Annotated in this window: 107 protein-coding genes, 1 tRNA gene and 2 pseudogenes (1 of these 110 cut by a window edge); 45 read left to right on the top strand and 65 right to left on the bottom strand. The window is 47.9% G+C overall.

Annotated features, from left to right (window positions below; genetic code table 11):
- From NQX30_03095 to NQX30_03085, 3 genes are all read right to left on the bottom strand, one after another.
- The coding region (locus NQX30_03095; protein MDM5147360.1) for an enoyl-CoA hydratase-related protein at positions 1-235 on the bottom strand (235 nt) is incomplete at its 3' end.
- Positions 232-765, bottom strand: coding sequence for a dihydrofolate reductase (locus tag NQX30_03090; GenBank protein MDM5147359.1), 534 nt, complete (start codon positions 763-765; stop codon positions 232-234). The genes NQX30_03095 and NQX30_03090, both read right to left, overlap by 4 nt.
- The gene (locus NQX30_03085) at positions 762-1,556 is read right to left on the bottom strand and encodes a thymidylate synthase (protein MDM5147358.1); all 795 of its coding nucleotides are present in this window, start codon (positions 1,554-1,556) and stop codon (positions 762-764) included. The genes NQX30_03090 and NQX30_03085 overlap by 4 nt, the downstream gene beginning before the upstream one ends.
- Positions 1,557-1,613: 57 nt before the next feature.
- On the opposite strand from NQX30_03085, the gene NQX30_03080 reads away from it, so the two are divergent.
- From NQX30_03080 to NQX30_03070, 3 genes are all read left to right on the top strand, one after another.
- Positions 1,614-2,951, top strand: a complete 1,338-nt coding sequence (locus tag NQX30_03080; GenBank protein ID MDM5147357.1) for a metallopeptidase TldD-related protein — start codon at positions 1,614-1,616, stop codon at positions 2,949-2,951.
- Positions 2,948-3,571 (top strand): flavin reductase family protein, encoded by a 624-nt coding sequence (locus NQX30_03075; protein MDM5147356.1) that lies wholly within the window; start codon positions 2,948-2,950, stop codon positions 3,569-3,571. The genes NQX30_03080 and NQX30_03075 overlap by 4 nt, the downstream gene beginning before the upstream one ends.
- Before the next feature lie 115 nt (positions 3,572-3,686).
- The gene (locus tag NQX30_03070; GenBank protein ID MDM5147355.1) at positions 3,687-4,067 is read left to right on the top strand and encodes an Hsp20/alpha crystallin family protein; all 381 of its coding nucleotides are present in this window, start codon (positions 3,687-3,689) and stop codon (positions 4,065-4,067) included.
- A gap of 140 nt (positions 4,068-4,207) precedes the next feature.
- Here the strand turns inward: NQX30_03070 and pgeF are convergent, their stop codons facing one another.
- Together pgeF and NQX30_03060 are read right to left on the bottom strand one after the other, a co-directional pair.
- A complete protein-coding gene (pgeF, locus tag NQX30_03065) occupies positions 4,208-4,954 on the bottom strand; it encodes a peptidoglycan editing factor PgeF (protein MDM5147354.1) in 747 nt (248 codons plus the stop codon).
- Positions 4,945-5,883 carry an RluA family pseudouridine synthase gene (locus NQX30_03060; GenBank protein MDM5147353.1) on the bottom strand — a complete coding sequence of 313 codons (939 nt, stop codon included), beginning with the start codon at positions 5,881-5,883 and terminating at the stop codon, positions 4,945-4,947. Before NQX30_03060 ends, pgeF begins: the two co-directional genes overlap by 10 nt.
- Positions 5,884-5,890: 7 nt before the next feature.
- On the opposite strand from NQX30_03060, the gene NQX30_03055 reads away from it, so the two are divergent.
- The gene (locus NQX30_03055) at positions 5,891-6,631 is read left to right on the top strand and encodes an outer membrane protein assembly factor BamD (protein MDM5147352.1); all 741 of its coding nucleotides are present in this window, start codon (positions 5,891-5,893) and stop codon (positions 6,629-6,631) included.
- Positions 6,632-6,635: 4 nt separating this feature from the next.
- Here NQX30_03055 and lysS read toward each other — a convergent pair whose 3' ends face one another.
- Positions 6,636-8,117: a lysine--tRNA ligase gene (gene lysS, locus NQX30_03050; protein MDM5147351.1), complete on the bottom strand. Its 1,482-nt coding sequence runs from the start codon at positions 8,115-8,117 to the stop codon at positions 6,636-6,638.
- 513 nt (positions 8,118-8,630) lie between these two features.
- Here lysS and NQX30_03045 point away from each other — a divergent pair.
- From NQX30_03045 to NQX30_03020, 6 genes are read left to right on the top strand one after another with little or no spacing between them, the layout of a single operon-like run.
- Positions 8,631-9,671, top strand: coding sequence for a substrate-binding domain-containing protein (locus NQX30_03045; GenBank protein MDM5147350.1), 1,041 nt, complete (start codon positions 8,631-8,633; stop codon positions 9,669-9,671).
- The gene (gene pstC / locus NQX30_03040) at positions 9,671-10,861 is read left to right on the top strand and encodes a phosphate ABC transporter permease subunit PstC (GenBank protein MDM5147349.1); all 1,191 of its coding nucleotides are present in this window, start codon (positions 9,671-9,673) and stop codon (positions 10,859-10,861) included. Before NQX30_03045 ends, pstC begins: the two co-directional genes overlap by 1 nt.
- Positions 10,854-12,104 (top strand): phosphate ABC transporter permease PstA, encoded by a 1,251-nt coding sequence (gene pstA / locus NQX30_03035; GenBank protein MDM5147348.1) that lies wholly within the window; start codon positions 10,854-10,856, stop codon positions 12,102-12,104. Before pstC ends, pstA begins: the two co-directional genes overlap by 8 nt.
- Positions 12,098-12,892, top strand: a complete 795-nt coding sequence (gene pstB / locus NQX30_03030; protein MDM5147347.1) for a phosphate ABC transporter ATP-binding protein PstB — start codon at positions 12,098-12,100, stop codon at positions 12,890-12,892. Before pstA ends, pstB begins: the two co-directional genes overlap by 7 nt.
- A 14-nt stretch (positions 12,893-12,906) precedes the next feature.
- Positions 12,907-13,584 carry a phosphate signaling complex protein PhoU gene (gene phoU / locus NQX30_03025; protein MDM5147346.1) on the top strand — a complete coding sequence of 226 codons (678 nt, stop codon included), beginning with the start codon at positions 12,907-12,909 and terminating at the stop codon, positions 13,582-13,584.
- Positions 13,585-13,610: 26 nt separating this feature from the next.
- Entirely contained in the window at positions 13,611-14,678 is a 1,068-nt protein-coding gene (locus NQX30_03020) for a hypothetical protein (GenBank protein ID MDM5147345.1), read from the top strand.
- Here NQX30_03020 and ftsY read toward each other — a convergent pair whose 3' ends face one another.
- From ftsY to tpx, 5 genes are all read right to left on the bottom strand, one after another.
- Positions 14,679-15,554: a signal recognition particle-docking protein FtsY gene (ftsY, locus tag NQX30_03015; protein ID MDM5147344.1), complete on the bottom strand. Its 876-nt coding sequence runs from the start codon at positions 15,552-15,554 to the stop codon at positions 14,679-14,681. It lies immediately after the preceding gene.
- Between the two features lie 11 nt (positions 15,555-15,565).
- Positions 15,566-15,994, bottom strand: coding sequence for an SH3 domain-containing protein (locus NQX30_03010; GenBank protein MDM5147343.1), 429 nt, complete (start codon positions 15,992-15,994; stop codon positions 15,566-15,568).
- The gene (locus tag NQX30_03005; protein ID MDM5147342.1) at positions 15,994-16,479 is read right to left on the bottom strand and encodes a protein-export chaperone SecB; all 486 of its coding nucleotides are present in this window, start codon (positions 16,477-16,479) and stop codon (positions 15,994-15,996) included. Before NQX30_03005 ends, NQX30_03010 begins: the two co-directional genes overlap by 1 nt.
- Positions 16,480-16,482: 3 nt before the next feature.
- On the bottom strand, positions 16,483-16,905 hold the full coding sequence (locus NQX30_03000) for a rhodanese-like domain-containing protein (GenBank protein ID MDM5147341.1): 423 nt from the start codon (positions 16,903-16,905) through the stop codon (positions 16,483-16,485).
- A 111-nt stretch (positions 16,906-17,016) separates the two neighbouring features.
- Positions 17,017-17,517 carry a thiol peroxidase gene (gene tpx, locus NQX30_02995; protein ID MDM5147340.1) on the bottom strand — a complete coding sequence of 167 codons (501 nt, stop codon included), beginning with the start codon at positions 17,515-17,517 and terminating at the stop codon, positions 17,017-17,019.
- Between the two features lie 187 nt (positions 17,518-17,704).
- Between tpx and NQX30_02990 the strand changes: the two genes are divergently transcribed.
- Positions 17,705-18,634, top strand: a complete 930-nt coding sequence (locus NQX30_02990; GenBank protein ID MDM5147339.1) for a DMT family transporter — start codon at positions 17,705-17,707, stop codon at positions 18,632-18,634.
- A 156-nt stretch (positions 18,635-18,790) separates the two neighbouring features.
- Here NQX30_02990 and NQX30_02985 read toward each other — a convergent pair whose 3' ends face one another.
- Both NQX30_02985 and ccsA read right to left on the bottom strand, forming a co-directional pair.
- Entirely contained in the window at positions 18,791-20,236 is a 1,446-nt protein-coding gene (locus NQX30_02985; GenBank protein MDM5147338.1) for a catalase, read from the bottom strand.
- A 148-nt stretch (positions 20,237-20,384) separates the two neighbouring features.
- A complete protein-coding gene (gene ccsA, locus NQX30_02980; protein MDM5147337.1) occupies positions 20,385-21,089 on the bottom strand; it encodes a cytochrome c biogenesis protein CcsA in 705 nt (234 codons plus the stop codon).
- 19 nt (positions 21,090-21,108) lie between these two features.
- Here ccsA and ffh point away from each other — a divergent pair, with 19 nt between their 5' ends.
- From ffh to NQX30_02935, 9 genes are all read left to right on the top strand, one after another.
- Positions 21,109-22,443, top strand: a complete 1,335-nt coding sequence (ffh, locus tag NQX30_02975) for a signal recognition particle protein (protein ID MDM5147336.1) — start codon at positions 21,109-21,111, stop codon at positions 22,441-22,443.
- A 1-nt stretch (position 22,444) separates the two neighbouring features.
- Complete coding sequence (locus NQX30_02970) at positions 22,445-22,918, top strand: GNAT family N-acetyltransferase (protein ID MDM5147335.1); 474 nt, start codon at positions 22,445-22,447, stop codon at positions 22,916-22,918.
- A 15-nt stretch (positions 22,919-22,933) separates the two neighbouring features.
- Positions 22,934-23,827, top strand: a complete 894-nt coding sequence (locus NQX30_02965) for an ABC transporter ATP-binding protein (GenBank protein MDM5147334.1) — start codon at positions 22,934-22,936, stop codon at positions 23,825-23,827.
- On the top strand, positions 23,827-24,585 hold the full coding sequence (locus NQX30_02960) for an ABC transporter permease (protein ID MDM5147333.1): 759 nt from the start codon (positions 23,827-23,829) through the stop codon (positions 24,583-24,585). Before NQX30_02965 ends, NQX30_02960 begins: the two co-directional genes overlap by 1 nt.
- 13 nt (positions 24,586-24,598) lie before the next feature.
- Complete coding sequence (locus NQX30_02955; protein ID MDM5147332.1) at positions 24,599-24,835, top strand: BolA/IbaG family iron-sulfur metabolism protein; 237 nt, start codon at positions 24,599-24,601, stop codon at positions 24,833-24,835.
- A complete protein-coding gene (gene murA / locus NQX30_02950; GenBank protein ID MDM5147331.1) occupies positions 24,828-26,078 on the top strand; it encodes a UDP-N-acetylglucosamine 1-carboxyvinyltransferase in 1,251 nt (416 codons plus the stop codon). Before NQX30_02955 ends, murA begins: the two co-directional genes overlap by 8 nt.
- Before the next feature lie 638 nt (positions 26,079-26,716).
- Positions 26,717-28,090, top strand: coding sequence for an exodeoxyribonuclease VII large subunit (xseA, locus tag NQX30_02945; protein MDM5147330.1), 1,374 nt, complete (start codon positions 26,717-26,719; stop codon positions 28,088-28,090).
- Positions 28,091-28,094: 4 nt separating this feature from the next.
- Entirely contained in the window at positions 28,095-28,799 is a 705-nt protein-coding gene (locus NQX30_02940) for a 4Fe-4S dicluster domain-containing protein (GenBank protein MDM5147329.1), read from the top strand.
- A 6-nt stretch (positions 28,800-28,805) separates the two neighbouring features.
- Positions 28,806-29,705 (top strand): dimethyl sulfoxide reductase anchor subunit, encoded by a 900-nt coding sequence (locus tag NQX30_02935; GenBank protein ID MDM5147328.1) that lies wholly within the window; start codon positions 28,806-28,808, stop codon positions 29,703-29,705.
- Between the two features lie 25 nt (positions 29,706-29,730).
- On the opposite strand, the gene fabG is transcribed toward NQX30_02935, so the two are convergent.
- From fabG to NQX30_02895, 8 genes and pseudogenes are all read right to left on the bottom strand, one after another.
- Entirely contained in the window at positions 29,731-30,480 is a 750-nt protein-coding gene (gene fabG / locus NQX30_02930; GenBank protein MDM5147327.1) for a 3-oxoacyl-ACP reductase FabG, read from the bottom strand.
- Positions 30,470-31,060, bottom strand: coding sequence for an aminodeoxychorismate/anthranilate synthase component II (locus tag NQX30_02925; GenBank protein MDM5147326.1), 591 nt, complete (start codon positions 31,058-31,060; stop codon positions 30,470-30,472). Before NQX30_02925 ends, fabG begins: the two co-directional genes overlap by 11 nt.
- Positions 31,044-32,573 carry an anthranilate synthase component I gene (trpE, locus tag NQX30_02920; protein ID MDM5147325.1) on the bottom strand — a complete coding sequence of 510 codons (1,530 nt, stop codon included), beginning with the start codon at positions 32,571-32,573 and terminating at the stop codon, positions 31,044-31,046. The genes NQX30_02925 and trpE overlap by 17 nt, the downstream gene beginning before the upstream one ends.
- Positions 32,570-33,466 (bottom strand): ACP S-malonyltransferase, encoded by an 897-nt coding sequence (fabD, locus tag NQX30_02915; GenBank protein MDM5147324.1) that lies wholly within the window; start codon positions 33,464-33,466, stop codon positions 32,570-32,572. The genes trpE and fabD overlap by 4 nt, the downstream gene beginning before the upstream one ends.
- 10 nt (positions 33,467-33,476) lie before the next feature.
- On the bottom strand, positions 33,477-34,427 hold the full coding sequence (locus NQX30_02910) for a ketoacyl-ACP synthase III (protein MDM5147323.1): 951 nt from the start codon (positions 34,425-34,427) through the stop codon (positions 33,477-33,479).
- The gene (gene plsX / locus NQX30_02905; protein ID MDM5147322.1) at positions 34,424-35,425 is read right to left on the bottom strand and encodes a phosphate acyltransferase PlsX; all 1,002 of its coding nucleotides are present in this window, start codon (positions 35,423-35,425) and stop codon (positions 34,424-34,426) included. The genes NQX30_02910 and plsX overlap by 4 nt, the downstream gene beginning before the upstream one ends.
- Positions 35,426-35,429: 4 nt before the next feature.
- Positions 35,430-35,636 (bottom strand): 50S ribosomal protein L32, encoded by a 207-nt coding sequence (rpmF, locus tag NQX30_02900; GenBank protein ID MDM5147321.1) that lies wholly within the window; start codon positions 35,634-35,636, stop codon positions 35,430-35,432.
- Positions 35,637-35,740: 104 nt separating this feature from the next.
- Positions 35,741-36,158: pseudogene (locus NQX30_02895) on the bottom strand (VOC family protein).
- A gap of 99 nt (positions 36,159-36,257) precedes the next feature.
- Between NQX30_02895 and NQX30_02890 the strand changes: the two are divergent.
- Complete coding sequence (locus tag NQX30_02890; protein ID MDM5147320.1) at positions 36,258-36,755, top strand: tRNA (cytidine(34)-2'-O)-methyltransferase; 498 nt, start codon at positions 36,258-36,260, stop codon at positions 36,753-36,755.
- A 92-nt stretch (positions 36,756-36,847) separates the two neighbouring features.
- Here the strand turns inward: NQX30_02890 and infA are convergent, their stop codons facing one another.
- The 20 genes from infA to rplD are packed head-to-tail and all read right to left on the bottom strand — an operon-like array spanning position 36,848 to position 46,408.
- Positions 36,848-37,069 (bottom strand): translation initiation factor IF-1, encoded by a 222-nt coding sequence (gene infA, locus NQX30_02885; protein MDM5147319.1) that lies wholly within the window; start codon positions 37,067-37,069, stop codon positions 36,848-36,850.
- Positions 37,069-38,355: a preprotein translocase subunit SecY gene (gene secY, locus NQX30_02880; protein MDM5147318.1), complete on the bottom strand. Its 1,287-nt coding sequence runs from the start codon at positions 38,353-38,355 to the stop codon at positions 37,069-37,071. Before secY ends, infA begins: the two co-directional genes overlap by 1 nt.
- On the bottom strand, positions 38,356-38,799 hold the full coding sequence (rplO, locus tag NQX30_02875; GenBank protein MDM5147317.1) for a 50S ribosomal protein L15: 444 nt from the start codon (positions 38,797-38,799) through the stop codon (positions 38,356-38,358).
- A gap of 5 nt (positions 38,800-38,804) precedes the next feature.
- Positions 38,805-39,323, bottom strand: coding sequence for a 30S ribosomal protein S5 (rpsE, locus tag NQX30_02870; GenBank protein MDM5147316.1), 519 nt, complete (start codon positions 39,321-39,323; stop codon positions 38,805-38,807).
- Positions 39,324-39,340: 17 nt separating this feature from the next.
- Positions 39,341-39,703, bottom strand: a complete 363-nt coding sequence (rplR, locus tag NQX30_02865; GenBank protein ID MDM5147315.1) for a 50S ribosomal protein L18 — start codon at positions 39,701-39,703, stop codon at positions 39,341-39,343.
- On the bottom strand, positions 39,700-40,233 hold the full coding sequence (gene rplF, locus NQX30_02860) for a 50S ribosomal protein L6 (GenBank protein ID MDM5147314.1): 534 nt from the start codon (positions 40,231-40,233) through the stop codon (positions 39,700-39,702). The genes rplR and rplF overlap by 4 nt, the downstream gene beginning before the upstream one ends.
- Positions 40,234-40,260: 27 nt before the next feature.
- A complete protein-coding gene (gene rpsH / locus NQX30_02855) occupies positions 40,261-40,647 on the bottom strand; it encodes a 30S ribosomal protein S8 (GenBank protein ID MDM5147313.1) in 387 nt (128 codons plus the stop codon).
- Positions 40,648-40,660: 13 nt separating this feature from the next.
- Positions 40,661-40,966: a 30S ribosomal protein S14 gene (gene rpsN / locus NQX30_02850; protein MDM5147312.1), complete on the bottom strand. Its 306-nt coding sequence runs from the start codon at positions 40,964-40,966 to the stop codon at positions 40,661-40,663.
- Positions 40,967-40,969: 3 nt separating this feature from the next.
- Entirely contained in the window at positions 40,970-41,530 is a 561-nt protein-coding gene (gene rplE, locus NQX30_02845) for a 50S ribosomal protein L5 (protein ID MDM5147311.1), read from the bottom strand.
- Entirely contained in the window at positions 41,530-41,847 is a 318-nt protein-coding gene (rplX, locus tag NQX30_02840) for a 50S ribosomal protein L24 (GenBank protein MDM5147310.1), read from the bottom strand. The genes rplE and rplX overlap by 1 nt, the downstream gene beginning before the upstream one ends.
- A 3-nt stretch (positions 41,848-41,850) precedes the next feature.
- Entirely contained in the window at positions 41,851-42,219 is a 369-nt protein-coding gene (gene rplN / locus NQX30_02835; GenBank protein ID MDM5147309.1) for a 50S ribosomal protein L14, read from the bottom strand.
- Positions 42,216-42,479 (bottom strand): 30S ribosomal protein S17, encoded by a 264-nt coding sequence (gene rpsQ / locus NQX30_02830; protein ID MDM5147308.1) that lies wholly within the window; start codon positions 42,477-42,479, stop codon positions 42,216-42,218. The genes rplN and rpsQ overlap by 4 nt, the downstream gene beginning before the upstream one ends.
- Positions 42,476-42,685: a 50S ribosomal protein L29 gene (gene rpmC / locus NQX30_02825; GenBank protein MDM5147307.1), complete on the bottom strand. Its 210-nt coding sequence runs from the start codon at positions 42,683-42,685 to the stop codon at positions 42,476-42,478. Before rpmC ends, rpsQ begins: the two co-directional genes overlap by 4 nt.
- 10 nt (positions 42,686-42,695) lie before the next feature.
- Positions 42,696-43,112 (bottom strand): 50S ribosomal protein L16, encoded by a 417-nt coding sequence (gene rplP / locus NQX30_02820; GenBank protein MDM5147306.1) that lies wholly within the window; start codon positions 43,110-43,112, stop codon positions 42,696-42,698.
- Entirely contained in the window at positions 43,090-44,007 is a 918-nt protein-coding gene (gene rpsC / locus NQX30_02815; protein ID MDM5147305.1) for a 30S ribosomal protein S3, read from the bottom strand. Before rpsC ends, rplP begins: the two co-directional genes overlap by 23 nt.
- Before the next feature lie 3 nt (positions 44,008-44,010).
- Positions 44,011-44,355 carry a 50S ribosomal protein L22 gene (rplV, locus tag NQX30_02810; protein ID MDM5147304.1) on the bottom strand — a complete coding sequence of 115 codons (345 nt, stop codon included), beginning with the start codon at positions 44,353-44,355 and terminating at the stop codon, positions 44,011-44,013.
- Complete coding sequence (rpsS, locus tag NQX30_02805; protein ID MDM5147303.1) at positions 44,355-44,639, bottom strand: 30S ribosomal protein S19; 285 nt, start codon at positions 44,637-44,639, stop codon at positions 44,355-44,357. Before rpsS ends, rplV begins: the two co-directional genes overlap by 1 nt.
- Before the next feature lie 4 nt (positions 44,640-44,643).
- On the bottom strand, positions 44,644-45,477 hold the full coding sequence (gene rplB / locus NQX30_02800; protein ID MDM5147302.1) for a 50S ribosomal protein L2: 834 nt from the start codon (positions 45,475-45,477) through the stop codon (positions 44,644-44,646).
- On the bottom strand, positions 45,477-45,788 hold the full coding sequence (gene rplW / locus NQX30_02795) for a 50S ribosomal protein L23 (protein MDM5147301.1): 312 nt from the start codon (positions 45,786-45,788) through the stop codon (positions 45,477-45,479). Before rplW ends, rplB begins: the two co-directional genes overlap by 1 nt.
- The gene (gene rplD, locus NQX30_02790) at positions 45,785-46,408 is read right to left on the bottom strand and encodes a 50S ribosomal protein L4 (protein MDM5147300.1); all 624 of its coding nucleotides are present in this window, start codon (positions 46,406-46,408) and stop codon (positions 45,785-45,787) included. The genes rplW and rplD overlap by 4 nt, the downstream gene beginning before the upstream one ends.
- A gap of 43 nt (positions 46,409-46,451) precedes the next feature.
- Between rplD and NQX30_02785 the strand changes: the two genes are divergently transcribed.
- Both NQX30_02785 and glcE read left to right on the top strand, forming a co-directional pair.
- Entirely contained in the window at positions 46,452-47,840 is a 1,389-nt protein-coding gene (locus NQX30_02785; GenBank protein MDM5147299.1) for an FAD-binding protein, read from the top strand.
- Positions 47,841-47,847: 7 nt separating this feature from the next.
- Positions 47,848-48,900 (top strand): glycolate oxidase subunit GlcE, encoded by a 1,053-nt coding sequence (gene glcE, locus NQX30_02780; GenBank protein ID MDM5147298.1) that lies wholly within the window; start codon positions 47,848-47,850, stop codon positions 48,898-48,900.
- A 162-nt stretch (positions 48,901-49,062) separates the two neighbouring features.
- On the opposite strand, the pseudogene rplC reads toward glcE, so the two are convergent.
- The 6 genes and pseudogenes from rplC to rpsL all read right to left on the bottom strand — a co-directional run bounded on the left by rplC (position 49,063) and on the right by rpsL (position 54,255).
- Positions 49,063-49,665: pseudogene (gene rplC / locus NQX30_02775) on the bottom strand (50S ribosomal protein L3).
- A 2-nt stretch (positions 49,666-49,667) separates the two neighbouring features.
- Positions 49,668-50,006: a 30S ribosomal protein S10 gene (gene rpsJ, locus NQX30_02770; GenBank protein MDM5147297.1), complete on the bottom strand. Its 339-nt coding sequence runs from the start codon at positions 50,004-50,006 to the stop codon at positions 49,668-49,670.
- A gap of 5 nt (positions 50,007-50,011) precedes the next feature.
- Positions 50,012-51,202, bottom strand: coding sequence for an elongation factor Tu (tuf, locus tag NQX30_02765; protein MDM5147296.1), 1,191 nt, complete (start codon positions 51,200-51,202; stop codon positions 50,012-50,014).
- A 68-nt stretch (positions 51,203-51,270) separates the two neighbouring features.
- Positions 51,271-53,367, bottom strand: a complete 2,097-nt coding sequence (gene fusA, locus NQX30_02760) for an elongation factor G (GenBank protein ID MDM5147295.1) — start codon at positions 53,365-53,367, stop codon at positions 51,271-51,273.
- Between the two features lie 27 nt (positions 53,368-53,394).
- Positions 53,395-53,865 carry a 30S ribosomal protein S7 gene (gene rpsG, locus NQX30_02755; protein ID MDM5147294.1) on the bottom strand — a complete coding sequence of 157 codons (471 nt, stop codon included), beginning with the start codon at positions 53,863-53,865 and terminating at the stop codon, positions 53,395-53,397.
- Between the two features lie 15 nt (positions 53,866-53,880).
- Positions 53,881-54,255: a 30S ribosomal protein S12 gene (gene rpsL / locus NQX30_02750; protein MDM5147293.1), complete on the bottom strand. Its 375-nt coding sequence runs from the start codon at positions 54,253-54,255 to the stop codon at positions 53,881-53,883.
- A gap of 526 nt (positions 54,256-54,781) precedes the next feature.
- Between rpsL and NQX30_02745 the strand changes: the two genes are divergently transcribed.
- The 5 genes from NQX30_02745 (at position 54,782) to NQX30_02725 (ending at position 58,517) form a co-directional block, all read left to right on the top strand.
- Positions 54,782-54,857: transfer RNA gene (locus tag NQX30_02745), tRNA-Thr, on the top strand.
- Positions 54,858-54,903: 46 nt separating this feature from the next.
- The gene (gene queA, locus NQX30_02740) at positions 54,904-55,932 is read left to right on the top strand and encodes a tRNA preQ1(34) S-adenosylmethionine ribosyltransferase-isomerase QueA (GenBank protein MDM5147292.1); all 1,029 of its coding nucleotides are present in this window, start codon (positions 54,904-54,906) and stop codon (positions 55,930-55,932) included.
- Positions 55,916-57,019, top strand: coding sequence for a tRNA guanosine(34) transglycosylase Tgt (gene tgt / locus NQX30_02735; GenBank protein MDM5147291.1), 1,104 nt, complete (start codon positions 55,916-55,918; stop codon positions 57,017-57,019). The genes queA and tgt overlap by 17 nt, the downstream gene beginning before the upstream one ends.
- Positions 57,020-57,027: 8 nt before the next feature.
- Positions 57,028-57,636: an electron transport complex subunit RsxE gene (locus NQX30_02730; GenBank protein ID MDM5147290.1), complete on the top strand. Its 609-nt coding sequence runs from the start codon at positions 57,028-57,030 to the stop codon at positions 57,634-57,636.
- A complete protein-coding gene (locus NQX30_02725; protein ID MDM5147289.1) occupies positions 57,612-58,517 on the top strand; it encodes an isocitrate lyase/phosphoenolpyruvate mutase family protein in 906 nt (301 codons plus the stop codon). The genes NQX30_02730 and NQX30_02725 overlap by 25 nt, the downstream gene beginning before the upstream one ends.
- Positions 58,518-58,546: 29 nt before the next feature.
- Here NQX30_02725 and kdsA read toward each other — a convergent pair whose 3' ends face one another.
- The 8 genes from kdsA to NQX30_02685 all read right to left on the bottom strand — a co-directional run bounded on the left by kdsA (position 58,547) and on the right by NQX30_02685 (position 73,891).
- Positions 58,547-59,353: a 3-deoxy-8-phosphooctulonate synthase gene (gene kdsA, locus NQX30_02720; GenBank protein ID MDM5147288.1), complete on the bottom strand. Its 807-nt coding sequence runs from the start codon at positions 59,351-59,353 to the stop codon at positions 58,547-58,549.
- Entirely contained in the window at positions 59,350-60,969 is a 1,620-nt protein-coding gene (locus tag NQX30_02715) for a CTP synthase (protein MDM5147287.1), read from the bottom strand. The genes kdsA and NQX30_02715 overlap by 4 nt, the downstream gene beginning before the upstream one ends.
- Before the next feature lie 69 nt (positions 60,970-61,038).
- Positions 61,039-62,259, bottom strand: a complete 1,221-nt coding sequence (gene coxB, locus NQX30_02710) for a cytochrome c oxidase subunit II (GenBank protein ID MDM5147286.1) — start codon at positions 62,257-62,259, stop codon at positions 61,039-61,041.
- Between the two features lie 42 nt (positions 62,260-62,301).
- A complete protein-coding gene (locus NQX30_02705) occupies positions 62,302-65,712 on the bottom strand; it encodes a UvrD-helicase domain-containing protein (GenBank protein MDM5147285.1) in 3,411 nt (1,136 codons plus the stop codon).
- Positions 65,597-68,236, bottom strand: coding sequence for a PD-(D/E)XK nuclease family protein (locus tag NQX30_02700; protein MDM5147284.1), 2,640 nt, complete (start codon positions 68,234-68,236; stop codon positions 65,597-65,599). Before NQX30_02700 ends, NQX30_02705 begins: the two co-directional genes overlap by 116 nt.
- Positions 68,237-68,449: 213 nt before the next feature.
- Positions 68,450-70,357, bottom strand: coding sequence for a propionyl-CoA synthetase (locus tag NQX30_02695; GenBank protein MDM5147283.1), 1,908 nt, complete (start codon positions 70,355-70,357; stop codon positions 68,450-68,452).
- A gap of 146 nt (positions 70,358-70,503) precedes the next feature.
- A complete protein-coding gene (locus tag NQX30_02690) occupies positions 70,504-73,326 on the bottom strand; it encodes a tetratricopeptide repeat protein (GenBank protein MDM5147282.1) in 2,823 nt (940 codons plus the stop codon).
- On the bottom strand, positions 73,280-73,891 hold the full coding sequence (locus tag NQX30_02685; protein ID MDM5147281.1) for a hypothetical protein: 612 nt from the start codon (positions 73,889-73,891) through the stop codon (positions 73,280-73,282). The genes NQX30_02690 and NQX30_02685 overlap by 47 nt, the downstream gene beginning before the upstream one ends.
- Before the next feature lie 264 nt (positions 73,892-74,155).
- Here NQX30_02685 and NQX30_02680 point away from each other — a divergent pair, with 264 nt between their 5' ends.
- From NQX30_02680 to lpxC, 17 genes are all read left to right on the top strand, one after another.
- On the top strand, positions 74,156-74,611 hold the full coding sequence (locus NQX30_02680) for a hypothetical protein (protein ID MDM5147280.1): 456 nt from the start codon (positions 74,156-74,158) through the stop codon (positions 74,609-74,611).
- Complete coding sequence (rsmH, locus tag NQX30_02675; GenBank protein ID MDM5147279.1) at positions 74,608-75,504, top strand: 16S rRNA (cytosine(1402)-N(4))-methyltransferase RsmH; 897 nt, start codon at positions 74,608-74,610, stop codon at positions 75,502-75,504. Before NQX30_02680 ends, rsmH begins: the two co-directional genes overlap by 4 nt.
- Positions 75,501-75,815 carry a cell division protein FtsL gene (locus NQX30_02670; GenBank protein MDM5147278.1) on the top strand — a complete coding sequence of 105 codons (315 nt, stop codon included), beginning with the start codon at positions 75,501-75,503 and terminating at the stop codon, positions 75,813-75,815. The genes rsmH and NQX30_02670 overlap by 4 nt, the downstream gene beginning before the upstream one ends.
- Positions 75,812-77,509 (top strand): penicillin-binding protein 2, encoded by a 1,698-nt coding sequence (locus NQX30_02665; GenBank protein ID MDM5147277.1) that lies wholly within the window; start codon positions 75,812-75,814, stop codon positions 77,507-77,509. Before NQX30_02670 ends, NQX30_02665 begins: the two co-directional genes overlap by 4 nt.
- Positions 77,502-78,947: a UDP-N-acetylmuramoyl-L-alanyl-D-glutamate--2,6-diaminopimelate ligase gene (locus NQX30_02660; GenBank protein MDM5147276.1), complete on the top strand. Its 1,446-nt coding sequence runs from the start codon at positions 77,502-77,504 to the stop codon at positions 78,945-78,947. Before NQX30_02665 ends, NQX30_02660 begins: the two co-directional genes overlap by 8 nt.
- Complete coding sequence (gene murF / locus NQX30_02655; protein MDM5147275.1) at positions 78,941-80,272, top strand: UDP-N-acetylmuramoyl-tripeptide--D-alanyl-D-alanine ligase; 1,332 nt, start codon at positions 78,941-78,943, stop codon at positions 80,270-80,272. The genes NQX30_02660 and murF overlap by 7 nt, the downstream gene beginning before the upstream one ends.
- On the top strand, positions 80,269-81,351 hold the full coding sequence (gene mraY, locus NQX30_02650) for a phospho-N-acetylmuramoyl-pentapeptide-transferase (protein ID MDM5147274.1): 1,083 nt from the start codon (positions 80,269-80,271) through the stop codon (positions 81,349-81,351). The genes murF and mraY overlap by 4 nt, the downstream gene beginning before the upstream one ends.
- On the top strand, positions 81,294-82,670 hold the full coding sequence (murD, locus tag NQX30_02645) for a UDP-N-acetylmuramoyl-L-alanine--D-glutamate ligase (protein ID MDM5147273.1): 1,377 nt from the start codon (positions 81,294-81,296) through the stop codon (positions 82,668-82,670). The genes mraY and murD overlap by 58 nt, the downstream gene beginning before the upstream one ends.
- Positions 82,657-83,757 (top strand): FtsW/RodA/SpoVE family cell cycle protein, encoded by a 1,101-nt coding sequence (locus NQX30_02640; GenBank protein MDM5147272.1) that lies wholly within the window; start codon positions 82,657-82,659, stop codon positions 83,755-83,757. Before murD ends, NQX30_02640 begins: the two co-directional genes overlap by 14 nt.
- A complete protein-coding gene (gene murG / locus NQX30_02635) occupies positions 83,754-84,812 on the top strand; it encodes an undecaprenyldiphospho-muramoylpentapeptide beta-N-acetylglucosaminyltransferase (GenBank protein MDM5147271.1) in 1,059 nt (352 codons plus the stop codon). The genes NQX30_02640 and murG overlap by 4 nt, the downstream gene beginning before the upstream one ends.
- Positions 84,802-86,178, top strand: a complete 1,377-nt coding sequence (gene murC / locus NQX30_02630; protein MDM5147270.1) for a UDP-N-acetylmuramate--L-alanine ligase — start codon at positions 84,802-84,804, stop codon at positions 86,176-86,178. Before murG ends, murC begins: the two co-directional genes overlap by 11 nt.
- The gene (murB, locus tag NQX30_02625) at positions 86,175-87,068 is read left to right on the top strand and encodes a UDP-N-acetylmuramate dehydrogenase (protein MDM5147269.1); all 894 of its coding nucleotides are present in this window, start codon (positions 86,175-86,177) and stop codon (positions 87,066-87,068) included. The genes murC and murB overlap by 4 nt, the downstream gene beginning before the upstream one ends.
- Positions 87,061-87,957 (top strand): D-alanine--D-alanine ligase, encoded by an 897-nt coding sequence (locus NQX30_02620; GenBank protein MDM5147268.1) that lies wholly within the window; start codon positions 87,061-87,063, stop codon positions 87,955-87,957. Before murB ends, NQX30_02620 begins: the two co-directional genes overlap by 8 nt.
- Positions 87,954-88,631: a cell division protein FtsQ/DivIB gene (locus NQX30_02615; GenBank protein MDM5147267.1), complete on the top strand. Its 678-nt coding sequence runs from the start codon at positions 87,954-87,956 to the stop codon at positions 88,629-88,631. Before NQX30_02620 ends, NQX30_02615 begins: the two co-directional genes overlap by 4 nt.
- Positions 88,628-89,884: a cell division protein FtsA gene (gene ftsA / locus NQX30_02610; GenBank protein MDM5147266.1), complete on the top strand. Its 1,257-nt coding sequence runs from the start codon at positions 88,628-88,630 to the stop codon at positions 89,882-89,884. Before NQX30_02615 ends, ftsA begins: the two co-directional genes overlap by 4 nt.
- Before the next feature lie 43 nt (positions 89,885-89,927).
- Positions 89,928-91,076 (top strand): cell division protein FtsZ, encoded by a 1,149-nt coding sequence (gene ftsZ / locus NQX30_02605; GenBank protein ID MDM5147265.1) that lies wholly within the window; start codon positions 89,928-89,930, stop codon positions 91,074-91,076.
- 115 nt (positions 91,077-91,191) lie between these two features.
- Positions 91,192-92,055, top strand: coding sequence for a UDP-3-O-acyl-N-acetylglucosamine deacetylase (lpxC, locus tag NQX30_02600; GenBank protein MDM5147264.1), 864 nt, complete (start codon positions 91,192-91,194; stop codon positions 92,053-92,055).
- A gap of 20 nt (positions 92,056-92,075) precedes the next feature.
- On the opposite strand, the gene NQX30_02595 is transcribed toward lpxC, so the two are convergent.
- The 10 genes from NQX30_02595 to NQX30_02550 all read right to left on the bottom strand — a co-directional run.
- Complete coding sequence (locus tag NQX30_02595) at positions 92,076-93,533, bottom strand: DNA photolyase family protein (protein MDM5147263.1); 1,458 nt, start codon at positions 93,531-93,533, stop codon at positions 92,076-92,078.
- 15 nt (positions 93,534-93,548) lie between these two features.
- A complete protein-coding gene (locus NQX30_02590) occupies positions 93,549-94,232 on the bottom strand; it encodes a TerC family protein (GenBank protein MDM5147262.1) in 684 nt (227 codons plus the stop codon).
- Between the two features lie 33 nt (positions 94,233-94,265).
- On the bottom strand, positions 94,266-95,318 hold the full coding sequence (locus NQX30_02585) for an ABC transporter ATP-binding protein (protein MDM5147261.1): 1,053 nt from the start codon (positions 95,316-95,318) through the stop codon (positions 94,266-94,268).
- A 123-nt stretch (positions 95,319-95,441) separates the two neighbouring features.
- Positions 95,442-96,041: a rhomboid family intramembrane serine protease gene (locus tag NQX30_02580; protein ID MDM5147260.1), complete on the bottom strand. Its 600-nt coding sequence runs from the start codon at positions 96,039-96,041 to the stop codon at positions 95,442-95,444.
- Positions 96,042-96,048: 7 nt separating this feature from the next.
- A complete protein-coding gene (locus NQX30_02575) occupies positions 96,049-96,843 on the bottom strand; it encodes a 3'-5' exonuclease (protein ID MDM5147259.1) in 795 nt (264 codons plus the stop codon).
- Positions 96,840-97,733: a cysteine synthase CysM gene (gene cysM / locus NQX30_02570; GenBank protein ID MDM5147258.1), complete on the bottom strand. Its 894-nt coding sequence runs from the start codon at positions 97,731-97,733 to the stop codon at positions 96,840-96,842. The genes NQX30_02575 and cysM overlap by 4 nt, the downstream gene beginning before the upstream one ends.
- A 92-nt stretch (positions 97,734-97,825) precedes the next feature.
- Positions 97,826-98,677 carry a DMT family transporter gene (locus tag NQX30_02565; GenBank protein ID MDM5147257.1) on the bottom strand — a complete coding sequence of 284 codons (852 nt, stop codon included), beginning with the start codon at positions 98,675-98,677 and terminating at the stop codon, positions 97,826-97,828.
- Between the two features lie 14 nt (positions 98,678-98,691).
- Positions 98,692-100,659, bottom strand: coding sequence for a transketolase (gene tkt, locus NQX30_02560; GenBank protein ID MDM5147256.1), 1,968 nt, complete (start codon positions 100,657-100,659; stop codon positions 98,692-98,694).
- 145 nt (positions 100,660-100,804) lie between these two features.
- Entirely contained in the window at positions 100,805-102,217 is a 1,413-nt protein-coding gene (locus NQX30_02555; protein ID MDM5147255.1) for an FAD-binding oxidoreductase, read from the bottom strand.
- 184 nt (positions 102,218-102,401) lie between these two features.
- Positions 102,402-102,790 carry the final stretch of an MFS transporter gene (locus NQX30_02550; protein MDM5147254.1) on the bottom strand. The gene runs 838 nt beyond the window's last position, so 389 of the gene's 1,227 nt are visible here — the last part of the coding sequence; its start codon lies beyond the right edge, outside the window; its stop codon occupies positions 102,402-102,404.

Genomic DNA, 102,790 nt, shown 5'->3' with positions numbered 1-102,790 from the left:
CTTGTTTGGCACGTACTTCACGCAAATCGTGTCCTGCGCAAAATACTGGTCCACTGGCGGCGATGACAACAACTCTTACAGTGGCATCCGTATCAGCTTCTTGCAATGCCGTTTGTAAACCGGCAATCAATGCGTCTGACAGCGCATTGCGGCTTTGCGGCCGATTAAGCGTAAGTATCCGCACGCCGTTAATATCCTCGCGTAAAAGCAAATCCGTTGTGGAGGGTTCTGTCATCGTGTCACTCCTTTCAAAAACGTCAACTCAGCCGTATTATCCGAACGCGTCGTCGTTTGTAAGTATTTTTCATACTGCACAAAATCAAAACGTTCTCGCCCAACGAAAGTGTGCACTTGCCGTTGCGTTTCTATCCAGTCTGTAAATTGCGGAAAATAAGTATCTCCCTCTACTTCTATGTCAATTTCCGTCAGATACAATCTATGCGCCAGTGGTAAAGCCGTTTTGTAAATCTGTGCGCCACCAATAATAAAAATTTCTTCCACTCCATTGGCAATGTCAAGCGCACACTCAATTGATTGAGCGGTTTCGCATCCGGGGAATGTCAAATTGCTACGGGTGACAATAATGTTTTGACGACTCGGTAACGGTTTGCCAATAGACTCGTGTGTGCGTCGTCCCATAATAATCGGCTTACCCATCGTTAATTTCTTAAAATACTGCAAATCTTCGGGTAAATGCCACGGCAATTGGTTATTAACGCCAATCACTCGATTGCGGGCGACGGCGGCAATTATGGAAATAATCATACTGCCACCGGAGCACTGATACGCGGTTGCGGCGCGTAATTTACAAGCTCAATATCGTGGCTGGTAAATTCAAAGATATCCGTCACATTTGGTGACAATACCAGTGTCGGTAACGGCCGCGGAGTTCGAGCAAGTTGTGTTTTTGCTTGTTCAATATGATTCGCATACAAATGCAAATCGCCAAAGGTATGAATAAATTCACCTGCCTTCAAACCACATACATGTGCCATAATCATTGTCAACAATGAATAAGAAGCAATATTAAAAGGCACTCCTAGAAAAATATCAGCACTTCGTTGATATAACTGGCATGATAGCTTGTCGCCAGATACGTAAAATTGAAACAATGCATGACAAGGCGGTAACTGCATATTGTCTATTTCAGCAACATTCCATGCGGATACCAACATACGTCGCGAATCGGGAGTTTCTTTCAACAGCCGGATTACATTAGTGATTTGGTCAATCGTGTTTCCACCCACCGTTGGCCAACTGCGCCATTGACGCCCATAAATTGGCCCTAAATCACCATTGGCATCAGCCCATTCGTCCCAAATAGAAACATCATGTGCTTTTAAATAAGCTATATTGGTATCACCACGCAAAAACCATAACAGCTCATGCAATACTGAATGCCAGTGTACTTTTTTAGTTGTCAATAACGGAAACCCAGCATTCAAATCAAAACGTACCTGCCGACCAAAAACAGATAACGCTGTGGTACCGGTGCGGTTTGTTTTGTCGTCTCCGTTTTGCAAGACGTCGGTCAAAAGTTCAAGGTACTGTTGCATGAAAGACTATAATCTCCGCTTCTGTTTTTATTTTCTCAAGGTGATTTTAACGCACTCATGGAATTCTTTTACAACAAGGGAAAACTCAAAGATATCGCTGCTGAAACAGTGCGCCTGGCGCAGCGCAACGGCGCCGACGCAGCGCAAGTTGACACCTCAGAAAGCGCCAGCATGGAAGTGACAGTACGCGGCGGCAAACTGGACAGCATGGATATCAGTCGCAGTCAAGAATTGTCACTTACAGTGTACGTAAATAATCATGAAGGCTCTGCCAGCGTCGGTGAGCTAACCACCATTGCCATGCAAACCGCTGTAGACAAGGCACTGTCTATCGCTCGCGCTGGTGCTGCCGACTCTTGTGCAGGCCTCGCCGATTCTGCGCTCATGGCTACCCATTTTCACGATTTATCTTTGTATCATCCGTGGGAGCTTTCACCAGAAGCGGCCATTACTTTGGCCTGCGAATGTGAAGCAAGCTCATGGGAAGCACATTCGGCGATTAACCGCAAAAAAAGCGAAGCAGCGCTTTCTACTGGCATATCACAAAACGTGTACGCCAACAGTCATGGTTTTTGTGAGATAGAACAAGAAACCGCACACACCATCAGCTGTACTGCTATCGCCGAAAAAGATGGCCAGATGGAGCGTGATGGTTGGAGCGAAACTCGCCGACAGTCATCTCAATTACCACTTGCTACCGCCATTGGTCGTGATGGCGGCGAACGCGCTGCACGAAGGCTGGGAGGCAAAACTATTCGCGCAGGACGCGTCAATGTGCTATTCCAAGCGCCAATATCACACTCACTAATATACCACCTGCTAGGCGCAGCCAGTGGCGGAGCGTTGTATCACAAAACGTCATGGTTGCTTAATAAATTAAATGAGCAAGTCTGTGCGCCACATATCAATATTTCAGAAAATCCGCATTTGCTCGGCAAAATGCGCAGTGCCAATTATGACAATGAGGGAGTAGCGACTTGCCCACGCACTGTGGTGGAAAACGGTATATGGAACGGTCGCTTTTTGAGTTCGTACAGCGCCCGCCGACTTAATACGCAAACCACCGGTAATGCTGGCGGCGCTCACAATTTGGAAGTGACAGGACACACGCTCAATAACGTTGACATGCGGCAAGCATTGGGAACGGGATTAATCGTCACCGAGCTCATGGGACAAGGCGTCAATAGCGTTAACGGTGATTATTCACGCGGCGCAGCGGGTTTTTGGGTAGAAAACGGCACAATCGTCCATCCTGTCAGCGAGGCCACCATTGCCGGCAATTTGTTGCAAATGTTACCAACAATTGTCGCCATCGGTGATGATGCCATGAACCGCGGACTCGTACTCTGCGGTTCCATTCTCATTCCAAATTTGACTGTAGGCGGGGCACGATGATTATTGATATGGCAACGCAAAGCCGCAGCAGCTGTTATCACTGGATGACGCAAGCGGTTATCCCACGCCCCATCGCTTGGATATTAACTGAAAATAATGATTGCTCATACAATCTAGCACCGTTTTCTTATTTCAACGCCCTCTGTTCGGCTCCGCCGCTTATCGGCGTATCCATTACCGCACAAAAAAACGAAATTGCAGAAAAAAAAGATACACTAGTCAATATTCGCTCTCGCAAAAATTTTGTCGTACATATCGCTTCAGTTGCACAATTAACAGAACTAAACGATAGCGCCGCCACACTACCCTATGGCAAATCGGAAGTGGCGGCAACAAATTTAGCCGTCACACCGTATGATAATTTTGTTCTCCCCCGACTGACGGACTGCCCGCTAGCACTAGCCTGTGAATTACATAAAGAAATAGACTTGGACGGTCAAGGCGAACAAATATTAATTTTAGGAAAAATTCGGTGGCTCTATGCTAGTGAGGCAACTCTCACAACCGACGCTAAAGACCGCCCGTTAATTTCGGCTGAAGCGGTCAATCCTGTAGCGCGGTTGTCCGCCGGAAATTATGCCCACCTAGGCGGCTTTATTACCTTACACCCCTCCCAATAACCCCCTGCGACACACTGGCTTAAAGCAAACAAGCAATACATAAAATTTCGCCTCCTCTTGAAAAATGCATTTCTCTCCCTATAAATAAGAAAACACAAAAAATAGGAGACTCATCATGCACAATCTTTACAAACCTTTTGACCGCTTTTTACAATCCGTTGAACGCGATTTTCCTGCCGCATCATCTGCAGGCTTCCGCGTGAACATCAAGGAAAGTGAAGCGCACTATCACCTATCTGCTGACTTGCCGGGAGTTACCAAAAAAGACGTATCAGTAAACGTTGAAAACGGTGTGCTCTCCATCAGCGCTTTGTTTAAACAGGAAGAAGGCGACATGCTACATAGTGAACGGTTGAACGGTTCTTATGAGCGAACTTTTCGCCTATCCGACAAAATTGCCGCAGAATCTATTGAAGCGGCTATGAAAGATGGCGTGCTAACGCTTACCATCCCCAAAGGAGAACGAATCATCAAACGCCAAATCGCCATTAATTAACTTATCATTTCTTTTGCGGCGAATGTCTGCATTAGGCATTCGCCGTTTTTTCTTTCCAAAACCACTTAATCTCGTTTCAACGTATCAAGGAAACATCTAATAACCTCATTGCGTTTTTTATGGATGGCATGTCAAAATCATCATGCTTTTGGCAACGCTGTTTTCCAAACTAATGCTGCCATTCTTCCGGTTTTGTTGTCCCGTCGAGCAGAAAAATAGTGTTTTTTATCTTCATATGTACAGGCAGTGCTGAAAGTAATATCTTCAATTCCCAAATCACGCAACCGCCGCGCAGCTAATTGCGGTAAATTAGCAAACCATTTTTCATCTGTCGCATCATGCAAATAAAAATGTGATGCGTCCAACTCATCTCGACACAAGGCGTCACGAACGTCGGCACCCACTTCATAGTGTGCAGCACTAATGGCAGGACCTAAGTATGCAATCAATGGTTCATCACTGTTGGCACGCAATACGGCAACGGTGTTTTCTAACACGCCGGCAGCCAAACCGCGCCAGCCGGCATGTGCTGCTGCCACACCGTTACCATCCCTAGTACACAGCAACACCGGTAGGCAATCAGCGGTAATCACCGCGCAAGGAACACCAGCAGAAAAAGTATAAGCCGCATCCGCAACCGAAACATCAGATTCAATATCCTCAGCACGCAACACTCGGCTGGTGTGTGCCTGTCGCAACCAATTTGGTGCCGACGGCAATATTGCACACAACCGCATGCGGTTTTCACCTACCGCTTCGTTATCATCGTCGACATTTGGTGACAAATTTAAGGAGTGATATGGTGGATCGCTAACACCATCCAACCGCGTGGTAAAAACGGCAGCAATGTTGGTCGGCGCAGGCCAGTCGGGACGAATTAGGTGCATACGGCATCCAATTGGGCGATAACAGCCTGCATATCATCTGGCAAAGGGCAACTCCAACAGCATTCATCAACTCTAACGGGATGTATCAAGCGTAAAGTTTCGGCGTGTAATGCCTGTCGTGATATGAAAAAATCCTGGCAACGGGCACGACGTTGATAAACAGGATCACCGATAATTGGGTAGCCGGCATACTCCAAATGCGCACGGATTTGATGAGTGCGCCCCGTCTCCAGCCAACAACGCAGCAACGCAAATCCCGGCCAGCGCCGCAAAACCGCATAGCGGGTGACGGCTTCCTTACCGCCGCTGTGAACCACGTTCATGCGCGCCTGCGCGCCACGCTTAGGAGACAAAGCACGGTTAATTAATCCAGTTGCCGCCGGTGCACCACAAACTAACGCTAAATATTCGCGCCCAGCTTGCCGACTTTTAAATTGTTCAATGAGCGACTGGCGTGCCACTTCGGTTTTTGCCGCCACGAACAAACCGCTGGTGTCTTTATCCAACCGATGCACAATACCAGCGCGCGGCAGTGCAGCTGCCGGTGGATGGCGATACAACAGCGCTGCCTGCACGGTGCCAGTGCGGTTGCCGTGCCCTGGATGAATAACCATTCCAGCGGCTTTGTTAACAACCACAATATCATCATCCTCATAAACTACTCGCAAAGGAATATTTTCTGCATCACAATTTTCGTCATGAACTTGTGGTAAACGGGAAAAATCAATATTAATTTCTTGCCCAGCATTAACTAACTGCGCTTGCCGTCTGCATTCCACCCCGTTAACGCACACGGCACCAGAAGAGATAAGCGCCTGCAGCGCCGCACGCGTGTGCGCGGAAAACAATTGGGCAAGCACACGGTCTAAGCGAGTGCGCGATGGCCAATTCGAGCATAAACAAAGGCTAGTATAATGGTGAGTTGTCATGCGAATTATGCAGATTTTATGGGCGAGCGTTTTTTTGGTTCTTGCCGGTTGTGCTAGCACGCCAGAAGAGCCGCCTACGGCACGAGAATTATACGAGCAGGCGCATGAACTCCAAAACAGCGCGGATTATGAGCAAGCGATTGAGAAATTTGATGAGCTGGTGGCAACTTATCCAGCATCCTCTTACGCCCAACAAGGCATGCTGGATTTGATATATCTGCAATACAACCGCACAGATTATGATGGCGCCGTAGCCGCCGCTGGTCAATTCATGAGTGCTTATCCCGACAGTCCCAATGTCGCTTATGCTCTGTATTTGGAAGGACTGACTTACTTTCGCGAAGACCAAAGTTTGATTGATAGGCTGGGCTTTCAAGACCCAACCGAACGCAATCCTGACTCGATGCGGCTAGCTTTTCTCTCATTTAAAAAGCTACTAGATAGCTATCCTGACAGTAAATATGCTGAAGACAGTGCTAACCGTATGCGTTACTTGATTAATGCCTTGGCGCGACACGAAGTACACATTGCCAATTATTATTTGCAACGTAACGCGGTGCTGGGCGCTATTAATCGCGCTAAATTAGTGTTAGATATCTATCCCGACAGCGCATCCAGCGAAGAAGCCTTGTCGGTACTGGCGCGCGCCTACGAAATAATGGGCGCCAAAAACGACAAACAAAAAACCCTACGGCTGCTGGAAATTAATTTCCCTGATAATCCTTTGGTTAAAAATAGCGACAACTAAATTGCTATTCGCCGCCAACTGGGCGCAGTTGCGGAAATAAAATAACATCGCGAATAGACGGAGAATCGCTAAGCAACATGGCCAAACGATCAATGCCGATACCGCCGCCCGCATTGGGAGGCAATCCATACTGCAATGCTAAAATATAATCATCATCATAGTGCATGGCTTCTTCATCGCCGGCACTCTTTTTAGCAGCTTGCTGTCGAAAAATTTCTGCCTGCACATCGGGATCATTTAATTCAGAAAATCCATTAACCAATTCACGACCAGCAGCAAACATTTCAAACCGCTCGGCAATATCGGAATTGTCGGAACGGCGACGTGCCAACGGTGAAGCCGCCGCCGGATAATTCACCAAAAAAGTAGGTTGAATTAAAGAAAATTCTGCTAAATATTCAAACAATAACAACTGCAACTCGCCCAGTGATAATTTAGCGGTATCGACTTCACCTTCGGAAGCTAAACGTGAACGCAAAAACACCTCGTCGTGCAATTGTTCTTCGGAAATCTCCGGATGCTCTCGCAATACCGCTTCCACTGGCGATAACCGCGCAAAAGGACGCTTAAAATCCAGTGTTTGACCTTGGTAAGTTATTGTTTCATTACCAGTGAGTTGCACCACCAAGCCGTGCAGTAATTCTTCGGTAATTTGCATAAAATCTTCGCAGTCATGATAAGCCGCATTAAATTCCAACATTGTAAATTCGGGGTTGTGGCGGGTGGAAATACCCTCATTACGGAAATTACGATTAATTTCAAATACGCGGTTAAACCCACCCACCAGTAATCTTTTAATATAAAGCTCTTGTGCAATACGCAGGTAAAAGTCGGTATTTAGCGCATTACAGTGAGTAACAAAAGGACTCGCGGCAGCACCGCCAGGAATAGGCTGCAAAATTGGAGTTTCCGCTTCCAGATAATCACGAGCATGAAAGAAATCGCGAATATGGCGAATGATACCAGAGCGCATCACAAAAACGTCACGCTCGTCAGAATTAGCAGTCAACGACACATAACGGCGCCGATAACGCATTTCGGCGGCGGCGATACCGTGGAACTTTTCTGGAGGCGGCTGCAACGACTTAACCAACAACCGCAAAGCAGAGGCACGTACCGTAAGCTCACCCATTTTTGTTTTGAATAACGTTCCCTCACAGCCGATGATATCGCCGATATCCCACTCCATGAGTGCGGAAAAACCCTCTTCTCCCAATCCATCACGAGTAGCGTAAATTTGCATACGTGTACCGTCATCTTGCACTGTCACAAAAATCGCTTTGCCCATTTGCCGCCGCAACATAATGCGCCCGGCGATAGCCGTTAACAGCGGCTGGTCGGCGAGAGACTCGCGGTTTTTATCACCGTGTGCCTTATGCAATGCATCAGCGCTATGAGTTGGCTTAAAATCATTGGGATAAGCGTCACCACGGGCGCGTAAAAGGTCTAATTTGTGGCGGCGAATAGCGTGTAAATCGTCAGTCATATTCAAATTTTGTCAAACCTCCATTGTACTAGGGCAAAGTAAAAACACCGCTTTGAAACTGCGTGATTGAATAATAAGCAGCGCCAGCACTTTACAGGTAAAATAAACATTCTACTCAACTCATTAAACACTGCACAAACCACTGCACAAACATCTTCGTTATAGGCTGTCAAAAAATCAATAACCCCAAAATAAAATAATATATAATTCACTTGTAATCATGTTAGTTGATAACAGACGCTTATTTTTATTTGAGAAAGTCTTTCTCAAAATATTTTGTTCACTAATTATCTTAAGCGGCAAATCTGCCGCTTATTTTTTGTCTATCGCTCTGCCCCCGTTGGCGGCACAAAATCGCACGAAAAAAACATAACTCGGTGTCAAACGATTTCTTTTTCTCACTAATCAATCGTTTAATAACTTCATTTTTTTTATTCTTTCACTAAATTTATTGTTAGCACAAAAGCGATAAGCAATTATATTTCTGCCCATATTCAACTCCAAGAAACGCTCATGAAACTCTCAACTCCTAAAACTTTAGTGCTCACTGCACTGATGCTCATAACGTCGCTAGCAAGTGCCGGTAAAAATAACATTGACATTGTTGGCTCGTCTACTGTGTACCCGTTTTCTACCGTAGCGGCAGAACGTTTTTCCCAAGCCACAGGTCATCTCGCTCCTAAAATTGAATCAACCGGCAGCGGTGGCGGTATGAAATTATTTTGTAAAGGAATTGGTGCTAACACACCTGACGTTACTAACTCCTCACGGCGAATAAAAAAATCTGAACAAAAGCTATGCGCCAAAAACGGCGTCAATGACATACTAGAAGTCAAAATTGGCTATGACGGAATCGTTATTGCGCAAAGCCTTGACGGCAAATCAATCTCTCTGACTCGCAAAGAATTATTTTTAGCTTTGGGCAAAGAAGTACCGAACTCTAGCGGAAAACTAGTTCCCAACCCCAACAAAATGTGGAGTGATGTAAATTCCTCTTTGCCCGATACCACCATTCGCGTTTACGGCCCACCGCCAACTTCCGGCACCCGCGACGCTTTTTCTGAGCTGGTGTTAGAAAAAGGTTGCGAAACGGATGATGCTTTGAAAATTCTAAAAAAATCAGACAAAAAAACCTACAAAGCAATCTGTCACGGAGTACGCGAAGATGGTGTCTACATTGAAGTTGGCGAAAATGACAATATCATCGTTCAAAAATTATCATCCAATCCAGATACTTTGGGCATTTTTGGATTTAGTTTTTTGGAAGAAAATCGCGACAAAGTACGCGGCATTGACATTGAAGGAATAGCACCCGAGTTTGAGGCCATTGCTGACGGCTCTTACCCAATCTCCCGCCCTTTATTTTTTTATGCCAAAATAGCACACTATGGCACAGTTGACAATTTGCGTGAGTTTGTTGAATTTTTTGTCCAGCCTGAAGTCATGGGCGACGACGGTTTTTTGGCAGATCGCGGATTAATTCCATTGCCAGTCGACGAATACGACGCAATAAATAAAACCGTTTTCGAGAATCAAGCTATGTCTCAACTGTAATGATTATAAGTTGGCTGGTGGGGCTGGCAGGACTGGCATTTCTTGCTGCCAACTGCCCAATGCGAAAGCTGGCGGAAGCAGACCATACGACTTCGGCGTTTTATGGTGCTTATGCTGGTTCCGCCACTATCGTCGGCGGAACTCTGGCGGCGGTAGCATGGGCGCTAATATCAATGCTAGCGGTCATGCCCTCGTGGCCACTGTTCATCGCAATGACTGCCGCTGCTGTTGCTTCTACCTGGCATGCGAGACAGCTGCGGTTCAAAAAAAAACGAGCTCGCTATGGCTTTGAAAAGCTCTCTCTGTTTATTATTACCTTAGCTGCGGTTATTGCTATTCTCACTACTGTCGGCATTATCGCCTCGGTAGCAGTAGAGTCTGTTCACTTTTTCTCACAAGTGCCTATCAATGATTTTTTATTTGGCACACTCTGGAGCCCGCAAATTGCAATTCGCGAAGACCAAGCTGGTGCCGGCGGTGCTTTTGGTTTTTTACCGTTGTTGTCCGGCACTATGCTGATTACCGTCATTGCCATGACGGTAGCCACGCCCATCGGAATTATGTCGGCAATTTATCTGTCAGAATTTGCCTCACCAAAAACACGTGCGCGCATCAAACCCGTACTAGAAATGCTCGCTGGAGTGCCGACGGTGGTGTATGGTTTTTTTGCCGTTATCACGCTTTCCCCAATATTGCGCGACTTGGGAGAATCACTGGGAGTTACTGTTGCCGGTGAAAGTGCATTAGCAGCAGGGCTGGTGATGGGGGTAATGCTAATTCCGTTCGTCGCCTCACTGTCAGAAGACGCGCTATTTGCGGTTCCAGAATCACTACGCCAAGGCGCACTTGGACTTGGCTCCACACGCTTTGAAATGGTTATCAAAGTAGTAACACCGGCAGCGCTACCAGGCATTGTCGCTGGCATTTTGCTCGCGTTCTCACGCGCTGTTGGCGAAACCATGATCGTCGTTATGGCGGCAGGCGCCTCGGCAAACATGACCGCCAACCCGCTAGAAGCAGTTACCACCATCACGGTTCAAATTGTCACGCTGCTAACCGGCGACCAAGAGTTTGACGACCCTAAGACACTTGCTGCATTTGCACTGGGTCTAACGCTCTTTTTTGCTACTTTAATTTTAAATATGCTGGCATTACACGTGGTACGCCGTTATCAGGAACGCTATGATTGACCGCACCGCCAATCTTCACCGGCGCTACGTACGCGAACGCCGCTTTGTACGCGCGAGCGCCGCCTGTGCTGTCAGTGCTGTGCTATTTTTAGGCTTTTTGTTAACAGATGTTATCTGGCAAGGATGGCGTGGTTTTTTAAGTGCCTCCATGCAGTTACACGTTTTCATTGACCCACAAACGGTAGGCGCAGAAGGCAAAGCGTCAGTATTGCGCTATCAAAAACTGGTACAAAAATCCCTGCACGAACGATTTTCCAATGTAACCGCTCGTCAGGACAAAAAACAGCTCAAACAACTAGCCAGCTTTGGCGGTGGTATCAAGTTGCACAGCATGGTGCAAAAAAATCCTTCTCTAATCGGCGAACGGCTAGCTGTATGGCTCCCCGCCAGCGCCATTGCCGAAGCTTATCTCAAAGGAGGCACCGACACCGATTTACCCGAAAATCAGCGCAACATTAGCGACCAACAAATTGCTTGGTTAGATGAACTACGCGATGCCAGCTCCACGCGAATAGAATTTAATACCCGTTTTTTTACCGCCGCAGATTCTCGTGATCCGGAACTATCGGGTATTGCCGGCGCTTTACGCGGCACTTTTTTTACGCTGCTATTAGCATTTTTACTCGCTTTTCCCGCCGGAGTGATGACGGCGATATATTTGGAAATCTTTGCACCGCGCAACCGCTGGTTTGATTTGATAGAAATCAATATTAACAATCTGGCGGCAGTGCCTTCGGTAATTTTTGGCTTACTTGGGCTGGCAATATTTATCAATCTGTTTGGCATCCCACGTTCATCATCATTGGTAGGAGGTATGGTGCTATCACTCATGACGCTGCCTACCATCATCATCACCGCTCGTGCTGCATTGCGAGCGGTGCCGCCGTCATTGCTGTTTGGCGCGCTTAGCTTAGGCGCTACTAAAATGCAAGGCGTGTTTCATCATGTACTACCGGCGGCCATGCCGGGCATCTTAACCGGCGCCATCATCGGCATGGCGCAAGCGCTAGGCGAAACTGCACCACTGTTGATGATTGGTATGGTAGCCTTTATTGCCAATGCTCCCGATGGTATCACTGACGCCGCTACCGCCTTGCCAGTGCAAATTTTCTTGTGGGCGGATAGTCCGGAACGTGGTTTTGTAGAGCGCACTGCGGCAGCAATTGTCACGCTACTTGGCTTTTTGGTACTAATGAATGCCTCTGCCGTTATCTTGCGCAAACGATTGGAAATCAAATGGTAGTCCATAACACCCCTTCGCCAAAAAAGAAGCTCACCACATTAATTGAGGCACGCAATCTAACCGTCCATTACGGTAATTCTTGTGCACTCAACAACGTCAACATTGACATCGGAGCAAAAGAAATTACCGCACTTATCGGTCCTTCCGGCTGTGGCAAGTCCACGTTCTTACGTTGCATTAACCGCATGAATGACCTTATTGAAGGCTGCCGCGTCACCGGCACCGTCTTACTTGACGGCGACGACATCCATCATTCCACCTTTGATGTGGTGGATTTACGTTCTCGCATCGGCATGGTCTTTCAAAAACCCAACCCTTTTCCCAAATCCATTTATGACAATGTAGCGTATGGTCCGCGCATTCACAGTATGACAAAAAATCGTTCTGACCTAGACGATGTGGTAGAACACAGTCTGCGGCAAGCTGGGCTATGGGAAGAAGTACGTAACAAATTAGACACCCGTGGAACTCAGTTGTCCGGTGGTCAGCAACAGCGACTGTGTATCGCCCGCGCTATTGCCGTAGAACCGGAAGTTATTTTGATGGATGAACCCTGTTCGGCACTGGACCCAATCGCTACCGGGCGTATTGAAGAATTAATGTTTGAGCTGCGGAAACAGTATACTATCGTCATCGTCACCCACTCTATGCAACAGGCGGCGCGTACGTCGCAACGCACCGCATTTTTTCATCTGGGAGAATTGCTGGAAGTCAGCGACACCCAATCTATTTTCACCAACCCGTCACATGAAAAGACGGAAGCTTATATTACTGGACGCTACGGATAACTATTGACCATCACATGACTGACACGCCACATATCAACCCCGCATACGATAAAGAAATGACAAAAATGGCTTTCCTGCTGCACAGTATGGAAGAAGCTCTACGTCAACAAATGCAAGATAGTAAAGAAGCATTTGTCAATATGGATTCACAACGCGCCAAAGCGGTACGGCACAAAGATACCGCACTCAATCAAATGAAAGCACAATCGGTGGAGCAATCAATTGCCATTTTGGCACGCTATCAGCCGATGGCTGAAGATTTGCGTAAAGTAGTAAGCTCCTTCAAAACTGCCATTGAATACGAACGCATCGGCGATTACCTAAAAAACTTTGCCTCCAGCGTGACCAATTTTGCCAAACATGACGAATCTCTCATGGTTTTTCCATTGATAGTACAAATGATGGATGCCGTACAACAACAGTTTGGCGATTTTTTGATATCCTGTGCCGATGACGACATACCGGCAGCCATTGCCGTATGGCAGCGAGACAACGACATTGATGATTTGTTCAAAATGCTCATTCACGATGCCTTAAAAAACCATAAGCAAGGTGACGGAAACGCACACAGTCTAGTGCAAGCGGTACTGGTGGCAAATAATTTGGAGCGCATCGGCGACCGCGTCAAAAATTTAGTAGAGATTTTTTATTATCAAAAAACAGGAAAGACACTGGAATCAGAATACGAATGACAAACACGCCATAGTACAATGCCCATATGAAGAAAATCGCCTTTTTATTGGTATTAATTTTTGCTGGGCACTCCGCAGCTCAAGTCTCGCGCCAAGGTACGATTGCCAGTGACGAACAACGCGCCAAAATTTTTCTTGAGAAAGGCGACTGGCCAAATCTGCTTACACACTCCACTTATTGGATTAAAAAATATCCCGGAGAAGGTAAGGCGTGGCATTATTTAGGCATCGCGCAAAAAACACTCGGGCAAAAAGAGGAGGCTATAAAATCGCTTACTAAGGCTTGGAAATTATCTTATCAGCGCGATTACGACATTATCAGCGATGTGGGCGACATGTATGTTGAACAAGAGCAGTGGGACCTCGCCGAAAACGCCTACCGCAAAGCACTGAAGATTAAGAGTCAATCACCTGACATGTGGAATAGACTAGTGGACGTCATTTTTGCCTATCCTCATCCCAGCCAGCTTAATGACGCCGCCGTCGCACTCAAAAAATTATTGTCCTTTCCCGACTACGTGAATAACCCCGATCGGTGGCAGCAATACGCCAAAACTATTGATGAATTGGGCATGGATGACGAGGTGGTATACGATGCCTATCGGCACGTGTTACGCTTACTCCCTAAAAATATTAATGCTTACGAAAAAATGCACACCATTGACCTAATACGCGGCGATATCCAAGAAGCTGAAAAAAAACTTTCATCCCTCCTAAAATTAGATTCTAAAAACCCGACAGCCAACGTTTACTTTGGTCGCCAAGCGCTCAAAAACGGCAATCCTAAAATTGCCCAACAATATTTTAGTGTTGTCTTGGAGCACGCCAACTTACCCAAAAGGCTACGCGCCAAAACGCTAACCGCTTTGGGCGACTTACACAGTAAAAAACGTGATTTTCCCAACGCACTGGAACAGTATCGCCAGTCTATTTCCACTGACCCAACATACCTCCCGCCTTGGGAGCAAGTTATCGCCATTTTGCGTAATCAAGGCAATTTTTCCGATGCGCAAAAGTACTATGAAAAATTACTTACTGTAGAGCGACTTATTGCGCGAAACAAAACCGTTGACGATAGCGTATTACCGTTTTAGTTAGGTGCTATACTGTGAATTCATCCCCGACAATGCCAGCGCATAGGCATCTGCATCAAAAATCTCCAAATCATCAGCACCTTCTCCCACTCCAACAAAACGCACCGGTTTAGGCATTTTTTCAGCCAATGCCAGCAAAAACCCACCTTTGGCTGAACCATCCAATTTAGTCAATACTAATCCCGTCACTCCAGCTACCTGCTGAAAAGCTTCAATTTGCGCCAGTGTATTTTGACCGTTGGTAGAGTCCAATACCAGTAACAATTCATGCGGCGCGCCAGGCATGGATTTGCCAATGGCGCGCCGTATTTTTGCCAACTCCGCCATCAAATGCGTTTGTGAGGGCAACCGCCCTGCCGTATCCACCAACACCACATCACATTGCCGCGCTGTTCCTGCGCGCACAGCATCAAAAGCCACCGCCGACGGATCCCCAACTCCGGTAATAATTTCCACATCCAACCGCTCCGCCCATTCACCTAATTGCTCTCGAGCAGCGGCGCGAAATGTGTCTCCAGCGGCCAACAATACTTTTTTATTTCTCGTGACAAACCAACGACACAGTTTAGCTATGGTAGTAGTTTTACCTCCGCCGTTAATGCCCATCACCATAATTACAAAAGGCTTGCGTCCATCCAACGTCAATGACGCTTCCAGCCGTCTAAGATGTGCCGCCATTACATCTGCCAGCAAGGCCGCAGGTGGTTTGCTAGTATCTTTATCGCGCACCTCTTGAATGAGTCGCGCAGCTAACCCAGCACCTGTGTCGGTCATAATTAGCCCCTCTTCTAGCGCGGCAAAATCATCATGATTGTTGTCGGCAGCATCGGCAAACTGCTGGCGAGTTTTATTGAGAACTCGAGAAAACAGCGCCATTGATGTAAAAATCAGTCATTTATCCACACGTCGACCGCCGCCACGTGACCGGTTTCGCCGTCGGGGTGTAAAACTTCCAGCCAGCCGTTTTTGCCGCCCAGCACTTCGAGCATTACATCGCGTGCAGCATAAAACACCACCGGTGAATTAGCGTTTGGTGCTGCTCGCACCGCTGCTTGTGATGCTGTCACAACGGCACTACGTAACGGTGCCACGCGGCGCTCAAGCACCCAACCGGTATTACCGTGATGTGTAAACACTTTGCGCCAACCGTCCACTCGGCTAACTTCTTTGAGTGGGTGTCCCCCGCTCAAAATAAAAAGCGCCCGTGCTTTTAGCGATGGAGCATCGTACAACACTGAAGGACCACGCAATTGCCAGCCGTCAGCAAGTAAGGGAGCACAGACACCCAATGCTGCCACCAACAACAGCGCACGCATTAGGAAACGGTACCTTTTTCGCCTTTTTCTTGACTTAATTGCTCTTCCATCGCTTTCAATTTCTTCTGATGCAAAGCACGAAAATTAAACGGCGGCAAAAATATTCGTGGCGCGCCAGCACGCATCATCAAATCACTCAACAATTGACTAATATAAGGATATAGCATTTCTGGGGCATGCACGTTGAGCAACCTTTCTCGCTGTTTGGCCTCAACATTTTCAATATAAAAAATACCACCTTGTGAGATTTCAACGAGCAGCTGTACATTTTCACCACTAAGCACTTTTGTCGTAGTCTCCAGCACCACCTCATAATAATTGTCACGGCTGAGTTGGCGCGATATATTACGCAATTCCAGCTTTATTGTAGGCGTAGCATTAAACGTTGGCGTCACTACGTTTTCCGGCATTTCCAGCGACATGTTTTTAATTAAAATATTTTCCAGGCGAAATATGGCTTCTTTTTTTTCATTATTCTCGGTCATTTATTATCCCTCTTTATTTTTACCCAAAACGGGCAATTGTGCTCTTAACCAAGCATCCATACCACCTTGCAATGCCTTTACGTGGGAAAACCCTTGTGCCGTCAAATCGCGTACATGACGGCGCGCAACAGGACCTTGCTGGCATACCAAAATAACGGGCCTTTCTCGGTATCGTTCAATATCAGCAGTACGTTTTTTCAATTCGACGGCGGGAATATTACGTGATTGTGATATTTTCCCTTTGGCAAAATCGGCCGCCGAACGCAAATCCACCACCACTCCTTTTTCTCGATTAACCAGCAGTACAGCTTCTCCAGTATCCACTGTTTGAGCATTGTCACGAGCAAAAGTCCAAGCCAAACCAGAAGAAGCAAGAGACGCCATAACTACCCATGGCAGGTTTTCCATCGCAAATGCCAATATCATTGGCAGGATTATACCGCCGTCTCAGTACTTGACGGTTGTGATAACCGAATGAAAATTTCAGACTGTGCGCTTACTCTCTCCGACATCCGGAAAAGCAACAGCGTTCGTGCTTTATTTTAAAGCCGCCAGCGCTGCATCATAATCAGGCTCTTGTGTAATTTCAGGAACTTGTTCGGCGTGGCTGACTATGCCGTCAGGAGCAACTACTACAATCGCTCGTGACATAAGCCCACATAACGGCCCGGTAACGATGAGCACACCATAATCATGACCAAATTCAGGATGGCGAAAGCTGGACAACGGCACCACATTGTCTAATCCTTCGGAACAGCAAAAGCGATCATGAGCAAACGGCAGGTCGGCGCTGACACACAGCACAACGGTATTTTTTCGCTTATCTGCCTCAGTGTTGAAGCGCCTAACCGAAGTAGCACACACCGAAGTATCTATACTGGGGAAAATATTGAGAATCACGTTTTTACCGATGTAGTCGAATAATTTAGATTCTGAAAGATCACTTTTAACAAGCGTAAAATTTACCGCCTTACCACCGACTGTAGGAAGTTTGCCGACAGTTTCAATAGGATTGCCTTGCAATTTGATGGAAGCCATAATTTCCTCTATATTGGATAATATTTCGGTCATTATACGCATCTCACAACAACCAGCCTACAGAATAAAACGAAACCCTCTATATAAAACAACCGCGATTCGCCACCTTGATTTGAGAGTATTCTCCGCTGATTTTGTACCAGTCTGTCAAGCAAGGCTGTTTTGTCCAGCCGGTATACAATGTGGCATGATTTTGTCGCCACAATTGCACCGCTGGAGAAGACAGCTATATGACAATCCATATATATTGCTCACACTGACGGCATTTTTCTTTGGTGGCAATACCATTGCTGGGCGTCTTGCCGTCGGTGAAGCTTCACCGTATCAGATTGTCACACTACGCTGGATTGTCGTTTTTATGATTTTATGCGTCTGGCAACGTGGGCGCATGATTGAAGCTTGGCGCCAAGCTCGCCCACGAGCACTGTGGATTTTTTTAATGGGCACGCTGGGATTAACGTTATTTAATACCTTATTTTATGAAGCTGCACACCGCACCAGCGCAGTTAATTTAGGTATCATTCAAGGCACTATCCCAGTATGGGTACTGCTCGGTTCGCTGGTATTTTATGGCGTACGATTTGGCGTTTTACAAGGTGTTGGAGTGCTGCTCACCGCCGCCGGCGCAATACTGTTGGCATCACAGGGTGATTTAGTGGCACTTATTCGCCTAAATATTAACAACGGCGACTTCATGATGTTTATCGCCTGCTTTATTTATGCCGGCTATACTGTGGCTCTAAAAAAACGCCCGCCATTGAGCAGCGTGCTATTTTTTTCACTATTAGCGGGAGCTGCGTTACTGAGCTCACTGCCACTCATGTGTTATGAATTATTTTTTAGTGATGTGCCGTGGCCAACGACACGTGGTTGGGGACTAATCGTATTGATTGCGCTGTTTCCGTCTTTTTTATCACACGTGTTTTATATTCGCGGAATTGAAATATTAGGGCCGGGACGGGCAGGAGTATTTATTAATTTAGTGCCAGTATTCGCGGTGTTGCTAGCGGTGCTATTATTGGACGAACCGATTTTTTGGTTTCAGGGTATAGCACTGCTACTGGTGCTACTAGGTATCTGGCTAGCAGAAAAACGGGCAAAACGAGATAGTTATTGAAACATAAAAAAATCAGTTCCATTATCAATCAGGCAGCGCTTCATATCGTGGCTCGTCCCCACCAGCAACGAACGTAGAACGGCGATTTTTTTAGACATAGTAAAATATCGCACCCGCCCGATACTCTCCGCTATTGACAGCTAAAAACAGATAATACTAATCTGCCTGCCGCAACAATTGTTGCTTCACTCCTTCACCGTATGCAGCATCAGCTTTAGCAAAATGGGTAATTTGCCGTTGCACAATGTCTTCCGGCACGCCCTGCATAGATCGGGCGATGTTAGCACACAAGCGTTCTTGTTGCTCCGACGTCACTAACCGAAATAAGTTTCCGGGCTGGGTGTAATCATCATTGCCATCACGGTGATTATAGCGAGCAGCATCGCCGCTAATAGTGAGCGGTGGCTCTCGGTGTATATCACCTTCTGCCGGACCGTCAAAACTGTTGGGCTCATAATTGACCGCACCACCGTTATTACCGTCAAATCGCATTGCGCCGTCACGGTAATATGTGTGTACCGGACATTGCGGACGATTAACCGGCAAGTCTTCATAATTCACACCCAAACGATAGCGGTGTGCATCGGCATACGAAAAAATCCGAAATTGCAACATTTTGTCGGGGCTGTGGCTAATACCCGGCACCACGTTTGCTGGCGAAAAACTGGACTGTTCTACTTCGGCAAAATAATTTTCTGGGTTGCGATTAATCTCCAACACGCCAACATCAATAAGCGGATAATCGCCGTGCGGCCACACTTTAGTTAAATCAAAAGGATTGTATGGCGTCTTTTCAGCATCCACCTCAGGCATGATTTGCACACAAAATTTCCATTTAGGAAAATCTCCCGCCTCAATAGCACTAAACAAATCGCGCTGGTGACTTTCGCGGTCACCGCCTACTACCGCCGTAGCTTCCTCGTCAGTCAAATGCGCAATACCTTGCATAGTTTTGAAATGAAATTTCACCCAAAAACGCTCGCCTTTAGCATTGTAAAAACTATAAGTATGCGAACCATAGCCGTTAACATGGCGGTAACTTTTGGGTAACCCGCGATCGGAAAACAAGATCGTCACCTGGTGCAGACTTTCCGGTGACAATGACCAAAAATCCCACGCTGCCGTCATATTACGCAGATTATTCTTGGGATCACGTTTTTGTGTGTGAATGAAGTCGGGAAATTTGTACGGATCGCGCACAAAAAATACTGGTGTATTATTACCCACCATATCCCAATTTCCCTCATCGGTGTACACCTTGAGGGCAAAACCGCGTACATCTCGCTCAGCATCAGCGGCACCACGCTCACCAGCAACGGTAGAAAAACGCAACAAGCAATCAGCACGGTTGCCAGCTTTACCAAACAAAGATGCACATGTGTAATCAGCCATGTTTTTGTCAATCGTTAACGTGCCATAGGCGGCAGATCCTTTAGCGTGGACGATACGCTCGGGAATACGTTCACGATTAAAGTGAGCGTGCTTTTCAAATAATTGCCAATCTTGCACCAGCAACGGGCCCCGCGGGCCTGCAGTAAGGCTGTTTTGATTGTCATTTACCGGAATGCCAGCAGAAGTAGTAAGTATTGGACGTTTGGACACAATATGCTCCTTTTTAGATAAAAAATTGTCTATGCCGCCAGCAACCGAATAGCCAAAAATATTATTTACAGCATATCGCACCGACAAGGAAAATTGTACAACATTTACCGTTATGTTTTTTCCGTTACACCAAGGTAATTTTCACAAATCAGCTTTTTTCCAATAACACTTGCAACACAAAATAAGTACCGAAATAACTCAGCACAAAAAACATAAAGCCAGTGGCAAGCCATATTTGCGCTGTGCGCCCTCTCCAACCCAGATAATGTCTCCCCACCAGCAACCCGCCAAACGTGACCCACGTCAGCACGGCAAACAAAGTTTTGTGTGCGGGCGGGAAACCATCGCCAAAAGCCACCCCACTCACTAAGGTTAATGACAACAACGCAAAGGCCTGGGCGAGAGTGCAAAAACAGTTTTTTTCCATCGTGAGTAACGGCACTGTGCCAGCGGACGATAGTTGGCGGCGCGCGCGTTCGGCAAGACGCAAATCTAACCATTGCAACATGGTGGTAGCGGCAAAAGCATAAGCCAACATGGCAAGTAGTACATGCGCTACCGTAACCGGCGCCAGCGATGGCGCTTTGGGCGTATAAAACAGCATCGGCGCTAAAGAAGACAATGCCATCAATACGAGAAGCACGGCGCGTGATGCCGGACGAATGCGTCGCCACGCGACAAGAGCCGTGATAAGCATAAATAGCGACAATGACATGCCAACATCAAAGCGTAATGCTTGCCATTGATGAATACCAATACCGATAATATGCAGTCCTGCCGCCAGCCAAAAAAAGATGCTACGACGTAACGCTACTGCGTAACAAATTGCCGTAATGACATGTAGTAGAATCATTTATTTCAATTGCATAAAGATGCTTAAAGCGCTCACAAAAAATTTCTCAGATATTATCAAAAAGGTACGTGGACAAGGGCGCCTAACCGAAGAAAATATCGAACAAGCACTCAAAGACATTCGCTTAGCCATGCTAGAAGCAGATGTTGCCTTGCCTGTTGTCAGTGATTTTCTACACTCAATCAAAGAAGATGCTCTTGGCGTACAAATAGACCGTAACGTCAATCCCGGACGAGCATTTACCGACATTGTATACCGTCAACTCACCCATCTCATGGGAGACGCACACGCCGGATTACGATTGAAAAAAAGCCCTGCAGTAGTGCTGGCGTGCGGGCTACAAGGTGTGGGAAAAACTACATCACTAGCAAAAATTGCTAAACGCTTGAAAGAACGTGAGAAAAAACGAGTGTTGCTGGCATCCACCGACATTCGCCGTCCGGCTGCGCTTGCTCAGCTGAAAATTTTGTCCGCCGACATCGGTGTCAATTATGCCGAAAGCGACAATATGAGCGATGCTGTCTCCCGCGGAAAAGAATTAATGAACATCGCGCACCGGCAACTGACCGATGTGGTACTTATGGACACGGCGGGAAGAACAACGCTGGATGATGACATGATGGACGAAATTCGCCGCTTAGCAGAATCACTCAAACCAGCAGAAACATTGTTTTTTGTTGACTCCATGCAAGGACAAGACGCTGTCAACACCGCACGGCGCTTTCACGACACACTACCACTTACCGGCATTGTACTGACTAAATTTGACGGTGATGCTCGCGGCGGTGCGGCGCTGTCGGCGCGAGCAGTTATCGGTGCACCGGTTAAATTTGTAGGCGTAGGCGAAAAGCCCGACGATTTACAAGATTTTCATCCAGCCCGCTTTGCTTCACGCATTTTAGGTATGGGTGATTTGGCGTCGTTGGCCGAACAGGCGGCTGAAAAAACCGACCAGTCAGTCATCCGCCGATTAGGAAAAAAACTTAAAAAACCAGACCATTTTGATTTGAATGACCAGCTCGCACAAATGCAGCAAATGAAGAAAATGGGCGGCGTGGACGCAATGGTTGACAAAATGCCCGGTATGATTGCTGACAAACTACGTGGCGTTGAAGCCGACGGCGACAAAATGAAACATATGGAAGCTATCATTTATTCTATGACGCCGGGCGAGCGTGCTGCCCCCGAGATTATTAAAGCCTCACGCAAGCGACGCATTGCCGCCGGCTCCGGCGCGACAGTTAATCTTGTCAATCAATTACTCACACAACACGAACAAACACGAAAAATAATGAAACGCTTTGCCAAAAATCCCGCTGGCATGATGCGTATGATGCAAAACCTACTCGGTTAAGATGGACGACAATATTTCCGTCACGGCACTGACAGACGGGCACGCCCATGAATGGCGGAAGTTGTTTTCTGCTTACGCCAATTTTTATCAACAACCGATGTCAGACGAAGTATTGAATACGGTATGGCGGTGGATTTTGCAGGGACAGATACATGGGCTGGGGGCACACACCGATTCGCGCCTGTTGGGCATTGCTCACTGGCACATTAATTTACGACCGTTAGTCGGCGGGCGGTTAGCTTATCTAAATGATTTGTTTGTACATCCTGACGCCCGTGGTCAAAGCATCGGCAAAAAGCTTGTTGATGCGGCGGCGGCACAGGCAAAAGCACAAGGTTGCCCCTTGTTACGCTGGGCAACGGCAGCAGATAATACACAAGCGCAAGCGTTGTATGACAACATTGCCACTAAAACAACATGGGTGATTTATGACAAGATGCTAATAAGTAGTAACGATAACCATGGCACACGATAGATGACGGAAAGCGCTATGACTGAAGCTATTCGCATTGAAGGAGTAAGCAAGCGCTTTGGGAATTTACAAGCACTAGACAAAATATCGCTGTCGGTGCCACACGGTTCTTTTTTTGGTTTGCTCGGCCCCAATGGCGCCGGGAAAACCACCCTTATAGGCATTTTAGGCGGGTTGGTACGGGCTGATTCGGGTAATGCCTCTATATTAGGGCACAACGTGATGGGGCAAAATTTAGAATACAAACGCCGAGTTGGCATTGTGCCGCAAGAGTTACTGTATGACCCTTTTTTTACTGTGCGTGAGGCGTTGATTTTTCAATCAAAATACTTTGGCTTACACAACAATGGTAAGCACGTTGATTATTTACTGGAAAAATTGCATTTACAAGATAAAGCGAAAATCAATACACGACGACTTTCTGGCGGTATGAAGCGACGGCTCATGATTGCCCAAGCACTGGTACACAGCCCGCCGGTTATTGTGCTGGATGAACCAACCGCTGGGGTAGACATCAATCTGCGTCTGACATTGTGGGATTTTATTCGCGAATTGCGCGCCGACGGGCGTACCATTATCCTCACCACACATTATCTGGAAGAGGCCGAAGAGTTGTGCGATGAAATAGCATTAATGCGCGATGGGCGGATAGTGGCGCAAGATAAAACTACCCACCTGCTGGCAAATTTTGAAGAAAATATCAGAGTACGACTGAAGATTACCGGCTCTGTACCGAAAACTCTGCCGCCACACGAACGGCAGGGCGACTATGCCATTTTTTCCCTGCCCGATTGCAGTCATATTAATGCGCTACTCAATACAGTACACAACAGCGGCGGCACTATAACCGATATGGAAGTATCGCGCGCAGATTTAGAAGATGTTTTTATAGCTATGATGAAGGCACACTGATGAACGGCTTCCGCGGGTTGCTAGAAAAAGAAATTGTACGCTTTTGGCGAGTGGCCTTTCAGACCATTGCGGCGCCAGTGTTGACGACATTTTTATATTTACTGGTGTTTTCTCACATTCTCAGTGAAAAAGTGTACGTATTTGAAGGTGTGTCATATGTGGAATTCTTAATTCCCGGGCTAGTGATGATGTCAGTATTGCAAAATAGCTTTGCCAATAGTTCTTCGTCACTGATTCAGTCTAAAGTAACCGGCAATTTGCTCCTTATTGTGCTGCCACCGATTTCTCCTTTAGCATTTTTTAACGCTTATGTCTGTGCCTCCGTGATTCGTGGCTTACTCATCGGTGCGGGGGTGCTCGCGACAGGGATTTTCTTTGTCCCGACACTAACGCCCGCTTCACCGTTTTTATTGCTGCTGTTTGCCGTGCTGGGCGGAATAATGACCGGAGCACTGGGAATTATCGCTGGACTGTGGGCAGAAAAATTTGACCAATTGGGAATGTTTCAAAATTTCATCATCATGCCACTCACATTTTTATCCGGCGTTTTTTATTCTATTCAATCATTACCCGATTTTTGGCGCGGACTGTCATCATTTAATCCGTTTTTGTATATGATAGACGGTTTCAGACGCGGATTTTTTGCCCAAGGCGATATTCCGCTAACCACCTCACTATTGGTCACCGTCACGCTGACCATCGCCGTATCATGGCTGGCACTGCATTTGGTTCGCACCGGCTATAAAATTAAAACCTGACAAGGAGAAACATATGGATCCCACACCACAACAAGTTCAGCAATGGGTTAGTGACAACTTACCCTGTGTCCACCTAGAAGTACGAGGCGACGGGCGCCATTTTGAGGCGCTCATTGTGAGCGTGGAATTTGAGGGACTTAATCGAGTAAGCCGCCACCAAAAAGTATATGCAGCACTGGGAGAACGCATGCACTCGCAGATTCATGCGCTTTCCATGCGAACACATACTCCCGACGAGTGGAATGGATAAACTAGAAATTTGCGGCGGTCGACCGTTACACGGAAAAATCAATATCAGTGGTGCTAAAAATGCGGCCCTTCCAGCACTCTTTGCCTGCTTACTCACAGAAGAACCGTGTCACCTAACTAATGTACCACAACTGCGTGATATTCATTCAGCATTGGCGGTATTACGCGCGATGGGGGTGCATTGCGAAACCAATGACGGCTCCTTAAAAATCCAAGCCGCAAAATTACACACACATGAGGCGCCCTACACTTTGGTAAAAACCATGCGCGCGTCTATTTTGGCGTTAGGCCCCTTACTCGCACGTTTTGGTCAAGCAATCGTATCTTTACCGGGGGGATTCGCTATCGGCGCCCGCCCGGTTAATGCACATATAGAAGGGTTGACACGCATGGGTGCAACCATTGAGGTAAAGGACGGCAATATCGTTGCCAATGCCGAGCGATTACGTGGTGCTCACTTGGTATTACCAATGCCAACCGTCACTGGCACAGAAAACCTAATGATGGCTGCGGCATTAGCAGATGGAGAAACCATTATTGAAAACGCCGCCCGCGAGCCAGAAATTACCGATTTAGCGATTTTTCTCAACAGTATGGGAGCGAACATTACCGGACTCAATAGCAATTTATTGCGCATTCGTGGAACGAAAAAATTGTCCGGCGCCTCTCACACCGTAGTTTCAGATCGCATTGAAGCGGGAACTTATTTGTGTGCGACAGCAGCTTGTGGTGGCGATGTAGAACTTGTCGGCGCAAACGCCGAGCATTTACAAAATTTGCTGAATAAACTTGAAACTGCGGGCGCAACGTTAGCACCTTCCTCAAACAACATCCGCATTGTCATGTCCTCCCGTCCACAAGCGACGGATGCCGAAACGGCTCCTTATCCGGGATTTCCAACCGATTTACAAGCACAATGGATGGCGGTTAACAGTGTTGCCGACGGCACCGCAATCATCGTAGAAAATGTTTTTGAAAACCGTTTTATGCACGCACCAGAACTTACCCGTATGGGCGCCAACATTGAACTCAAACGCAATACGGCGATAGTACGAGGCGTAGATATCTTGAAGGGTGCGCCATTAATGGCGACAGATTTACGCGCGTCTGCCTCTTTGGTGATTGCGGGACTCGCCGCACAGGATACAACGTTGATTGACCGCGTATACCATTTGGACCGCGGCTACGAACGAATGGAACATAAACTATCGGTGTTGGGCGCAAAAACTCGGCGGTGTGGATAAAATGTCAATTATTTTATGTTTCGTCTTTAACATCGCCTCTATAAAAAGTAGAAAAACAGAGCGATGTTATCCTTCCTCCGAAATGGGCTTTTCTGTTAGCTCCCATTTTCCACGTTCTGACGAATCAGCGAGAACCATGATTTCCTGCTTTCTCAATTCAGTTGCTGCCCACCGCATGCCATACTGCCACGTATAAAATAAATCACCTGATTTTCGTAGCTCAGGTTCATGCTTTTTCCATAACATCCTAGCAATTTGAACGATACTTCCTTTACCTTCTAATTCTTTTAGTGCTTCTTCTACCTATGTTTTTAACCTATCTTTTTCCATCATACCCCCTTTGAATACTTGAATAACCTTTCATATTGTGCATATTTAAATCAGCAACCACGCCTATATCTTGTTAATCCGTAACTATCTGTAGGAGATATAAGATTTGCACAATTTCTGTGTAAAAATCTGTGTAAAAGCACCCGCAATGCCTTATTATTAGGCATCCCGTGTCTTTGTAACACAATTAATCAATTGAATAAACTCAAGCAAAATCAATAAGATAAAAGCACGGCTCCTTTTTTTGTCCTATTCATACAACAAAAATCAAAATTGTGCAATACTATGCCTCGCATTCTCCGTAAAACATGAATTTATTCGAAAAAAACGACAATAAACCGCTTTCCATCAGCAAATTTTTGCTAATTGCCCGCCAAACAGTGGAAGAACGGTTACCCGCCTTATGGGTGTCAGGAGAAGTGGCTAATTTTACCCAAGCCGCTTCCGGACATTGGTATTTTGTTTTGCGTGACGCCGATGGACAAGTCGATTGCATGATGCCGGGACGATACAACGCACTGTCAAGGACACCGCCGAATGAGGGCGAAGCGGTGGAAGTCATGGCACAACCGAGCATTTATACACCGCGTGGTCGTTTTCAGCTCATGGTGCGATTTATGCGTCCGGCAGGTGGAGCTGGAGAACGCTATCAAGCGTTTGTGGAACGAAAAAAAAATTGGGCAGCACGTGGCTGGTTTGATACCGCCCAAAAGCAAGCACTTCCTTTTTTACCAAAAACCATTGGCATCGTCGGGTCTGTTGCCGGTGCTGCTTTGCATGATGTATTGCAAACGCTTCACAACCGCCTTCCTGCCATTAATGTAATTATTTACCCAGCACCAGCACAGGGAACGGATGCGGCGCAAAAAATCGCCACAGCTATTCATACAGCAGGGCGACGCGTGGAATGCGAAGTGTTAATCGTCTGTCGCGGTGGTGGTGGCATCGAAGATTTATGGGCGTATAACGAGGAGCTTGTAGTATCAGCAATTGTTAATTCGTCAATCCCGATTGTTACTGGCATCGGTCACGAAACAGATGAAACGCTAGCAGATTTTGCCGCCGATGTACGGGCATCAACACCCACCGGTGCAGCAGTAGCGGCGGTACCAAATGGTGCAGAATTGTCGGTGCGCTTGCGTGCCGTAGTCGCCGCTTTTTACCGACAAACTCAACGAGAAATCAGCGAACACAGTCAGCGATTAGATTGGACAACAATAACAATGAATAAACTCAACGCTTTTGTCGCGACAAAAAACACTGTTTATCAGCGGGCGGTGATACAGTTTGCCACCGTAACTGGTCAATATGAGATGGCTTGTCGGCGACAGTTTGAAAACGCCGCCGCCAGATTGCATCTCCCCACTTTTTCTTCACAAAAAGCAACAATAAATAATTTGTCGCACCGCTTGCTACTAGCAGCCAAGCGACGTTATCTAATCGCTGAACAAGACACCACCCGCCATCAGCAAACACTGACTGCACTAGATCCGCAACGCACACTGGAACGTGGTTACAGTATTGTGCGAGATGCGAATACACGTATCGTCAGCGACGGCAAAAAATTACGTCCCTACGATTCATTGAACATTGTTTTTGCTCATGGTAATGCGCAAGTAACAGTAAAAACTGCTAGCGATGGAGAAATGGCAAAATCCCCTTCTCATAAACCTGTACAATAATGTAATGCGGCTTGGACTAGTTATTGACTTAGACACCTGTGTAGGCTGCCAAGGCTGTGCCACTGCTTGCAAACAATGGAACACCTCGGGCACCACCGGGCCGTTAACTGACTTGCGCCCTTACGAACGAGATCCAGAAGGGGTGTGGTTCAATAGAGTACGCTCCTTTGAAGTCGAAAGTTCTCCCGAAACTCCGGGCGGACGCACAGTGCATTTCCCCATGTCATGTATGCATTGTGAAGACGCCGCTTGTGTGACTGTTTGCCCGACTGGCGCATCGTACAAACGTGAAGAAGATGGTATCGTCTTGGTAGACCAAGACAAATGTATGGGCTGTAATTTGTGCGCTTGGGCATGCCCTTATGGCGCACGCGAATTGGACTCAGAAGCCGGTGTGATGAAAAAATGTACGTTGTGTGTAGACCGCATTTATGATGAAGCTCTACCCGAAGCAGAGCGCCAACCAGCATGTGTATTAACCTGCCCAACACACTCGCGGGTGTTTGGTGATTTTGATGACCCAGATTCGGAAGTCTCCCGCCTCACACGTGAACGCAACGGCACCGGTCTATTGCCGGAACTCGGTTACAAACCGGTTAATCAATATCTGCCCCCGCGCCAACCGGCTGTTGTTGAGACAAAAGAAGCGGGAAATGTTTCCGACGGTGGCAGCGTTAAAAAATGGATTAATAAATTAATTCGAAAATAAAAACTCTTGAAACCCTCATTTTCCATCATTTTTTTTACCGTATCGTCGGGTTACGGTCTAGGATTAGCCGCTGTACTGGCAGCACTGACGCCAGAGTTACCGCACTCAGCTTTTTTGCCAACTGCAGTTTGTGCAATGCTACTTACTGGCGGCGGTCTATTGTCGTCGGTGGGGCATTTGGCAAATCCAAAAAACGCGTGGCGGGCTGTTATGCGGGTGCGCACTTCGTGGTTGTCGCGTGAAGCCGTATTGGCAGCACTATTTTTTCCGCTTATGGCGGGATGGATGTATTACGACGGAACAACTGCAGCAACGTGGCGAGTTGCAATTTTCATCTGCGCGCTGCTCACCGTCAAATGCACGGCTATGATTTATCAATCGCTCAAACCAATTACCGCTTGGCATCATCCCTTAACCAGCATTAATTACATGCTATTTTCGTTGACGGGCGGTGGTCTGTTGTTTGCCGTATTTACTGCCAGCAATAATGGAAACACGGCGACAGCATCTTTGTTAACAACGATTTGTGCACTGTCCGCAGGTATCGGAAAAATCCTACACTATCGGCGCATCGGTGCCGCACAAGATATTCGGGTAGGACGCGCCACTGGTTTTTCACAAGCAAAAGCGCGATTGCTAGATGCCGGACATACCGGCCCCACTTTTCTCACACGCGAATTTATTTTTGAATTACCGGCGGCGCGGTTACGATTATGGCGTTACGTGTCGCTGCCGTTGATTGTTTTATCGTCGCTAGCCGGCGCGTCCTTTACTTTTAATGGAAGCGCTTGGGGTGGTGGCGTGTGTGTGATTTTAATGTTCTTGGGTTTGTTGATGGAACGCTGGTTATTTTTTGCCGAAGCCCGCCACATCGTACGTTTATATCACGGCAAAGGCCCAGCTTGATTTTTCATTAATCAAAAAATCGTAGTTACATACGCATACCACCGTTAACATGAATGGTTTGTCCAGTGATATACGCTGCCTGCTGTGATGCCAAAAAAACCACCGCTGCGGCGACTTCCGCCGGTATGCCGGCACGACGCACCGCGGTAGCAGCAATCAAATTTTCACGCCATTTTTCCGGTAATTTAGCCGTCATGTCGGTGTCAATAAGCCCCGGCGCCACCGCATTAACGGTAACTCCGCGCCCGCCAACCTCTTGGGCCAGCGCCCGAACAAAACCTTCCACTCCTGCTTTAGCCGCACAATAATTACTTTGACCAGCGTTGCCAGAATGCGCTACCACCGAAGAAATGGCAATAATTCGCCCACGGCGTTTTTTGAGCATCGCCGGCACCGCCGCCCGCGCCAAATAAAAAACGCCACTAAGATTGGCGTCCAGCACTCGCTGCCAATCGTCATCTTTCATACGCATGAGCAACGTATCGGCATTGACAGCGGCGTTACACACCACAATGTCCGGCGCATCGCCAAAAGCCTCCATCACCGCATTTGACAGCACCGCCGCTTGATTGTTATCGCTGGCATTGTAAATATGCGCAGCACCAGAAAAACCGCCAGCCACCGCCGCTTGTTCTATTGTCGCCACACCAGTAGCACTGGTTGCAGTGCCAAACACACGAGCGCCCGCTGCACCTAATGCGGAAAAAATTGCCGCGCCAATTCCACGGCTAGCACCGGTAACCAAGGCAGCTTTACCTTGCAAATCAATTTTCATGTTTGTTTCTCACATAAAAGCACAAAAAATTATCCAAAATCTCTTTACCTTTGTCAGTCATAATGGATTCAGGGTGGAATTGTAGTCCCTCCAGTGGACGAGTACGATGGCGAATCGCCATAACTTCGCCGTCATCAGGATTAACAGCAGTTACCTCAAACACATCGGGAATGTTTTCGGCTTCCAACACCAAAGAATGATAACGCATAACCGTAAGCGGCGAAGGCACTCCTGCAAACAACCGCTTACCATCGTGAGTAATATCAGACGTTTTGCCGTGCATCAATTTTTTCGCCGCCGACACCTTACCGCCAAAAGCTTCGCCCAATGCCTGATGTCCCAAACAAACGCCCAGTATCGGTAAATTCGGTGGTGCTTGGTGAATTAAATCCAAACTGATACCCGCATCTATCGGAAATCCAGGACCAGGAGAAATGATGACCGCTTCGGGATTCATCGCTAGCGCCTCACCAACACTCAACACATCATTGCGGCATACTCGTACATCGGCTTGCAATTCCAATAGATATTGGTAAAGGTTATAAGTAAACGAATCGTAATTGTCAATCAACAGCAACATTGCCACACTCCTGTTCAGTTACTGCCATTTCCGCAGCGCGCAACACCGCCGCTGCTTTGTTAAGAGATTCTTGATATTCCATCGCTGGATCAGAGTCAGCAACAATCCCGCTACCAGATTGCACATGACATTTGCCCTCTTTGGCAACGAAAGCACGAATAGCAATGCATGTCATCATGTCGCCGTCAAAGCCGATATAACCAATGCCACCAGCGTAAAAATGCCGCTTGCACGACTCAGTGCTGTTAATTAATTGCATCGCCCGCACCTTAGGCGCTCCCGATAAGGTGCCGGCGGGAAAAGCAGCGCGTAGCGCATCAAAAGACGATTTATCATCTGCCAACACCCCTTCTACATTGGAAACAATATGCATGACGTGTGAATAGCGTTCAACGTGACAAAAACGCGATACTTTTACCGTCCCCGCCGCCGCCACGCGCCCCAAATCATTGCGCCCCAAATCCACCAGCATCAAATGCTCGGCACGCTCTTTTTCGTCAGCTAACAACTCGGCTTCTAATGCAGTATCTTCTTGCGCATCATTGCCACGCGGGCGAGTGCCCGCAATAGGGCGCAACTGCAGATGTTTTTTCTCACACGATACCAACAGTTCGGGTGAAGATCCAGCGACGACAAAATCGTCACATTTGAGATAAAACATGTACGGAGACGGATTTAATCGCCGCAGACAGCGGTAAATATCCAAGGCCGGTGCTGGCTGAGGAAATGAAAACCTCTGAGACGGAACTCCTTGAAAAATATCACCGGCAGCAATGTACTCTTTGAATTGTCGCACTATGTCGCAAAACTGATCACGCATCATATTGCTTGTTTTATTTAATTGATGGCAGGCAGTTGTTGCCAGTCGCATAACTGGCTTTTGCACATTAGAAAAAACGGCCAACAGGGCTTCCGCTTCGTGTCGTCCTCGTCGGTACATTTCATCCCAACCGTCAACGATATCTTCCCGATAACAGCTTTTAATCACATATACATCATTCCGATAATGGTCAAATACCGCGATGATGTCGGTTTGCATCCATAACATATCAGGCACTTGCAATAAATCTGCTTTCATCTCACCCACCGGCTCAAAATAGTGTACACAGTCGTATCCCATACAGCCGACAACACCGCCCAAAAACGGCGGTAATTCAGGCGGTGTGGGTGGCGTTTTTAGTTCCTCCAAGTACTTAGCAAGCGCATCAATTGGGTCTTTACAAACAATTGTTTCTAGCGTGTTGCCGTCACCGTCACGCACCATAAAATTGCCATCTTGCAACACAAACAACCGCCGCGGTGCCGCTCCCATAAAACTATATCGACCATAGGCGCCAGTTTCAGCACTTTCTAACAAAAAAGCGTGTGTGTGTTGACGCTCCAGTTCGGCAAAAGCCGCCCACACCATAACACCATCATTAGCGGCTTTAAATATTAGCGGCGTAACTGGCAGATCGGATTCGGCGACGTAACGGAGAAAGGTTTCTTCGTCGGGATTAACAGGGGGCGTCATAATGCGCCAATGTCAGAGCTAGAAGCCAGCGGTACATGTGGCAAATCGGCGTTAATGCGCTTGCCGAGACCGCTCAATACCCGTCCGGGACCGCATTCATAAATACGGCTAATCCCCCTAGCCGCAAAACAGTTAATTGTTTCTGTCCAGCGCACCGGCTGCGTAAGTTGCGTTTGCAGTGCAGAAGCGATGTCTTTTTCTTCTTGCACGGTAGCATTATGAATAACCGGTGGCGAAGGTTGACTCCAGTTAGCTGCACTCAATGCTTCCGTCATGGACGCTGCCGCCGGCGCAAGTAATGGGCAATGCGAAGGTACACTCATAGGAACTTCCACAAACCGCTTGGCTCCTTGCGCTTTAGCGCGCCGACAACAATCATCCAATGATTTTTTATCACCGGCAATAACGGTTTGCTGTGGAGAATTGTAATTGACCGCCCACACCTGACCGCCATCCTGTCGAGTTTCATCACAGCAGTTGTCAACAATATCAACACCGATGCCGATAATGGCAATCATGCCAGCATCATCACTGGCCGCTTGTTGCATGGCAATACCGCGGCGACGAACCAAGCGAGTAGCAACGGCAAAATCAACAGCGCCGGCACATACTAACGCCGCATATTCACCCAAGCTATGTCCCGCCATAGCTACTGCTACCGGCAAATACGGTGCAGCAGCACGAAAAACCCCTACGCCCATTGCTAACATGGCTGGCTGCGTGTTTTCGGTCTGGCGCACGGCTTCTTCATTTTGAATCAGCGCCGCCAAATCCACATCAATGGCATCACCCGCTTCTTCTACTGCCGCCGCAACAGCAGGATGCTCGGCATAAGCCGCAAGCATTGCTACTGACTGTGAACCTTGACCCGGAAAAACAAAAGCAATTGCCATGTCCTCCATTTTATCCCCATTCCACCATTACAGCTCCCCAAGTGAAGCCTCCACCAGCAGCAGCCATCAACACATTATCGCCCGCCGAAAAACGCGATGATGATGCGCACAACGCCAGTGGAATAGACGCCGCCGAAGTATTGGCATAATCGGCAACGCAATTAACGCAACGTTCTGCCGACATTTTCAAACGCTTGCGCACCGCTTCAATAATACGACTGTTAGCTTGATGCAAAACTAACCAGTCGGGAGCACTTCCGCTTTTAGCGATAACGTCTTGCGCTGATTCGACCATTTTTTCTACGGCAAAGCGAAATACAGTACCACCGTCCATGCGCGTGTAGGGGTCACCTTGTAGCTCGCCATTGCGGATGCGAGCATTAACCGTAAGATTATCGGCATACCGCCCGTCAGCGTACAAACGCACCGCCATCACGCCAGGTGAGGAATCAGCTTGCAATATTGCCGCGCCAGCACCATCTCCAAACAGCACACAAGTCGCACGATCTTTCCAGTCTAGTGTAGAGGAAAAAACTTCCGCGCCAACAATAAGCACAGTTTTGGCACGTCCGGCGGCGACCATTGCCTCACCAATGCCCAGTGCATACAAAAAACCGCTGCACACCGCCTGTACATCAAAAGCGGCACAAGGTGCAGCATTGAGTTCTGCCTGTAGCAGGCACGCGGTAGCCGGATACACGCGGTCGGGCGTGGTAGTGGCAAATACAATCATGTCCAAATCAGCGCCTTCAATACCGGCTTGCGCCATCGCCTGCTTCGCCGCTGGCAACGCCAACGTGCCAGCAAGCTCTGTTTCGCCAGCAAAGTGCCGCTGACGAATGCCAGTGCGTGTCTGAATCCATTGGTCGGAAGTGTCCACCCATTGACTCAATGTGGCATTATCTACTGCGCGAGATGGCACATGTCCCCCCAGTCCAGTGATCTTAGCGTATGTGTTCATCCTACACCACCGTTTTGAGGCATAGCCGCGATAATCCCAGCCAAATCTTCTTGGCTCGCACGAAATGCATAGTTAAGCGCTGAGTAAAAAGCAGTGGCGTCGGCATTACCATGGCTTTTCACCACAATACCACGCAATCCCAATACACAGGCGCCATTGTAGTGACGGCTATCAAACTCTTGCCGCAAGGTATTAAGTACTGGCATCGCGATGAGACCGCGTAATTTACAGTTTAAATTTCGATTAAAAGCCTTCTTAATCATGCCGCTCATCATATCAACCAATCCCTCCGATACTTTGAGTGCTACATTGCCGGTAAAACCGTCGCAGACAATAACATCACAGTCCCCCCGATACAGGTCAAAACCCTCCACATTACCGACCAACTCCATGTCCGGTTCATCTTGTAGCAACGCCGCTGCCTCTCGTACTTCTTCCCGCCCTTTAAAGCTTTCTTCGCCTACATTGAGTAATCCCACACGAGGTTTGGCAACGCCACGCAAGGCTCGCACTAAGGCGGCGCCCATGCGAGCAAACTGCTGCAACATAGCAGCGGTGCAATACACGTTTGCCCCCAGATCCAACATACAGCAACCACCTGGAATGTTAGGATTAGGAACAAAAGCAGCAATAACTGGTCTCTCTACACCATCTAGTCTACGAATAACAGTGTGTCCCACGCCCAAAAGTGCACCCGTGTTACCTCCACTAACAACAGCATCAGCATCACCAGTAGCGACCAGCTTAACTGCCCGCCGCATAGAAGAATCGCGGCGGCGGATGGCGTGCGTTGGTGGTTCATCCATACCCACCACTTCAGAAGCTTCTACGATATGAATATTGGGCGGAGGACTATCCAGTAATGGCGCAATAACCGCTTCTTTACCAACCAACTGGAATATGAAATCCGGTTTTTCCCGCGCCATTTTAAGCGTGGCGGTAACCGCTGCCTGCGGGTCGTTATCGCCACTCATCGCATCAACGGCGATACCGGGCATGAAGTTACTCTTCCTCGGTATCGGCTGCTGCTGGCGGTGCGATGACTTCGCGCCCGCGATAATACGATGCGCCGCCAGCGACCGCAATGTGATGGCGCCGGTGACGGCTTCCCGTGGTGGCGTCAGTAACGACGGTAGCCCCGGATAGTTTGTCATGTCCTCGCCGCATATTACGCCGAGATGGTGATTTCTTGCTTTTTTGGACTGCCATAATGGCTCCTTTGTTGTGACATCGCCGACAATAATCTAGGCCGGCACGAAAAATGCGATTCTAGCAAATCTTTGTCGGCACATCCGACAATTTGTGACAGATAATTACAATATATCTTTATCCTTGGGACCAATCCAAATAAAAGGATTGTGTACCACTGCCCAAAGATGACCGTCTGGATCTTTAAGATATCCCGAATAACCACCCCAAAAAACTTTTTGCGCAGTTTTTGCAGGCGTCGCACCTGCCGCCAATGCTTGCTCTATAACTTGACGGACTTTTTCTCCCGACTCCACATTGTGGGCAAGTGCACAACCACCAAAACCATTTCCTTCTGGCAGTACCGAAGCATCTTTTGCTAATCGTCACGCCCATATAACCCAAGCCAGCTGCTATTTAGCGTAAAAAACGCCACGATAGAAGGCGGTTCCAAACGCGGAAACCCAGCCCTTCTTCATAAAAGCGAACAGCACGCGGCAACTCGCACACATCTAACGTAATCATACTGATTCTTGAATTCATCATCTGTCCGTTTTTATTACTGAACAATGTTGGCTATTATAGCAACACCGCTGATTTACATAATGCGGTACACAATATACAATACTTTCCCCACCACACATGTTTCACATCATTCTTGTCAACCCCGAAATTCCACCCAACACTGGCAACGTAATTCGCTTGACCGCAAACATCGGCGCACAACTGCATTTGGTTAAACCACTGGGATTTTCTTTGGATAATAAACTATTGCGCCGTGCAGGATTAGATTATCACGAGCACACAAACATGAAAGTTCACGGCTCGCTTCCAGCAGCTCTTAGTGCCGCTGGAAGCGGACAAAACTATGCCGCCACCGGAAAAGGAGAAACACGATTTGACACACCACACTACCACCCCGGAGATATATTTGTGTTTGGTTGCGAGTCTGTCGGGCTACCAGATGATATTTTATCCACGCAGTTTACACCTACCACACGGCTGTTTATTCCCATGCAACCACGCAATCGTAGTTTAAATTTGTCCAATTCAGTCGCAGTAATATTGATGGAAGCTTGGCGACAACAAGAATTTTCTGGGTCAATAAGAACCGATAATCAAGGCAACAACAGCAATTGATTTTTCACTCTATAAATTAACCACTCACAAACTAAGCGGACACTGCAATCTCACTAATTTGGATTTATGCCTTTCGCTCGGAAGGTAAGTATTTATTTTTCCCTGTAAACAATACGACCTTTGCTAATGTCATATTCGCTAAGTTCCACACGCACCTTATCGCCAGGTAACACGCGAATATGACGCATTCTCATTTTCCCAGATGCATGAGCGATAATCAAATGACCAGTTTCCAATTTCACCCGAAACGTGGCGTTAGGCAATAAATCGGTTACCGTTCCGTTAATTTCAATTTTGTCGTCGTTACCTGCCATTATTTTTTATTTGCTCCGGGCGCATTTTTAAGCAAATTGCCGTATTGGTGCGTAAGTAAATAATGTTGTATTTGCTCCATAAAATCAATGGATACTACAACCATGATGAGTACCGATGTTCCACCAAAAATGGCGGCAATGCTTAATTGCGAAAATAACACTTCCGGAACCAAACAAATGACAGTAATGTACACGGCACCAATAAGAGTTAGTCTGCTAACAATTTTTTCTAAATGACTCAATGTCTGCTCGCCGGGACGAATACCGGGAATAAAAGCACCGCTTTTACGCAACATGTCAGCATTTTCTCGCGCGTTGTAAACCAGCGAAACAAAGAAAAATGCAAAGAAAAATATTGTTGCTGCCAACATCAAAAAATACAGCGGTGTCCCGCGCTGCAAATAGGCACTAAGATCACGCAACCATTCCGAACCGCCGGCAGAACTAAACGCCAAAATCGTAGTAGGAAAAGTAATAATGGCATAAGCAAAAATTGCCGGCATAACACCACCCATATTAACTTTGAGCGGTAAATAAGAAGCTTGCCCGCCAACCATACGATTACCCACCTGCCTCTTAGCATAATTAATTAAAACACGCCGCTGACCGCGCTCTACAAATACCACCACTGCCAAAATTCCTGCGACAAATAACAATGTCCCGATAACGGTAAATGGACCGTAAGTCCCTAAACGTACCTGCTCAAATAGCTGCCCTACCGCCACTGGTAAACCAGAAACAATGCTGGCAAAAATAAGCAAGGAAATACCGTTGCCAATACCGCGTTCGGTAATCTGTTCTCCTATCCACATGAGAAACATCGATCCACCTAACATGCCTATCATCGCTGTAAGTCGGAAGGCTGCACCCGGCGTTTCCACTACTTCTAATCCTTCTAATCCTACGGCAAAACCGTACGATTGAAACAGCGCCAGTGGCACGGTAAAAAGCCGTGTATATTGATTGATGCGCCGCCGCCCTTGTTCACCTTCCTTGCGCAACTCTTCTAACCAAGGAATGGAATATGATGCCAGCATCATGATAATGGAAGCGGTAATATAGGGAAAAATGCCCAATGCCATCACACTAGCACGTGATAAGGCACCACCAGAAAATAGGTTAAGATAATCTAAAATGCCGCTAGAACCTTCGGCAAAAACCGAGCGCAAGCTATCGTAATCCACCCCTGGCACCGGCACATGCGAACCGATGCGAAACACTACCAAAGCCCCCAATAAAAAAGCCAACCTTGATTTAAGGTCTGATAGCTTGTCTCCTAACGCCATTTATTTTTTGATAGTAGCGATCGCACCACCAGCCGCTTCAATGGCCGCACGCGCTCCTTTGCTAACCGACATATCAACAACATTGAGTATTTTCGGTGATGTTTGATCTTTGGCGGAGCGAAAAAGCCTTACACGCTTAATATTTTTATTAATAATACCGTCTTTTTTAAGCGTTTCAGCAGAAATATCACCTTCATATCCGCTCAATGCAGAAAGCCGTACATTCATTGTTTCTCGCGCCATGCGAGAGCGAAAGCCACGCTTGGGAACGCGCCGATGCAACGGCATTTGCCCACCCTCAAAACTGCCGTCACGCCGTCCGCCAGAACGGGCACGCTGTCCTTTATGTCCTTTTCCGGCTGTTTTTCCGGTGCCACTGCCCATACCGCGACCAATTCTTTTGCGTTTTTGCCGATCTCCCGGCTGTAATGTGTTTAGTCGCATAATAATTATCCTATAAGACGATGGCGTTTTTGCACTTCTTCCAGCGGCAAACCGCGCTTGGCTGCCACTTCTACCGGAGTACGTATTGCGGTCAATCCTCTAATGGCCGCACGCAAGATGTTATACGGGTTTGCCGAGCCGATATTTTTAGCCAAAATATCACGAATACCAACTACCTCAAACAACATCCGCACCGGACCACCGGCAATAATACCGGTACCGCCAGAAGCTGGCTGCATATAAATACGTGAAGCTCCGTGCCTACCTTGGATTGCATGGTAAATAGTACCGTCAACTAAATCTATTTTAACCATAGCCTTGCGGGCATTTTCGGTAGCTTTTTGCGCCGCCAACGATACTTCACGCGCTTTTCCTGTACCCATACCGACACGACCATCACCGTCACCAACCACCATAATCGCGGAAAAGCGCATAATACGCCCCCCTTTCACTACTTTGGTGACTCGGTTGACTGCAACCATTTTTTCGGTTAATTCCGGTTTATTATTGTCTTTTTTATCCATGTCTTTTTCCAAACTGGTTAAAACTTCATGCCGCCAGTACGCGCAGCCTCCGCTAACGCCTTAATGCGCCCGTGATATTTTCGACCGCCACGGTCAAAAGCCAATTTTTCTACTCCCAAAGGCACAGCTTTCTCTGCCAGCCTCATCCCTACACGTTGCGCCGCAGCGATATTAGAAAATTTTCCGCCGAGTGACTCTCGCAACTCCGGCTCAACTGTAGAAGCCGACGCCAACACGCGATAATCAGAAGCAACCAACTGAGCATACGTGTGTTTGCCAGTAAGATGCGCCACAACACGTGCAACTCCAAGCAATGCTTGACGTTTCCTGCTTTTGACGCCCCTCCGAAGACGACGTTGTCTGCTTGATAATGCGCTCATTTCTTCTTCGTTTCCTTAATAATAACTTGCTCGTCTTTATAGCGCACACCTTTACCTTTATAAGGTTCTGGCGGTCGCATAGCCCGAATTTCGGCGGCAGTCTGCCCAACCAACATTTTGTCGGCACCTTTTAGTGTCAATTCGGTTTGTGACGGCGCATCAGCAGTCACTCCAGCAGGTAATTGGTATACCACCGGATGCGAAAAACCCAGTTGCAATGTAACTTTATTGCCAGCCAGTTGGGCACGATAGCCAACTCCCTGCAACAGGAGTGTCACTTCAAAATGCTTTTGCACTCCGGTCACCATGTTTTTCAATGTCCTCCAAAAAGTACCAGAAAGTGCAGTGCTAGATTCATCTTTACAAACCACACGCAACCCACCGTCGCATTTTTCAATAGATACCTCTGGAGCAAACAGTCGCCGCTTGACTTCTCCAGCAGGTCCCTTAGCCGTCACTTCACCGTTGTTGCTAAAAACAACTTCAACGCCACTTGGCACCGCTATGGTATTTTTAATAAATCTTGACATACGTTCTTACCGTTTTTTTCTTGCGCCCTAACATATATCGCATAGCACTTCTCCTCCAAGCCCCGTGCTACGAGCCTGATGGTCAGACATTAACCCTTTAGATGTGGAAATAATCGCTACGCCCAAACCGTTTTGTACTAGTTCAATGTCTTTAGCCCGCACATAACGGCGAAGTCCAGGACGACTAGCACGCCTGAGTTTTTCAATCACCGGTCGGCTGGCATAATATTTGATAATCATTTCAATGTTTCGCTTATCATCACTCACCGAATATCCTTCAATATAACCTTCAGTCAAAAGCACATCTAAAATTGCGCACTTCAGGCGACTGTTGGGAAAAGAAACGGTTAGCTTGCCCACTGCTTGAGCATTTTTAATGCGCGCCAGCATGTCGGCAATAGGGTCGGTCATCATCGTATTTTTCTCCTTACCAGCTAGATTTGACTACACCGGGTATTTCACCGTTCATCATCATTTCACGCAACATAGTACGCGAAATGCCGAAACGACGATATACCCCCCGAGGCCGTCCAGTTAACGCACAACGATTGCGCACTCTAGTCGGTGCCGTATCACGCGGCATCTTTTGCAATAATTCAAATGCCCCTTCTTTTTCTTTTGCTGGCAACATTGGATTAAGCCAGATTTTCTTTAGTTGGGCACGCCGCTCGGCGTATTTTTGCACCGAAATTCGGCGGCGGTTATTACGGTTGACAACGGACACTTTTGCCATACTTTATCGCTCCTGTTGTTGTATTGGCACGCCTAGCGCCAGTAATAATTCCAAAGCTTGCTCATCGTCGCTTGCTGTGGTGGTGATGGTCACATCCAAACCGCGCAACTCATCAATTTTCTCATACTGAATTTCATGAAAAACAATTTGCTCAGGAATGCCTAAACTGTAATTTCCCCGTCCATCCAAAGACTTAGCTTTAAGTCCACGAAAATCACGTGAGCGTGGTAACGCCGTAGTAATCAACCTATCTAAAAAGTCGTACATACGCTTGCGGCGAATTGTCACTTTACAACCGATAGCAACCTCTTCGCGCAATTTAAATCCAGCGATAGATTTTCGCGCCAATGTTTGAACCGGCTTTTGACCGCTAATTTGAGTCATATCTTCCATCGCAGACTGCAATTTCTTCTTGTCTGCGACTGCTTGACCAATACCCATGTTGAGCGTTATTTTTGAAAGCCGCGGAACCGCCAGATGACTTTTGTAGCCGTGCCGCTTCATGATATCAGGCACGATTTTTTGTTCATACAATTGTTGCAAACGAGTGGGAGCAACACTCATCATTTCACCTCTTTTCCTGCGGCAAAGCGCGTTTTTTTACCGTCTGCGCCAATACCAATTTTGATGCGAACACCTTTGTCTTCATTTAAAAATGCCACGTTAGAAGCATGCAAAGGCGCTTCACGTTTGACTAACCCACCAGGTTGATTCTCCTGTGGATTTGGTCGATCATAGTGAGTCACGGTATTAATTCCCTCAACAATTACTTTCTCTGGCTTGTCCTGCGAGTCTAACAACACCTTGCGCACCACGCCAGTTCGTCCTTTATCGCGTCCACACAACACTATAATCTCATCACCGCTTTTGATTTTATTCATTATTTAAAATACCTCCGGTGCCAGTGAAACGATTTTCATAAAACGATCAGTGCGTAATTCGCGCGTTACTGGTCCAAATACACGAGTTCCTAAAGGGTCTTTACGATTGTTAAGTAGTACAGCGGCATTTTTTTGGAAACGTAGACGCGAACCGTCAACACGACGAACACCGTGTACTGTGCGTACGACAACAGCGTCGTACACTTCACCTTTTTTCACCCGTCCACGGGGCGTTGCCTCCTTAACGCTCACTTTAATAATGTCACCAATGTGAGCGTAACGGCGGTGAGAACCGCCAAGCACTTTAATACACATTAATTTTTTGGCACCAGTATTGTCCGCCGATCCTAAAACAGTTTGCATTTGAATCACGACTTCTCTCCACCAGTGACTTGAATCACTCGCCATGATTTGGTTTTGGAAACTCTCGGAATTTCTTCAATAACTACCGTATCACCAAGGCGACAGGTATTTTCAGCATCGTGCGCTTGCACGCTATTGTGGCGGCGAATTACTTTTTTGTACAGTGGATGCTGCATTTGTCTTTCAATGCGAATGCGTGCAGTTTTGTCGGCAAGATTGCCTACGACTACGCCGCGCAAACGGCGCTTGACTGTCTCTTTGCCTATCATACTTTATTCTCCTTTTCACGCAAAATAGTTTCCACTCGCGCCACATCACGGCGAACACGACGCAATTCGCTGCTTTTAGTGTTTTGTTGTGCCGCTTTTTGCACTCGCAAGTTAAAATGCTCACGGCGCAATGCGTTCAATTCTTCTCGCAAGCCGTCAATTGCTTTTTCCCTTACCTCTACTTTTCTGCGTCCAATCTGACTCATTGCAGTTTTCCTATTGCTCTTCGCGGCGATTGACAAAACGTGTAGCAAAAGGCAATTTTGCAGCGCCCAAACGAAAAGCCTCACGCGCCGCTGCCTCGCTCACACCTTCCATTTCGTACAATATTTTGCCTGGTTTAACTTCAAAACACCAAAACTCTGGATTTCCCTTACCACTACCCATACGTACCTCAACCGGTTTTTTACTTACCGGCTTGTCAGGAAATACCCGTATCCACACTTTACCAGCGCGCTTAACGGAACGAACAATTGCTCGCCGCGCGGATTCAATTTGGCGAGATGTCAACTGACCGGTGACGGTAGCTTTCAGACCGTAATCACCAAAGTTTATTTTACAACCGCTGGTTGCCATGCCGCGATTGCGGCCTTTTTGTACCTTGCGATACTTAGTTCTTGCCGGTTGCAGCATCGCTTTCCTCTGTTTTTTCTATTTCGATTTGTGAAGCCACATTTTCTTTTGGTGCGGAAGATGTTTCAGCAGAAACTTCCTCACCACTCTTTTCAGTAACGGGTGATTCAATGACAACCTCGTTAGCGACTTCAACCGTACCACTTTCTTTAGCAACAACAGCTTCAACTACATCAGGCGCTTCAATAACAGCAATGCTACCCTCGTCAGCGGTAACAATTTCTTCTTCCACGCTTTGTGCGGTGTATTTAGATACTCGAGCTTTGCCAAATTTGTCGCCACGCGACACCCAAACTTTAATGCCAACCACACCCATGCTGGTTTTAGCTTCGGCACAGCCGTAGTCAATATCATTTTTCAATGTGTGTAAAGGCACTCGCCCTTCGCGATACCATTCCGTACGAGCAATTTCTATACCGTTCAAACGTCCAGCACACATAATTTTGACACCTTCTACACCTAAACGCATGGCACTGGCCATTGCCCTCCGCATAGCACGACGAAACATAATACGCCGCTCTAATTGGGACGCAACATTAAGTGCAATAAGTTTGGCGTTTGCCTCTGGTTGGGAAACTTCGCGAATATCTACCGACACATCATCCACACCAAATAGCCGACGTAAGTCAACGCGCAACCGATCAATACCTTCACCTTTTTTACCGATGACCATACCAGGCCTAGCAGAATGCACAATCACTCGAACTGCCCGCATTGTTCGTTCAATTTCAACGTGACTAATATTTGCCTGAGGATAATTGGTGCTTACATGGCGTCGCGCTTGCGTATCTTTAATAACCATCTCGGCAAAATCGCGCCCTTTGGCAAACCAGCGAGATTTCCAATCGCGGCGCACCGCAAGACGAAAACCAATTGGATTAACTTTGCGCCCCATGTTTTATTTCCCTTCCTTAGCTGCCAGTTGAATTAAAACATGGCTACGTCGCTTATTAATACGCGACACTCGGCCACGCGCACCAAACCGAATTCGTTTTATTGTCATCCCGTCCGTCACTTCAATACGCGCTACATACAAAGCATCAATATCAGCACCAGCGTTTTCTTCAGCATTGGCAATGGCTGAACTTAACCCTTTGCGCAAAATGGCAGCAGCTTTTTTGCGACTGAATAGCAAACACTCCATAGCTTTACCGACATTCATACCACGCACTTGGTCGGCAACTAGGCGACCTTTTTGTGGCGACAGTGGCGCGTTGCGAATAATGGCACGAGCAGTTTGCATTATCTGCCTTTCTTTGCCGACTTATCGCCGGTAGGATGACCACGAAATGTGCGAGTAGGCGCAAATTCACCAAGCCTTTGCCCCACCATATTTTCAGTGACAAAAACCGGCACGTGCTGACGACCATTGTGAACACCAATAGTTAGCCCAACAAAATCAGGGGTAATCATGGAACGGCGAGACCAAGTTTTGATAGGTCTACGATCTCGAGTTTCCTGTGCTTTTGATACTTTACGCGCTAGATGATGATCCACCATGACGCCTTTTTTTATTGAGCGTGTCATATATTTATCTCTTCCGTGCGTGCCGGCGTGACACAATCCATTTATCTGTTCTCTTGTTTTTACGTGTGCGGTAACCCTTCGCCGGTTGTCCCCAAGGACTTACCGGAATTTTGTTGGATTTACTACGACCCTCACCGCCGCCCATAGGATGATCTACCGGATTCATCACCATGCCACGCACGTGAGGTCTGCGCCCGCGCCAACGTACCACACCAGCCTTGCCAAGCTTGCGCAAAAAATGCTCTTCATTACCGCTGGCTCCGATAACGGCACGACAATCGGCACGTACTCGCCGCGTTTCACCGGACTTAAGACGCAACATAGCGTAATCCCCATCCAAAGCCACAAATTGGGCGCTGATACCAGCAGCCCGAGCCAACTGTGCGCCATGTCCAGGACGCAATTCTATACAATGCACTGTCACCCCTACTGGAATGGCAGATAGTGGTTTAGCATTACCAAAACGGATGGGAGCATCAGCACCGCTTTCAATTCTATCTCCCACAGCCACTCCTTGCGGTGCGATAATATAGCGCCGTTCGCCATCAGCATAAAGCAACAACGCTAAATGCGCGCTACGATTGGGATCATATTCCAACCGCTCAACACGCGCTGGAACCCCATCTTTATCCCGCTTAAAGTCAACCTGCCGATAGTGGCGACGACTACCGCCACCACGATGCCAAGCGGTGATGCGTCCATGATTGTTTCGCCCTGCTGTTTTACGTTTCTTTTCTAACAAGGGACCGCAAGGGTTGCCTTTGTGTAACCCCGGCGTTTTGACGCGCACCATGCCGCGCTGGCCTGGAGTATTCGGTTTGGATTTAACCAGCGCCATTATTGCAGCTCCGCAAAATTAATATCATAACCTTTGGCCAAGCGAACATAGGCTTTTCTCCACGAAACTCGACTTCCCGAAGAGTGACGACGACGCCCCATCTGATTAACGGTTTTACCGTTCACATTGGTAACGCGAACTTTTTCTACTTTAACCTCAAACATTTTTTCTACCGCACGGCGAATTTCATCTTTACGAGCACTAGGAAGCACACGAAACACTGCTGTGCGGTGCCGGTCTCCAGCTTCCGTACTTTTTTCGGAAATCACCGGCGCACGAATGATGCTCATGAGTCGGGCACTACCAGTCATTGCCATTTCTCCTCTGCCCACTGCAAGGCACGCTGGGTAAACACAATCTTATCGGCGCCAATCATCAAGGAAGGCAGCAAACAAGAAATCGGACACACATCAGCAAACGGCAAATTGCGCGCCGACAGCTCTACATTGTTGTCAATTTCAGTATCCACTAACAACACTTTGCCCTCAATATTCATATCCTCAAACACTTTGATCAACGCTTTAGTTTTAGGCGTTTTCATTTCCATTGACTTGACAACATGAAGACGCTCTTCACGACACAATTGTGACACTGCCATCGCCATCACAGCGCGAAACATTCGACGCGGCACCTTCTGACTAAAATTTTCATCAACACGAGAAGGAAACGCCCGTCCTCCACCAACACGAATCGGGCTGGATGACATACCGCCGCGGGCTCGGCCTGAACCTTTTTGGCGGAATAATTTATGAGTAGAGTGATGCACTTCCGCACGAGTTTTTTGTGCTCGCGTGCCCTGCCGAGCGTTGGCAAAATGCGAGCCCACGACTTGATGTACTAATGGCGCATTATAAGGACGCGACAAAAAAGATTCTTTCACCTGAAAAGTTTCCGCCTTACCACCACCAAAATTAACCACTGACAATTCCATTATTGCACCTGCTGTCGCTTGACGGCGGGGCAAATCACAAGTATTGCTAAACCCCGAAGATTGTAAGCCTTTTGAAGCCGATGGATTATTAATGTTTCGCTGTCTACCGGCGGCAGTGGCATTGCCTAGTAATGAAGCAGAGGTTATCCGCGTTGTGAATTGCTGCCGTGAAGCCGGTGTCCCACTGGTGACGCGCGGTGCTGGAACGGGGCTATCAGGCGGTGCGCTACCGCATGCCGATGGCGTGTTATTAGTGCTTTCGCGACTTAACCGTATTTTGTCAATAGACCCATTGGCACGAGTGGCGCGGGTGCAACCTGGAGTACGCAATTTGGCCGTCAGCGAGGCTACTTACCCATTCGGATTGTTTTATGCCCCCGACCCCTCATCACAGTTGGCGTGTTCAATCGGCGGCAACGTCAGCGAAAACTCCGGTGGCGTGCGTTGTCTCAAATATGGACTCACCGTTCATTGTGTAATCAAAGTTCGAGTGGTTACCGCTGACGGAGAAGCGGTGGAAATTGACAACACCGAACAAGGATTTGATTTGTTGGCGTTACTACACGGTAGTGAAGGCTTGCTCGCAGTTGTCACCGAAGTGTGGCTGCGACTATCACCATTGCCGGAAACGACTTGTACCGTGTTAGCGGGTTTCCCGTCGGTCAAGGCGGCAGGAGATGCCGTTGCTGGCATTATCTCCTCCGGCATCACGCCATCTGGTCTGGAAATGATGGACCAACTGGCCACCCGTGCGGCGGAAGATTTTGCCGCAGCTGGATATCCCACCGACTGCGCCGCTTTACTCATCGCAGAAACCGACGGTCGGCGAGAAGATGCCGAGCGTGACATGGAAAATTTGCGCAAGGTGTTAACTACGCATGGTGCCACTCCCATTCGAGCAGCACGCGACGAAACCGAACGCCAATTATTTTGGAAAGGTAGAAAATCGGCATTTCCTGCAATGGGAAGCATTCGCCCCAACTACTATTGCATGGACGGCACTATTCCGCGTAAGCGACTCGGAGATGTGTTAAATAATATTGCTGCCTTGTCGACACAGTATGGATTACCGTGCGCTAATGTTTTTCACGCCGGCGACGGCAATCTGCATCCGCTTATTATGTATGATGACGATGTCAGCGGCGAGGCCGAAAAAGCTTGCCAATTTGGCACCGACATTATGAATTTGTGTTTAGATGTCGGCGGCACAATCACCGGCGAACACGGCGTGGGTGTGGAAAAAATAGACGGCATGTGTACACAGTTTACGCCACCAGAATTGCAAACCTTTCACGACATCAAGCACGCTTTTGACCCACTTGCTTTTCTCAATCCGGGCAAAACGGTTCCCACACTCAACCGATGCGCTGAATTCGGTCACATGCATGTTAAAAGCGGTGAGGAAAAGTTTTCTACTTTGCCAAGATTTTAATTTACCCATGAAAGAAACCATTTCACACATTGCCGAACGCGTTACCGCCGCTGCCTCTACAAAGCAACCATTGTCTTTGCGCTGCGGCGGTAGCAAAGATTTTTATGGCAACCCCGCAATGGGTGAAACGCTGGACATATCGTCGCTATCGGGCGTAAGTTCCTACGAAGCTAGCGAGCTATATATCACCGCTGGTGCTGCAACGCCGCTGGCAGAAATAGAAACGTTACTCGCCGAAAATCAGCAGATGCTGGCTTTTGAACCACCGCATTTTGGTGAAACGGCAACAATAGGAGGCACGTTGGCGTGCGGTTTTTCTGGCCCTCGACGCCCAGCTGCCGGAGCATTACGCGACCATGTACTGGGTGTCGGTATGATTAATGGTGCGGGAGAAGTTTTGCGATTTGGTGGTACCGTTCTAAAAAATGTCGCCGGATTTGACGTTTCACGATTGATGGCAGGCTCCTTAGGGACGCTCGGCATCATCACCGATGTGACTTTTAGAGTAACGCCGAAACCGGAAGCAGAATTAACCACGGTGATGGAATGCGATGAAATGATAGCCATTGACAGTACCAACCGTCTACTTGCGCAGGGTTCACCTATTACCGCCAGTGTCTGGCACGATAACTTGTTGTGGCGCCGCTTTGCCGGCGGCACTGAGGCGGTACAGCGTGCAGTGTCCGAGGTTGGCGGTGATATAGAAGATAAAGCAACCGCATTTTGGCAATCAGTACGCGAACAGACACATCCATTTTTTGTTGGCAATAACAATTTGTGGCGAACCATGGTGCCCGCAACGATGCCGGTTGCAGCAGGCGATGAATTAATTGAGTGGCACGGTGCAGTGCGTTGGCAACGAGGAAGCGCAAAATCAGCGCAGGAAGCGGCAGCAAAGGCCGGCGGTTCGGCAACATTATTTCGCACCACCCAATCAGAGACAACCGAACGTTTTCCACCGTTAGCTCCACCTATTGCCAAAATTCACCGCAATCTCAAAAAGGCATTTGACCCACATGATATTTTAAATCGCGGACGAATGTACGATTTTTCTAGTTAAAGCTAATAAGCGGCAACTTAACCCGCTGCACCATTTCCATTAAAGTATCACCATGAAAAAACAAACATCCGATACTCGCATCGGGTTATTTATAGGCGTTGCTGGCATATTAATATTGTCACCAGATGCACTTTTGCTACGGCTATTTGATGGTGAAGATTTAACTCTCCCACCTGGCGCACCTGGAACGGCACCGCCAATTAATAATAATTCCCGTCCGGCATCTACGCGCACAACTTGCAAATTTTGTGATGTGCGACGCTTATTACCTAACTGACCTGGCATTTTTTTTCCTGGAAATACACGACCAGGATCTTGACATTGACCGGTTGAACCCGGCTTTCTATGAGCTCTTGAATTACCGTGAGATGCTCGATTGGAACTAAAATGATGACGCTTGATAACGCCAGCAAAGCCTTTTCCCTTACTCACTCCAGAAACGTCTACGTATTGGCCATCCGCAAATAACGTAGCGCCAATACTATCACCAGCCTTTTTTTCCTCCGGCCAAACTGCACGAAATTCACAAAGTGTCTGTGCCGCACCAACTTGGTATTTTGCCAAATGCCCTTTAATTCCCGAAGACAATCGATGCGCACGACGCTCACCGTAAGCCACCTGCACAGAATCATAACCATCACACTCAGTTGTTTTTTGCTGCGCCAACCGATTGCCTTTAACGTCAATCACAGTAACTGCCACAGCCTTACCTTCTTCTGTAAAAACACGAGTCATACCAATTTTGGTTCCAATTAGCCCTAACATGGTCATGTCGACAACACTTTAATATCAACATGCACACCAGCCGGCAAATCCAAATTGGTCAACGCACTAGTTGCCTTATTGCTCAAGTCAATAATATCTAAAAGCCGACAATGTTCACGTATTTCAATTTGCTCCCGCGAACTTTTGTCTTTGTGAGGCGAGCGCAACAAATCGTAGCGACGACGACGCACCGGTAATGGCACTGGGCCACAAACTTTTGCGCCAGTGCGTTTGACCGTATTGACGATACTCTTTGTAGACTCGTCAATGAGACAGTGATCAAATCCCATCAATCGAATGCGAAATTTAGGATGCGCTACCGTTTGTTTTTTTTCAGCCATATAAATTATTCCAAGATTTTAGTAACGACACCAGCACCCACGGTCTTGCCACCTTCCCGTATCGCAAAACGCAAACCTTCTTCCATCGCGACTGACGTTATCAACTCCGCCGTTAACGATACGTTGTCTCCCGGAACCACCATATCTACTCCCTCTTTCAACCTCACCGCTCCTGTCACATCCGTCGTCCGAAAATAAAACTGTGGGCTGTATCCCTGGAAAAATGGAGTGTGGCGACCACCTTCTTCCTTGTTCAATACATACACTTCCGCCTCAAACTTCTTGTGCGGCAGAATACTACCCGGCTTCGCCATCACCTGGCCTCGCTCTACCTCTTCTCGCTTCGTCCCTCGTAACAACAAGCCTACGTTATCGCCCGCCTGACCGTCATCCAACAGCTTACGAAACATCTCCACTCCCGTACATATCGTCTTTGCCGTATCTCGTATCCCTACTATCTCTATTTCTTCTCCTACCTTAATCTTCCCACGATCTATCCGACCGGTCACCACCGTTCCACGACCCGATATAGAAAATACGTCTTCTACTGGCATTAAAAATGCACCGTCTACCGCTCGCTCCGGCTCTTCAATATACGTATCTAATGCTTCCGCTAATTTCCGAATTGAACCCAAACCTATATCACTATCCTCACCTTCCAAAGCTCTCAACGCTGAACCGGTAACTATCGGAGTGTCATCTCCAGGAAATTCGTATTTCGTCAACAACTCCCGCACTTCTATTTCTACCAATTCTAATAATTCCTCATCATCCACCATATCCGCTTTATTTAAATACACCACAATACGCGGCACACCAACCTGACGAGCCAACAATATGTGCTCGCGCGTTTGTGGCATCGGACCATCAGCAGCACTCACCACCAATATCGCCGCATCCATCTGCGCCGCTCCTGTTATCATGTTTTTTACATAATCTGCGTGACCCGGGCAATCCACATGAGCATAGTGACGATTTGCCGTTTCATACTCTACGTGCGACGTATTAATCGTTATCCCTCTCGCTTTCTCTTCTGGAGCATTATCTATCTGGTCATAACCACGCGCCTCACCGCCATACTCTTTAGACAATATCGTCGTCAACGCCGCCGTCAGTGTTGTCTTTCCGTGATCTACATGACCTATCGTGCCTACATTCAAATGCGGCTTTGTTCGTTCAAATTTATCTTTTGCCATCTTTCTTTCTCCTTATTCAAAAAATCTTGCAGAACACAGATTAGATGAAAAACTAAACATACCACTCATTATGCCGCTCCTTTTGCAATATCCGCTGCCACATTATTTGGCACTTCGGAGTAATGTTTAAATTCCATGTGATAGGTCGCGCGCCCTTGAGTTAACGAACGCAATTGAGTGGAATAACCAAACATTTCCGACAATGGAACATCGGCATCTACTGCTTTAGAACCAGGCATAATGTCATTCATCCCTTGAATCATACCGCGCCGCGAGTTAATATCGCCCATCACATCGCCCATTTTTTCTTCTGGCGTTTCCACTTCAACCTTCATTACCGGCTCCATGAGAACAGAATTGGCTTTTCTCATACCATCGCGAAAAGCCATAGAAGCCGCCATACGAAAAGCTTGTTCACTAGAGTCCACATCGTGGAAAGAACCATCAAACAGTGTTACTTTTACGTCAACTACAGGGTAACCAGCCAAAACACCGGACTTCATCGTGTCCACAATACCTTTTTCCACTGCGGGGATGTATTCTTTGGGCACTGCACCACCTTTAATCTTATCAATAAACTGAAACCCTTCACCATTCTCAAGCGGTTCCATTTTGAGCCAGACATGACCGTATTGACCACGCCCACCAGTTTGCTTAATAAATTTTCCTTCAATTTCTACTGGCTTGCGAATCGCCTCACGATAAGCCACTTGCGGACGCCCAACGTTAGCCTCCACGTTAAATTCGCGCCGCATGCGATCAACGATAATTTCCAAATGTAATTCACCCATACCAGAAATAATTGTCTGCCCAGACTCTTCATCACTACGCACTCGGAAAGATGGATCTTCGTGCGCCAAGCGACCGAGGACAATTGACATTTTTTCTTGATCAACTTTAGTTTTCGGCTCAACAGAAACGTGAATCACTGGCTCTGGAAAAACCATTTTCTCCAATACAACAGGCGCATCTGCCGCACAAATAGTCTCACCCGTAATGCCTTCTTTCAAACCCACTGCAGCAGCAATATCACCTGCTCGTACTTCTTTAATTTCCTCACGCGTATTGGCATGCATTTGCAAAATACGACCAACACGTTCTTTGCGTCCGCGCGACATATTGAGCACGGTCCCTCCTGACTGCAAAGTCCCCGAATACACGCGGAAAAATGACAACTGCCCTACATACGGATCGGTCGCTACTTTAAATATAAGACCAGCCATCTTTTCCTCGTCATTAGCTAGGCGCGTAACTTTATTTTCTTTTTCGTCAATACCAGAAACCGGCGGCATATCAGCAGGTGATGGCAAATAATGAATGACTGCATCCAAAAGTGCCTGCACTCCCTTGTTTTTGAATGCCGTTCCACACAAAATCGGAACAATTTCATTAGCAACGGTACGCATTCGAATTCCTTGACGGATATTTTCTACCGACAAGTCACCCTCACTCAAATACAGCTCCATCAATTCTTCAGAAGATTCCGCCACCACTTCTAATAAGTGCTCACGCCAAACAGTCGCTTCTTCAACCAAATCCGCAGGAATTTCTTCAGTGCGGTATTTCGTCCCCATATTTTCTTCTTCCCAATAAACGGCATGCATTTCAACCAAATCCACCACACCCTTAAAGCTGTCTTCTGCTCCAATTGGCAATTGAATGGGCACAGGCACCGCCCGCAAGCGGTCTTTAACTTGCCCTCGCACTCGGTGAAAGTTAGCTCCCACTCGGTCCATTTTATTAACAAAAGCGACTCGCGGCACTTTGTATTTGTTTGCTTGCCGCCAAACCGTTTCAGACTGAGGTTGCACTCCGCCAACAGCACAAAAAACTGCGACAACACCATCAAGAACCCGCAAAGAACGTTCCACCTCAATGGTAAAGTCCACGTGTCCCGGTGTGTCAATGATATTAATGCGGTGTTCCGGTAAGCTACCGTTCATGCCACACCAAAAACAGGTAGTAGCCGCGGATGTAATGGTAATACCACGCTCCTGCTCTTGCTCCATCCAATCCATCACGGCAGTGCCTTCGTGCACTTCGCCTATTTTGTGGGAAATTCCGGTATAAAACAAAATCCGCTCAGTTGTCGTCGTCTTACCCGCATCAATGTGAGCCATGATGCCAATATTGCGATACAAATCAATGGGGACTTTTCTAGACATAATATTTGCGATATAAAACCAAGTAAATTAGTATCGAAAATGCGCAAATGCTTTATTTGCGGCGGCCATTCGGTGAGTGTCATCACGTTTTTTTACCGCCTTACCTCTACCCCCAGAGGCTTCCACCAACTCATTAGAAAGATTGCGGCTGGATGACTTTTCGCTTCCGGCGCGCATTGCAACACAAATCCATCGCATAGCTAGAGCAATCGCACGATCAGCGCGAACTTCAATTGGAACTTGATAGTTAGCACCACCCACACGGCGACTTTTCACTTCTACCTGTGGGCGAACATTTTCAATAGCTTCCTCAAAAACCTCAATTGGATTACTACCACGACGTTTTTCAATATCACTAAGCGCGCCATATACGATGCGCTCTGCAACTGATTTTTTGCCATCCACCATCATGACATTAATAAATTTTGACAACCGACCACTACCATAGCGTGGATCTGGCAATATTTTTCTTTTAACAGCAACTCTGCGACGTGACATAAATTTTCCTAAAAGTTATTCCTTGGGCTTTTTACTGCCATATTTAGATCGTCCCTGTCGACGTTTCTCCACCCCCGAAGTGTCAAGAGAACCGCGAACCACGTGATAACGCACTCCCGGCAAGTCTTTGACTCGTCCGCCGCGCACCAAAATCACCGAATGCTCTTGTAAGTTGTGACCTTCGCCACCAATGTAAGAAGTAACCTCATAGCCGTTGACCAACCGCACCCGCGCCACTTTTCGCAAAGCAGAATTAGGCTTTTTAGGCGTAGTCGTATAAACGCGCAAACACACACCTCGCCGTTGCGGACAATCTTCTAATGCCGGAGACGCTGACTTGTATACCTTTGAGCGCCGCGGTTTTCTTGTTAACTGATTAATTGTTGGCATATTTTTTGTTTTCAACAAAAGACATCTTTACTAAATTTGGCGCTACCACTGGCAGAAACCGTTTCCTGCCTTATCTTTGGGCAGGTTTTGGATTATAGCATAGTAAAAAAAACCTAAGCAAGTATTACGAGCCAATTTATAACTCTCTAATCTCAAAAATATTGCAGCACCTGTTGTAAAACCTGCCGACTTTAATGTCCCTCACTTATCTTATATTTTCAAAAAACTGAATTGACTAATTACTAGCTCTTTTTTGCGTTTTTTATTTTTGCAAATGTGGAGTTCTTAGCACTTTGCCATCTAAGTTTAGCTATTCATTACAGTAAATTCACATAACAATCGAAAAAATACTACAACACGTCACTCCATTTCCTTGATTTACGTTAAGTTTTCGGAAAACATAAAAAATACGGTTTTTATCTGTTTATTTTTCTGTTTGTGGTTGCACCTCATCGCTTATTTTTAACAAATTTAAACAGCAATATAGTCTCGCTGCTACTAGGCGTTAAGATAGAATCCCGCCGACGCTGTTGTAGCTCAGTTGGTAGAGCAACTGATTCGTAATCAGTGGGTCGGAGGTTCGATTCCTCTCAACAGCACCATTTGTTTCTCGCCTATTTTTTCTAACATTTGGCGTTTTTTACCTCTATGAATTCGCTGAACTCTTTTGATTTTAACTTACCTCCGGCACTAATCGCGCAACATCCGCCCCATGACCGTGACGGCGGCAGGCTTCTGTCTTTACATGACAATACAACTGCTATTCATCGCATCAATGCGTTACCTGCTTTATTGCGTGCTGACGATATTCTGGTAGTAAACGATTCCCGTGTACTACCCGCTCGGTTACATGGACAAAAAAACAGTGGTGGTAAAGTAGAAGTACTTGCCGAACGCTTTTTAAACCATAGCGATGTGCTAGCGCAAGTGCGCACTTCCAAGCCACTACGCGCCGGCGCACGGGTAAACGCCGGTGGTGATTTTGTAGTGTGCGGACGGCATGGAGATTTTTATCAATTACGCGCGGTCAATCGTCAGGGAGCTGCCGTTGACGCACGACGGCGTTTTCTGCGGCGAGGCGAAACACCACTGCCTCCTTATATTAAGCGTTTGCCAGATCCCACCGACCAAGCACGATACCAAACCGTTTTTGCCCGCCACAGCGGTTCGGTCGCGGCACCAACCGCGGGATTGCATTTCACATCTGATTTACTTGCTTGTCTGCGCACTCGCGGAATTGATATTGTCCGAATTACACTGCATGTGGGTGCCGGTACATTTCAGCCGTTGCGGCAAGGACTTACCACCGACAAACTACATGCCGAACGCTATACCGTAAGCGCCACGGCTGCTGCCCGCATTAACACCGCAAAAAAACTTGGTCGCCGTATTATTGCGGTTGGAACTACCGTTTTGCGAACACTAGAAGCGGCGGTAGATAATGGCAAATTACGCGCAGGAGACAATGAGACAACATTGTTTATCAAACCCGGTTTTAACTTTCGCATCGCCGACATGCTATTTACCAATTTTCATTTGCCGCGCTCATCACTGCTAGTGCTGGTGTGCGCCTTTGGTGGCAGTGAACGAATCATGTCCGCCTACCAGCTAGCGGTGCAACAGAAATTACGCTTTTACAGTTATGGCGATGCCATGCTACTTGACCGTGCACTTTGAAACGCTTACCACATGCGGCATGGCACGGCGTGGAGTTGTTCATTTGCCGCGCGGCGACATCCAAACGCCAGCTTTTATGCCGGTGGGTACGCTGGGACAGGTCAAAAGTATTCCACCGCACGAATTGGCAGCGACGGGATTTGACATTATGCTGTCTAACGCCTTCCACTTGTGGCTACGCCCCGGTGAAGACATTATCGCCGCCCACGGCGGCTTACACGGTTTTGCTGGCTGGCGGCGACCGATATTGACAGATTCCGGCGGCTTTCAACTATTCAGTCTACGGGAGCGAATAAAAATTACCGAAGAAGGCGCTTGCTTTCGCTCTCCACACAATGGCGACCAACGTCAACTCACACCCGAAGGCTGCATGAATATTCAACGTGCGTTGAACAGTGATATTGTTATGGTATTAGATGATTGTCCGCCCACTGGCGGTGATATGGTCGCAATCAATAATTCCATGCAACGCTCCATGCGTTGGGCACGACGCTGCAAGCAAGCTCACAGCGATAATCCAGCGGCACTATTTGGCATCGTACAGGGTGGCGTTTTTCAATCATTACGCGACGAATCTACTGCCGCATTGATTGATATAAATTTTGACGGTTATGCCATTGGCGGTTTAGCGGTTGGCGAAGAAAAAGCCATCATGAACGACATTGTTACCGCTACCGCAGCACAGCTTCCCACCGACAAGCCGCGCTATCTGATGGGCGTAGGGACGCCTGCCGATATCGCCCGCGCAGTTGCCGCTGGTATGGATATGTTTGACTGTGTATTGCCTGCCCGAAATGCCCGTAACGGCACCGCATTCACCACTACAGGAAAAATAAAATTACGCAATGCCTGCCATCGCCATTCACTGATGCCGTTGGACGAAAACTGCTTGTGTCCAGTGTGTCGTCGCTATTCGCGCGCATATCTACATCACTTATTAGCAATTAACGAAATGCTGGCAGCACGTTTAATGACACTCCATAATTTGGCACACTATCGTACACTTATTTGCCGTCTGCAAGCTTCGATTGATACTGGCAAGCTAGCAGAAACCGTACGAGATATTGAAACCGTTGAAACAAAATAAGTAATAATATGACAATGTCTACGCCGGTTATTCCTCTCAAAAATATCACTACTAACCGCGCTGGCGACAACGTAGTTATGGTGCGCTTACTGGCACTATGCCCCATGTTAGCGGTTAGCGTTTCCACAACCGCCGCCGCTACACTGGGCACGCTAACATTGCTGGTCATGGCATTTTCTGGTGTTACGGTATCGTTACTGCGCCATTCACTTCCTGCTGGAGTGCGACTGCCAATATTTTTAATTATTGTCGCCGTACTGGTTGCTATCGTTGATATGAGTACGGAGGCATTAGCACCAGAAATGCATCGCCGGTTAGGTATTTTTCTACCTCTCATTGTCACCAATTGCGCTGTACTAGCACGGTTAGAATCTTTTGCTTCCAAACAGCCACCACTGGCTGCATTGATAGATGGCGTGAATAGCGGTGCCTCTTTGCTAGTGGCAATTGTAGTGCTGGCGGTAGCACGCGAATGGCTAGGCACCGGCGGGTTAGCGCCGATTATTGACGCCAGCAATGCGCCACTGCCTTCAGCATTACTACCAGCAGGCGGCTTTATGCTTTTTGGTCTGATGCTGGCAGCTGCACGTAAATGCGGACTCAATACCGCACCTTAAAAACAATGCTATCCGATGCGCCATCTCCTTTATCAACTAAACTAAAAGCCCAATCCAACAAAGCGGGCTTTTTCCGCACTCTGCATCAAAAAGGCAATCCTTTCGTACTTGCCAATGCTTGGGATATCGGCACAGCACGAACGCTCGCTGGTATAGGTGCACAAGCGCTGGGGACCACCTCAGCAGGCCACGCTTTTACGCTAGGACTTGCCGATATGGGAAATGTCCGACGCGAAGAAGCCATTGCCCATGCAGCACAATTGGCGGCAGCCACGCCGTTGCCGATCAGTGCCGATTTGGAAAATGGCTACGGTCACCGTCCAGAAGATGTAGCCGAAACAGTGCGGCAGGCGACAGCAGCAAGACTTGCCGGATGCTCGGTTGAAGATACCATGCTACCCGATTCTGCACCGTACGCCTTTGATGATGCTGTCAACCGTATTGCAGCAGCTGCCCAAACTGCGCGAGCGGCAACGGACGATTTTGTACTAACCGCCCGCGCCGACGGCATAATGAATGGTCACTACGACGTGGATGAAGCCGTACGCCGCCTGCGTGCTTTTGCGGAAGTTGGTGCGGATGTTTTGTATGCTCCTCTGCTGCCAACTATGGAAACAGTTAAGCACCTATGCGACACCCTATCGGCGCCAATCAATGTGCTGGCGACCGGTACACTAGCTACTTATCGTGTTACCGACTTTGCCAGCATTGGAGTGGCGCGCATCAGCTTAGGTGGGGGCTTGGCTCGCGTAGGCCATGCTGCGATTGTGCAAAGCGCTAGGTCTATTCTGCAAGACGGTGATTTATCATCATTGCAAAATGGTGCGGATGGCGATGAAATAGATGCACTACTAAAAAAAGGTACTGACGCGCAAAATTAATCGGTATTTAAAACCTATCCGCCCGTTAATTAATGTGTTTGTCGTGCGCGGTCAATAGCAGTAATTGAACGCAATAAGGCATCCATCTGGTCAAGTGGCCACTGGGTGGCAGCATCGGAAATTGCCTGTGACGGATTGGGATGAGTTTCCACAAACAAACCGTTTACGCCTACCGCCACTGCTGCTTGCGCCAATGGCAACACCATTTCACGAGCACCACTACTTTTGCCATCGCCAGCGCCGGGAAGCTGTGCAGAATGAGTGGCATCAAACACCACTGGGCAGCCGGTTTGCCTCATGACAACCAGCGAACGCATATCAGCAACAAGATTGTTATAGCCAAAACTAGCGCCGCGCTCACACAACAGCACATCTTTTGCTCCAGCCACTTGTGCTTTGGCGGCAATATGAGTCATATCTTGCGGTGCTAAAAACTGCCCTTTTTTAATCAAAACGGCGCGGCCGGTCGCAGCACAGGCACTGACAAGATCGGTTTGTCGACACAAAAACGCTGGAATCTGCAACACATCTGCCACTTTTGCCACTTCTGCCGCCTGTGTTGGCCAATGCACATCCGTCAGTACCGGCAATGACAACTCATCGCGTACAGCCGCCAACAATTGCAAGCCCGTTTCCATACCCAACCCGCGTGGCGCATCGCCAGCGGTACGATTAGCTTTATCAAAAGAAGATTTGAATATCAACGGAATGTTGTGAGCGGCGCATATTTTTTTGAGCGTTGCCGCCGTATTCATAACCATTTCTGATGATTCCATAGCACAAGGGCCAGCAATAAGAAAAATCGGCGCCGACGGCAAAAAACTAGGTAGTGTCACCGTTTACTGTGCGCGTGTGCAGCGTCAATAAAACTGACAAACAGTGGATGCCCCGTCAGCGGACTGGACGTAAATTCGGGGTGAAATTGGACTCCAACATACCACGGGTGTGCGGGAATTTCTACTGCTTCCACCAATCCGTCCGCGTTTTCACCACTGATAATCATACCGGCTTCCTGCAACTGTTCCCTATAAATATTATTGAATTCATAGCGGTGACGGTGACGTTCTTCCACTTTGTCAGCACCATAAATACTGGCGAGTCGCTCACGCAGTAAACACACTTCACCGCCCAGTCGCATAGTCCCTCCCAAGTCGCTAGCCGCCTCTTTGCGATTACCGACACGGTCTTTCCACTCGGTAAGCAACGCGATAACCGGGTGCGGTGTTTCGGGCATCATTTCGGTACTGTGGGCGTTTTCCAAACCGGCACAGTGACGTGCACAATCAATGACTGCCATTTGCATACCGATGCAAATACCCAAAAAAGGCGTTTTGCTCTCACGTGCATAACGAGCGGCGGCGATTTTTCCGTCTATGCCACGTAAACCAAAACCACCGGGAATCAGTACTGCGTCATAATCACTAAGTACAGAAGCAGCATTATCATCACTAAGCTGTTCAGCGTCCACATAACCAATGTGAGTACGTCGACCAGTGTGAACGCCAGCATGATTCAACGCTTCAGTCAGCGATTTATAAGAATCCGGAAGCTCCATGTACTTGCCCACCATGGCAATGCGCACTTTGTCGCTGGCGGCGGTATCGCGATTTGCAAATTCTTGCCACGCCGATAAATCCGGTGACTGCATATTATGCAACCGCAAGGTTTTGCCGACAGCACTGTCAACACCAGTTTCCGCATACAGTAGCGGCAACGTATAAATGTTGTCCACGTCGGGAGCAGCAAACACATTATTTTCAGCAACATTACCAAACATGGCGATTTTTCGCAGATTATCAGCCGACAGCGTTTTTTGACAACGGCAGAGCAAAATGTCTGGCGCAATACCAATTTGGCGTAAATCACGCACCGAATGCTGTGTAGGTTTAGTTTTATATTCACCGGCAACGCTGACATAAGGTAATAAGGTAACGTGTACAAAGCAAACATTGCCTTCTTCCTCTTCCAAGCGCATCTGACGGGCGGCCTCCAAAAAAGGCAGCGATTCAATATCGCCGACGGTACCACCAATTTCTACAATAGTGACGTCATCATCGGGTTCCACGGCGGCACGCATAAACAGTTTAATTTCATCGGTCACATGGGGAATCACCTGCACGGTATTACCCAGATAATCACCGCGCCGTTCTTTACGCAATACCGATTCGTAAATTTGACCCGTGGTGAAATTGTTAGCACGCTGCATGCGCCGCCCAACAAAGCGCTCATAATGTCCGAGGTCTAAGTCAGTTTCGGCACCGTCGTGAGTGACAAATACTTCACCGTGCTGGATAGGACTCATGGTGCCCGGATCTACATTGATATACGGATCTAACTTGATGAGATTGACGTTAAGTCCACGCGCTTTAAGTGATGCACCAAGTGATGCCGAAGCCACGCCCTTGCCCAGCGAAGACACTACCCCGCCAGTAACAAATACATATTTAGTCATTGGCAAGAATAACCAACAACATCAGCCAACAGAGAAGGGAAAGTGCCGTCTTGGAGGAAACGGAAAAAATCAGCGCGCCGCTTTAACATCATCGGGCGCCACCAAATCACCGGTGTTGTTGTCCCAAGCGTTGCGCTCATAGGTGACAATGGCGGCAATGTCCGCATCCGATAGATAACTGAAAGAAGCCATTGCCGTACCCGCTTTACCGCGTAAAACAATGTTGATGTGCTCGGCAACGTCACCGATAACAATGGGAGATTTTTTGAGTCCCGGAAATGCCGGTGGCAACCCTGTCCCATCAACCTGATGGCAAGCAGCACAGTTTATATCATAAGCGGCTTTTCCTTGTTGCATGGCGGTTTCCATTGTCCATTCTGCTCGTGGCACCTCTTCCGTAGCTGCAGTGACAGAAGATACATCACTCGCCCGCACCGGTTCTGCAGACGCATTATTAATACCTCCACCTTGTTCTTTCACCCAAACCAAATAATCTTCTTCTGACACGGCGCGCACAACAATCGGCATAAAGGCGTGATTTTTTCCACACAGTTCGGCGCACTGGCCACGAAACACTCCAGGGTGGTCAGCGCGAAACCACGCATCGCGCACAATTCCGGGAATAGCATCTTGTTTAACGCCCAATTGCGGCACCCACCACGCGTGAATAACATCACCAGCGGTCAGCAATAGGCGAATTTTTTTCCCTACCGGCACCACCATTTCATTGTCCACTTCTAACAGATAATTTTCTGATTGGGGATTGGCAATATTATTTGATTTGTAGTATTTACCACCAATTTCTTCTGGCGAGGTAGACAATTGGCTGTAAAAGAACACATTTTCATCCAAATAATCGTATGACCATTTCCATTGATAACCGGTGACTTTGATTGTCATATCGGGAGCGGATGTGTCTTTGTAATCAATAATAGTTTTAGTCGCGGGAAACGCCATGCCGATAATGATAAACATGGGCAATGCCGTCCAGATAATCTCCACAGTGGTATTTTCGTGAAAGTGCTCAGCCTTGTGACCAACCGACTTGCGGTGCTTGAAAATAGAATAAAACATCACGCCAAAAACCACTATGGAGATAGCTACGATAATCCACATCGCAAAAGAATTGAGCCACCGCTGTTCGGCGGCGATAGCGTTGGCCGGCTCCTGCATGCCAATTTGCCAAGCGGCAATAGCGTTAGACGTCACCAAAGCTGATACGACAGCAAAACAGCGACTCAATATTGAACCGGGAAAATTGGTAAAAAATCGGAAAGAGAGAAAATCCATTGTTAATCCAACGCATATTTTAACATAGGAAAATGGTAAAGACTATGTTAATTCCACCCAACCAGGCGGAATCATGGCGGGAAAATACAATGCTCCCCGCACCGGCTTATCCGAACGCAATTGACGCATGGCAGCAACGTAACGCTCCACCTGCGGGCGATACTGCCTCATTTGGCGATCATAAAACTGTTCTGTGGATTCATCATTTCGGGGTATAGATGTTTTGTAATCCACCACCCAGCAGGTACTGTCTTCTTCTACAAGCAAATCCAGACGAATATTGCCATATCCGCCTTTACCGTCCGCCACTGCCAACGCCATTTCTGAATCACGCCGCACCGCCGTACCGGCAAACAGCCACTGTCCGCGAGTATCCGACTGTACATTACTAATACACTGAAGCGCCTTTTGTGCTAGCTTCTCCCGATTATCAGGGTTAATACCAAGCTCCATCAATTCATCTTCTAACGTTGTTGATAACAGCTGAATCGGCCAGCCGCACATTGAAACCTGCTCTAACAATTGATGAACCAACACTCCCAAAGCGATGGCATCGTAGTCATGCTCGCCATCGTCATCGGCAAATGTAACGTTGTCAATAAAGCTGTCCGGCGGTGATGGCAATTGCCATTGTGCTGGCAACCGTTGAAGCGCAGTTTCTACTAGCAGCACGGCTGATGTGTCCGCCGGTGAGATGTTTTCCTCAACAAATTCCATCGTTGGGTGCAATGACTCCCACACACATGACAACAGACTACGCTTGCCGGGCGGCTGCCAACAACCAGCATCATCACGACACGTCTCACCGTACAAATACAGCCGTTTCCGCGCCCGAGTACAGGCAATATAAAGCAGGCGTGTTCGTTCCCAGCGTTCTTTACGTATGGCCAAATATTTCAGATAATTAAATAATGATGGCACCAAGTCATTAGCCGGCTGAGCATCCAACAGTAATGTTCCACTATGCGTTTGCCAGCGCAACAATTCATTGTCCGCACTACGGGGATGGCGGTGCAGCCCTGGCAAAATCACCGAGTCAAATTCCAATCCTTTTGCTTTGTGCATAGTCATTATTTGAACTCGGGTGTCGCCGCAAGAAGCCGGTGCTGCATAAAGCTTTTTTACTTCCTGCTCTAATAATTCTGCAGATGGTAGCCGCCCTCCGTCACAGTGTCGCTCTAGTAAATTCAAAAAATCCCGAGCATCCGCCTCATCGGCATCGTCCAATCCAACCACACCCCCCAGCTCAACCCACGCCGCCTCCACCACTTCGGCAAGCGACAGTCGCGCACGGGCTTCCAATGCCTGCCGCAATACTGGCAGCCCGCGCCGCAACACTTGTTTTCCATGCGCACTTAATTGTGCCGTACGCGTTGCGTTTTCTAGTGCTTCCAACAGACGAACTTCCTCACCCACACAGCCCAACTCCCACAAATCAGTGTTGTTCAGACCAAACCACGGCGTCCGCAACAAAGCTAGCCACGCAATACGATCTAAGGTATTGCTGATAGCGCGAGTGAGAATTAACAAATCCATAACTACGGCGCGATTAGAAAGCGCTTCCACCGCCTCTGCCCGCCATGAAATACCAACAGCAACCAACTCAGCTAAAATGGTTTCTAAATGCCCACGACTGCGTGCCAATATACCAATGCTGCCTTGCGGATATTTTTCCAGTAAAGCCTGCACTTGAGTCACAATAATACGTGCTTCACGGATACTCACATTAGCCGCCACTTCATCTTTTTGGCGCACAATTCCGACAACGCGTACTTCTGACTCCTCATTATCACCCTTCGCTGCTTCCGCCGGCTCAAACGGTGTTGCACCAATGTCTGGCTCTTCATCACGCGGGAAGGCTGCACCAAAAGTCTGATTTACCCAGTTTACTAACCGTGGTGCAGAACGAAAATTGCTTGACAAACTAAGTTGTTCGGGTAACAAGTCTCCCGCTTCGGCGGCAATGCCATGTTTTCGTGTGTGCAAATACAACGGTAAATTGGCACCACGAAATTGATAACAACTTTGCATCGGATCACCCACCAAAAAAACAGTGCGCCCGTCTCCTGCCTCCCAACCAGCAGTCAGCTTCGCCAGCAGTTCCACTTGTACCGATGACGTATCTTGAAATTCGTCCACCAAAATATGACGAATGCGATAGTCCAGTTTAAGTAACAAATCGGTAGGTGCATCGGCATTACCCAACGCCTGATTAGCTGCAAATGCGACGCCAGTAAAATCAATACAGTTTTTATCGCGAAATACCGCATCTAATTCTTCTGCCAGCGCAGGCAAAATAATAAGCAAATCATCGGTAGCAGGGTTATCACTACCGGGATCAGGCAGCAAAGCAACGGCAACGAGCAAGTCCTTTAAATCATCAGTTTGAGCGGGAGGCATTTCCCGCAACCTCTCCAACACGTCCTTCATTGCTTTCTTTTGTGGCGTTTTCGGTGGAAATCCTTCCTTCACCGTCAATTGTTTTCTCCATTTTTCGTCAGTGGTCAACAACAAAATTCGCAATTTTCGCCACTCCAACAGATTATCTGCATCGGCAGCTAACGATTGAATATTAATATCTTCATCTTTTTTTTCAGCACTAAATTGCATCAAAGGAATTAATATTTCACTTTGCATTTGTTTTGAAAAAACTAACGCCAGTGCATCGGCAGTACGCGCAAGATGAAAATCAGCCAACTGTCGCAACGCCTCTTGCCGACTGTGTGGCGATAGCATATGAGCTTGTGAAAATAACGACCATTGATCGCGCACGACAAGCAACCTCTCCATGTAATTACAAAAACGTTGCTGGTCATTGTGCAGCGGCGTCAAAATCCGCTCTAACGCTTTACTGAGCGCACTATCATCACCGTCCAACCGCAGCAACAATTGTCGGGCAGCACGATGAAACAATTCCGATGTTCTTTCGCTAATCGGCGGACAAGCACCCAGCCCCGATACGATTGGACATTGACGCACTAACCCAGAACAAAAGCCGTCTATAGTAACAATCGTCAATTGATTGGGAAATTCCAACAATCGCCATTTTTTTTCTTTGCTGCGTTGCATAACTTGGCAAGCAAGTGCATGCGTAGTAGCGGCAAATAATTCAGCCGGCGGCGGCTCGTCAGCACGTTGCAATGCCGCTATGATTCGCGCCCGCATTTCGCCGGCAGCTTTACGGGTAAAAGTCACACACAATATTTCTTCCGGACGTTCTACCACCGCAAGTAAAGCAAGCGCACGCTGGGTGAGTAGACCGGTTTTACCTGAACCAGCGGGAGCGCGCACATTAAAACTGCGAGCAATATCAATCGCCTCTTGGCGTGCTACCGCATCACGCATTATCAATCTCTTGTTGATAAAATTGATGACGCGCCAGCAATCGCAATCCGTTGTGGAGATACACTTCATCATTGCCAGTCGGCACAGCAACGCCAGCCATAAAATCATTGGCGAGCTGTTCTAGTGTCTTCTGCCAATATTGTTTTCTGTCCGCCCACAAACTTTTATCAGCTTTACCATCTTTTGTAAGCAAGGCACCGACAGTGATATAACGAACACGACTATGATGCACTTGTGCAAAAGCGATCGTGACTATCTGCTCATCCAATAACGCGTACAACGGTAATTGTGGTTCGCGCAACGGCTCTTCCCACACTTGGGTACTTTTAGGCGTTCCCGTTTTGTAATCTATAACTACCAATTGCCCGTTATCTAAAGCATCCACCCGATCCAACCGTATTTTTATATTAAGACCACAAAAATTCACCTCCTGCGCTTTTTCCACTTGTTCAATGGTAAAAGGCTGCCGCGTGTCTTCTATTTTTAGCCATTTCATCAACATTACCAAAGCACGCCGCTCTTCCATGTCACGCAATTTTCCACCAAGGTCGCCAACACGCTCACCCAGTACCGTGTCAAAACATTTATGCAAAATTGTTTTGAGCAATTTTTCACGCTCATCATCATCAATGCTTTGTAACTGCTCCCAACTTTTTATTTTTTCTTCCCAAAATTGTTTTAAGGCAACATGTAGATAATTTCCCCAATCTGCACTATCTAATCCCAATACCGCCGTTTCCAGAGGCATCGCCTGCAGACGATAGCGAGCAAAGGCACTAAATGGACAATTTAATTGCGCTTGCAAAATACCAACGCCGCCACGCGGTTTTTCTTTTTCTCCTACTTGTGGCGCATTACCGGGTTGCCACACTTCTAACGGAGTATGAGCATTTTGTATCCATTGTGTCCAGCGGTCTGGCTCATCGGGCAATGGCGGCAGTGGCGGCAGCGTGCTCACCGGCGCCCACAGAGCACACTCTTTGTCGCCATCAATTTGTGGCGCTGATGCCACAAAAACACGAGCACCACCGCGTAATTCTTTTAACGTTTGCAAAGCAACTTTTAACTCTTGTACCGCATTGCAATGTGGCATATGATGAGTAACTTGCAACCGCACTGGCAGCAATGGATGAGGTGCCGGTGCTGGTGGCCAACTGGCATCAGTGGCATCCAACATCCAAATTGCGTCAAACGGTTCCCCCGCCGCCTCTTGCGGCCCAAGTACATTAATGATGCCGCTTTTTGTTGGCTGTAGCACACGTGCTGTTTGGTCAACAAAAATGGCGAGTGCCCGCACCGCCGTACAACGGGGAAATTTACGAGAGTCATGTACAAAATCACGAAAAACAGCAGCCCAAGCCTCACTTGCACTGCCCCCTTGCCAAGACAGTACCCGCAATTGCACACTAAATTGTTCAGCCCACCCATTCAATGTATTTTGCGAAGATGCTGCCCGCCGCAATTCCATAAAATCGGCAAGTGCCTGATGCAATTGTTGTATTTGAATATTGTCTGGATATTTTTGAGCGCAATATTGTGATGCAGAAAGCAATCGTTCCGGTGTCAATGACGGCAACCGCAACGCTCGTAACTGTCGTTGCAACAATGCTTGAGCTACGCCGTCATCAGGTCCCCAACAACCGTCTTCTAGCACTCGATACAGCGTTTCGCTCTCTATGCGGCGAGCGTTCCAGTGCAACAAATCTAACGCTGTTTTAATTCGTGGCTCTTGTGTCAACGGCAGCGACATGCCAAACCGTAACGATGATTTTTCATTCCCATCCAACCGCAATTGTGCAGGCGCCAAAACTCGGATAAAAGCGCGCCGCAAATCGTTTTCATAAGCCGCAACATCGGCGACAACCAAAGCGATGCGTGCCGTCGATTGTTTTCGCAAATGTTGCTCCGCCCATCGCATTGCTGCCATACATTCCGCTTGCCTATCTTGTGCCACGGTATGAAATGCCGGCGTATCCTCATAAAAATCAGGCGTTGAATAAGTAACAGTAGAAAAACACGCCAGCAATCGTTTGTGTAAAGGATGAATATTTTCTTCTACCAAGCGCAATTGCGTTGCTACTTCCAGCTGCTGAGATTGAGTCGGCGTTTTAGTGAGTTCGGTAATTAATTGTAGTGCTGCCATTTCCAGCGTGATACCGTTGGCGGCAGCTGTTGCTTTTTGAAACTGTCGCGCCCATTGCTGAAATGCTTGCGTGTCTTCAGACTCACCAAATTGTATGTCTTCCACAGACACTTCAAAAAGCAAACAATACCGATAAGCCGCACGCGCCAATTCTGCCAAAACAGCAGCAGACAATACTTGCCGATGCTCACGATTCCACTGTTCTATAATTTGCCGCCACAACAATCGTTGTGCAAAATTAGATAGCACTGCTGGGCCGCCATGTTGCCGACGACGACGCTTCCACAATTCACGCACCCAGCCATCTAGAGTCATCACCCGCAATTGTGGGATTACTTCCGGTTGATTGTCATGCAGTTGCACCCACTCGTGGTTAATCGCTTGCCGCAACCGTTCTCGGGTAGTCAAAAACAGCCACTGCTGAGAATTACTAGAAAGCACATCGGCAAAAGTGGGCGCCAGTGTTTTTAGGCTGTAAAAATCAGTCATCAGCGGGATGTTACGGATGATAGCACGAATTTAGCGGACGAATCAGATACACTTTTGTACAAAAATTTATTTACCAAAGAATGAAAATACATTGATTAATGTTGATCATTCATTATCGTTAAATTTTAAATATTTCTCAATCAATATTGCAGATTTTTTCGGTGCAACTGTTCGCTTTTTATTAATAAAAATTATTGCTGCATTGCGAGCACATTATTTATTTCCTGCTGTTTTTGGATATTCCAACTGCCGCAGCACCTCGGCAATCTCATCCAAAATAGCCGGATCATCTATCGTGCCGGGAACAACATAGTCTTCACCACTGGCGATTTTTCGCATGGTTCCACGCAAGATTTTACCGCTCCGCGTTTTGGGCAGACGCTTGACCACTGCCACTAATTTAAACGCTGCGACTGCGCCAATATCTTCCCGCACACCAGCAATCAACTCGTTACATATCTGATTTGCATCACGCTGCACGGTACTGTTGAGCACGACGAGTCCCAGCGGCAATTCACCTTTAAAATCATCAGCAACACCAAATACTGCCGCTTCTGCTACATCCGGATGACGACAAAGCGATTCTTCCATCTGGCCGGTAGACAATCTATGAGCTGCAACATTAATAACATCATCAATACGACTCATCACATGCACATAACCATCCTCATCAATCATACCGCTGTCGCCGCTAAGATAATAACCCGGATAAGCGGTTAAATAATTATCACGCATACGCTCAGCATCCCCCCATATGGTGGGAAATGTCCCCGGCGGCAAAGGCAGCTTAACGGCTAAATTACCCAATTCTCCCGCCGCTAGTATCTTCCCCTCATCATCCAGCGCTTGCAAATCATAGCCGGGCATTGGCTTACAGGCGGCTCCGGGTTTGGTAGGAAAATGTTCAATACCAAGCGGATTAGCAGCAATCGCCCAGCCGGTTTCGGTCTGCCACCAGTGATCTACTACAGGCACTTGCAAGTGCCGCTGTACCCAATCAATAGTATCCGGATCAGAGCGTTCGCCTGCCAAAAATTGTGCCCGCAATCGTGACAAATCATAATCACGCACCAACTCACCTTTGGGATCTTCTTTTTTAATTGCCCGCAACGCAGTCGGTGCAGTAAACATACTAACAACGTTGTGTTCGGAAATCACTCGCCAAAAAGCACCAGCATCTGGTGTGCCCACCGGTTTACCTTCGTATAGCACGGTAGTATTACGATTAAATAGCGGTGCATAAACAATATAAGAATGTCCCACCACCCAACCAATATCAGAAGCTGCCCAATACACTTCACCCGGCCCAACATCGTAAATATTAGTCATCGTCCACTGCAATGCCACGGCGTGCCCGCCATTATCGCGAACAATACCTTTGGGCTGACCGGTAGTACCAGAAGTATAAAGAATATATAACGGCGCAGTCGCCGCCACTGGCACACACGCTGCCGGTTCTATATCGGCGATAAATTCATTCCAATCTACATCACGCCCAGAGACAAGCGCACACGGTTGTTGCGGGCGTTGCAAAATCGCACAACCATCCACTTTGTGCGTTGCCATATCCAGTGCCTCATCCAATATTTTTTTATAGTCTACGATGCGCCCCGGCTCCAACCCGCAAGAAGTAGAAAGCATAAATTTTGCCTTTGCATCATCAATTCGTACCGCTAACTCTTTAGCACTAAAACCGCCAAACACCACGGAATGCACAGCGCCCAGCCGAGCACAGGCAAGCATGGCAAATACTGCCTCCGGCACCATAGACATATAAATAATAACGCGGTCTCCTTGTGTTATGCCGCACGCTTTGAGTGCACCAGCCAACTGCGCCGTTTTTTGTTGTAGATCGGCATAGGTATAAACGCGTTTTTCACCCGCCGCTGGGCTGTCATAAATAATTGCTGGCTGCTCACCATAGCCAGCCTTTACGTGACGGTCAACTGCATTTTCACAAGTATTGAGTTCGCCTCCCGTAAACCAGCGATAAAAAGGCGCATTCGTATCATCCAAAACTTTTTCCCAAGGCTTGTCCCAGACAATCCCCGTTGCGGCTTCGGACCAAAACGTCTCCGAGTCTTCCATGGACAGGTCAAACACATTTTGATAGGCACTCATATTTCTCTCCAAATATAATCCAGCCCATTATAACCTTGCTCCAAAAGCCATGAAGCCGTCGGTTTGTTTGTTAATTTTAACGCAGTCAATCACATACAACTGTACTGATTGAAAACATAACTACTGCCGATTTGAAATTAATTTCTTTATTCTGCTTGTTCGCGCAGTTCTTTGGCTTTTGCAAAGTCCTCATCCGCTTGTTTTTGTTTTCCAGTTGCTTGATAAGCCACTCCGCGATTATGATAAGCATCTGCCTCTTTAGGATTTAGTTCTATCGCCTTACTAAAATCTTTTATTGCTTCCTCATATTGCCCTAATTTAAATTTAGCAGCACCGTGATTATGATAAGCATCTGCCTCTTTAGGATTTAGTTCTATCGCCTTACTATAATCTTTTATTGCTTCCTCATATTGCCCTAAATTAAATTTAGCACGCCCGCGATTATGATAAGCATCTGCCTCTTTAGGATTTAGTTCTATCGCCTTACTAAAATCTTTTATTGCTTCCTCATATTGCCCTAATTTAACTTTAGCAAGCCCGCGATTATGATAAGCATCTGCCTCTTTAGGATTTAGTTCTATCGCCTTACTATAATCTTTTATTGCTTCCTCATGTTGCCCTAAATTAAATTTAGCAAGCCCGCGATTATGATAAGCATCTGCCTCTTTAGGATTTAGTTCTATCGCCTTACTATAATCTTTTATTGCTTCCTCATGTTGCCCTAAATTAAATTTAGCAAGCCCGCGATTATGATAAGCATCTGCCTCTTTAGGATTTAGTTCTATCGCCTTACTAAAATCTTTTATTGCTTCCTCATGTTGCCCTAAATTACCTTTAGCAGCACCGCGCTTATGATAAGCATCTACCTCTTTAGGATTTAGTTCTATCGCCTTACTAAAATCTTTTATTGCTTCCTCATGTTGCCCTAATTTAACTTTAGCAGCACCGCGCTTATGATAAGCATCTGCCTCTTTAGGATTTAGTTCTATCGCCTTACTATAATCTTTTATTGCTTCCTCATGTTGCCCTAATTTAACTTTAGCAGCACCGCGATTATGATAAGCAAGTGCATCTTTAGGATTTAGTTCTATCACCTTACTAAAATCTTTTATTGCTTCCTCATATTGCTCTAAATCAAATTTAGCAGCACCGCGACTACGATAAGCGCGTACGTCTTTAGGATTTAGTTTTATCGCCTTACTAAAATCTTTTATTGCTTCCTCATATTGCTCTAAACTACCTTTAGCAATCCCGCGACCACGATAAGCGTCTGCGTATTTAGGCTTTAGTTTTATCGCCTCACTAAAATCTTTTATTGCTTCCTCATATTGCCCTAAACTACCTTTAGCAATCCCGCGACTACGATAAGCGACTGCGTATTTAGGCTTTAGTTTTATCGCCTCACTAAAATCTTTTATTGCTTCCTCATATTGCTCTAATGCATCTTTAGCCATCCCGCGACTATGATAAGCGTCTGCGTATTTAGGATTTAGTTTTATCGCCTCACTAAAATCTTTTATTGCTTCCTCATATTGCTCTAATGCATCTTTAGCCATCCCGCGACTACGATAAGCGGCTGCGTATTTAGGCTTTAGTTCTATCACCTTACTAAAATCTTTTATTGCTTCCTCATATTGCTCTAATTTAAGTTTAGTAGCCCCGCGACTACGATAAGCATCTGCATCTTTAGGATTTAGTTTTATCGCCTCACTAAAATCTTTTATTGCTTCCTCATATTGCTCTAATGTATCTTTAGTCATCCCGCGACTATGATAAGCGTCTGCATCTTTAGGATTTAGTTTTATCACTTCATTAAAATCTTTTATTGCTTCCTCATATTGCTCTAATTTAAATTTAACAAGCCCGCGACTATGATAAGCATTCACATATTCCGAATCTAGTTTTATCGCCTCACTAAAATCTTTTATTGCTTCCTCATATTGCCCTAATTTAAATTTAGCAATCCCCTGTTTTAAATATTGTTTCGCGGTCAGCAGTTGATAATCAAAATCTACTCCATTGACTCTAGCAAATCCGTAAAAATCAGGAAACAACCTCTCTTCATCTAAGTTAGCCATTTCTTTTAATTCCTGTATTAATTTTTCTTTACTGTTGCCATCAATAATTATTTCTTTTGTTATGTCTTCGCTCGAAATATTCGGCTTGCCAAAAATAAAAATACTGTCTTGCTTTATAACTCTTTCACTGCGCAACCTTCCTGCCTCCCATTGCCAATATTTAACCTCTCCCTCTTCGTCCGTTACCGCCTTACTGCCATCGTTATTATCAAACAATGTCTCTATGTTTTCTTCTTTACTTTGCTCAAAAGAAAGTGTTCTTATTTTTCCAATATCGTTGTTCACCTCAAAAACAAATACTTTGCCGTCTGCCTCAACTTTTTTGCCGTCTGCCTCAACCTTCTCACTCTGTGTGGCAAACCATAAGGCAATCATGGGACTTTTTGTAAAGTCAATCAAAAGCGTTGCCGCTCCGTGATGTTGTAGCTTAGCTAATAATTCAAAATCATTTAATTCACCCAGCTTTTCATCGTAACCATGTCCCGTAGTTTTTGCTTTATTAACCAAATCTTCACTGTATTTCACAAGTTCTTGGTCGGTTACTATTTCTTTTTCCTTTTTACCAATTTTAATGCGCCGAGTAGCACTTGCATTCAATTCCCACTTTTCATCTTTTTGCCCACGAAAAACGTACTCCTCTTCATCACTATTACTTAATTGATTAATCTCAGTAAGGAATTCTGCCAGCGTTTCTACCTTCTCATTTTTGCCTTCTTCTGCCCGCGCGTTTACCTTCTGCTCTTCGTTTTCCTTATTTCCTATTTTACTTGCCTGCGATTTCTTGGTTTTATTCGCCTTTTTTCTTTTCTTACTCACCCTTACCACTCGTTTTTTTATATTCTGGCTACTTGCCAAAACTCTTTTCTGCACCATACCAGTGGAGAATTGCATCAATAGCACCGCGGCGCATATTGTATTCTTTACTCAAAAAATCCGCCATTTCGTCAATCGTTGCCTTACACAGCTCCGCCGCTCGGGCAAGCCACACATCCGGCTTTATCGCATCGTCAAGACCAATGTCTTTTGCAAAATAAAATTTAGTCGCCGGTCCAATCCCCGGCATGTTTTCTAATTCGCTAATCCCGCTTGCTTCTAGCCGTTTTTTAAATTCGGCAAATCCCTCCTCAGCAATAGCTTTGTAGCCATCCAAAAAAGACTGCCCTTGTTCATTTTGGTTAAAGGCACTCATCGCCGCAGTAAAAGATTGCATATTTGCCTGTGCCATGGTTTCAAAATTCTTAAACATGCCGGTCATATCGGGCAACTGCGGTACCGCCCACTGTGTGCCGTTGGCGTGAACCGCCCGCCAATAGGCTTCAAAAAAACCCGCCGGCGTTAGATTCTTAAATGCTTCGGGATTGAAATTATTTGCCCACTCCATCGCACCCGGGCAATGTTGCTCATAAAACTGCTTTGCCTCCTCAAACATTTTTTTCGCCGCTTTCGTATCCATCATAATTTGTCTCCTTTTTGGTCACTCAAATACTGCTGAAATAAATGCGCTTGTCCGCAACTATCTTGTTCATGTTAGCATGAAAAAAGCCACCAGCTAAACTATCAATACCTTTTTTGCTAAGCCGTTGTTATTTCTCTGATTGCCGCTTGTCATCGGTTAATTTGATAGATTTGCCGAGTGGTAGAAAAAGAGGAGTTGGTGGGAGTCAATATTCAATTCGAATAAATTGGGAAAATAGTGGGAAAAAATGGTAAATTATGGCTTATGGCTGACTCCCACCAAACTGGCACGGCAAAAATCAAGCTAGACGACAGAGGAAGACTAGCTGTACCCAACCGTTATAGACCTCTCTTGCAACGATCTGGCGGATTTTATCTGACCGCACACCCGCACGGCTGTCTGACAATTTATGATGCCGTCCGCTTTGCCTATATTCAAGAGCAGTTTGAACAACGCAGTAATCACTATCACGATACCACGCTAGAAGACATGATTATCGGCTGTGCCGAACAAATGCAGTTGGATTCAGCCGGACGCATTCTCATCAGCAACGGATTACGCGCCGAAGCCTGTATTGATCGGGAAGTGCGAATGTTTAGCCTGCCCGACAGTATTCGTATTTGGGACGACAAAATATGGGAGCAAAAGAAACTATTGATGGTTTCACGACTACAAGACGACACGGAGACATCGGAACTGTGGCGGAATGTGAAATTGTGACGCACCAAACCGTGTTGGAGCAAGAGGCGGTGACAGCACTGTTGACGCCACCAGTTGCTGATGGCACTTATATTGATGCTACCTATGGTGGCGGCGGACACAGCACGCAAATACTAAGCAAATTAACTGCTACAGCAACGTTACTGGCTTTGGATTGCGATGAGTGGGCAGAAAAGAATGCTGCGACCATAACCGATTCGCGCTTTGTTTTTAAGCGGAGTAATTTTTTTCATCTGCAAGAGATGGCAACAGAAGCCGGCATTGCATCAGCACACGGAGTATTGTTTGATTTGGGCGTGTCTAGCCCACAGCTGGACGTTGCCGAGCGCGGGCTTTCTTTTCAACGTACCGGACCGCTGGATATGCGACTAGACCGGCGGCAAAAAACAACAGTAGCGCACCTGCTGGCAACAGAAGATGAACAAACGTTGATTCATATTTTTAAAACCTACGGCGAAGAACCAGAAGCCCGCCGCGTGGCAAAAGCCATTTGCGCCAAGCGTCACGAAATTACCGATACCACCTCGTTGGCAAAAGTAGTCGCCGACAGCAAACGCTTACGCATGCCGGGACGACATCCGGCAACGTTGGTTTTTCAAGCCTTGCGAATGGAGGTTAATAGTGAACTAGCTAATCTGCGGCGCGGGCTGGAAGCCGCCTGTAAGTTACTAGCCACTCGTGGGCGATTGGTCGTTATTTCTTTTCATTCACTAGAAGACCGTTTGGTCAAACACTTGTTACGCGGCCCCGCTTTTCCCGGTGTGGGACGAATCAACCAGCTAAATATGGAAGCCGTCGGTAACCTGGTCACACCCAGCGAAGACGAAGTAGCAGCAAACCCGCGCGCCCGCAGTGCACGCATGCGAGTATTTGTCAAGCTGGCGGCACTGTGAGCGATTTTTATATAGAAAAACCAGATCGCTATTTGCGTCCAGTACTGTGTCTAGCAATAGCAGCAACGTTTTGTGCATGGGCAACACTGCAGGCAATGGAAACCCGACAGCTCACACATCGCCTCACGCACACATTAGGACAGTTACGTCAAGAGCAGCGCATTTTGCAAGATGAAAGACGCAATTTATTAGTGGAATATGCCACCGTTACCGATTATGGACAAGTGCGAACGGAAGCACTGCGATTGGGTATGATAGAGCCACAATTAGAAACTGACTCGCTGATTTTTCTTGCGGAGAACGCGCCATGATGCCGCTGCATTTAGAATTGCCGCCACTACGCTTGTCTGACTGGCGCAAAAAGTTTGTCATCTTGTGTGTTATGACGATTCTCGTAGTACCCGTCATTGCCGGAGCGTGGCGGCTATCTACCTTTGTTGTGCAGGCAAACGAAGAAGTCGCTCGCCGCTATCACTACTACGAACACCTCCCCGCTCACCGCGGCGATATCGTAGACGCAGCAGGAAACCCGCTAGCAGTTAGCACCGAAGTATACGAAGTCCGCGCCGATACCAAAGTATTAAGTGAACACGACAGTGTGCGGCTTCCCGCTTTGTTACCGCGTTTGGCCGAGGCGTTGCAAATGTCTGAAGAAGATTTGGGCGACAAACTCGCCAACGGCGGACGAGCAGTGCTTCTACACAAAGCATTGCCGCCAGTACGAGCACAACAATTACAAAATATGCACTTACTCGGCTTGCGCGTTGACTATACCAGCAAGCGATATTACCCACAGAAAGAATATGCAGCATCGGTATTGGGCTATACCAATCACGAAGATGTGGGGCGCGCCGGAATTGAGTTTATGCGTCACCAAACGCTAGCATCAGCAGCAGGCAAAGACAGTGGAATGCGAGCACGCAACGGCGTGCGCCTAACGCAAACCGATGTACAGCCAGCGCGTGCCGGTCATACCATCACACTTTCCATTGATTCGCGTCTACAGTTTTATGCACACGAAGAGTTACGCCGGGCCCTGCATCATCACGGTGCTGCCGCTGGTGCAGCGGCGGTAATGGACGCCCGCACCGGAGATATTTTGGCACTGGCAAGCCTACCGAGCTTTAACCCCAACAATATCAGTGGAGGCGGCAACAAAAAAAATCGCGCACTCACTGACGCAGTAGAGCCGGGATCTTTAGCCAAACCATTTGTTGTTGCCGCAGCCCTACAACGTAACTTGGCACGAGCGAACGAAGTGTTTCCCACCGCCAAGCCAATGCGCATCGGTGGCGTTATCGTTAAAGATTCTCACATTGACGAAGACTTAACAGTGAGCGGCATTTTACAAAAGTCCAGCAATATCGGTGCGGTGATGCTGGCAGAACGAGTGGGTAAGGAATCGTTGTGGGAGCTGTATCAACGGTTGGGTTTTGGCGGCGGCAAAGTGCTTGACATGCCCGGCGAAACCAAAGGTAGTTTGCGTTCGTATAAAAATTGGCGTCCGGCAGATTTTGTCACTCATGCTTACGGTTATGGTTTTTCAGTTTCACTTTTGCAGCTACTACGCGGTTATTCTGTTTTTGCCAATGACGGTGTACTGATAGAGCCGCGGCTAGAAACAGATTTGCCGCTACTATTGAGACAGCGGGTACTGTCCGCCGATGTGGCGCGGCAAGTGCGAACGATTATGGAAGGCGTTACACGTCCAGGAGGCACCGCCACACGGGCAGCAATTACCGGCTATCGCGTAGCAGGCAAAACCGGCACCGCCAAAAAGCACGGTCCAAATGGTTATTTAAACAATGTCTATCGCGCGTTTTTTATTGGTATTGCACCTGCATCACGCCCGCGTTATATCGTAGCAGTGATGATTGATGAGCCGTCAAAAAATGGTTATACCGGCGGCGTTGCTGCAGCACCGGTGTTTCGAAATATTGTTCGCCGCGCCTTATTATTAAACGGTATTGCGCCTGACATGGCGCCGGTATTTGGTGATGTTTGACGCCGCCGCTACTGTTCATAAAATGGGGGCTCCACTTACCGCACTAAGCTGTGACAGCCACCATATCCCACCAAATGCCGCTTTTGTCGCATATCCCGGCGACAAGGCAGACGGGCGAGACTATATTCCACAAGCAATTCAAGCCGGTGCGGCCGGTATTTTTTGGGATCCTGCCGATTTTTCTTGGTCAGAGACGTGGCATACACCTCATGTGGCAGTACCCGAATTGCGCTCGCGGACAGGATTACTCGCTAATTTTGTATATAACGAACCAAGTCAAAAAATGTTTACTGCTGCCATTACCGGCACCAATGGCAAAACGACAATTGCGCATCTTGCCGCATTGTTGATGTCACACAGTGGGCGACGTACGGCAGTAGTAGGCACTTTGGGGGCTTATCTGCCGGGAGAAATACCGCAACCAACTGGTAATACCACACCGGAAGCTATCGCTCTACAGGCGTTTCTGCAAAGTTTTTGTCAGGCAGGTGCAGAGGCGGCGATGATTGAAGCCTCCTCACACGGCATTGTCCAAGGACGATTGGCGGGCGTACAACTGGAGGCGGCAGTTTTTGCCAATGCCGGACGCGATCATTTAGATTATCATGGCGATATTGAGTCTTATCATCGCAGCAAAGCACAGTTATTTGAATCATCCGGACTACCACTAGCTATTCTCAATGCGGATGATGAATATTGTGCGCAACTAGCACCACAGTTAGCCGCAGCTGGTAAGCGAGTATTAACTTACGGACGGCGAGGTACTGCGTTGCGCCTACTTGCTTTGCAATCAGATGCAGACGGACAAACTTTAGAATTAGACGGCGATGATGGTTGGCGACGGGTATGGCTGCCGTTTGCAGGCGCACACAACGCTCACAATTTCATGGCTGCTGCCTTGCTCGCGCGAGCCGGCGGCGGTTCATGGGCATCATTTAGCACCGCTGTGCCAACGCTGCCAGAAGGGCGTTTGCAACGAATCAATAACGGCGGCAACACCGCCCAACCAGCGATATATGTGGACTACGCACACACACCGGACGCACTAACGGCAGCATTGGCAGCACTGCGCCAGCATGGTAACCGACTGTGGTTGGTGTGTGGCTGCGGTGGCGAACGCGATCGCGGTAAGCGAGCACTCATGGGAAAGGTAGCGGCAACAGCAGATGTAGGCATTGTGACTGATGACAATCCACGTGATGAAGAGCCGGCAGCGATTCGCGCTGATGTATTGGCCGGCGGTGGTGGTCGGTTGCAAGAGATTGCCGGGCGTGGTGAAGCAATTACTTGGGTAATTACGCAAGCAGCGGCAACAGATACCATACTCATCGCAGGCAAAGGACACGAAAATTATCAAGATATTGCTGGTAAAAGGCATTATTTTTCGGACGCTGACACAGCACAAACCGCTTTGAAAAAGAGAAACGGCACATGTTAGCCACGCTCACTCAGGCAGCACAGTGGTGCGGTGGCATACGTTGGGGAAACGGTGACCCCATACTCACCGGAGTTCGTATTGACTCACGCCAAGTGCGTAACGGTGATTTGTTTGTTGCTCTGCCGGGCGCACGCACAAACGGACACGACTTTATCAACGCCGCCACAGATCAAGGAGCAGCAGCGGTTATGGTGTCTTTGCCGTTTAATGCCGCACACAAAATTAGTGTCGGTCAACTAGCGGTATGTGACGGAGCAGCAGCTCTGGCGAGATTGGCCTCACGTTGGCGAGATAAATTTGATGGCACTATCATCGCAGTAACCGGCAGCAACGGCAAAACAACAGTTAAAGAAATGCTTGCCAGCATTTGCCGTGATGCCGCCGATGAATCAAGTACGCATCGCACAATCGGTAATTTCAATAATCGCCTAGGGGTGTCACTCACATTGCTAGAATTGCGAGCAACACACCGTTATGCTGTCTTAGAAACCGGGATGGATGCACCCGGTGAACTTACCGAATTAGGACAAATGGTGCGTCCACAAGTGGCAATCATCAACAATTGTCAGCGGGCACACATCGGCAATTTTTCCTCATTAGACGACATTGCCGCCGCCAAGGGAGAGTTAATCACTACCCTACCAGTAGACGGCGTAGCAGTGCTCAATGCCGCCGACCCTTATTTAAATATGTGGCAGCAACTGGCCGGCACGAGGCAAGTGTTAACTTTTGGCTTTCCCGGTGAAGGGGCAGATTTTTGCGGTGATTGGGATGGAAAACACTTGCAACTACCCAATGGCACGCAAGTTATGTTGCGCGTGCCAGGAATGCACAACGCCCGCAATGCGTTGGCCGCAGCGGCAGCAGCACAAGTACTCAAACTACCCGAAACAGCGGTGTGCACCGGATTAGAATCATTTACCGGCGTTGCCGGACGATTGCGCTTTATTCACCGCCGACAATTATTGATCATTGACGATTCCTACAACGCCAATCCCGATTCAGCTTTGGCGGCGATGGCCGTTTTATCCGATTGCGATGGCGAAAAAATTGCCGTTTTGGGTGACATGCTGGCACTGGGTAAGGCAGCAGATGCGGCGCACCGTCAAATTATTGATGCAGCACAACAAGCAAATGCAACCGTGTTTGCTGTAGGAGAACACATGCAGGCAGCGACGGGAAGCGGTTTCTCTAGCAAAGCAGCACTGCTAAAAGCACTTAATGCCCGACTAGATGCCGCTGAGGGACAAATTGTCGTGCTGGTCAAAGGTTCGCGCGGGATGAAAATGGAAGATATTGTAAGCACCTTAGAACAACGGTCATGATTTATTGGTTATCACAGCAATTGGTAGATTATTTTAGTTTTCTTAACGTATTTAGTTATGTGACCGTACGAGCAATGTTTGCGGTTATCACTGCTTTTGTTATCGGTTGGCTGGCTGGACCGGCATTTATTCGCCGCATCAAACTATTTGGAGGACAGCCGGTGCGTGATGACGGCCCTCAATCGCATTTACAAAAAAATGACACGCCGACAATGGGCGGTGTACTGATGTTGTTTTGCTTACTTGTTTCTTGCCTGTTATGGGGCGATTTGAGTAGTGGTCGCCTATGGCTAGCACTTGTCGGAACAATCCTTTTTGGTGCCATTGGCCTAGCAGATGACTGCAAAAAGGTATTTGCTAAAAATGCCAAAGGCCTGTCGGCACGCAGCAAACTGGCATTGCAGTCGGCAGTAGCGGCGGCAGTGCTCATAGTAATACTTTATACCAATATGATTGATGGTTTTGAGGGCATCATCATCCCCTACACCAAAAATATTGTCCTAACGCTGGGGACGGCAGGGTTTGTTATTACCGGTTATTTAGCGTTGGTCGGCGCTTCTAATGCCGTTAATCTGACGGACGGATTGGACGGATTGGCAATTATGCCCGTCATCATGGTTGCCGCCGGGCTAGCTCTGTATGCCTATGTATCCGGACATGCAGTATTTGCCGCTTATCTGGGGTTACCGCATTTACTCGGAACACACGAATTGGTTATTTTTTGTGCTGCACTCATCGGTGCTGGACTGGCGTTTTTGTGGTTTAACGCTCATCCAGCGGCGATTTTTATGGGTGACGTCGGCGCGCTGGCGGCTGGCGGCGCACTGGCGTTAGTGGCGGTACTAGTGCGGCAGGAAATCGTTTTTATCATCATGAGCGGAATATTTGTGATGGAAGCCGTTTCAGTTATTTTGCAAGTTGGCTCATTCAAACTCACAGGTCGGCGCATTTTTCGCATGGCGCCGCTACATCACCATTTTGAATTGAAAGGTTGGAAAGAAAATCAAGTCGTAGTGCGTTTTTGGATTATCTCGCTGATGTTTGTACTCGCTGGGCTAGCTGCCCTCAAACTGCGATGAAAGCACTGGTTGTCGGCATGGGCGTGTCAGGGCTATCCATAGCACGCTATTTAGCGGCGGAAGGTGCAACCGTGCTGGCGGTGGACAGCCGCCGTGAACCACCCTGTTTGGCTGCTACTGCAGCAATATCCGGTGTTAAAGCACAATCAAACACTAACATTGCCACGTGGCAAAAATCCGATTTTGACTCTTATGATTTAGTGGCAAAAAGCCCCGGAATTCCACTGTCACATATAACAGCTCCAGTAGAAAAAATAACTGGTGATGCAGCACTGTTTGCCGACGCGTGGCGCCGCAATCCGCCCAACACCACATTGTTGGCGGTGACCGGCACCAACGGTAAAAGCACGGTAACAGAGCTTAGTGCACAATTGTGTACCGCCGCTGGACGGCGCGCGGAAGCTATCGGCAACATCGGCGAGCCGTTGCTAGATGCGTGGCAACGCTGGCAACAAACTGCCGCACCCGATGTAGCAGTGGCTGAATTGTCTAGTTTTCAATTGGAAACGGCGTCAAATTTCACTTCCGATATCGCGGCGGTACTCAATATCAGTCCCGATCATTTAGATCATCATTCTGATATGGCGACTTATACGACAGCAAAAGCACAACTCTACCATCACGCCGCACGGCGTGTCGTGAATGCCGATGATACGGCTGTGACGGCGATGACGACGAGTCCAGATGTGACGTTTTCCGCTACCGAAAGGACGACGGCAGCATGGCATTTGACCGCTGATGCCATTGTTGGCGATGCTCGTTTTGCTTTAACAGAAATGGCAGCACCACCACATAGTGCATTAGCCGCTTTAGCATTAACCGACGGTTTGAGTCTTGACACAACGGCGCGACGACAGGCACTAGCCAATTTTTCGAGGCTACCGCATCGGCAGCAAATCGTTTCTCACATTGATAACGTTACCTACATTAACGACTCCAAAGCTACAAATGTAGCATCGGCTTGCTTTGCTCTGAAGCAGTTGTTGGGTAACGCAGTAATTATTGCAGGAGGTGATGGCAAAGGACAAGATTTCACAAGATTGGCAACGGAGGCACAAGGACGAGTACGACTCGCCGTTTTGCTAGGTCGAGATGCACTTCAACTACAAACGGCTTTTACCAACGTTGGCATTGCCACACAGCAAGCAAAGAACATGCCAGAAGCAGTGTTCATAGCGACACAAGCAGCGACAGCAGGCGATACGGTAATGCTTTCACCAGCATGTTCCAGTCTAGATATGTACACCAATTATGGAGCGCGCGGTGACGCTTTTATTTCGTCTTGTTTAAATATGGAGCATCGCTGTGCGACGCAGTAATGTTTTTATTGCACCCGTAGACGCTGGTGTGCTTTTGGCATGTGGTGCATTGTTAGCAGTTGGCTTGACGGCGCTACATTCGGTGTCTTTGGCGGCAAACGTAAATTGGGTCGGCAAACAGTTAGTAGCGGTAATAACGGCAGCAGCAGCAATGGCCATGGTGTTTTGCTGCTCGCTGTCATCGCTACGGCGACAAGCAAAACTACTAATGATACTAGTGCTGACACTGTTGGCAGCGGTGTTTTTGTTTGAGCCGCGCAACGGTGCTCACCGCTGGCTGGGCGGTGGTGGCTTGTCGCTACAGCCAGCGGAATTGTGCAAATGGACGTTGCTGCTGCTTACTGCAAGCTATGCATCACGGCCGCAATTTAAGCGGCATGCAATTAAGTTTGTTTTCCCCATATTGGGCTGGGCAATACCAACATTGGGATTAATAATATTGCAACCGGACTTTGGCACACTCGTACTACTGTCTCTGGTAGTACTGTCAGTACTATTTTTATCTGGTTTTGACTTACGAGCAGTGATGGCATTATTTGCCATATTTCTTATTATTTTAATAGTGCTACTATTGACGGAACCGTATCGTATGCAACGACTGGTAAGTTTTGTTGACCCGTTTAATGCCGCCGGTGGTTACAACCAAAAGCACGCCATTATTGCTTTTGTACAAGGCGGGCTTTGGGGACGTGGTATTGGTCGCAGCATTGAAAAGTGGGGCTACCTACCCGAATCACACAACGATTTTATTATTTCTATAATCGCCGAAGAGACCGGACTTCTCGGACTTTTAATTGTTTGCGCATTGATTGCCCTTTTGGTAATGAAAGCAATTAACATTGCCCGCCGAGCCGAGGAACGGGGTGAAATATTTGGTGCTTTGTACGCCTTTGGTTTTGCTGTGTTGGTAACGACACAGTCCGCTATTAACATTTGCGGTAACTTGGCACTACTGCCATCCAAAGGATTCACGCTACCCTTAGTCAGTTACGGCGGCAGCAGTCTGCTATCTATGGGGTTACTGGTCGGTGTGTTATTGCGGATTGATTTTGAAAATCGCCGTGAGCAACGTGGTGGCGGAACATGACGGCACGCGTAGTTATCGCCGCCGGCGGCACCGGTGGACATGTATTTCCGGCACTGGCTGTCGCCAACGAATTGCGGCGGCTAGGAGCCGAAGTGCGCTGGCTAGGAGCAGGTGGCATAGAAACGCAGGTAGTGCCACCACACGGCATATTGCTGCAAACAGTGCCGTTTCGCCCGCCATCCGGAATTTTAGGTGGACTGCGACTGCTCATTGCTGTCATGCGGGCAAGGAAACTTTTGCGTCAGCACAAACCATCAGTAGTGCTAGGAATGGGTGGCTATGCCGCCGTACCGGGGGCTCTGGCGGGAAGGCTACTCGGCGCACCATTGATAGTACACGAACAAAATGCCATTGCCGGTCGCGCCAATCGTTTGTTAAACAAATTTGCCCGCCGCACATTAACCGGCTTCCCTGATTCATTACCCAAAGGCGAATGGGTGGGCAATCCAGTGCGTGACAGTTTTTGGCATGTTACGCCGCCTTCTCCTGATACCAATTCGCCACTGCGGCTGCTGATTCTCGGTGGTAGTCAAGGCGCACAAGCACTGAATAGCATTATCCCGCAAGCACTCACGCAAGTACGGCGCGATTGCATAATCACGCACCAATGTGGGCGCGGACGCGAAAAATCCGTCCGCGACGCCTACGCCGCCACCGGAATACAAGCAGAAGTAACAGAATTTATTGACGATGTGGCGACATGTATGGCGGCGGCTGATTTGGTAATTTGCCGGGCTGGCGCAGCAACGCTGGCGGAAGCGACAGCAGCAGGAGCAGCATTGTTGTTAGTACCGTATCCGCATGCTGCATCCAATCACCAGTTAGCTAATGCACAGTTTTTCAAAAAAAACGGTGCTGCCGAGGTTTGCGAACAAATTGCACTGACACCAGCTTGGCTCGCTGACTTTTTACAAAAAACGCAAAAATCAACACTAGCAACATTGGCGCTCAAAGCACGACGGCTAGCACGAGCTGATGCAACGACGGTGGTAGCACAATGCTGTCTACATGAAGCCGGCGAAAAAAACATAGCGGAAACAAAACATGCGGCATAAAATTCGACATATTCATTTTGTCGGTATTGGCGGTGCCGGCATGTGTGGATTAGCAGAAGTCATGCAAAGCCTAGGCTATGCAGTGAGCGGTTCTGACACCCGTGAACAGCCTTCTTTAGTGCGGTTACGAGCAGCAGGGGTAACGGTATTTGTCGGTCACGCTGCCTCACATGCTGATAATGCCGATTGCGTGGTGTATTCTGGTGCTGTGCCAACAGACAATCCCGAACGAATCGCAGCGGCAGCACGTGGAGTCCCCGTTATCCCGCGGGCACAAATGCTAGGCGAGGTATTGCGATTCAAACCCGGCATTGCCGTAGCTGGCACTCACGGTAAAACAACAGTGTCATCTATGCTGGCAGCTATTCTCACCGCTGACGGTCGCGCTCCCACTTGCATTATCGGCGGGCTTTTACAAGGTAACGATAACGCACACATTGGCGGTGGTGAATTTACGGTGGTGGAAGCAGACGAATCGGACGCCTCTTTTTTGCATTTACAACCTGTGGCGGCGGTGATTACCAACATTGACAACGACCACCTGCCAGCTTTTGGCGGTGATATGGCAGAACTACAAAAAGCTTTTGCTGGCTTTGTCGCAAACTTGCCTTTTTATGGTGCTGCCATTATCTGTATTGACAGCCCGCCAGCAGCGACATTGGCCGCCGAATTATCGGCAGTACGAGTAACAACTTACGGTTTTGCTGAAACCGCCGATGTGCGTGTTATTGATGTACGAACAATAAACGCCAGCACTCACTTTACGCTCAATTTACCGGAAGGAACACAATCCATTGAATTGCGTGTAGCAGGCAGACACAATGCACAAAACGCTGCCGGCGCTTGTGCCGCCGCCCGCGAACTAGGCGTAGAAGCCCCTGCCATGGCCGCTGGATTACATAATTTTTCCGGCGTTGGAAGACGGCTGGAAACACATGGTGCGCTCACCATTAATTCTGGCACGGCGTTGCTGATTGATGACTATGCACACCATCCCACCGAAATTACTGCTACGTTAGAAACACTGCGCGATGCCTATCCCGGACGGCGGATACTACTGGCATTTCAACCACACCGTTACACACGCACTCGCGACGTATTTACGGCACTGGTTGATTCGCTTTCCTTGGCTGATGTAGTGGTATTGCTGGATGTGTATCCCGCTGGGGAGAAACCAATTGCCGGAGCTGACAGTGCGGCATTGACAAAAGTACTACAAACTCGTGGCACCATGGTGCATCCGGTTCCCGATTTGTCAGCGGCACAAAAAATAGTACACCGTTATGCCAAAGACAATGATGTGGTTATGACAATGGGCGCGGGCAATGTCGGTGCGCTGCCAAAACTTTTGTTGGAGGCCTCATGACAGTACTCCGCGGGCTGTGGAAACACGATTTTCCGATGTCGCAGCTAGCGTCATGGCGTGCCGGCGGCGTAGCGGAAGCGTTATTCATACCTGCTGATCTGACCGATGTCGGTACTTTTTGCCATGAAGATCCACGTGCAGGCAATGCGCTATTTGTCGGTCACGGTAGCAATTTGTTAGTACGTGACGGTGGCATTGGTGGTGTCGTGGTGCGCACTGCACCCGGACTGTGTGCCATGCGTCAAGAAGATGATTTGATTTATGTAGAAGCCGGCGTAGGCTGCCCTAAATTAGCAAAATTTGCCGCCGCTGCAGGTTTTGCTGACGCTGCTTTTTTTGCCGGTGTGCCCGGAACTATCGGCGGCGCGCTGTCTATGAATGCTGGTTGTCACGGTAGCGAAACGTGGCAACACGTGAAGCAAGCACTGGTATTTAATGACGGCAAGCGCGCCTTGCATGACGCGTGCGATTTTGAAACTGGCTACCGTTCGGTACGGTTCAAAAACGGTGATACACCGTTTTTTGCTGCTGCGTGGCTACACTTTGTTCAGGGAAATATTACCGTTGCCCGCTCCCGCGTGCGTGATCTCTTGCGTCGTCGAGCACAAACGCAGCCGTTAGGCGAGCCTAGTTGTGGCTCGGTATTTCGCAATCCACCCGACGGCACGGCAGCGGCAGCATTGATTGAATCTTGCGGACTCAAAGGACGAGCCATTGGTGGTGCAATGGTTTCACACAAACACGCTAATTTCATTGTTAATACCGGCGGCGCCAATGCTGCTGATATTGAAAATCTCATTGTGCTGGTGCAAAGCGAAGTAGCGGCTCAAACCGGCGTTATGCTCAATACCGAAGTTCGCATTGTTGGTAGGAAAAAAACGGATGACTGAAAAAACCATTTTATTATTAGGCGGCAATTCGCCAGAGCGCGAAATATCATTGATGAGTGGTGAAATGGTGCTCGCCGCCTTGCGCCGTCTTGATATAAAAACGGAAACTTTTGACCCAGCGACGCGCCCGCTGACCGATATTACCAATACCGACATGATTCGGGTTTTTAATATTCTTCATGGCGGCGCCGGCGAAAATGGCGAAATACGAGGAGCACTCAAAACTCTTGGTTTGGCGTGTACTGGTAGCGGCTTATTAGGCTCAGCACTGGCGATGGACAAACATCGCACCAAATTGCTGTGGCGTGGGGGCGGCATTCCTACACCACAGTGGGAACTGGCAACCGATGCCACCGATGCAGCAAGAGTGCAGGAAGCGCTAGGGTTACCTTTGTTTGTCAAACCTTCTTGTGGCGGCTCTAGCACTCACGCCGCTGTCGTGCGCAAGTCAGATGAACTGCCAGCCGCCATTGTCGCCGCTGCTTCCGAAGGAGCGCCAGCATTGGTTGAGCAATTTGTTGACGGCGATGAGTACACCGCCTCTATTATTGACGACACTGTCCTACCGCTTATTGGTATTCGTAGTGCCAAAACATTTTATGATTATCATGCCAAGTACGTCGCCGAAGACACACAATTTTCATGCCCTTGTGGATTGCCCGCAGAAAAAGAAAAACAACTCCAATCGCAATCTCTAAAAGCGTTTCAGTTATTGGGATGTCACCACTGGGGGCGAGTAGATTTCATTCTCACCAACTCGGGAGTACAATTTTTAGAAGTGAATACTATCCCCGGCATGACTTCACACAGTTTAGTCCCTGCGGCGGCAAAAGCAGCTGGAATAGATTATGATACGTTAGTGTACCGCATCTGGGAGAGCGCACAATGACACGGCGGCGGATTGAATATGCCTTACTGGCGATGTTTTTTATCGGTCTGCTATGGTTTGCTACAACGGCGGCAGTTATCCGGCAGGTACGTTTAGAAGGTGGTGATACCGCAGTGCGTGCCGCCGCCAATACTTTATTGCGCGATTTACGCGGCAACAATCTATTAACGTTAGATATGGTCGCGTGGCGTAAAAATTTGCTGCTTTTGCCTGCCGTCAGCGATGTACGCCTACGCCGTCGCCTACCTAACACGTTAGAAGTTACGCTTATGACTCGTCACCCATTAGCGGTGTGGAACAACGGTGGTTTAGTAGATGACAACGGACGTCGCTATGCCGGTCAGGCACAACAGTGGCTGCCAATTTTTACTGGTCCAGCAGAACGTGCTGCCAGTATGACCGAGTTTTATCACCACGCTGTCGCCGCACTTAGCCCATTAGGTGAATCTATTGCGCAGTTGCAAGTCGGTGACGACGGCGCTTGGCAGGTGTTTTTGGACGGTGGGCGGGTACTATATTTGGGACGTGATGCCCGTCAGGAACGGCTTCAACGTTATGTTGACAATATCGTCAAAGTACGACAACGTTTTGCCAACATTCAGGTGATTGACTTGCGCTACGAACGCGGGTTTTCCATTATCGTCGGCGATGAAACGCCAGAGGTCAAGACATGAAAAACGGTGATAATAAAACAACAACGCAAAAGCGCAGCGGACCAGCATTGGCAGCGGCGGATTTTGGAAGTGCCGCAGTACGAGTGCTAGTAGCAGAAGCGCCGGATGAACATTCCATTCGCCTGCTTGGTATCGGCGAAGCGCCGACCGGCGGCATTCGCGAAGGAAGAGTCGTCAATATTGAACAGGCAACAGCGGCGTTTGGCAACGCGCTCAAAGAAGCTGAAATTATGTCCAAATGCAAAGTGCAGTCAGTCTGGCCAGCGGTGGCAGGAGAGCATATCAGTGGCGTAAATACCACCGGCTCTACTGTTATCAGCGAGATGAGTGTATCGGTTTCTGACATCAGCAAAGTTAAAGCTATGGCGCGGGCTGAAGTCGCACCGCGAACCAACATGCGCGTTATTGCTACTTTGGAGCGCGATTATGAAGTAGACGGTCAAAAGGGTGTGCAAAAACCTCTGGGGATGAGTGGTCACAAATTATCTGGCGACATGCATTTGGTGCTGGCATCAGCCAATGTGCTTGCTGATTTAGAAAAATGTATGCTGCAATGCGGTGTAGAAGTAGAAAATCAATTTGTGTTTTCAGGGCTGGGGGCTGCGTGTAGCGTACTCACCGACGACGAAAAGCGTTTAGGTGTCTGCGTGGCGGATATCGGCGCCGGTACCACTGATGTAGCTGTGTACTCCGGCGGCGTGGTGTGCAAAACATTTTCTATTCCTATCGCTTCTGACGACATTCACAATGATATCGCCCACATGCACCACGCTTCCATGGAATCGGCAGAACGCGCTAAAAAACAAATCGGCTTGACCGGTGACGGTGGTGAATTTGTTTCACTATCGGAAGTCGGCGGCGACGGCGAAAGCCGGCAATCCATGCACGTGATGCGCGACACCATTAGCCACCGCGTAGACGAAATATTAGAAACCGTCGCCAACCGACTGGCGCCTTATGGCAGTGAATCGCGACCACTATCGGCTGGTGTTGTGCTGGTGGGCGACGGCGCTTTGATGCCCGGCATCACCGAAGCTGCGGCAGCAAAACTCAACATGCCAGCACGTGTAGGACATGCTCGCTATCGCGGTGAAAACCACGAGCGCGTGACAGCACCACGTTTTGCTACCAGCATGGGACTTTTAAGTATGGCTGCCACGCATCGCTATGAAAGCGCCCACCGTCGCCGACAAGAAGGTTTTTTAGCCGATTTTTCCAGCTGGTGGCGAAAGCTACTAACCGACAAATCATAACCATTTTTTATCATTTTACTAATCACACTATCAGGAGACCATCATGAGCATCCAATTTTTAGACAATACCCAATCTCCGGCACGAATTCGCGTTATCGGTGTCGGCGGTTGCGGTGGCAATATCATCCGCTATCTGCAAGATCGCCACGTAAGCGGAATAGAATATGCTGCCGTTAACACCGATTCGCAGGCACTGGCCTCCATTCAAGGTGTGGAATGTGTACATATTGGCGAAGGTCTCACCCGCGGACTAGGTGCCGGTGCCGACCCCAAACTAGCGGCACAAGCAGCAGAAGAAGAATCTCGCCGCCTCCAAGAGTTAGTACGCGGCTGTGACATGGTATTTATTACCGCTGGCATGGGAAAAGGTACCGGAACCGGCGCCTCACCCATCATTGCCCGCCTAGCACGTGAAGAAAAAGCACTGACCGTAGCTGTAGTAACTTCACCATTTGACCACGAACGACGCGGTGCCTCGGCAATAAACGGGATAGAAGCACTATCCAAAGAAGTAGATTCTCTTTTGGTTGTACCCAACGCCAAACTGCAGGATGTACTTGGCAATGATGTCATGCTCAAAGACGCCTTGGCCGCCGCTAATGGCGTACTTTATAACGCTGTGTGTGGTATTTCCGAAATCATCACCAAACCGGGTGAAATGAATCTGGACTTCAATGATGTGCGCGCCGTGATGTCGGCAAAAGGCAAGGCTGTAATGGGCTCAGCTTGCGCCACCGGCACCGACCGTGCCACGGCAGCAGCACAGGAAGCCTTGTGCTGTCCGCTCATGGAAGACGTAGATTTGTCATCAGCCAGTCACTTCCTCGTCAATATTACCGCTTCTGGCGACTATATTCGCCTATCCGAAGCCGACGCCGTGCACGCCGTAATTGACGAAAAAGCACCAAACTGTCGCAATGAACGTTTTGTGGGCTTGGTGTACGATGAAAGTATGGGTGAAGAAATTCGCGTTACCATCATCGCCACCGGTATTAATGGCGAGGCACAAGCAATGGAATTTTCTGCCGCTGCCGTCGGTGGTGGCGCACCTGATTTGGAAGTCATTCGCAGTGGCATTAAAGATCCTTGTTTTATGCCAGCACGCCAACGACATAGACAAGAGCAGCTACGCGAAAAATTGGGTGGCGATGAACGCAAAGTTCCCACGATTATGCGCCGTCAATGCAATTAACCACACCTCCATTTTGGGATATTTTCAACCTGCTGTTAATTACCGGCACTATCGGCGGTAAAGACATTCTTCGTGTTTCCTTTATCTTTCCAAGAAAAAAGAATTTCCCAATTGTATGAACGCGCCAGCACAACAAACTATCGCTCGCTCCTGGTGCTTTTCCGGTACCGCTTTGCATAGCGGTCACACCGCTCATGTAAAACTATTGCCCGCCGACGCTGATAGTGGCATTATTTTTTGCCGCACCGACATTAATACTTGCATCAAAGCCGACAGTGGTAATGTTGGTAATACGCAGCTTGCCACCACGCTTTGTAGCGATAACGCTGAAATAAGCACTGTGGAGCATTTACTTTCAGCACTGTCGGCACTGACCATTGACAATCTGACCGTGGAAGTGGACGGCCCTGAGTTACCAATACTAGACGGCAGTTCTGTGCCATGGATGTTGCTTGTTACCGATGCCTGTGGCATTACTAAACAACAAGTTCCTCGACGACAGGTTAAAGTTCTGCGTGAAGTGTCAGTGGAATGTGAAGGTGCGTGTGCGCGTTTTGTTCCTAATACCAACGGTATTTCTGGCTATGCGGTACGCATTGACTACCCGCACGAAGTGGTGCGACGAACCGGTAATTGCTTTGCTCACCGTTTAGGAGCAGACGATTATGAGGAAGAGATTTCACGCGCACGCACCTTTTGCTACATTAATGATGTGGAGTTAATGCGCCACCACCACCGAGCACTGGGCGGCTCACTCAGTAACGCCGTGGTGTACGATGACAAAGGCGTGCTCAATACGGAAGGACTACGCTATCCGGATGAATTTGTGCGCCACAAGGTACTAGATGCCATTGGCGATTGTTACATCAATGGTCACCAGATACTCGCCGACTACGAAGCCGAACGTCCCGGTCACGGCGTGAATAACGCCTTGGTACGAGCTCTCATGGCAGACAAAGAAACGTGGAAATGGGTCTGATTAAAACAATACAACGACAGTTATTTTTTTAACGCTGCAAACGCTGCCAAAGCACGCACTCGCGATGCCTTCAAATCGCAAAGCGGATGAGGATAGTTTTTTCCCAATACCACGCCGGCGGCAGACAACACCGTAGCCGGTGCTTCCCACGGATTAAAAAGATAACGGTCTGGTATTTTCTCAAGCTCCGGTACATAGTGGCGAGTGTATTCACCCGACGAATCAAATTTCTGCCCCTGCATCACTGGATTAAAAATACGAAAGTACGGCGCAGCGTCGGCACCGCAGCCGGCAATCCACTGCCAACCAACACTATTGTTAGCCAAATCAGCATCCACTAGACAATCCCAAAACCAACGCTTACCGTAATGCCAGTGCACAAGTAAATTTTTAACCAAAAAAGATCCTACTATCATACGTAACCGATTGTGCATGTAGCCGGTCTGCCACAATTCCCGCATTCCAGCATCCACAATCGGAAACCCAGTTTGACCGCGCTGCCAGCGGTGCAAAGCTTCTTCGTCATCCCGCCATGGGAAGCGGTTAAATTTCTCCTGCAAATTATCATCCGGCAGCCTAGGAACATGATACAACAAACTATGAGAAAACTCTCGCCATCCCAATTCGCTAAAAAAGTGCGCCGCATTATCCACAGCATACGTGTCGCCAATGTCGCGCCATCGTTGCACCTGTACTTGGGCGGCGTGCCAAGCTTGATTAGGAGATAACTGTCCAGCGTGCAAATAGGGCGACAGCCTTGACACTTGCCCCTGAGCAGGAAAATCTCGCCCCGTTTTGTAATGCTTTAACTTTTCGCTAACAAAGTCGAACAATAACTTTTGCGCCGCCGCTTCGCTAATGTTCCAATGCGGTATTAATTGTCTGTCCCAGCGAATTGCAGGCAACAAATTCAAATTATCAATATCTCGGGCAGACTGTTGTGCGGTTATTAATTCTGCCGGTTTCAGTGTCACTGGTGCGGGCTGCGGTTTTCTTGGCGGCGAAGCACCCCAGCAACCATTACGATAAAACGGCATAAATATTTTGTACGGCGTGCCGTCGGCTTTTAATGTTTGTTGCGGCTCCCACAGTAACGCCCCATTACAGCAGTACACTTCCACACCTTCAGAATTTAATATTTTTTTAATCTTTTCATCTTGTGCCTGCCGCCACGGCTCATAACAGCGATTCCAAAAAACAGCGGCCGCGTTATGTGTACTTGCCAACAATGGAACAATGGTTTCCGCATTGCCCATACGCACACACAATCTATCGGCGAATGATTGATTAAGTGATTTTAAGGAATGATGAAGCCACCAGCGGGCCGCGGCGCCAGTTTTTTCCTCTCCCGCACTACCATCATCAAGCACATAAAGCGGTAATACTCGTCCCCGCTGGGTGGCAGCAACGAGTGCTGGGTTATCAGCCAACCGCAAATCTTGCCGAAACCAATGAATGACAAGCGGCAACGTCGTCATCAATTTTTAGTTTTTTTAGGAAGGTGACGAAGGGCTAGAAGACCGTTTGGCAGCGTACGCGGTAGCAGATGTAAAAATTACCGCAGATAATCCAATCGCCAACCATTCCCATAACGCTTGTAATTCTATATACGCACGCACCCAGTGGTCGTCCAACACCATGCGTCCAGCAATTAGCGCCAATAGCCCGCAGCCCACAGTTGTAAGCCAAGGTGCCTTTTCCATCCAACGCAAGATAAGAACGCTACCGCCCACCATAATCGGGATAGAAAGCAGAAAGCCAAAAATAACCAACCCCAAATCGCCACGTGAAGCGCCAGCTATCGCCAGAATATTGTCCAAACTCATCACCGTATCGGCGATGATAATAGTGCGCATTGCCAACCAAAAGGTATCAGCGGCACTAGTGGAATTGTCGTCAGAATCGTTTTTGGCCAATAATCGCCACGCCACCCAATATAACAATAAACCACCACCCAGTGACAACCCCGGCGTCGCCAATAGTTTTAATGCAAAAAATACTAGCGCCACACGGATGATGATAGCTCCCGCCGTACCTGCATACACTGCCCGTTTTTGCAGATGTTTTGGCAGACGGCGCGCTGCCAGAGCAATAACAACCGCATTGTCGCCGGCAAGCAACAAGTCAATCATGATAATGGCAAAGAGAGATGCCACCCATTCAGGAGAAAATTCCATTGTGCTCTTTCTAATTAATTTTAATAATAACTGCTATGCTGCCGGAAATAGCACCAAATCTTTGACTTGAGCGCGCACTGACACGTTATCGCCCAGATGAAAATTAAAATGCGAAGGCCATTCCGATAACACCCGTCCACCGCTTTGTAGGCGTAGCGCATACAGGGTTGTCGGTCCGCGAAAAGCACGCTCTTCCACTTGTGCCGACATACCAGACTCATCCAGCCGGATATCGTCAGGACGCAACAACACCTGCACGGCATCTCCCGGAGCACTCAAAAAACAACCAATACGTTCGCCATCGGTGTTGCCCTGCAAATGTCCCATCTCCATATCCACACCACCGTCGGCGGCAAGCACACCTCGTAATAATGAACCATCGCCTACAAACTCAGCAACAAAAGCACATTGCGGACGACGATACAAATTATAAATATCATCCCACTGGCAAACAACGCCTTGGTTAATCACACCACCCACATCGGCTATCAAAAAAGCCTCATGTTGACTGTGTGTGACCATCAATGTCGTTAGGCGACGCGACTTTAATATGCTCCGCACCTGCTTGGCCAACCGCTCCCGCAACACTTCATCTAGCCGAGAAAAAGGTTCGTCCATAAGCAACACATCAGGCTCCGCCGCCAATGCCCGAGCCAATGCAGCGCGCTGCTGTTCGCCTCCAGATAACTCATGCGGATACGCCTCGCATAATGACTCCAGTCCGCACAGTTCACACAATTCATTAAGCGTGTCGGTTCTGCCATTTTTGGTCATACCAAAGCGAATGTTGCCGGCAACCGTCAAATGCGGAAACAGCGCAAAATCTTGAAATACCATACCAATACGACGTTTTTCAGGCGGTGTGGTTTTGTCGGCTACACTAAGTTGGCGACTATTGATAACAATACTACCAGCACGAATGGGTTCTAAACCGGCAATACACGACAAAACAGTGGTTTTACCAGAACCGGAAGGCCCCATCAGGCAGCCAATTTGCCCCTCTTCTACTTGTAGCGACACACCCCCTAGCCCCACGGTTTTACTACCGTAAGCGTGGTCTATGTGATTAACTTCTAAAAAAGCCATAGTTAATCTATTATAAAGTCGTCATTGCTGATGCACCAAAAAATAAAACACTGCTTATACTGACCACATTAGTAAATATTTTTTATGCCCAAAAAAATATTTATTTTTTTCTAGCAATCAGTATCAATGTACCGTATAACGCCGCTTTTGTGGTTTTCTAAAAATCACCCAGCCAAACGCTCCACCCACAGCAAAACCAGCCAAATGCGCCCAATGCGCAAAAAAGCCCCAGCCAAATACAATGCCGACTATATCTAGTGCGACGAGAAATGTCGCTATTGTCCACAACGGAAACGGGCGCAAGCGCAACAAGTCATGAATCAACAACAGCTTGACGGGCACGCGCCCATACGAATACAGTGCGCAAGCCAGCATCCCTAGCACGGCAGCGCTGATACCTACCGCCGGGCTCGCACTCAGCAAACTGTTGGCGACATTACCAGCCAATGCTGCTAAAACAAATAATTGCACGAACCGCCGCGTTTTTAAAATCGGCAACAGTAACTGACCACCGATAAAATGCAGCGCCAGTGTGTTAAACAGCACGTGAATGAAACTCGCGTGCATAAAAGGTGTGAGCGCAAAATATTGTGGAGACCACTGGCTAGCAAAAACAAAATGCAACGCAGCATTGTCGGCACTGGAAAAAAACAACCAGCCAACAAAAGAAAGCGCAGCAATGCCATATATTGGCCAATAACCACGAATTAACCAGCGACGCACGAAGTAATTAATTGTCAGACCACTGCGACAAAAATTCTTGCCAGCGCTCTTTGTCTTGTTGTAAATGAGCACGCACTCGTTTTTCTTCAGCGTTGACGTCCGTATTCTCACCGCGAAAACATTGAAAGCGCAAATATAACAAATACGTAAGTAATGCGTCATTTTCACAATAATCACGTACATCATCTTGTCTGCCATTTTGCCATGCGCCCCAAACGCCAGCACCACCCACACCGATTTTTCCGGGCAGCCCACACAGTTGTGCCACAGTATCCAGTTGCGCCCAGCCGCGCGGTTGATACATGCCCAACACATCCATCAAATCCAAATGGCGCTCGTGATAACGAGAAGTGTAATTATTCCAACGAAATTTATCACCTCCAGCATCTAATCCGCGCGTACACCAGTAACTGCGAGCGACAATGCCATGCTGCATGGCACGATAGTTCAACACTGGCAAGTCAAACCCACCACCGTTCCACGATACTAATTGCGGCGTATATTTTTCAATAATTTTAAAAAACATCTCTATCGCACTAGCCTCGTCATATTCTGGAGCGGTGAGGGAAAATATTTTTAATGCTTCATCATCCGTGTCAAAACGACGCAACATGCATGAAATTACAGCCACTTGATGCAGAGGGAGCGGAAAAAAATCGCTGTCTTTTTCTTGCCGTTGCAATCGCTGAGCCATTTGCACCACTTCTGTATCGTCAATTTCATCAGCAAAGTCATGCATACAACGAAGCATTTTTACATCGGGAATAGTTTCAATATCAAATGCCAAAATAGGTGCGTTCATGTGAAGACTCCTGAAGACAAATAACGGTCACCGCGATCACAAGCGATAGAAACAATACAAGCATTTTGCAATTCATCGGCCAGTTGGAGCGCCGCCCACAAAGCACCACCCGATGACACACCGCAGAACACCCCCTCTTCACGTGCCACTCTCCGCATCGTAGTCTCGGCATTTGGTTGCGTGACTTGGATAATGCGATCTACCCGTCGCGCGTCATATATTTTAGGCAAATAAGCTTCTGACCATTTGCGAATGCCCGGTATTTGCGCGCCCTCCGCGGGTTGCACACCAATAATTTGCACTGATGGACTTTGCTCTTTAAAAAAACGAGCGCAACCCATAATGGAACCAGTCGTACCCATGCTAGAAACAAAATGGGTAATGCGCCCGCCAGTATCGCGCCATATTTCAGGCGCCGTGCCCCTGTAGTGCGCATCTGGATTGTCGGGATTGGCAAATTGGTTTAATAAAAAACCTTCGCCACGCGCCATCATTTCTTGCGCCATGTCACGAGCGCCCTCTATACCTTCTTCTTTGCTCACAAGAATTAATTCAGCTCCGTAAGCGCGCATGGCTTGCTTACGCTCTTCCGTCTGATTGGCAGGCATAATCAGCGTCATTCGACAGCCCAATACGGCGGCAGCCATAGCAAGCGCAATACCAGTATTGCCGCTAGTGGCTTCCACCAACTGGTCACCAGGGCGGATATCGCCGCGCCGTAGCGCATTAATAATCATATTGGTCGCCGGACGGTCTTTAACGGAACCGGCGGGGTTGTTTCCCTCTAATTTCAAAAAAATACGATTATTGTTTTGCCGCCCCAACCGCGACAACACCACCAACGGCGTATTGCCAACAAAGTCCGCCAACGATTTTTCTGTCTGTGCCATTATTGACATTATAAGGGACATAAATTAAGCGTTTTTGCTGGTTTTCAAAGTTGCTTGTAATGATATTGAACTTGCCACCTTATTTCTAGCAATCATGCTTGCTGGCGTTTGATATTGAGATACAACGCAGCAATACCGCTACCGCTGATAAGCGCAATGCCCAGCCATGAAAAAGCATCAGGCACAGCATCCCATATTAAATAATCAAACATCCCAGCAAAAATAATACTGCTATACAGCAATGCTGAAGCCACTGGAGTATGACCGCGCTGTAATCCACGAGTAACCGCCAACTGGCCGCCGGTAGCACTAACACCAATAAGAAGGAGCCAAAATATGCCGCTTCCGGTAAGCGGCGAAAAGCTACCGTAACCGACAATTAACAATACCGACAACACTGTGGAAAACGCTGTGAAATAAAATACCGTACGCACACCACCCTCATTGAGCACACCCAGTCGGCGCACATTAAAATAAGCACAACCAGCCATTAGACCGGCCCCAATGCTGGCGCCACCGGCAAGTAATTCACTAGTCCCCACCCCTGGTCGTAACACCACCAGCATCCCAATAAAGCTTACGAGCAGAGTGACAAACAGTGGCAAACTAATACGTTCGCGCAAAAAAACCGCAGTCAGTACAGCAAGAAACAGTGGTGCCGTTTGTAGCATAGCCATAACGGTGGGCAAATTTAGGCGTGGCAACGCATAAAAAAATAATAACAGCGAAAAAAAACCGGTGATACTACGCCAAAAATGAACGCGCAAATTACTCGTCACTAATATTTTGTACCGCGTGCCGACAATGCAGAGGCAAAACAAACAACCAATGACCGAACGGTAAAATACCAATTCCACAGTGCTGAAATATTCAGCGCCAAATTTGACGCCACTCCCCATCACACCAAACAACAGCGCCGCAAAGACAACCCACAATGATTGCATACGGCGGCGGAAAATTATTTCGTTAGTGCGCTTTTGATAGCCGTCACGAGTGTCGCTACACTGAAGCCGAAGCGCTCGTACAATGTTTCGGCTTTTGCCGAAGCACCAAAGTGTGGTAGCGCAATAATGTGTTCTGCTGGCGCGTAACGCTCCCAACCGTGAGGAGATGCGGCTTCTACTGCAAAGCGTGGCGCAACACCCAACACAGCTTGTCGATAGTCTACCGGTTGTTGCTCAAAATGCTCCCAACAAGGCACTGACACAACCGCTGCAATAATGCCATCTATCTCCAATCTTTGTGCTGTCGCCAGCGCCAGTACCACTTCGGTACCAGTCGCCAACAATGTAACATCTCGTCGAACTGGCTCATCAATCACATAAGCACCGCGCAAACATAAATTTTCATCCACCGTGCGCGGTGGCAATGCCGGAGTGCTTTGCCGCGACAACGCAATGACTGAAGGGGTATGTTTATTCAATAAGGCGGCTTCCCAACATTCTGCCGTTTCCATCGCGTCTGCGGGGCGGTAAACATGCAAATTGGGGATTGCGCGCAGTGAAGACAAGTGCTCTACCGGCTGGTGAGTGGGGCCATCTTCGCCAAGACCGATAGAATCGTGAGTCATCACATAAATCACTTGCAAATTCATCAAAGCTGACAGCCGCATCGCCGGACGGCAATAATCAGAAAACACCAAAAAAGTTCCACCGTAAGGTGTAAGACCATGCAGTGCCATGCCGTTCATTGCCGCCGCCATAGCGTGTTCGCGCACTCCATAGTACAGATAAGCACCACCTTGTTGTGCGGTAACAGTTTGCTGACCACCAACTTTGGTGTTGTTGGAACCAGTAAGGTCAGCAGAGCCGCCGATAAATCCTTCCACTACGCCGGCCAATGTGGAAAGCGTACGCTCACCAGCTTTGCGTGTAGCTATAGCTGGCGCTTCTTTGGTGAGTTCTTCTTTTAACCCACTGATGGCTTGATTAATTTCGGTGTCATGATTTTTTTCTCTAAGTTTTTGCCACTGCTGACGCGTATCATCAGTCGCCGTTTGCAAGCGTTGCTGCCATGCATCATGCTCCTTCGCACCGCGAGCACCAATGCATCGCCATTCGTCAAGTAATTTCTGCGGAATCACAAACGGCGCATGCGGCCAGTCCAATTCCTTCCTCGCCGCAGCAATTTCATCCTCTCCCAGTGGTGCCCCGTGTGTGGCGCTGGTGCCTCGCTTGTTGGGCGCGCCAAAACCAATAACCGTTTTGCAAGCGATGAGCGTGGGACGGTCACTGTCTTGTGCCTGCCTCAACGCTTCGCGAACCGCTACCGAATCATGACCATCCACTGCCAACGTTTTCCAGCCATAGGCGGCAAAGCGTTTGAGTTGGTCATCCGACACCGACAAACTTGTGTCACCATCAATGGTAATACCATTATCATCAAACAACACAATAAGCTTGTGCAACCGCAAATGGCCGGCTAACGAGGCAGCTTCGTGGCTAATACCTTCACTCAAACAGCCATCACCGGCAATGACATAGGTGCGGTGGTCAACCAATTCGCTGCCAAACCGCGAACGCTCAATATGTTCAGCCAAAGCCAAACCAACGGCGGTAGCAAGTCCTTGTCCCAAAGGACCGGTAGTAGTTTCCACACCGGGAGTATGACCGTATTCGGGATGCCCGGGAGTGAGGCTGCCCCATTGGCGAAAATTTTTAATTTGCGCCATATCCATTTGTGGATAACCAGTTAAGTACAACAACGAATACAGCAACATAGATCCGTGTCCAGCAGACAGCACAAAACGGTCGCGGTCAGGCCAGTCTGGTGCGGCGGCGTCGAACTTAAGAAAATTTGAAAACAGTACAGTAGCCGTGTCAGCCATTCCCATCGGCATGCCGGGATGACCACAATTGGCACGCTGAACGGCGTCCATAGACAAAAAACGAATACAATTGGCGAGGGAGTGAAAGTTGTCGGTCATTATTAGAATAAAAAAAGGTTGATTATAGATGATAGGTTGTAGTGCATTTTCTTGTAAGGGAGATCAAAGTTGGCAAGAAAATAACGACAACCCAATGAATTATTAAAAACCCTATTCATAAAAATTAACTGTGAGCAATTGTGAATTAATTTGACGTTACGTCAATCATCTTACCCGGATTCATAATATTGTTCGGGTCCAGTGCTTTTTTAATCGCCCGCATAGCGGTAAGTGCGGTAGTGTTTTTATAGCGTTTCATCGCCGCTAATTTTGTTTGACCAATACCGTGTTCAGCACTAAACGACCCCCCCCTTTCGTATACTGCATCCAAAATTTGCTCTTCCAGCATCGCTACCAATGCCGGATTTTTTTCCGGTGCTTGCCCACGCGGACGTAATGACAAATGCAAGTTGCCGTCACCTGCGTGACCAAAAGCGACGATGTATTGTCCTGCCACATCATCGACAATGAGATGGTTCACAGCATCAATAAAATCTGCCAAATTATCTGCCGGCAGCGACACATCCAGCTTACTCCAGCTGCCTTCACGTTTGGTTGCTTCTGGCGATAATTCGCGTACTGCCCAAAATTGTTGTCGCTGTGCTTCAGATGATGCCAATGCCGCATCTGTGATGAGTCCACATGCCAATGCCTCTGCCAACGCCTCTTGCAACGACAGGCTTGCCGATTCCTCTGCGGCTACTTCCACAAGCACTGCGAGCGGCGGTAACACAGAAAAAGGCAAGGGAACATCTGGCATATTTTTTTGTAATAACTTAAACAAAATTTCCGGCATTAATTCAAAACTTTCCACGTGACCGCCAGTAATCTTCTGGCACAAATCAAGCACTTTTAACGCGGCCTTAACATCCGGCACAATGGCGTAAGCTGTGGCGCGATCAACGAGGCGAGGAAATAATTTGAGCGTGGCAGCAGTGATAACTCCCAGCGTCCCTTCAGAGCCAATTAATAAATTTTTCAAATCATAACCAGTATTGTCTTTGCGCAAACTGGAAAGCAAATTCATAACTTCACCCGACGGCAATACGGCTTCCACACCCAAACATAATTCGCGAGCACTACCGTAGCGCAAAACATTAAGCCCACCAGCGTTAGTAGCTAAATTACCGCCAATATGACAGCTCCCAGCGGCACCTAGTTGCAGTGAAAAAAATAATCCGGCTTCTTCAGCAACGCGCTGCACATTAGCCAAAATACAACCCGCTTCCACCGTGATGGAGCTTGCTGCGGAGTTAATATCGCGAACGGCGTTCATATTTTCCAGCGACAAAACGACGGCATGACCGCTATCGTCAGGCGTGGCGCCAGCACGATAGCCGGTATTACCACCTTGCGGCACAACCGGTGTTTGCGTGTTATGGCACAACCGAACTATAGCAGCGACTTCCGTCGTTGTACGCGGGCGAACAACAGCCAAGGCACGCCCCTCACGCTGGTTTAGAAAATCGCGCAAGTAACGCGGATTAATATCATCACCAACGGTTAATTGCCCACCGCAGGCATTATGCAACTGCTCAAAAAACCCGTCGTGCGCCACAGTTCGTAGTCAGACTGTACTCGCCACAAAAAAATTTATCGCTCTATTCACGGTTTTTTCTTACTCTCTTTTGCTAGCATTGATATTATTAATATCTGATGAAAACGACAATACTTAAAAGATATTACTAATCACAATTGCCATTCTACTTTGTTCAATAACAATATAATTTATCATAGCGTAGTCAAGCAAATTGGCTGAAAAACGCCGCATCAGCACGCTCACGAATGGGATAATGCAAAATCGCCGCAAGGACGCCCAACGCGATAGATAAATACCACACCACATCATAGCCGCCCAGCCAATCGTAAAAAAGTCCGCCTAGCCAAGCACCGCAAAACGATCCCACCTGGTGAGAGAAAAAAACAAACCCGTAGAGCATAGATAAATGACGGGCGCCAAACATAACCGCCACCAACCCACTGGTAAGTGGCACCGTCCCCAACCACAAAAAACCAATGGCCGCACCAAACACCATCAAGGAAAACGGCGTCAACGGTACGATGAGAAACCCGGCGATTACTGCCGCGCGTAGTAAATAAAAAATCGCTAATACATCTTTTTTGGCGATGC

The sequence above is a fragment of the Candidatus Persebacteraceae bacterium Df01 genome, assembly GCA_030386295.1.
GTDB classification, from domain to species: Bacteria; Pseudomonadota; Gammaproteobacteria; order Tethybacterales; family Persebacteraceae; genus Doriopsillibacter; species Doriopsillibacter californiensis.
This window is presented reverse-complemented; position numbering and strand designations above follow the sequence as displayed.

Bases quoted from the DNA above. Each gene is read 5' to 3' on its own strand.
- NQX30_03090 (MDM5147359.1), bottom strand. From the start codon at position 765: ATGATTATTTCCATAATTGCCGCCGTCGCCCGCAATCGAGTGATTGGC.
- NQX30_03085 (MDM5147358.1), bottom strand. From the start codon at position 1,556: ATGCAACAGTACCTTGAACTTTTGACCGACGTCTTGCAAAACGGAGAC.
- NQX30_03080 (MDM5147357.1), top strand. From the start codon at position 1,614: ATGGAATTCTTTTACAACAAGGGAAAACTCAAAGATATCGCTGCTGAA.
- NQX30_03075 (MDM5147356.1), top strand. From the start codon at position 2,948: ATGATTATTGATATGGCAACGCAAAGCCGCAGCAGCTGTTATCACTGG.
- NQX30_03070 (MDM5147355.1), top strand. From the start codon at position 3,687: ATGCACAATCTTTACAAACCTTTTGACCGCTTTTTACAATCCGTTGAA.
- pgeF (MDM5147354.1), bottom strand. From the start codon at position 4,954: ATGCACCTAATTCGTCCCGACTGGCCTGCGCCGACCAACATTGCTGCC.
- NQX30_03060 (MDM5147353.1), bottom strand. From the start codon at position 5,883: ATGACAACTCACCATTATACTAGCCTTTGTTTATGCTCGAATTGGCCA.
- NQX30_03055 (MDM5147352.1), top strand. From the start codon at position 5,891: ATGCAGATTTTATGGGCGAGCGTTTTTTTGGTTCTTGCCGGTTGTGCT.
- lysS (MDM5147351.1), bottom strand. From the start codon at position 8,117: ATGACTGACGATTTACACGCTATTCGCCGCCACAAATTAGACCTTTTA.
- NQX30_03045 (MDM5147350.1), top strand. From the start codon at position 8,631: ATGAAACTCTCAACTCCTAAAACTTTAGTGCTCACTGCACTGATGCTC.
- pstC (MDM5147349.1), top strand. From the start codon at position 9,671: ATGATTATAAGTTGGCTGGTGGGGCTGGCAGGACTGGCATTTCTTGCT.
- pstA (MDM5147348.1), top strand. From the start codon at position 10,854: ATGATTGACCGCACCGCCAATCTTCACCGGCGCTACGTACGCGAACGC.
- pstB (MDM5147347.1), top strand. From the start codon at position 12,098: ATGGTAGTCCATAACACCCCTTCGCCAAAAAAGAAGCTCACCACATTA.
- phoU (MDM5147346.1), top strand. From the start codon at position 12,907: ATGACTGACACGCCACATATCAACCCCGCATACGATAAAGAAATGACA.
- NQX30_03020 (MDM5147345.1), top strand. From the start codon at position 13,611: ATGAAGAAAATCGCCTTTTTATTGGTATTAATTTTTGCTGGGCACTCC.
- ftsY (MDM5147344.1), bottom strand. From the start codon at position 15,554: ATGGCGCTGTTTTCTCGAGTTCTCAATAAAACTCGCCAGCAGTTTGCC.
- NQX30_03010 (MDM5147343.1), bottom strand. From the start codon at position 15,994: ATGCGTGCGCTGTTGTTGGTGGCAGCATTGGGTGTCTGTGCTCCCTTA.
- NQX30_03005 (MDM5147342.1), bottom strand. From the start codon at position 16,479: ATGACCGAGAATAATGAAAAAAAAGAAGCCATATTTCGCCTGGAAAAT.
- NQX30_03000 (MDM5147341.1), bottom strand. From the start codon at position 16,905: ATGATATTGGCATTTGCGATGGAAAACCTGCCATGGGTAGTTATGGCG.
- tpx (MDM5147340.1), bottom strand. From the start codon at position 17,517: ATGGCTTCCATCAAATTGCAAGGCAATCCTATTGAAACTGTCGGCAAA.
- NQX30_02990 (MDM5147339.1), top strand. From the start codon at position 17,705: ATGATTTTGTCGCCACAATTGCACCGCTGGAGAAGACAGCTATATGAC.
- ccsA (MDM5147337.1), bottom strand. From the start codon at position 21,089: ATGATTCTACTACATGTCATTACGGCAATTTGTTACGCAGTAGCGTTA.
- ffh (MDM5147336.1), top strand. From the start codon at position 21,109: ATGCTTAAAGCGCTCACAAAAAATTTCTCAGATATTATCAAAAAGGTA.
- NQX30_02970 (MDM5147335.1), top strand. From the start codon at position 22,445: ATGGACGACAATATTTCCGTCACGGCACTGACAGACGGGCACGCCCAT.
- NQX30_02965 (MDM5147334.1), top strand. From the start codon at position 22,934: ATGACTGAAGCTATTCGCATTGAAGGAGTAAGCAAGCGCTTTGGGAAT.
- NQX30_02960 (MDM5147333.1), top strand. From the start codon at position 23,827: ATGAACGGCTTCCGCGGGTTGCTAGAAAAAGAAATTGTACGCTTTTGG.
- NQX30_02955 (MDM5147332.1), top strand. From the start codon at position 24,599: ATGGATCCCACACCACAACAAGTTCAGCAATGGGTTAGTGACAACTTA.
- murA (MDM5147331.1), top strand. From the start codon at position 24,828: ATGGATAAACTAGAAATTTGCGGCGGTCGACCGTTACACGGAAAAATC.
- xseA (MDM5147330.1), top strand. From the start codon at position 26,717: ATGAATTTATTCGAAAAAAACGACAATAAACCGCTTTCCATCAGCAAA.
- NQX30_02940 (MDM5147329.1), top strand. From the start codon at position 28,095: ATGCGGCTTGGACTAGTTATTGACTTAGACACCTGTGTAGGCTGCCAA.
- fabG (MDM5147327.1), bottom strand. From the start codon at position 30,480: ATGAAAATTGATTTGCAAGGTAAAGCTGCCTTGGTTACCGGTGCTAGC.
- NQX30_02925 (MDM5147326.1), bottom strand. From the start codon at position 31,060: ATGTTGCTGTTGATTGACAATTACGATTCGTTTACTTATAACCTTTAC.
- trpE (MDM5147325.1), bottom strand. From the start codon at position 32,573: ATGACGCCCCCTGTTAATCCCGACGAAGAAACCTTTCTCCGTTACGTC.
- fabD (MDM5147324.1), bottom strand. From the start codon at position 33,466: ATGGCAATTGCTTTTGTTTTTCCGGGTCAAGGTTCACAGTCAGTAGCA.
- NQX30_02910 (MDM5147323.1), bottom strand. From the start codon at position 34,427: ATGAACACATACGCTAAGATCACTGGACTGGGGGGACATGTGCCATCT.
- plsX (MDM5147322.1), bottom strand. From the start codon at position 35,425: ATGCCCGGTATCGCCGTTGATGCGATGAGTGGCGATAACGACCCGCAG.
- rpmF (MDM5147321.1), bottom strand. From the start codon at position 35,636: ATGGCAGTCCAAAAAAGCAAGAAATCACCATCTCGGCGTAATATGCGG.
- NQX30_02890 (MDM5147320.1), top strand. From the start codon at position 36,258: ATGTTTCACATCATTCTTGTCAACCCCGAAATTCCACCCAACACTGGC.
- infA (MDM5147319.1), bottom strand. From the start codon at position 37,069: ATGGCAGGTAACGACGACAAAATTGAAATTAACGGAACGGTAACCGAT.
- secY (MDM5147318.1), bottom strand. From the start codon at position 38,355: ATGGCGTTAGGAGACAAGCTATCAGACCTTAAATCAAGGTTGGCTTTT.
- rplO (MDM5147317.1), bottom strand. From the start codon at position 38,799: ATGCGACTAAACACATTACAGCCGGGAGATCGGCAAAAACGCAAAAGA.
- rpsE (MDM5147316.1), bottom strand. From the start codon at position 39,323: ATGGATAAAAAAGACAATAATAAACCGGAATTAACCGAAAAAATGGTT.
- rplR (MDM5147315.1), bottom strand. From the start codon at position 39,703: ATGAGCGCATTATCAAGCAGACAACGTCGTCTTCGGAGGGGCGTCAAA.
- rplF (MDM5147314.1), bottom strand. From the start codon at position 40,233: ATGTCAAGATTTATTAAAAATACCATAGCGGTGCCAAGTGGCGTTGAA.
- rpsH (MDM5147313.1), bottom strand. From the start codon at position 40,647: ATGATGACCGACCCTATTGCCGACATGCTGGCGCGCATTAAAAATGCT.
- rpsN (MDM5147312.1), bottom strand. From the start codon at position 40,966: ATGGCAAAAGTGTCCGTTGTCAACCGTAATAACCGCCGCCGAATTTCG.
- rplE (MDM5147311.1), bottom strand. From the start codon at position 41,530: ATGAGTGTTGCTCCCACTCGTTTGCAACAATTGTATGAACAAAAAATC.
- rplX (MDM5147310.1), bottom strand. From the start codon at position 41,847: ATGAATAAAATCAAAAGCGGTGATGAGATTATAGTGTTGTGTGGACGC.
- rpsQ (MDM5147308.1), bottom strand. From the start codon at position 42,479: ATGATAGGCAAAGAGACAGTCAAGCGCCGTTTGCGCGGCGTAGTCGTA.
- rpmC (MDM5147307.1), bottom strand. From the start codon at position 42,685: ATGAGTCAGATTGGACGCAGAAAAGTAGAGGTAAGGGAAAAAGCAATT.
- rplP (MDM5147306.1), bottom strand. From the start codon at position 43,112: ATGCTGCAACCGGCAAGAACTAAGTATCGCAAGGTACAAAAAGGCCGC.
- rpsC (MDM5147305.1), bottom strand. From the start codon at position 44,007: ATGGGGCGCAAAGTTAATCCAATTGGTTTTCGTCTTGCGGTGCGCCGC.
- rplV (MDM5147304.1), bottom strand. From the start codon at position 44,355: ATGCAAACTGCTCGTGCCATTATTCGCAACGCGCCACTGTCGCCACAA.
- rpsS (MDM5147303.1), bottom strand. From the start codon at position 44,639: ATGACACGCTCAATAAAAAAAGGCGTCATGGTGGATCATCATCTAGCG.
- rplB (MDM5147302.1), bottom strand. From the start codon at position 45,477: ATGGCGCTGGTTAAATCCAAACCGAATACTCCAGGCCAGCGCGGCATG.
- rplW (MDM5147301.1), bottom strand. From the start codon at position 45,788: ATGACTGGTAGTGCCCGACTCATGAGCATCATTCGTGCGCCGGTGATT.
- rplD (MDM5147300.1), bottom strand. From the start codon at position 46,408: ATGGAATTGTCAGTGGTTAATTTTGGTGGTGGTAAGGCGGAAACTTTT.
- glcE (MDM5147298.1), top strand. From the start codon at position 47,848: ATGAAAGAAACCATTTCACACATTGCCGAACGCGTTACCGCCGCTGCC.
- rpsJ (MDM5147297.1), bottom strand. From the start codon at position 50,006: ATGGCTGAAAAAAAACAAACGGTAGCGCATCCTAAATTTCGCATTCGA.
- tuf (MDM5147296.1), bottom strand. From the start codon at position 51,202: ATGGCAAAAGATAAATTTGAACGAACAAAGCCGCATTTGAATGTAGGC.
- fusA (MDM5147295.1), bottom strand. From the start codon at position 53,367: ATGTCTAGAAAAGTCCCCATTGATTTGTATCGCAATATTGGCATCATG.
- rpsG (MDM5147294.1), bottom strand. From the start codon at position 53,865: ATGTCACGTCGCAGAGTTGCTGTTAAAAGAAAAATATTGCCAGATCCA.
- rpsL (MDM5147293.1), bottom strand. From the start codon at position 54,255: ATGCCAACAATTAATCAGTTAACAAGAAAACCGCGGCGCTCAAAGGTA.
- queA (MDM5147292.1), top strand. From the start codon at position 54,904: ATGAATTCGCTGAACTCTTTTGATTTTAACTTACCTCCGGCACTAATC.
- NQX30_02730 (MDM5147290.1), top strand. From the start codon at position 57,028: ATGACAATGTCTACGCCGGTTATTCCTCTCAAAAATATCACTACTAAC.
- NQX30_02725 (MDM5147289.1), top strand. From the start codon at position 57,612: ATGCGGACTCAATACCGCACCTTAAAAACAATGCTATCCGATGCGCCA.
- NQX30_02715 (MDM5147287.1), bottom strand. From the start codon at position 60,969: ATGACTAAATATGTATTTGTTACTGGCGGGGTAGTGTCTTCGCTGGGC.
- coxB (MDM5147286.1), bottom strand. From the start codon at position 62,259: ATGGATTTTCTCTCTTTCCGATTTTTTACCAATTTTCCCGGTTCAATA.
- NQX30_02705 (MDM5147285.1), bottom strand. From the start codon at position 65,712: ATGATTTTATGGCTGGCGTTGCTGTGCCGACTGGCAATGATGAAGTGT.
- NQX30_02700 (MDM5147284.1), bottom strand. From the start codon at position 68,236: ATGACTGATTTTTACAGCCTAAAAACACTGGCGCCCACTTTTGCCGAT.
- NQX30_02695 (MDM5147283.1), bottom strand. From the start codon at position 70,357: ATGAGTGCCTATCAAAATGTGTTTGACCTGTCCATGGAAGACTCGGAG.
- NQX30_02690 (MDM5147282.1), bottom strand. From the start codon at position 73,326: ATGCAATTCTCCACTGGTATGGTGCAGAAAAGAGTTTTGGCAAGTAGC.
- NQX30_02685 (MDM5147281.1), bottom strand. From the start codon at position 73,891: ATGATGGATACGAAAGCGGCGAAAAAAATGTTTGAGGAGGCAAAGCAG.
- NQX30_02680 (MDM5147280.1), top strand. From the start codon at position 74,156: ATGGCTGACTCCCACCAAACTGGCACGGCAAAAATCAAGCTAGACGAC.
- NQX30_02665 (MDM5147277.1), top strand. From the start codon at position 75,812: ATGATGCCGCTGCATTTAGAATTGCCGCCACTACGCTTGTCTGACTGG.
- NQX30_02660 (MDM5147276.1), top strand. From the start codon at position 77,502: ATGTTTGACGCCGCCGCTACTGTTCATAAAATGGGGGCTCCACTTACC.
- murF (MDM5147275.1), top strand. From the start codon at position 78,941: ATGTTAGCCACGCTCACTCAGGCAGCACAGTGGTGCGGTGGCATACGT.
- mraY (MDM5147274.1), top strand. From the start codon at position 80,269: ATGATTTATTGGTTATCACAGCAATTGGTAGATTATTTTAGTTTTCTT.
- murG (MDM5147271.1), top strand. From the start codon at position 83,754: ATGACGGCACGCGTAGTTATCGCCGCCGGCGGCACCGGTGGACATGTA.
- murC (MDM5147270.1), top strand. From the start codon at position 84,802: ATGCGGCATAAAATTCGACATATTCATTTTGTCGGTATTGGCGGTGCC.
- murB (MDM5147269.1), top strand. From the start codon at position 86,175: ATGACAGTACTCCGCGGGCTGTGGAAACACGATTTTCCGATGTCGCAG.
- NQX30_02620 (MDM5147268.1), top strand. From the start codon at position 87,061: ATGACTGAAAAAACCATTTTATTATTAGGCGGCAATTCGCCAGAGCGC.
- NQX30_02615 (MDM5147267.1), top strand. From the start codon at position 87,954: ATGACACGGCGGCGGATTGAATATGCCTTACTGGCGATGTTTTTTATC.
- ftsA (MDM5147266.1), top strand. From the start codon at position 88,628: ATGAAAAACGGTGATAATAAAACAACAACGCAAAAGCGCAGCGGACCA.
- ftsZ (MDM5147265.1), top strand. From the start codon at position 89,928: ATGAGCATCCAATTTTTAGACAATACCCAATCTCCGGCACGAATTCGC.
- lpxC (MDM5147264.1), top strand. From the start codon at position 91,192: ATGAACGCGCCAGCACAACAAACTATCGCTCGCTCCTGGTGCTTTTCC.
- NQX30_02595 (MDM5147263.1), bottom strand. From the start codon at position 93,533: ATGACGACGTTGCCGCTTGTCATTCATTGGTTTCGGCAAGATTTGCGG.
- NQX30_02590 (MDM5147262.1), bottom strand. From the start codon at position 94,232: ATGGAATTTTCTCCTGAATGGGTGGCATCTCTCTTTGCCATTATCATG.
- NQX30_02585 (MDM5147261.1), bottom strand. From the start codon at position 95,318: ATGGCTTTTTTAGAAGTTAATCACATAGACCACGCTTACGGTAGTAAA.
- NQX30_02575 (MDM5147259.1), bottom strand. From the start codon at position 96,843: ATGAACGCACCTATTTTGGCATTTGATATTGAAACTATTCCCGATGTA.
- cysM (MDM5147258.1), bottom strand. From the start codon at position 97,733: ATGGCACAGACAGAAAAATCGTTGGCGGACTTTGTTGGCAATACGCCG.
- NQX30_02565 (MDM5147257.1), bottom strand. From the start codon at position 98,677: ATGCAATCATTGTGGGTTGTCTTTGCGGCGCTGTTGTTTGGTGTGATG.
- tkt (MDM5147256.1), bottom strand. From the start codon at position 100,659: ATGACCGACAACTTTCACTCCCTCGCCAATTGTATTCGTTTTTTGTCT.